This window comes from Solibacillus sp. FSL K6-4121 (genome assembly GCF_038002585.1).
In the GTDB taxonomy this organism is placed as follows: Bacteria; Bacillota; Bacilli; order Bacillales_A; family Planococcaceae; genus Solibacillus; species Solibacillus faecavium.
The window spans coordinates 1659730-1775072 of sequence record NZ_JBBOCS010000001.1 but is presented as its reverse complement, the minus strand read 5'-3'; the positions used below and the strand labels follow the sequence as shown (position 1 = coordinate 1775072).

Here is a 115343-nt window from a genome sequence, read left to right as displayed (position 1 = left end):
CATAATTATGTAATTGGGCAATAATTTTTTTTTCATATTCTAACGCTTTCTCTTTCCCTGAAGACGGATTTATAATGACCATACATTTTTTCATGTAAATTCCCCCAATAAAATATATTTTTTCATATATCCTATTACCTTTTATCCGGAATTTTTAATCTATAATTTCAAATAGGGTGTAAAGGTTTTTTTCTTGAAAGGTTATGTAAAATGTCTTGCACTCATTGCTTTGGTATGTTAAATTATTATGGTATGTGAAATAACGAACTGAAATAAAGATTTCAGATTCAGCTGTAAGGAGGAATTTTACAATGCCAAAACAATGCGTAATTACTGGCCGTAAAGCTCGTACAGGCAACAACCGTTCACACGCTATGAACGCTAACAAACGTACTTGGGGTGCTAACCTTCAAAAAGTTCGTATCTTAGTTGACGGTAAGCCAAAACGTGTATGGGTTTCTGCTCGTGCTTTAAAATCAGGTAAAATCGAACGCGTTTAATCGCGTATAGAGTATCGGCTCTCTTGCTGGTACTCTATTTTTATGCAAAAAACTACAGCCCCCATTCTTTATGAGCTGTAGTCAGGAACTTTATTTTTCTTTCTTTTCTTTACGAAACAACTTCACGCAGCCTCTCGCGACCCCACTTAACCATTTCGGCATTTGAAATGTATAGACTTTCAGTGTTGTTCCTCCTTAATCTTTACTCTTTATCATTAAACATATGCCACCCGTAAACGAAATAGACCCTTCGTCTATTATTTCATTGCTTGTAAAACGCGATGTCCCTTGCTCAATCACTTCATCAAGTGTTTCATATTTAACACCGCGCAATGTCACATTTTGAAGTGTCTTACCATATGAAAAAAAGGAAACATATGAATAATTGGATTGTTCTAACAGATGTGTACCCGGGAGTAAAAATTGAATGCTATTTTGAGAATTAATAATCTTAAATACTATATGAGGATATTGTTGCTGCATGAAAGATACAGATCGTAATGTTGCTTCATAATGATCTAAGCGACCACCTGTAACACCAGTCAATAATACTTCTGTCGGCTCATAGGTTAGTGCTTTTTGCAATGCCAAATCCGTATCTGTTTCATCCTTTTCTGCCTGAAATTGTTCAATGTGTTCAATAACTTCGGATATTCGCGCAAACTCTTCCGCTGTCACTGAATCAAAGTCTCCTACAATATGGTGTGGGCTAATGCCTTTATCAATTAAATATAAAGCACCCTTATCGACCCCTATCCATATGTCAGGCATTAAAGAAAAGGCGACCTCATGGATAGGGCCGCCTGAGCAGATTGCTACAATCACTGGATTGCCGCTAGTCCTGCTTGTTTAATTTCTTGTAAAGCCTGTGCGCGATCTTCTTTACTGTAAATGGCAGAGCCGGCTACAAAAACCGTTGCCCCTGCTTTAGCACACGGAACAATTGTTTCTGCATTAATACCACCGTCAATTTCTATTTCAATATTTAAACCGCGTTCTTTAATAATTTTTGATAACGCTTCTACTTTTGGTACAACTGATTCGATGAACTTTTGTCCACCAAAACCTGGGTTTACAGTCATAAATAATACCATATCTACATCTTCTAAAATGTGCTGAATCGCTTCAATCGGTGTATGTGGATTTAACACGACACCTGGCTTAACACCGTAAGAGCGAATCAATTGGATTGTACGGTGCAGATGACGGCATGCTTCCACATGAACAGTAATATAATCTGCGCCTGCTTTAGCAAATTGCTCTATATATTGGTCTGGATTTTCAATCATTAAATGTACGTCCATCGGTAAAGTAGATAGCGGGCGAATCGCTTCCAGTGCAATCGCACCGAATGATATATTCGGTACAAAATGACCGTCCATTACATCGATATGAATCAATTCTGCTCCTGCTGCTTCTACTTCTTTCACTTCTTGTCCCAGCTTTGCGAAATCTGCTGCTAAAATCGATGGTGCAATTTTAATCATGTCTAATACCTCGGCTTTCGATCGATAATTTCTTGTAAAATTTGTTCGTAATGCTCATAACGGTAAGGTCGAATTTCACCAGCTTCTACCGCTTGTTTTACCGCACATTTCGGTTCCTTTATATGTAGGCAACCACGGAACTTACAATTCTCGCTGATTCGCTCGAATTCCGGTAAACAAGATGTCAGTTCTTCCTTTTCAATCATATCAAAATCAAATGAACTAAAGCCCGGTGTATCCGCCAACAATCCACCACAAACTTCAATAAGCTCGACATGGCGTGTTGTATGTTTCCCACGCCCTAAGCTTTTTGAAATAATGCCTGTCTTCAAATCCAATTCAGGAAGTAATGTATTTAATAAGGTTGACTTCCCAACACCTGACTGTCCGGCAAGCACTGATGTCTTATCTTGTAAAAACGGTTTGATTTTCTCCAGTAATGTTGGATCATCGATATAAGTTTCAATAATTTGATAGCCGATTTCTTTATAGTCATCGATATATGTTTGTAAATGCGAACGTTCCGCATCATTCAATAAATCCATTTTTGTTAAAATAATAATCGGTTGTACTTGGAACGATTCTAGCACGACTAAAAATCGGTCAAGCAGAACCGTATTAAAATCGGGCTCTTTTGCGGAAAACACAAGTAATGCCTGATCAACGTTCGCAATCGGTGGTCGAACCAATTCATTTTGTCGTTCCAAAATTTTATCAATAGAACCATCCGATTCTCCATCATACGAATATTCTACAAAGTCACCGACAAGTGGAGATTCTCCGCGATTACGGAAAATCCCACGTCCACGGCATTGAATTAATTTGCCTTCTTTTTCAACATAATAATAGCCACTTAATGCTTTTCGAATTTGGGCTTTCGCCATCTAATTCCTCCTCTATTCCACTAATTCTTCATACGTAATTGTCTTATTTTCAATGACACTGTTATCACGATCAATTCGGTACGCCGCTTTATCACCTTCGACAATAAATAGCTCGATTTGATACATTGTGTTTTCGGTAATCGTAAACGTTTCTACAGGCTCTACCATCGAACGTGATTTATCCTGAATATAAATCGTTACCGTTTGTTCCATACCTTCTTCAGCTGGTTCGTACGGGATTTCAATTGTATCTTTATATGACTTTTCTTTTTTTGCCTGTGGTCCTTTAGAAACGACTACATTAATCGTTCCACCCTTTTCAAGCGTCGTGCCAGCCTTTGGTGTTTGCCTAATTACTTCTCCAACTGGTTTATCCGAATGCTCTTCACCTGTCACATTCACTTTAAAGCCTGAGCTAAGTTCGTATTCTTTGCGGTTGGCTTCGTTAAAAGTAAGTAAATTTCGAACCTCTACAACTTCTTTTCCTTTACTAACCGTCAATACAACGTCTGTTTCATTGATGAGCACTTCTTCTCCCGCTTCAGGTGATTGCTCAATAATTTCGCCTGCCACATGCTCGGCTGAATATTCTTCTTCAAATTTAACGCTTTTAAAGTCCTTTAAGAGAGCAGCAGCTTGATCGCGTTGGGTACCTACAAAATTCGTCATAGCTATAGGTGCTTTTCCAATGCTGACAATTAAATCTATTTCCGAACCTTTTTCTCTTTCGCGGCCGGCAATTGGATCTGTTTCAATAACTCTTCCCGCTTCAATCTCTTCAGAATTACGTTCCTCTTGTTCACCAATAACAAAGCCTTGTTCCTGTAAAATACGGATGGCATCCTCTAATGTTTCGTTTGTCACATCTTCTATTACGACTTTATTCGGTGTCATCATAAATGCTATGACAGTAAAAATTATCGCTAAAGCAGCCAGTATACCGACAATTAGCGGCCATTTTTTCTTTTTTTGTTTCTTCTGCTCCTGCTGTTGCACTGTCGAGTCTGTTTCCATGCGTACTGTTTGTTCCGTCAAACCTGTGGATGGTTGCTGAACAGATGCTGCTGCAGGTTTAGGGTCTTTAATAATTGGAATCAGCTTTGTTGCACCGTCATCTACAGGTGGTACAAATTTAGGCTCATTCACTCGTTGAATGGATAAACAAGTATCTAAATCTTCTTCCATTTCTTCTGCGCTCGTGTATCGGTGGTTCGCATCTTTTGAAGTTGCTTTTAATACGATATTCTCTACACTTTGCGGAATGCTCGCATCAAATTCCCGAACAGACGGTGTTTCTGTCTGTAAGTGCTTTAAAGCAATTGAAACAGCTGATTCACCCGAAAATGGCAATTCCCCTGTTAACAACTCATATAGCACGATACCGAGTGCATAAATATCGGATTTCATCGTTGCAATGCCGCCACGCGCCTGCTCTGGCGATAAGTAATGAACTGTTCCTATGACCGAATTTGTTTGAGTAAAGCTTGTAGCTCCAAGCGATGTCGCAATCCCAAAATCGGTAATTTTCACATTGCCTTCTTCATCCATTAATATATTTTGCGGCTTAATATCCCGATGAATAATACCATTCTCATGTGCATGTGCAATCGCAGAAGTAAGCTGTTTCATAATATGAACACTCCGCGCTGCCGATAAAGGTGAAAACTCCTGTATGTATTGTTTCAATGTTTTCCCTTTAATATATTCCATAACAATATAGTGCATATCCCCATCTTCGCCAACATCATAAATGCTAACGATATTTGGATTTGTTAAACTTGTAGCGGACAATGCCTCACGCTGAAAACGACGGTGCAATTCTTCTTCATTTGCTAAATCATAGCGTAAAATTTTGATCGCGACATCTCGACCTAAAATAATGTCATGTGCTAAATACACATTTGACATACCGCCTCCGCCAATTAATTGTAATATCTTATAACGGCCACTTATATGTTTTCCTACAAGCATTGCTACACCTCCTGCACCGTTGTCATTAAAATAAGGGAAATATTATCTTCGCCACCACGGTCATTTGCTAGTTGCACTAATTTTTTCCCCTTTTCTTCTATGGAGATTTGGGGCGTAATAATTGTTGCCATTTCTGTTGTCGTCAGCTTATTGCTTAGACCATCTGAACAAATGAGTAAATAGGCTTCATTCGATAAAGTCAATTCATAAAAATCCGGTTCAATTGAAATTTCTGTACCTAATGCTTTTAAAATGAAATTTTTCTGAGGATGATTTAGTGCCTCTTCTTCACTAATTTCTCCATTTTCCAATAAAATATTTACGTAAGAATGATCTCTTGTTACTAACTTTACTTTTTCATCTGCAAAATGGTAAACACGACTATCGCCTACATGACTAATAAGGCATTCATTTTCATCAAGCAGCGCCGCAATCATCGTCGTTCCCATACCTTGACAATTTTCATGTGTTAAGGAATATTGATAAATTTTTTGATTAATATGTGAAACCGCATTGCGTAACCATTCCAACTTTAGTTGTTTCGATGCAAAATCTTGAGCATCCACCAGTTTAAAAAGCCTGTGCATTTCCGTGATGGCCATCTCACTTGCAACATCACCTGCATTATGTCCACCCATACCATCTGCTAAAATTGCAAGCTTAAAATGATCGGGACGCTCAAAAAACGCGGCCCGATCTTCATTTATTTTTCGCTTTAACCCAATATCACTTTCCACTGTAAAGTTCACTATAGTCCACCTACTTTGTTTCGTGTGATCGTTCCTGTGCACGTAACTGGCCACAAGCAGCTGCAATATCCGCACCTTGCTCACGACGGATCGTTACGTTAATACCTTGCTCTTTAAGCGTTTTTTCAAAGGCAAAAATCTTACTGCGTGACGTACGAATATAATCGCGCTCCGGTACGTAGTTAATAGGGATTAAGTTGACATGGCATTTAATATTTTTAATAAGCTTGGCAAGCTCTAACGCTACTTCTTCTGTGTCATTTTCTCCAGACATTAGACCATATTCAAATGTAACACGGCGTCCAGATTTCTTCGTATAGTATTTTACCGCTTCCATCAACTCTTCTAATTTATATGCTTTCGCAATTGGCATTAGTTTTTGGCGTGCTTCCTGATTTGGCGCGTGAAGTGATACAGCAAAGTTAATTTGCATGCCTTCATCAGCAAATTCATAAATTTTCGGTACGATACCAGATGTTGAAACGGTAATATGACGTGCACCGATATTTAGACCTTTGTCATCATTCATGATTTTCAGGAAGTTCATCATCGCGTCATAGTTATCGAATGGCTCACCAATTCCCATAATTACGATTGAGGATACACGTTCATCGGTTTCATCTAATTGTTGCTGCACTTTTACAACTTGCTCAACAATTTCACCAGCCATTAAGTGACGTTTTAAACCGCCTAAAGTTGAGGCACAGAATGTACAGCCAATCCGGCAGCCTACTTGAGTCGTAACACAGATTGAATTTCCGTAATCATGACGCATTAATACTGTTTCGATAGAATAACCATCTTGCAATTGGAATAAAAACTTAATTGTACCGTCTTTTGATTCCTGTTTAATAATTGTTGAAAGCGTCGTTAAAGCAAACTCCGCCTCTAGCTTTTCACGTAATGCTTTCGGTAAGTTTGACATATCCTCAAATGTTTGGACACGCTTTTCATATAGCCATTCATAAATTTGCCCTGCACGGAAAGCTTTTTCCCCGTTTGTTGTTAACCATTCTTTCATTTCATCTAGACGCAATGAGTAGATTGAAGGTTTTAACTGAGGCTTTTCTTTTTTCACACGACGTACTGGCTTATCTGCTGTTTCTTCCACTAAATCCTGAATTCGTTCATCAAATTGTTTTAATTGTTCTTGCTCCATTAGTTAATTGGACGCTCCTTTTTTTACGAATGCAGCGACGAAAAATCCGTCACTACCAATATCTTGTGGGAATACTTGTAGCATCCCGTTTTGTTGTTTCGCTTTTAGTTGTTCTGGTAAGTTTTCTATTGGCTCCAAATTCATTTCAGGATGCTCATTTAGAAAGGCTTGTACCGTACCTTCATTTTCTCTGCGGTCAACTGTACACGTTGAGTACACTAATCGTCCGTTTTGCTTTAATAGCTGTACTGCATTATTTAAAATCGCAAGCTGGATTGTCTGCAGACTTTCCAAATCTTCTTCGCGCTTCGTATATTTAATATCTGGCTTACGTCGCATTACACCAAGTCCTGAGCAAGGGGCATCAACAAGAATTGCATCATAGCTTTCTTTTGTTAAAAAGCTGGCTGCCTTTCTTCCATCAAGCGGTGCCGTTTCAATAATATTTAATCCTAAACGTGCAACATTCTCATCGATTAAATCTAATTTCTTCACATGAAGATCAGTCGCTAAAATTGAACCTTCATTTTTCATAACTTCTGCTAAATGCGTCGTTTTCCCGCCAGGTGCTGCACACATATCCAACACTTTCATACCCGGCTGTGGATTCAGTACTTTTGCCGGAAGCATTGAGCTTTCATCCTGAATCGTAATGAGGCCATTTCGGAAAGCTCCTGTTCGTGCTGCCTGACCGCTTTCCAGATGAATACATTCAGGCATAAATTCACTGCGTCGCGCTTTTACACCTTCACGCTCAAGTGTTGTCAAAACTTGTTCAACAGTTGCTTTCGTCGTATTTACACGAACGGTTTGCAAAGGTGCAATATTGTTTTCAAGTAGCATTTCGCGTGTTTGTTCATAGCCATAGCTTTCAACCCAACGATTAACTAACCACTGCGGATGGCTCGTTTCCACGGCTAAACGTTCATTTGCATCTTCTATTAAATCAGTCGAACGAACACCTTCACGTAAAATGGAACGTAAAATTCCATTTACCATTGAGGCAATTCCTTTATGGCCACGACGTTTTGCAATTTCCACAGCTTCATTCACTGCAGCATGTGCCGGAATACGTGTTAGATAATGCATTTGGTACAGCGACATGCGGAGCAGCCAGCGAACCCAAATATCAACCTTGCCATGAATAAAAGGTTCTAAATAATAATCGAGTGTCAGCTTATACTGCAAAGTTCCATATGTCAGCTCTGTCAACAGGCCACGATCTTTTGCTTCTATTTTATATTTTTCAATCGTTTGGTGTAATAATAAATTACTGTAGGCCTGACTTTTATCGACCGTTAATAAAATCGTTAACGCTGCATCCCGCACATTGCCATCCCAAATTACTTGCTTTTTATTATTTTTACTCATTCAAAACGGTCCCCAATCTGTAATTTCGAGCCCGTTCCACGTAGAAATTCTTCTGCGGTCATACGTTTTTTCCCGGCTGGCTGGACATCATAAAGCGCCAATGTATTTCCATCACCTGTCGCAACTTCAAAGTGATCTTTTGCTATTTTCACTACTTCTCCCGGTGTCGCATTCGTTGTAGTATCCCCAACTTTTGCCCACCAAACTTTAAAATTAGCACCTTCAAAAGTTGTATATGCTACTGGCCATGGATGTAGTCCGCGCACTTGATTATACAATGCACGTGCATCATTATTCCAATCAATCAACTCCTGCTCACGGCTAATATTGCGTGCATATGTCACAAGCGTTTCATCCTGTACGATGCGTTCATTCGTACCATTTATAATCGAAGGCATTGTTTCTTTTAATAATTCACGACCGACCCTACTTAGCTTTTCAAACATGCTACCAGTATGGTCCGTATCTTCAATGGCAATCTCACTTTGTGAAATGATATCTCCTGCATCAAGCTTTTCCGCCATATACATAATCGTTACGCCTGTTTTTGACTGACCATCAATAATCGATTGGTGAATTGGTGCCCCACCTCGATATAAAGGTAAAAGAGAGGCATGTACATTAATGCAGCCTAGTCGTGGAGCTTCAAGAAGTTCTTTCGGTAAAATTTGACCGAATGCAGCTGTTACGACTAAATCCGGGTTTAATGCTAAAATTTCTTCAAGCTCCTTCGAACCACGCAACTTTTCAGGTTGAATTATTGGTAAGCCTAATGCAAGTGCTTCTTCTTTTACAGGTGGTGGCGTCAATACTTTTTTACGCCCTACAGGTCTGTCCGGTTGAGTAACAACAGCTAGAACCTCATAGCCTTCTTCATGAAGCATACGCAAAATTGGTGCTGAAAAGGCAGGCGTTCCCATAAATACGATTTTTGTCATCGATTATTCCTCCTCAACATCCGCGTACAGCTCTTCTATTTCTTCCTCTGTCAATACCCGCGTCATTTTGGAATCAAATAATACACCATCTAAATGATCAATTTCATGCAATATACAGCGTGCTTCAAAATCTTCCGCTTCAAGCTCATATACACGGCCTTCACGATCAGATGCTTCAATTTTTACGTAAGTAGGTCGCTTTACCATACCAAAAAGGTCAGGGAAGCTTAAGCAGCCTTCCACATCTTCCGCTTGGCCGCGCGTTTCAAGTACAATGGGGTTAATCATTTCAAGAATATCTTCTCCTAATTCCACAATCGCTACTCGTAAACCTACGTTGATCTGAGGTGCCGCGATTCCAACTCCATCGTTTTCGACCATTGTGTCATATAAATCATCCAGAAGCTGAATCGTACTTTCATCAATCACCTCAACTTCTTTTGTTACTTGCGATAATACATTCGCTGGGTTTTTTACTACTTCTTTAATAGCCATTTCTACTACCTCTTTCTATATGCATTAGATCATTGTTGGATCTAAATCAACTGTCAGCACAATGCCTTTTTTTATCCATTCCGAGCGATACATCTTAATAAGCTGTAAAAGGACTGGTATTAATTGAGGCTCTACTTTATATTTTATCAAACATTGATAGCGATATCTATTTTGGAGCCGGGCAATACTAGCAGTCGTTGGCCCAATCACCGAAACATTAAATGATAAATTCTCTCGCAAATATTCCGCTACACGTCCTGCATATTCTGCAGCAAGCATCACATCTTCGTGAGAAACTTGAACAAGCGCAATATAATAATACGGTGGATATCCCGCTATATGTCTGGCATGCATTTCCCGTTCGTAAAACGGTGGATAATCCTGATCTTTCGATAACTGGATCGCATAATGATCGGGCGTATACGTCTGTACAAATACTTCACCTAATTTTTCATGGCGCCCTGCTCGTCCACTTACTTGCGTCATCAGCTGGAACGTCTTTTCTGCCGCCCGGTAATCCGGTAAATGGAGCGAAGTATCGGCACTTAAAACCCCGACTAACGTAATATTCGGGAAATCAAGACCTTTCGCAATCATTTGTGTACCGAGCAGAATGTCTGCTTCACCACGTCCAAAAGCATCGAGCATTTTTTCATGTGCCCCTTTTTGCTTTGTCGTGTCTACGTCCATTCGAAGTACACGTGCTTCTGGAAATAATTTATAAATTTCCTCTTCTACCTTCTGTGTACCTGTTCCAAAATAACGAATGTTTTCACTTTGGCATTCAGGACAAGTTTCCGGAATGTATTCATCATGACCGCAATAATGGCATTTCAGCTTTTCCTGATAACGATGATACGTTAAGGAAATATCACAGTTTGGGCATTGTACCGTCGTTCCGCAATCACGACATAAAACAAAGGAAGAGTATCCTCTGCGGTTTAAAAAGAGCACTGTTTGCTCTTTTTTATTCAGTCGATCCTGCAATGCCTCCATTAATGGCTCGGAGAACATTGAACGATTTCCCGCCTGGAGTTGTTCACGCATGTCTACAATATGAACTGTAGGCAATGCTTGGTTTTTCGCACGATGGGCCAATGTAAGCAATGTATATACACCTTTTTTCGCCCGCGCGAAAGATTCCAAAGCAGGCGTCGCACTACCTAAAATTACCGGGCAGTTATAATATTTCCCGCGCCAAATTGCTACATCTCTGGCATGATAACGTGGTGAATCTTCCTGCTTATATGTGGACTCATGCTCTTCATCCAAAATAATTAACCCTAAATTTTTAAAAGGGGCGAAAATAGCTGAACGAGCTCCAACGACAACTTTCACTTTCCCTTGTTGTACTTTTCGCCATTCATCATATTTTTCACCAACAGATAACCCACTATGCATTACAGCAACTTCATCACCGAAACGTGACTTGAAACGCTCTGTCATTTGAGGTGTCAATGAAATCTCAGGTACTAAAACGATTGATTCTTTTCCGTCCGCAATAGTACGTTGAATCGCCTGTAAGTAAACTTCTGTTTTACCGCTACCTGTAATACCGTGCAGTAGAAATGTTTCCTGGCGCTGGTCATCTATTGCAGCAATAATTTTTGTCAGTGCATGATCCTGTTCATCTGTTAGCTGTAGAAATTCTGTTTTCTCAACATTTTTTGTGAACGGATCACGGTATACTTCCTCTTGAATATACGCTGCAGCACCTTTGTCAATGACACTATTCAGTACACTATTTGTAATATGCACTGCTTCGCAAATATCATCAGGCAATAAGATTTCCCCCGCATGCTGCATCATCCATTCGACTAACGCTACTTGCTTCGGTGCACGTTTCCCCATTTGCTGCAGTACATTTTCTAATTGCTCCTGAGAATGTATTTGGACTTTCCGTACTTGCTTAACCTGCCCTTTTTGTTTCACTTCATTGTCGATAATTATAAGACCATCTTTTACTGCACGCTTTATCGGTTTTAATAAGTTCGCTTTTTCAAACTGAGACAAATTCACTTTCGCTGTTTTCTCATAGTATGGCTGAAGTGTTGCAGGTAAATGTGAAACTTCCCCATTTAAAACCGCATACTTTTCATACTTTGCCCGCAAAGCACCTGGCAGCATTACTTGCAATGCATCAATTTCATAGCAGATTGTTTGGTGCTTTAGCCATTTTGCCAAACTAAGCATTTCTTCTGTTAAAATCGACTCGATATCAAGTATTTCGGTAATCGGCTTCACTTTTTCTACTGGTACTTCAGACTCGGACGTAATACCTACGACAAAACCAAGTACATTACGTGGCCCAAATGGTACTTTTACTCGACAACCTAAATCGATTAATTCTTCCCAATCTTCCGGTATTAAATAATCAAACGGACGGTCCACCGGATAAGCTGAAACATCTACGATTACTTGTGCAAATTTCATTGTCCATCGCTTCCTAATTGATGATGGAAATGATTCACTACAAGTTCTGTAATTTTCTCCGGCTCTTCCAATCGGCCTTTTCCAACATACCCACATGCTAAAAATCCTTCAGACGGCTCGATAAAACGAATACCATCTTCATGCAGCTGATTAATATTGCGTAGTACTGCCGGATGCTCGTACATATGTACATTCATAGCCGGTGCTACCCAGACCGGAGCAGTAGCCGCCAGAAGTGTTGTCGTCAGCATATCATCAGCCATTCCGTGTGCCATTTTAGCAATAACATTTGCAGTTGCTGGTGCCACGATGATTAAATCTGCCCAATCAGCTAAATCGATATGCGCAATGACATTTGAATCTTTTTCATCAAAAGTATCGTAAAACACATCATTTTTTGACATCACTTGAAAACTTAAAGGTGTCACAAACTTTTGTGCAGATGCTGTCATCAATACTTTTACATTAAACCCTGCTTGTGCCAGCTTACTTACTAATGCCACAGCTTTATAAACGGCTATTCCACCGGAAACACACAATAACACATTGTTTTTCTTCATCACTTTAACCGTCCTTTCAAAGGATAAGCTCCCAAAGAAAGATTCTTAGGGAGCTTCTACTCAAAAATTATTCGATTATGCGCAAAAACTAAATTTCGTCTTCATAAACAGTAGAAGCATCTTGCTGAACTTTACGTAGCTTACCAGCAGCTACCTCTTCCAATGCTTTTCCTACTGGTTTATAAGAAACGTATGAGCTTAAATGCTCGCCGCCCTCTTCTTGCATTTGGCGTGCACGTTTTGATGCTAAGCTCACTAAAGAATACTTAGAATCGATTTGTTTTTTTAACTTATCCACTGATGGGTATAACATGGTTTCATTCTCCTCTCAACATTGACAAATAGCGTTTTTCCACACGTTCACGACGGCAGTGTTCTGCTACAATGATTGCATTAATTTTATCACATGCATTATGAACTTGGTCGTTTTCTACAACATAATCGTATAAACTCATCATTTCGACTTCTTCACGAGCGGTTGCGATACGACGGGCGATGACATCTTCTGTTTCCGTACCACGTCCAACTAAACGTTGCTCAAGTTCTGTTATGCTTGGTGGTGCTAAAAAGATAAACAACGCATCTGGTGCTTTTTCACGAATTTGGGCTGCTCCCTGAACTTCAATTTCCAAAAAGACATCACGCCCGGCTTCAAGTGTTTCTTGTACGTATGCAAGCGGTGTACCGTAATAATTACCAACAAACTCTGCATGTTCAAGTAACCCGCCTTGTTCGATTAATACTTCAAATTCCTCACGTGTTCTAAAGAAATAGTCTACACCATCTACTTCGCCTTCGCGAGGATTACGTGTTGTCATCGAAATCGAATATTCGTAATTTGTATCAGGCTGCGAAAAAAGCTCTTTACGAACCGTACCTTTTCCAACACCTGATGGACCAGATAAAACAATTAATAATCCACGTTGTTTCTTCATAAATAACTCCTTTATTTCATTCAATATTTTGAACTTGTTCCCGCATTTTTTCTAGAATTGTTTTTGCTTGCACGACTGCCGCTGAACAGTCAGTAGATTGATTTTTTGAACCAATTGTATTAATTTCACGGTTCATTTCCTGCATGATGAAGTCAAGCTTTCGACCAATTGCTACTCGCTCGTTTAGCGTTTCTGTTAACTGATTAAAATGACTATCCAGACGATCCAACTCTTCTGTAATATCAATTCTCTCTGCAAAAATAGCCACTTCTGTAAGCAGGCGGTCATCTAAAGTTTGCCCATTTGCCACTTCTTCCAATCGAGTCATTAAACGAGTGCGATACTTTTCAACAGCAATAGGCGCACTTCGTCTTATATGTGCAATTTGAGCTTCAAGGTCTGCCTTATACTGTAACATTACTACCTCTAAGCCCTGTCCTTCGCGTTCACGCATGGCAATCAAGTTCGTAATAGCTTCTGACAAAGCACTTTTTACAGCTTCAACGATTTCCTCCTGCTGGAGCTCTACCTTTTCCACTTGAAGCACTTGTTCAAGACTTACAATTTCCTGCATTGTCCATTTCTCCTGCATCGGAACCGTATGGGACAATTCTTCTTTTGCTTGAAGAAAAGAATTAAGCAGAGACCAATTAATCTGGATTGTTTGTTGTGTATCATGAAGCTCTTTCAAAAAAATGATAACATCTATTTTCCCACGGGAAATAGAATCCGACAACATTTTTTTTGCTATAACTTCAGATTCCATCCATTCTTTTGGAAACTTCGTATTAATCTCTAAAAAACGATGATTCACAGCACGAATCTCAACAGTTAGTTGAAAGTTTTTCGTTGTTGTGACCCCCCTGCCGAATCCGGTCATACTGCGTACCAAGGTTCGTCACATCCTTCTTTACATATTGTTTCAATTATAGCATATGTTCTACATATATTGCTTTAACGTTTATTGTATAAAAACATATTTTATCATAGTTAAGTTGTAATAAAATAGTTTTTATCTTTTTAATAAATGTTTAATTTTCATTATAGTAGATGTGATCAACTACAGAATTGAGCTAAATAATGGTATGATAAAACAATCAAGTAGACTTATTTAATGAAAGAGGCATAAAGATGGCATTTGACGGACTATTTACTCGTTCGATGAGTAAGGAATTACAAACCTTAGCATCTGGACGAATTACAAAAATTTATCAGCCGAATGCACTTGAAGTCGTATTACAAATCCGTGCAGCCGGTCAAAACGTGAAGTTATTATTTTCTATTCATCCATCATACTCACGTATTCACTTAACAAATCAATCTATCGAAAATCCAGCAGACCCTCCTATGTTTTGCATGCTTTTAAGAAAACATCTTGAAGGAGGATTTATTCAGTCTGTTGTTCAAGATGGTTTTGAACGAGTAATTACATTGGAAATTGATAGCAAAAATGAAATAGGCGATGCTGTAAAGCGAAAACTCATTATCGAAATTATGGGACGCCACAGTAATTTATTATTAATCGATGCAAAAAACAATACAATTATAGATAGTTTAAAGCATTTACCTCCATCGATGAACAGTTACCGAACTGTGTTGCCTGGTCAGCAGTATATCGCACCACCAAAACAGCAAAAGATTGCGCTTACTAGTTTATCAGATGAGGAAATTAAGCAATTCTTTTCTAAAGAAGTAACGGTGAAAGAAATTATTGAGCATTTTGCAGGCTTTTCTCCTCTCCATGCTACAGAATTATTACATCGTTTATCCACAACGGATGCTGTTACGGCATGCAGACAGCTAATGAATGAAATCGCAACGAGCGCTCAGCCAACTTATGTAGAGCAAGAAGGTAAAATTTACTTTTCTCCTACTAGCTTGACGCATTTATCAGGCGTTTCAACAACTTATGAAACGCTTGGTGAATTATTGGACCGAGTTTTCTTTGCCCGTGCCAAACGTGACCGCGTGAAGCAGCAAGCCGGTGATTTGGAACGCTGGTTGCAAAATGAATTAAACAAATTAAAGCTCAAACAAAAAAAACTTCAAAAAGATTACGAACGCGCACAAAACTTGGAGCAGTTCCAACTATACGGAGAATTATTAATGGCAAACCTTTATAATTTTTCAAAAGGTGCCGAGTTTGTAGATGTAGAGAACTACTATAGTGAACAGGCTGAAAAGGTAAGAATTCCAGTCAGCCCGAGGAAAACACCGATTGAAAATGCCCAAAGTTACTATACGAAATACAACAAGGCAAAAACAGCTTTAATCATGATTGAGGAACAGAAGAAAAAAGCTACAGAAGATATCGATTATTTAGAAATGCTTACTCAACAAGTACAACAGGCGTCACCTGCTGATATAGAGGAAATTCGCGAAGAACTTGCTGAACAGGGATTGCTTCGTATTCGACAAGCGAAACGCAAAAAGAAACCGACGAAACCCGATCCGGAAAATTTTACTTCTTCAACTGGGGTTTCGATTTCTGTCGGTAAAAATAATAAGCAAAACGATTACTTAACATTCAAAATTGGAAAGCGCAATGAAATTTGGTTGCATACGAAAGATATTCCTGGCTCACACGTTGTCATTCATTCTGAAGATCCGGATGAAACGACACTGAAGGAAGCCGCAATGTTATGTGCATATTTTTCTAAAGCACGTGATTCTTCTTCGGTTCCTGTCGATTATACGGAAATCCGCCATGTAAAAAAACCGAATGGGGCAAAACCAGGATTTGTAATTTATTTTGAACAAAAAACGATTTATGTAACACCTGATGAAGCAATCGTTATGCAGTTGAAAAAATAGCTATAACTCGTGAAACTCTGGCTCGATTTGAAAAAATAAGCGGACGTTTTACCGTTATTTACGAAGTAATCTAGTATTAGGGATAAATAAAGGGAATTTTTCCGTTTATTCATTGAAAATTGATCTATTTTCATATTATTTAAATAGATAAGCGGAAATTCTCCGTTTATATTGGCTTATTTTTGAGTTTCTTTTAAAATAGACGGAATTTCTCTGTCTATTTTTTGCTTTTAATAACGCCTTCATTAAAAATACAAAGAGCCGCTCAGAAAAATTTCTAAGCGGCTCTCTTTGTGTTAAAGCTTATTTAACTGGATCTTCAGCTACTAACTCAATTTCGTGTAACTCTGTGCTATTTCCATAATTAACATTGTAGTGTTTCACACGTTTGTTAACTGGGATAATTTCTGTACGGAAGTACATTGGAACTGTTGATGCTTGCTCGAACATGTACTCTTCCCATTTACGGAATGCATCAGCACGGTAACCTGCATCAATCGCCTCTTTAGAGTCGATATCAGCTAATAATGTTTGTAATTCTGGTGTTACGAAACGGCTGTAGTTGAATGCTGAAGCTTCACCATATAAACCAAGTGGTGATGGGTTCGAACCTGTACCCCAAGCTGCCATGAACATATCAATTTCCGGATCATCCGCTTTTACTTTATCATAGAAGCTGTTGAACTCGATTAGGCGGCCAGTAGTTAACTGTACATCTAAACCTACTTCTTTCCAGTTTTGACGGTAATACTCTACGATTGCTTCGTCAGTATCTGAACCTGACATACCCGCTAAACGGATTGCAAATTTCTCGCCATTTTTATCTTCACGGATACCATCGCCATCAACGTCTTTATATCCTGCTTCTTCCAATAATGCTTTTGCTTTTTCAGGATCATAATTGTATCCTTCTAAAGTGTTGTCATGGAATGAAGCGAACGCTGGTGGAATTAATGATGTTGCACGAGTACGTAAGCCTTGGTAGAAGCGCTCTCCTACTTGCTCGATGTCCATTGCATAAGCAACAGCTTGACGTAACTTAGCATCGTTCATTTTCGCATTTTCATCCATAATGTTTAAACCTGCTTCACCTGCAGCTGCATCCCATTTACCAAGTTTGAAACCAATATAAGAGTATGCTAACTCTGGACGAGCTAATACTGTTAAGTTTTCTAAATCTTTTACGCCGTCATACTGATTAGTCGGATAAGAAGATGCCATATCATATTGACCAGTACGTAATGCTTCACCGATAGAAGCTGAAGGTACTACTTGTAATACAACTTTATCTAATTTCGGTTTACCTTTCCAGTAATGCTCGTTGGCTACGAACTGAACAGATTCACCGTCGATTAATTTATCTAATTTGAAAGCACCTAAAGTTACAGGAGCTTTACGAACTTGTGGTGAAGAAATTAAATCTTTGATTGGTGTTGTTTCTAAGTAATGCTTAGGCGCTGCAGTACTCCATAAACCGTCACCACCAGAGTAAATTGCTGGCGAAACTTTAGTCATTGAAATTTCTACAGTTTTGTCATCAATCTTTTTAATTCCTGAGATTGTATCAGCTTTACCTGATTTATATTCAGAAGCACCGATAATATTTTGGAAGTCAGCATCATAACGGATACCCGTATAATCTGGGTGACCAATAATTTCATATGAATAAATTATATCATCGGCAGTTAATGGCTCACCATCAGACCACTTAACATCATGTTGAATTGTAATTGTAACTTTATTGTTATCCGCATCCACATCTAATTTTGCGATACCTTCATCAGTAATTAAGAAGTCACCGTCAGTCTCAAAAATATTGTTAGTCATGAAGTCCATGATGTCAGCGTCATAACCATTTTCATATAATTCAGCTAATAAAACCCCTGAGAATGGAGTGTCTGTTACTAAAGCGAATTTTAATGTACCGCCTTGAATAGCTTCACCATCGTTAGTTACTTCTTCTGGTAATGTAGGTGATTCAGCAGTAGTAGCACCGTCATTTGTATTTTCCTCTGTTGTTGTATCTTCTTTCTTTTCAACTGGTTTTTCAGTTGCTGTTTCTGTATCGTCTCCTCCACAAGCAGCTAATACTAAAGCAGTAGCAAATACAGAAGAAAGCATAAGACCTTTCTTTTTCATCATTTGTTTTTCCTCCCTTTTTTTATCCTAAACGTTGTTTTGCGTCAGCTGCACGACGTAGCGCTTGGCCAACGTAATTTATACCAAGCATCAAAATTAAAATTAATATTGACGCGGGTAACCATATCCACCATTTACTCGATAAGATTATCGGGTTCATAGCATAACTTACTAAAGTACCTAGACTTGGTGTTGACGGTGGTAAACCGAAACCTAAGAACGAAAGACCTGTTTCGATCCCTACGTTGCCTGCAAAGCTTAATGTCACTTCGACAATTAACAGCGAACTTAAGTTTGGTAGTAAACCTTTAAACATAATCGCGAAATCGCTAGTACCCATTGTTTTAGAGGCACTAATGTAATCGCGACGTGCTTCAGATAGTGCTTTTGAACGCACAAGTCTGGCCGTCGACATCCATTGAAATGCTGCAAGAATTAAAATTAAATCCATTATTCCGTATGATGGAATGATTGTTATAACTACGATGACAATCATAAGAGTTGGTAGAGTGATGAAAAAGTCGATAATACGCATGAAGAAGTTATCGATAAATCCACCGTAGTACCCCATGATAATCCCTAAAGCAATACCAACAAAATTGGCTAGAACCGTAATAGCGATTGCAATTAAAATTGAGTTTTTTGCACCTATGATCAGCTGACCGAACATATCTCGACCAGCTTCATCGGCACCAAGGATATAACCTCTTACCCCCGGTTCAGTAAAACGCTCCAATAATTGAATATTCATAATTTTTGCTTGATCGATTACAATTGCTAATACCATAACTGTAACCATTAATAAAATAACCCCTATTAAAGAGAACATTGCTAATTTATCTTTTTTAAACTCCCGCAAAATAACTTGAATACCAGTTGGCGGAGAGCTTTGAGATTCTAACTTATCTACTGTCTGTGCATTATTATTTTCCATGATTAAAATCACCTCTCCTTAGTCATTATTAATTTGATTAGTCTATGCGAATACGCGGGTCAACAATACTTAAAATAATGTCGGACAATAGACTACCTAATAATGCTAAGAAGCCAAATAACATAACTAGTGCTGTAATGACACTGTAGTCACGACTTAAAATTGAATCGATAAATAATTTACCCATACCCTGATATCCGAATACAGTTTCAATAAAAATTGATCCGCTAAGTAATCCGGTAATTGTGAATCCTAAAAATGCTGCGATTGGTAATAGTGAGTTCCGGAAGATATGTCGAGAATATACTTTCTTCATCGGAATTCCTTTACTGCGCGCTGTTTTCACATAATCCATCGTCTTTGCATCAATAATCTCTGTACGTAAATATTGAATTATCCCTGTTGTCCCTAACAGCGCATATGTTATAGCTGGTAACAGCAGGTGGTAGAAACGGCTCCAATAATACTCCCATGTCCCTGCATCGATAGATATATCTACCGTACCACTTGTTGGAAACCACATGAGCCTGTATCCAAATACGTACACGAAAATCAGCGATAATACAAACGTCGGGATAGCATAAGAGATAAAGCTATATAGGACGATTGATTTATCCAAAAATGACTCTTGATAACGACCTGCAAGCACCCCTAGTGGAATAGCAATTAAATATACTAAAATTACACTTAATAAAGAAAGTAATAAAGTATTCATTCCACGAGCTCCGATAATATCGGCAACCGGTTTTTTATACGTATAACTTTGTCCAAAATCACCTTTAGCCGCATTTGTAATCCAGTTGTAGTACTGAACATACCATGGGTCATAGAATCCGGCTTTAATTCTCATTTCTTCAAGTACATTCGGGTCCGTTTCCGGTGTAATTAATCCTGTAAAAGGATCACCCGGCATTTGTTTCGCTAATATAAAAATTAGGAGACTTAAAATAAATAGCTGCGGAATCATTATTAAAACACGGCGAACTATCGTTTTCCACATACTATACACGCTCCTTTTCATCTTCAGACATGGCCACTTTATGTGTGTCTGAAATCGATTTTAAAGGATATACTTTTCCATCCTTATCATAATATTTATGCTGTTCTTCATGATACGCTGCTTCAACTTTTTGACGTTCAAGCTTTCGCTCAATTCTCGTTTCCGGCTCTATATCAGGAATAGCAGATAGAAGTCGGTTCGTATAGATATGCTTAGGATTTGTGTATATATCTTCACGCTTTCCTGTCTCAACAAATCTACCTTTATACATAATTGAGATGTTATCACACATATGACGAACTACCCCTAAATCATGCGAGATGAATAAATAACTTATTCCATATTGCTCCTGAATGTCCTTCATAAAGTTTAAAACTTGTGCCTGAACAGATAAATCAAGTGCTGATACTGGCTCATCCGCAATAATCATTTTAGGGTTACATGCTACTGCTCGGGCAATCCCTAATCGTTGCTTTTGACCGCCTGAGAATTCATGCGGATATTTCAGTAAAACATCTTCTGACATCCCAACGATTGCAAGAAGCTCATTAATGCGTTTACGTTCTTCTTGCGGTGACAATTTCAAGAAGTTGCGAATTGGCTCTGCTAAAATATCCAAAACACGCTTTCTTGGATTCATACTGGAGTGTGAATCTTGGAAAATCATTTGAATATCCCGGTTATATGCTGAATCACGTTTACGGCGTGTATTTGTTACATCTTCACCTTCATAAATGATGCGTCCTGATGTAATTTTCTCCAACCCTATTATCGCTTTACCAGTCGTTGACTTCCCTGACCCAGATTCTCCTACAAGACCGTAAGTTTTTCCGCGTTCAAATTCCATTGTTACACCATCTACTGCATAAACATGGTCAACTACTGTGTTAAAAAATCCACCTCGGATAGGATAGTGAACTTTTAAATCATCTACTTGCATAAAACTCATTGATTTACGCTCCCTTCCTCATCCTCAAAATGGAATTCCTTCCAGCAAGTACAGCGCACAAGATGGCCTGGAGCAACTTCGTGAAGCTCTGGGTTTTCTTCATGTGCTGACTGTGGAATCCACGGGATACGTGATGAGAAACGACAACCTTGACGCGGCAGCTTCATAAGAGAAGGTACCATCCCTTGAATTACTTCCAATTGTTCACTCTCACTGTTTGTTTGAGGAATTGATTTCAGTAATGATCTTGTATAAGGGTGCTTTGGATTTCTAAATAACTCAACAACCGGTGCTTCTTCAATAACTTCACCTGCATACATTACAGCTACACGATCCGCTACTTCAGCAACAACACCTAAGTCATGTGTAATTAGAATAATGCCTGACTGAATTTCATCCTGAAGCGATTTTAACAAGTCCAAAATCTGAGCTTGAATTGTTACATCCAGTGCTGTTGTCGGTTCGTCAGCAATTATAATTGCCGGCTTTCCTGATAATGCGATCGCGATCATTACACGTTGACGCATACCACCTGATAATTGGTGAGGAAATTGTTTCGCAACACGTTGAAAGTTTGGAATTCCCACTTGGTCCAATAGTTCCAATACACGATTTTCTCGCTGTTGCGGGTTTAATTTAGTGTGATAAATTAAACCTTCCTCAATTTGATCTCCAATACGCATTAACGGATTCAATGCCGATAGTGGATCTTGGAATATGAATCCAATATCATTACCTCGCAGCTTGTTAAATTGGTTATCCGTTAAATTTACTAGATTTTGATTGTTATAAAGAATTTCACCTTCAACTTTTGTATTATTTGAATTATGTAATCCAACGATTGAAGTTGCTAATGTACTCTTCCCACAACCTGATTCTCCTACAATTGCTAAAATCTCATTTTTACGAAGCGTTAATGAAACATTGTCTACAGCTGGGTAGTATGTATCTTTAATACGGAAACTCGTACGTAAATTTCGGATTTTTAATAATTCGTTCGTATTCGTAGACATAAAATAATCGCTCCTTTCTACATAAACATTCTTTCAACTCAGCTAAGCTCATCCTATAATCAAGTACGCTCTAGCGTAATTGCATCTTTACTTGAGAACTGCAGTACATATTTCCTGGATGTCAATTATCCGTACAATACTTTTGAACAATCTTTCATCGGTGCACTTAGTTCAATTTCCTGATTGTAGCTTCAGTTTTAAATTTTCCCAAACGTGTTATATACCCTTATTGAAAGAAATTAAAACTTTTAAAATAATCAGATTTCTTTAAGTGTTAATAATTTGTTGGTTTTTTGTCAAATTTGTTAAGACATAAAGTTTTATGTTAATTATTAAACTTTCTAACTATTCTAATTTAACATTTAAAATTTATCAATAGCAAACTATTCTTTAAAATTAAAATTTTCCATTAATTTTTTTTAAATAAATTGCGTAAATGACTATATTTATATCTTTTTTACATAAAACAAACAGAACAAATCAATCAAAAAAGTTTAATATGACAACTATCTATTAAACTTCACTTTTAAAAAAACTGAAAATTTTCATAACTGGATTATATAACTATAATAAAAACGTGTAAAGTAATTTTTTTTTACTTTCACACGTTTTTGAAATTTTATAATATTTTTTTATTTTAATTTTCCGTCTTTTAAGTCTTTATGCCAATTTTTCAAGAATGGAATCTCTGTTTCTTGAATATTTCCTGATTCTTTAGCCGCATCCACTAAAAAGTCAAAATTAGTTAAAGAAGTATATTTTACATTTGCCGCTTCAAATGCCTGCTCAGCTTTCGGTAAATTATATGTATATACACAAACAACACCTAAAACTTCACAACCTGCCGCTCTTAACGCCTCTACCGCGGTAATTGATGAACCACCCGTCGAAACGATATCCTCTACTACAACAACCTTTTGACCTTTAGCATATTTCCCTTCAATTTGTTTTCCACGGCCATGTTCCTTTGCCTTTGAACGTACGTAAACCATCGGCAATTCCAAGATATCTGAAACCCATGCAGCATGTGGAATACCTGCTGTTGCTGTACCTGCTACAACATCACAGTCTGCAAAATTTTCTTTAATTAGCGTTGCTAGGCCATTTGCAATTTGTTTACGAATAGTTGGATCGGAAATTGTTAAACGTGTATCACAATATATGGGTGATTTAATACCGGAAGCCCATGTAAATAAATCTGTCGGATTCAGTTCAACTGCTCCTACCTTTAACATTGCGTGAGCGATTTCGTTTTGTAATGACATATTATTTTTCCTCCCATAGTTCACAAACTTTTTTATAGGCAATAACAGGATTGTCTGCACCTGTTATTGCACGGCCAACTACGATAAGCGATGAGCCGTCTTTTTTTGCTCCATCTGGTGTAGCAATTCGTTTTTGATCATGCGCTTCGCCGCCAAGCATACGAATACCTGGGGTCACCCGTAAAAAGTCTTCGCCGCAAGCTTCACGGATTGCGTGTGCTTCATGAACTGAGCATACTACTCCGTTAAGGCCAGCTTGTTTCGATAACTGAGCATAGTGTAAAACCGACTCTTGAAGCGATAAACCGATTTTTTGTTCTTTTTGCATTTGTAGTTCTGTCGTTGATGTTAGTTGGGTCACTGCAATGAGTGCAGCGCGTTTTCCTCCTGCTGCTGTTCCCGCTTCTAAACCTTCCAAAGCACCTTCCATCATGGCACACCCGCCTGCAGCATGAACATTCACCAAGTCCACACCAAGACGTGCTAAGCCCTTCATAGCCGATTTGACAGTATTAGGTATGTCGTGAAGCTTTAAATCCAAAAAGATATCATGCCCTTCACTTTTCACTTGATGAACGATACGGGGACCTTCCTGCATATAAAGCTCCATTCCAATCTTAACGAAAAGCTTTTCTTCAAACTGCGCTAAAAAGCCCATTACATCCTTTTCACTCGGAAAATCCAATGCAATAATAGGTTTTGTGTTCATATTAACGGTGGCTCCTTCCGATAATTTCTGATATATGTTCAACTTGCAATACATCCAGCAAGCCTGGTAATTCTTCAATAATCGTAGGACATACGAAATGATCGACAAAGTTTGCAGTACCAACTGCAACGGCTGATGCACCTGCCGACATAAAATCAATGACATCTTGCGCACATGTTATGCCACCCATACCGATAATCGGAATATTTACCGCTTTATAAACGTCATATACCATACGAATAGCAACTGGTTTAATTGCCGGACCGGATAATCCACCTGTTCCATTTGCAATAACTGGTTTACCTGTTCGCTCATCTAAACGCATACCAACTAGTGTATTAATCATTGTAATGCCATCCGCCCCACCTGCCTCAACAGCTTTTGCGATTTCGACAATATTCGTTACATTTGGCGATAATTTTACATAAACCGGCACACTCGAAACCGCCTTAACAGCAGCAGTTAATTGTTGCGCAGTACTAGGATCTGTTCCGAACTGAATACCCCCACATTTAACATTCGGACATGATATGTTTAATTCCAACGCTTTTACATTGGATGCTTTCGAAATACGTTCTGCGACTTCTACATAGTCTGCAACTTCAGTACCTGCTACATTTGCAATGATTGGAACATCATAGTCTTCTAAAAACTTAAGTTCTTCTCCCATTACCTTGTCGATACCAGGGTTTTGCAGTCCAATCGCATTTAACATCCCGGCAGATGTTTCTGCTACACGTGGCGTTGGATTTCCTTTACGTGTTTCTACAGTTGTTGCTTTAATCATAATTGCACCAAGAAGTGAAAGATCATAAAGTTTTGCATATTCGCGACCAAAGCCGAAGCAACCTGAAGCAGGCATAATTGGATTTTTTAGTTCTAATCCTGGAAGTTGTAAATTCAGTCGATTCATAATGCCACAACTCCTTTCGGGAATACTGGTCCGTCTGAGCACACTTTAACATAATCTTTTACATAGTTTTCCGTTGTATCACATACACAGGCAAAGCACGCCCCGATACCGCAACCCATACGTTCTTCAAATGATAAATAGCCCTCTTTGTCCGGGTAATAACCTTCTAATGCACGTAGCATCGGTAATGGACCACACGAATAAAATACATCAAACTCAGGTTTCACCTCATCAAATACAGTTGTGACAAAGCCCTTCGTTCCTTTCGTGCCATCAACAGTTGCATAATAAGTGTCGCCAAGAGCTTTAAATTGCTCCTCATAGAAGCACACATCCTCGGATTGGAACCCTAAAACGTGAATTGTTTTCACTCCGCGAGCATTTAGTTGCTTAGATAATTCGTGAAGTGGCGGGACACCAATTCCTCCACCGACTAAAAGCGCAGTTTGACCAGGTTCGGCGGCTTCAACGGGGAAACCATTTCCAAGAGGACCTAACACATCCACGATTTGACCTTCACGGTTTGTTGCAAGGAATTTTGTTCCGCGGCCTTCTGCACGGTAAATCATCGTAAACTCATTTTTTTCTTTATCTACATTTGCTATACTAATGGGTCTACGCAGCAACGGTTCGAATGTATCTGACACTTTTACATGAACAAACTGGCCAGGAGTCATGTCCTGAACCAGTTGTCCTTGTAGTGTCAATTCGAAAATATTCGTGGCAATTTGCTTTTGCAAAATAACAGTCATTTTCTCTTGACGAATCATTTTAATGTACTACCTCCGCTTTCGGCATTTCTTCTGCAGTAAATGTCATCGATTCAATAACACGTAGCATTGCTTCTGCTGTATCAAGTGAAGTTAAACATGGTACACCATTTTCCACTGACTCACGGCGAATTCGGAAGCCATCACGTGCCGGCTGTTTTCCTTTAGTTAATGTGTTAACAACTAATTGTGCTTCGCCATTTTGAATTATATCGATTAACGTTTTCCCTTTACCGCCAATTTTTTCAACGACATCGGTTTTCACACCATTTTCTTCAAAGAGCTTCGCTGTACCTTCTGTCGCTACAATGCGGTAGCCAACTGTTGAAAAGCGTTTAGCTAAAGTAACCGCCTCTTCTTTATCTTTATCCGAAACTGTGAATAGGATTGTACCATGTGTCTTAATTTCCATACCAGCCGCTACAAAGCCTTTGTATAATGCCTTTTCGAAAGTTGCATCTTTCCCCATTACTTCACCTGTCGATTTCATTTCAGGTCCTAAAGTGATATCAACCCGACGTAATTTTGCAAACGAGAATACCGGTACTTTCACGAATACGCCTCGTTTTTCAGAAGCTAATCCTGTAGGGTAGCCTTGCTCGATAATTGTTTGACCTAGAATCGCTTTCGTAGCAATGTTTGCCATTGGGATATTTGTGATTTTACTTAAGAATGGTACTGTACGAGAAGAACGCGGATTTACTTCGATTACGTAAATCTCCCCTTCACTCATGACATACTGGATATTCATTAACCCAACAATTCCCAAACCTTTTGCAAGACGTGTTGTATAGTCTACTAATGTTTCTTTCTGTGCATCTGTTAATTTTTGCGGTGGATATACTGAAATGGAATCACCAGAGTGTACCCCTGCACGCTCAATGTGTTCCATAATGCCTGGGATCAATACATTTTCTCCATCACAGATTGCATCCACTTCAATTTCTTGACCTGTTAAGTAACGGTCAACTAACACCGGGTGATCTGGAGATGCCTCTACCGCATGCTCCATATAGTGCGCCAATTCTTCCAAATTGTAGACAATTTCCATTGCACGTCCACCAAGGACATATGAAGGGCGGACTAACACTGGGAAGCCTAATTTCTCACCGATTATTAACGCTTCTTCCTTCGATACCGCTGTCTCCCCCGCAGGTTGTGGAATACCAAGTTCCTGTAAGGCTGCTTCAAATTTATTACGGTTTTCGGCACGGTCAATATCTTCCAATGTCGTACCTAAAATTTTCACACCATTCGCTTCTAGCTTGTCTGCCAAATTGATTGCTGTTTGACCACCAAACTGTACAACAACGCCAATTGGTTGCTCTAAATCGATAATATGCATAACGTCTTCGATTGTCAGTGGCTCAAAGTACAATTTATCTGAAATCGAGAAGTCTGTTGATACTGTTTCAGGGTTTGAGTTGATAATAATCGCTTCGTAGCCTGCTTCTTGAATTGCCCATACCGAGTGAACTGTTGCATAGTCAAACTCTACTCCTTGACCGATACGAATTGGACCTGAACCAAGTACAACAACAGATGGTTTGTCTGTACGGATTGATTCATTTTCTTCTTCGTATGTACCGTAGAAATACGGTGTGTTCGACTCGAATTCGGCAGCACAAGTATCTACCATTTTATATACCGGGATGATGCCCTGTTCTTTTCTAAACGCATATACCTCTGACTCTTTCATCTCCCAAAGCTGGGCAACTTTCTTGTCTGCAAATCCTAAACGTTTCGCCGTTCTTAATACATCTTTATCCATTTTATTTTCGACAAGAGTCGTTTCCATATCGACAATTTTCTTCAATTTTGTTAAGAAGAATAAGTCAATGGCAGACCATTCATGGATTTTTTCCACAGAAACACCGCGGCGGATCGCTTCTCCAATGAAGAATAAGCGCTCGTCTCCTGCTTTTTTAATACGCTTTTCAATCCATGTATCCGATAAATCTTCAGCGTGTTTCATCTCAAGATGTACATGACCTGTTTCTAATGAACGGACTGCTTTTAATAATGCTTCTTCAAATGTACGACCAAGGGCCATAACCTCACCAGTTGCCTTCATTTGTGTACCTAAGTTACGTTTTGCAGACTCGAACTTATCAAATGGCCAACGTGGAATCTTAGCTACAATATAGTCAAGTGCCGGCTCGAAACAAGCGAATGTTGAACCAGTTACAGGGTTTTTGATTTCATCCAAAGTAAGACCTACTGCAATTTTTGCTGCAAGTTTCGCAATTGGATAACCTGTTGCTTTAGAAGCTAGTGCAGATGAACGGGATACACGTGGATTTACTTCGATAACATAGTATTGGAATGAATATGGATCTAACGCTAATTGCACGTTACAGCCACCTTCAATTTTTAGTGCACGAATAATTTTCAGTGAAATATTACGCAGCATTTGATTTTCGCGGTCCGATAATGTTTGTGTCGGTGCTACTACGATTGAATCTCCCGTATGAATACCTACTGGGTCGAAGTTTTCCATATTACAAACAACGATTGCATTATCTGCAGCATCACGCATTACTTCATACTCAATTTCTTTAAATCCGGCAATCGATTTTTCAAGTAAACATTGCGTTACTGGAGAATATTTCAAACCTGACGTTACAATCTCCTGTAAATCCTGGTCATTGTAACAAATACCCCCACCTGTACCACCTAACGTGAATGCCGGGCGAACAATTACTGGGTAACCAATTTTTGCAACGAAAGCTTTTGCTTCTTCCATGTTGTGGATGATGTCTGATTCTGGAACAGGTGCTCCTAACTCATACATTAAATTACGGAACAAATCACGGTCTTCTGCTTTATGGATGGCATCCAGTTTTGTTCCTAAAATTTCGATTCCCAACTCATCTAAAATACCTGACTCATCAAGCTCAATCGCCATGTTTAACCCTGTTTGTCCACCTAAAGTCGAAAGGATCGCATCAGGACGCTCTTTACGTAAAATACGAGATACAAATTCTAAAGAAATTGGCTCGATATATACTTTATCTGCAATTTCTGTATCCGTCATAATTGTCGCCGGGTTTGAGTTAATTAAAATTACTTTATATCCCTCTTCTTTTAATGAAAGACAAGCTTGTGTTCCTGCATAGTCAAATTCTGCTGCTTGTCCAATAACAATTGGACCTGATCCGATTACTAAAATTGTATTTATGTCTGTACGTTTAGGCATATTGATTCTCCTTCGTTGCTTCTTTTTCCATCATTTCAATAAATTCATCAAATAAGTGATTCGAGTCTTCCGGTCCTGGTGAAGCTTCCGGATGGTATTGTACAGTGAAGATTGGATATTTCTTATGACGTACTCCTTCACAAGTACCATCATTTAATGCGATATGTGTTAATTCTAAATCTGTATCTTTTAATGAATCGATATCAATGGCATAGCCGTGGTTTTGGCTCGTTAAATCAGTGCGACCTGTTCGTAAATCTTTTACTGGATGGTTGCCCCCACGGTGTCCAAATGTCAATTTAAAGCTTCGCGCACCACATGCTAATGAGAATAATTGGTGGCCTAAGCAAATGCCGAAGATTGGCACTTTTCCGATTAAACCTTTAATTGTTTCAATACCTTCTGATACGTCTTCCGGGTTACCTGGTCCATTTGATAGCATAATCCCGTCTGGATGCAATGCTAAAATTTGTTCAGCTGTTGTGTTATAAGGAACAACGAGTACATCACAATCACGTTTGTTTAATTCGCGTAATATTCCATGTTTCATACCAAAATCCAGTAAAACCACTCGTTTACCACGACCTGGTGATGGATATGCTGCTTTAGGCGAAACTTCACGGACATGGTGCGTAATAAATGGTGTTTCTTGAAGTTGTGCAACCGTTTCTTCTATATTTACTTCTGCATCCGCTTCAGTTAAGATGGCACGCACCGCACCTTTTTCACGAATAATTCGTGTTAATTTACGAGTATCTATTCCTTCAATACCAGGAATGTCCTGTGCTGTTAAATAAGCATCTACCGACATATCAGATCGCCAATTTGAAGGCTGATCTGCCAATTCACGTACGACAAATCCTCTGATAGCAGGTGTAATAGATTCAAAGTCATCACGGTTAATGCCGTAGTTTCCGATTAATGGATATGTTAAAGTTACGATTTGACCATAAAATGATGGATCAGATAATGTTTCTTGGTAACCTGTCATCCCTGTTGTAAATACAACTTCTCCCTGACTTGCTTTATCACTACCGAATGCCGTACCTGTAAATACAGTGCCGTCTTCTAAAATTAATAAACGTTTTTTCATTATTCTGCCTCCTGGTATACAATTTTGCCTTCGAAAATCGTTGCTACTGGCCAGCCTTTTGCTGCCCATCCGTTAAACGGTGTATTGCGACCTTTTGATACAAAACCTTCCGCATCAATCGTCTGCTCTTTTTCTAAATCGATTAGTACGATATCCGCTGAAGCTCCTACCTCCAATGTTCCGTATGGTAGATCAAAAATTTGAGCCGCCTTCACACTCATCCAATCTACTAATTGTTTTAATGTCCATTTTCCTGTTGCTACAAAGTTTGTATATAGTAATGGGAATGCTGTTTCAAAACCGACAATTCCGAATGGCGCACCTACCATGCCACAGCATTTTTCTTCTACTGTATGTGGGGCATGGTCTGTTGCGATACAATCAATCGTTCCATCAAGTAATGCTGCATGCAGTGAATCTTTATCGTCTGCAGCACGTAATGGCGGGTTCATCTTCCAGTTGGCATCATCTGAAGGGATGTCCATTTCTTCTAATAATAAATGATGCGGACAAACTTCTGCCGTCACTTTAATACCTGCTGCTTTAGCATCTCTTACTGCCCGTACAGATTCTTTCGTCGATACGTGGCAAACATGGTAGCGTGCACCTGCTGCTTCAGCTAACAGCACATCACGTGCAATTTGAACAGATTCACAAATTGATGGAATGCCAGGTAAGCCCAGTTCTTTATTTCGTTTTCCTTCGTGCATAACACCATCGTAAATGAGTGAGTTATCTTCACAGTGTGCTACAACTACCGCATCCAGTTTTGCTGCTTGTTGCATTTGCTCATACATTGTAGAAGCGAGCTGAATACCAACACCATCGTCAGAGAATGCAACTGCACCATGTGCTTTTAACTCTTCCATGTCAGTTCGAACTTCTCCTGAAATGTCCTTTGTTAGTGATCCATATGGCAATACACGAATGATTGCACTATCTTGAATTAAATTATTAATCAGTTGCATATTTTCAACAGAATCTGGTACAGGCTTTGTATTTGGCATGGCACAAATTGTTGTAAAGCCTCCCTTTGCTGCTGAAGCTGTACCTGTTGCTATCGTTTCTTTATGTTCAAATCCCGGTTCACGTAAATGTGTATGTACGTCTACAAAACCTGGTGATGCAAAAAGACCTTTTCCGTCTATAATTGTTGCATTAGATGGTATGTTTCCATTAATTGAAGCGATTTTGCCATTCTCTATTACAATAGTAGAAATTACTAATTCTCCTTTTTCATTTAGTAACTTCACGTCCTGAATAACTGTTGTCATTTTAATCTCTCCCTTTCAAAATCGTCTCTAATATTGCCATTCTTGTGTAAACACCGTTTCGTACTTGTTGAAAAATTCGGGAACGTTCACATTCTACAAGGGCATCAGCAATTTCTACATCACGGTTGACCGGGGCTGGATGCATAATAATCGCATTTTTTTTCATGAGCTTTTCTCTTTCAACCGTTAAACCGTACTCTTCATGATAGCTCTCTTTTGAAAAATTTTTACTTACTGAATGCCGTTCATGTTGAATCCGTAAGAGCATAATGACATCACTATCTTCGAGCACTTCATCCCAACTATGCGCAGCTTCAAAATCACCTGCCCAGGCAGGCGGACATAAAAATCGGATATTTGCCCCTAAACGCTGCAGCGCTGTTGCATTTGATTTTGCGACACGGCTATGTGATATATCTCCGACAATAGTTATATTCAAGCCTTCAAATTCACCGAACTCTTTACGAATGGTATAAAGATCGAGTAAACATTGAGAAGGATGTTGACCAGCACCATCTCCTGCATTAATAACCGCACACCCGATTCCTTCTAAAAGCTCATTGTAATATTCATCTTCTTTATCCCGGATTACGACTGCGTCTATTCCGATCATTTCTAATGTTCTGACAGTATCGTACAGCGTTTCTCCTTTTGTAGTGCTCGAAAATTCTGCATCAAAGGGGATTACCGTACATCCTAGACGGCGCTCCGCCATTTCAAAGCTTGTTTTTGTACGGGTGCTAGGTTCAAAAAATATATTTGCTACATTGTAAGCGCGATTTAGAATCGGTTCTTTTCCATTTTCGAAATGTTGTGCTCGATCTAAAATAGACATTATTTCTTCATTCGATAAATGTTCCATTGATAATAAATTTTTCATGCCCGCGCCCTCCGCTACTATCAATTACATGTCAACGTAACTGATAGCTTAATTTTATTTTATTACATTATGTATATTTAATCTACTTATTGTTTAAATATGCATGCGTTGTTTATAAATAAGCCCCGCTATAATTTTAGCGAGGCTTAAAGGGTGTAACAAACTAAGGTATCATTCTGGTAATGAACCTTGTATGTCATACCCTTCGTAGCCTCTCTGGACAAATCTTTAAAAGGTATTGCTTATTCTTCTATTTCATAAATATCTTTTTCAACTATTTCGCGACCTGGTAATACTAGATTTAAAACGACACCGATAATTGATGCTAACGCCATACCTTCAATAGCAAAGCTTTCTGTGAATCGCATTGCCGCTCCGCCGATTCCTACTACTAAAATGACAGAAGCAATTACCATATTTCGGTTGTTTCCAAAGTCTATGTTGTTCTCCACAAACATACGCAAACCGCTTGCTGCGATGATACCGAACAGTAAAATTGAAATTCCGCCAAGTACTGCTGTTGGAATGGTTTCAATTAAAGCCATTAGCTGCCCTGAGAAAGACACAATAATTGCGACTATCGCTGCACCTAAAATTACGTAAACCGAGTAAACACGTGTGATTGCAAGTACACCAATATTTTCGCCGTACGTTGTTTTTGGAGGTCCTCCAATTAAGGCCGATGCAAATGTTCCTAGCCCATCCCCTAAAAGTGAACGATGTAAGCCTGGATCCTTAACGTAGTTACGATTTACAACTTTCCCCAACACTAACTGGTGACCGATATGCTCTGAAATCGTTACAATAACAACTGGTACCATACCGATTAAAATTGCACTTGTAACTTTGAATTCATAATCAACGCCTGGAATCAGGAATTCCGGCATTGCCAGGAATTTCGCATTTTGCACTGCTGTAAAGTCAACGATACCGACAATTACTGAGTAAATATAGCCAACTACGATTCCAAGTAAAATTGGCATTGCACTTAATATATTTTTAAAGAATACGTTGAAAATAATAGCTGCTGCCAATGTTACTAATGCTGCCGAGAAGTGAAGTCCGTTGTATTTCCCATCCACGTTCATCGCCATATCGACTGCTACACCTGATAGTCCTAATCCAATAACGATAATAACCGGTGCTACAACAATTGGTGGTAAAATATTCATTAACCATTTATAACCTGTTTTCCAAATTAATAAAGAAACAATTCCGTATACTACCCCGACTGCCATCGCTCCGATCATGGCATTTCCTGGATTTACTTCTACACCCGCTTGTCCAAATCCTGTTACTAAAATAATTGGTGAGATAAAAGCAAAGGAAGAGCCTAAGTAAGCCGGTACTTTAAATTGTGTTACGAGCAGGAAAATAATTGTGGCGATTCCGCTTGTTAATAGTGCAATTGCAGGGCTTAACCCGACTAATTTCGGTACTAAAATTGTTGATCCGAACATGGCAAACATGTGCTGGAAACTAAATGTGATCAGCTGACCGGCACTTGGCTTCTCTTGAATATCTAATACTGCTTTTGACATTATTTTCTCTCCCTGTACGCTCTAATTAATCTACTTTATGAATAGTGATAATATCTTGCCCATCTGTTTCTTCTAAATTCACTAGAATACGCTCTGTACTCGATGTCGGAATATTTTTCCCTACATAATCTGCTCTAATTGGAAGCTCTCTATGACCACGGTCCACTAAAACTGCTAACTGAATTTGTGCAGGTCTTCCTAAATCCATGACAGCATCCAAAGCCGCGCGTACTGTTCTTCCTGTATAAAGGACATCATCAATAAGAACAATTTTTTGGTCGCTAACTTGATATTCAATATCTACTTGCTGTACTTGAGCTTGATCATCCACTTGCTTTGTTGATAAATCATCACGGTACAATGTAATATCCAGCTCTCCTGTACGGATTGCTTTTCCTTCAATTGTTTCTATTCTTTCTGCAAGACGTTTAGCTAAATAGGCACCGCGTGTTTTAATTCCTACTAGAATTACTTCATCAATACCTTTATTCCGTTCAATAATTTCGTGTGCAATCCTTGTAATTGCACGGTTCATCGATGGACCATCAAGTAATACCGAAATATGTTCCATGTTCTTTCTCCTTTCATTTTTTAGTAATGTTCACGGGGATGTTAAATGTCTTCATTTCAAACAAAAAACCCTCTAGAAGTTCTAGAGGGTTTGAAAAGGTCATGTTGAAAAAACTGCATACGGATATTTTTGCGCACAAAAATGCCGTAAATGCTTACATTATCCCTTCTCAGCCTCTCTGGACTGCCATTAAAGGTGAACAATATTCTGAATAGTAGCGTCTACCTGCTTGCTCTCGTCAAGGTCTGTAGCTCACTGTAGTCAGTATATGCCTCATCAATTTAGAAGTCAATAAGCATTTTGAAGGTCAGACAACTGAAAATAAATATTTAAATAATCTTAATTATCCGTTAATAATTTTCATTCAAAACTAAATTATCTAATATATAGCTAATCTGTACCTTCTATCAATTTTATATACCCTTCATTCTCCATTAGTTGTTCAGGCTCGGCAATTGATAAATATAAATACAAATTCCCCATAGGAGTTGTCTCAGCTTTTACTATATGAGAAGTTTCACTTGAATAAAGGTAATGGTCTCCATAAGCCGTAAATTTCATTCCATTGTATGCCTTATATATTTTTTCAAACTGTTCTTCATTTGTATTCAGAAGTAACATTGAAAATAACTTCTCATCATAAAAGTAAAATCTGGCCTCTCCCTTATAATCTAATATAAAGTCAGCACCATTGCCGTCCTCCTGAATCTCTGTTAACTCACTGTTGGCTATTAGTTCTGCTACTCGAATTTCTGTTAAATTCTTTTCTCCTAAGCGTTCTACTACATCTGATTTTGAATCGCCTAAAGTAAATCCATTCAAATAAAATAAACCATGTTCTTCATAAAATTGCGGTTGAGTAAAATCAAGTTGCGGGGTATTAGCTGAATGCTGATTATCGCTCATTATTTGGTTTAACATAAAGAAGAACATACTTAATGTGAAAATTGCGCTGATTATTATAAAACGCCATCTATATTTTGGTTTTGGTTGTTTATTCTCGATCTCTTGCACTACATTTTGCATAACGCGTTGTTTCATTATTTTTAAATCTTTTATCTCATTAGGTGTATAGTTATCCATTTAGCAGCACCTCCCATTCAATATCTTTCAATTCATCCTTTAATAATTCTTTTCCTCTTCTTAGTCGTGTTTTGATCGTACTTTCTGAAGTAGCTAGTAAAAGAGCGATCTCACTAATTTTCATATCATTAAAATAATAATAGATAAGTACTTCTCTATGTTTTAATGGCAATTCTAGGATTGCATCACCAACGATTGTTTGCTCATCTTTCCTAACCAAACCATCTGAATCTATTTTACTCGTTGAAGGAAAAATTTTTTGCAGTTGTACTTTTTTATATGTCCAGCTTTTTAAGTAATCTTTACTTTTATTTGCGGTCATTTTGTATAAAAAAGCTTTTAGTTCTCCACGTTCTTCATATTTATATTGAGCATGATAGATCTTTATAAATACTTCCTGTACAATATCCTCTGCTGCCTGGCGATCCTTTACGTAGTAATAAGCTAAACGAATTAACGGCTCTGTATAGAGATTCATTATTTCTTTTAAATCATGAATAGTTAACAAGAATACAACTCCTTTCTCTAATTATTAACGATTTCCAATATGCGAGAGTTTGGATTTATAAAAATATTTTTATGAATGTTTGGATTTCTCAGCAAGACCAATTAATAATGTGGTATATATTGTATTATTTTACATTATTTAAACGATAAAAAATAACTTTTTCCTTGTCCTCCTAAAATAAGATTAGAGTTTACCGTTATTTGAATGATGTAGCTCATTTTTAGGTTAATTTTAAAATAACGGAAATTCGTTCCTCTATTTATCTCGTTACGCAATTCAATCTGGGAGGCAAGCCGCCCGGAATCCCTGTCCCGGAACGGCAAAAAACCGAACCCTCTAAAGGATTCGGTTGCTCTTTTAAGAAATGTATTACCCGCGTAACTCTTCTATTAATTGTTTGAAGTCTTCCGGTAGTGGTGATTCAAACTCTAAATATTCTTTCGTTACTGGATGGATAAATCCTAATACACCTGCATGTAATACTTGTCCGCCGAAATCAATTGTTTTCTTTGGACCGTATTTTGGATCCCCTGCCAATGGGAAACCGATATAATTCATGTGCACACGGATTTGGTGTGTTCTTCCTGTCTCTAAGCGACATTCAACTAAAGTAAACTCACCGAAACGCTCTATCACTTGGAAGTGTGTCACAGCATGTTTGCCTTTATCTACAACCGCTTGCTTTTGGCGATCTTTTTGATCACGCCCGATTGGAGCATCAATTGTTCCTTTTTCGTGGGCAATATGACCATGTACGAGCGCTGTATATTTTCGTGTTACCGATTTATCGACTAATTGATTCACTAATCCTTCATGGGCAACATCATTTTTGGCAACCATTAATAAGCCCGAAGTATCTTTATCAATACGGTGCACAATTCCTGGACGTGCTACACCGTTAATACCTGATAAATCTTTACAATGATGCATTAAGCCGTTTACTAAAGTACCTGAAGTATGTCCAGGTGCTGGGTGTACCACCATACCACGTGGTTTGTTTACAACTAATACGTCTGCATCTTCATAAACAATTTCTAAATTTAAATCTTCAGGAACGATTTCTAAATCTTCTACTTCAGGAACGTCTACTTCAATGACATCCCCTTGTTTTACTTTGTATTTTGCTTTTACTTTTACGCCATTTACTAAAATGCGCTCTTCCTCAAGCCAATTGCCAATTTGTGAACGTGACCATGATTCTTCCATTTGTGAAAGTGCCTTATCAATACGTTCTCCAGCAAGTTCCTCTATCGTTAATGTGACTACTGCCATTATTTCACCTTTTTCTTATCCTTTTTTTCTTCTAGAATGATCGTAATAAAGAGCATGACTACAGCAATTGTCAATGCTGCATCAGCTATATTGAAGATTGGGAAGTGATAATTGACTACCGGTATATAAACATCGACAAAATCAACAACTTCTCCACGGAATAAACGGTCAATAAAGTTTCCAACCGCACCACCTAAAAGTAGCATTAAACTAATATGATAAAGTGGCTTACCCTTTGCTTCTGTATGATTAAAATAAATAATGGCGATAATGACAGCAACTGTTACGATTGTGAACAACCACATTTGTCCTTCCAACATGCCCCATGCTGCACCACGGTTACGATGCGATAGGATGCCAAACCAAGGATCCCAAACACTGATGCGTTCACTTAATTCCATATTTTTAACGACTAGCCATTTTGTCCATTGATCTAAAATGACTGCAACTATAGCTATTCCGTAATATTTATACACAGCAAATCCTCCGTTTACGATATATCTTTCCTATCTTAACATAATTGTAGGGTTGAACGATAATTTAAACATGATAAAAGTGTCTAAAGAAGGAAAATAAAGTTCGTCTTTTAGTGAAAAGGAATCTACTTTTAAAACTTTATTAGCTAATAAATGTAGTGGCTTCTACTTTTGATACGCGCTGGATCCATTTTCTGAGTGAAAAGGTCTACTTTTCATAATAAACGTTCTACTTTCAAAACCACATTTGCTAATGAAAGCAGTGGCTTAATATAAAAAAGCTTATTTAGCCACGATAACTAAATAAGCTGCTACTTAGCTTATGCCAAAGAACAATCGAAATCCTGCCATTGTCACGACTCCGGCAATCACTGTTTTCGATAAACTTTTTGTAAGTAAAGCAATGAATAATGTCGGAATAAATACTAGCACATTCATCCATTGAACCGTAACGATTGCGTCTTCTTTCTCAAAGAATCCCTCAATTACGAGTGCCGATAATATGCATACCGGTATGTAGGCAAGCCAGCGCAGGACAATTTTTGGCAATTTCATATTTTTCACTAATATAAACGGCAATACTCTAGGAATCCATGTTACTAGAGCACAGCCTAAAATTAATAATACCATTGCTATAGAAGTTGTCATTTTTCCAATGCCACCCCAATCGATGCTACTACAACAGTAGATAATAGGACGGCTAAATGTCCGGGCATAAAGTAGAGCATTCCGTACATGCTGATGACCATAATGAAAATCAGCTTTATGTAATGCATTAATTTTTCTTTTGGAATACTTGCGAGTGTTAGAACAAGCAATGCCACAAACATTGCCACTAACGCATAGTCCAGCCCCCATTTTTCTGGATTCGGCAGCCATTGACCAATGACTCCACCTATAGTACACGCCGCAATCCAAGTCATATACGCTGTAATATTTAATCCATTCATCCATTTCCCGCCAAGGCGCCCTTCTTTTCCTGCTGTAACGATAGATACACCGAACGTTTCATCGGTCAGTAATGTGCCAAAGCCTATGTTGCGCAATGTTGAATACTTAGTGAAATACGGGGCAATCGTTAAGGACATTAATAAATGGCGCAAATTTACGATGAAAATAGTGATGATAACCGCAGTAACTGGTGCACCCGCTAAATAGAGTCCACAAAAGATAAACTGTGCTGATCCTGCGTATACAAGCACCGACAGTAAAAATATCTCAAGTAAAGAAATTCCAGATGCAATTCCAACGACACCAAATGCAAGACCGATACTTATATAGCCGAGTAAAGTCGGAATACAATCTTTTACCCCCTGGATGAATGTATCAGGTGTAAATAGCCTTTGTTCTACTTGTGCCAAAGCTATATCACTCCTAAATTTTTTATTTTTCAGAAAACTAAAAATGCTATAAAGAACGCCATTACCTTATCGGCAACAGCGTTCTAATTTTTTTATACGTAATAGTCTTCTACAACATCCGCACAGCGTTTACATAAAGTTGCATGTGATTCGCTCGTACCTACTGTTTCTGAAATTGTCCAGCAACGCTCACATTTTTCACCGTCTGCTTTTTCTACTACTAAAGCTGTTTTCTCTAGTACTAAAGCTTCTTCCGGTGCATTTTCTTTACTGCCGGCGATAAAGAATTGAGAAACGATAGAAAGCTGTGCAAAGTCGATATTTGCATCATTTAACAGTTCGATTGTTTCACTATCTGCATAAACTGAAATTTTTGCTTCTAATGATTTACCGATTGTTTTAGCATTACGCGCCTCTTCTAACGCTTTTAATACTTCATTTCTTACTACAATTACTTTAGCCCACTTTGTACGTAATTCGGCAAAATTTTCTTGCTCCACAGCTTCAGGGAAGTCTGTTAATTGGACAGATTGTGGTTTGCCTTCGAATTCAATGTAGCTCCATAATTCTTCTGTAGTATGTGGAATAATTGGAGTTAATAATTTTACTAACGCCATTAATGTGTCATACATTACTGTTTGCATCGCACGACGGTATTTATTATCTTTTCCTTCGATATATACAACGTCTTTTGCAATATCTAAATAGAAAGAAGATAATTCGATCGCTACGAAGTTATTCACTGTTGTATAAACTGTCGAGAAATCATAACGGTCATATGCAGCACGAACTGTTTTAATAACATCTTGTAAGCGCATATACATATATTGATCCATTTCACGTAAATCTTCATATGCCACACGGTCAGTCAGTTCGTTGAAGTCTGTAACGTTACCGTGCAGGAAGCGTAGTGTATTACGAACTTTACGGTATGTTTCAGAAACTTGCTTCAGCATATCCATTGAAATACGAACATCACCTGTATAATCAACAGATGCTACCCACATACGAATAATATCGGCACCATATTGACCCATAACTTTGATTGGATCAATCGTGTTTCCTAGTGATTTTGACATTTTGCGTCCTTCACCGTCTAATACGAAGCCATGTGTTAATAGGCCTTTATATGGTGCATGACCATTAATGGCAACAGATGTGATTAGTGACGAGTTGAACCAGCCACGGTGTTGGTCGGAACCTTCCAAATAAAGGTCTGCCGGATATTTCATACCGCGTTCTGCAAGTACACCTTGGTGCGATGAACCTGAGTCGAACCAAACATCCATAATGTCATTTTCTTTTGTAAATTTACCGTTCGGGCTACCTTCATGCGTAAAGCCTTCCGGTAATAATTCTTTCGCTTCGCGCTGGAACCAAATATTTGAACCGTGCTCACGGAATAATTTTGAAACATGTGCAATTGTTTCAGGTGTGATAATTGGTTCGCCATTTTCTGCGTAGAAAATTGGAATTGGTACACCCCATGCACGTTGACGGGAAATTACCCAGTCACCACGGTCACGAATCATATTGTAAAGACGTGTCTCACCCCATGCAGGTGTAAACTCAGTTGCAGAAACAGCATCTAATAACTCATTACGGAACATTTCTACAGATGCGAACCATTGTGGTGTTGCACGGTAAATTACTGGTTTTTTTGTACGCCAGTCATGTGGGTATGAGTGTTGGAATTTAGAAACGCTCAATAACGCGCCTTCTTCTTTTAATTTTTCAATTACAATTGGATTAGCTTTTTCATAGAATAATCCTTCAAAGCCTGGCGCTTCATCCGTGTAGCAACCACCGTTATCGACTGGTGATAAAATATCCAAGCCGTATTGTTTACCTACTTGATAGTCATCTTCACCATGACCTGGTGCTGTGTGTACACATCCTGTACCAGCTTCAGCCGTTACGTGCTCACCAACCATTACTAATGAATCGCGTTTGTAAATTGGATGCTCCGCTACGATCATATCAAGGTCTGCGCCTTTTACTTCCTGAACGATTTGCACATCTTCCCAACCGAATGTAGAAGCTAATTTATCTAATAAATCTTTCGCTACGATATATTTGCCGCCGTTTGCTTCAACTACAGCATATGTGAATTCAGGATTTACTGAAATCCCTAAGTTTGCTGGAATTGTCCATGGTGTCGTTGTCCAAATAACAAATTTTGCATCTGCAGGAACTACACCTTTTGCATCTTTAATTCCAAATGCTACGTAGATTGAATAAGATTCAACGTCTTTATATTCAATTTCTGCTTCTGCTAATGCAGATTCAGAAGATGGTGACCAGTAAACAGGTTTTAACCCTTTGTAAATATAGCCTTTTTCCGCCATTTTACCGAAAACTTCAATTTGGCGTGCTTCAAACTCCGGTTTTAATGTGATATAAGGATTTTCCCAATCACCACGTACACCTAGACGTCGGAATTGACCTTTTTGGTTTTCAACTTGTTCATAAGCATATTTTTCACAAAGCTGACGGAATTCTGCTACCGACATCTCTTTACGCTTAACACCTTTATTCGTTAACGCCTGCTCGATTGGTAAACCGTGTGTATCCCACCCTGGAATATAAGGTACATGGAAACCTGTCATCGATTTTTGACGATTGATCATGTCTTTTAATACTTTGTTTAATGCATGCCCGATATGGATATCACCGTTAGCATATGGAGGACCATCATGTAATACATAGTGTGGACGGTCTTTTGTGCGCTCTAACACCAATTTATTGATGTCCATTTCATCCCATTGTGCCTGAACTTGCGGCTCCTTCGTTGGTAATCCTCCGCGCATCGGGAAGTCGGTTTTCGGCATTAATAACGTATCTTTATACTCTACCATTTAAAATTCCTCCTAATTATCTTATTGATTGCTGATTGTTGATTTCCATTCCGGGTCGGGGGCCAACACGATGTTGGTCACGAATGCGTTGTCACAGGACGTGACGATTTTAGCATTCGTTCCATCTCCCCTCCATTCCAATCAACGTTTAAGCAATTGATTTAGCGTTCTATACTAATCATAATTTTATTAACGCTCTAAAGGATTTGGATACTTTTCAAACAACAAAAAAGCCCCTCCATCCCTTATAGAAAAGGGACGAGGAGCATTAGTCTCGTGGTACCACCCTAAATTCGCTAAAAATATAGCCTCATTAGACACTGTAACGTCGTGTTCTACGAAATAGCTTACTTAACAATTACACTTTAGCTTTTGCCAGAGGAATTTCTTTATTTCGGAGGTGTCTTGGACGCCTGCTTCATAAAGTTGTAATTTCAGCTATTTAGCTCAGGAGTGATTTTCATTTTAACCTGCTTCGTTCGAGCTCTCACCGTCCTCGAATCGCTAAACCACAATGTTAAATTTACTGTCTCCGTCAACGCATGATGCATTATGCATCCTATTCATTATTTTTCAGTATATGAAAAGGCTAGATGAAATGTCAAGCCCCCACTATTAATAGACCGCATTTTCATCATTTTGACTATCTTCATTAGTCTCATGACGATTATTATCCTGTATTTCCGTTAAATCGACATCATATTCTAACAAACGATCCCAATCATCCGTATTTAACAAATCTAGTTGAGCTTCTACCAGCATTTTAAAACGATTACGGAAAACTTTAGATTGCTTTTTTAATTCGTCAATTTCAATTGCAATTTTTCGTGCTTTTGTTAAGGCATCATTTACAATACGATCTGCATTTTTCTCGGCTTCTTTGACGATTAATTTTGCCTCTTTTTCTGAGTTGCGACGTACTTCACCCGCAGCTTCCTGTGCAACGATAATCGACTTTTGTAATGTTTCTTCCAAAGAATTATAATGATTCATTTGAGTAGACATCATTTTCACTTTCTCTTCCAGATCCTTTTTCTCACGCAAAATAATTTCATAGTCTTTAATAATCTGATCTAAAAACTCATTTACTTCGTCTTCAGCGTATCCACGGAATCCACGCGTAAATTCTTTATTATGTATATCAAGAGGGGATAATGGCATATCGTTCTACTCTCCTTTTTTACGTATGTTCTTAAGAGTATTATAATCGTTTCTCTAATGAATAACATCATATTTCCCCAAAAACAGATGAAAATTTATACTTTTTGCTCTAAACGTCCTACTTGCAAACGTATTTTATCTTTTTTCGTTCGCCCTTCTGTCATAATGACTTTCATGCGTCCATAGCCGCGCGCAGAAATAATATCCCCTTCTTGTAATTCGAAGGCGACCGCTTCACGCACTGTCCAATTTACTTTCACTTTGCCGGCCTGAATTAAACTTTGCGACTTTTGACGTGAAATATTTGTAATTGTTGCAAGTACTACATCTAAACGCATTGAAGACACTGTATGTGAACTTTCACTCCATTGTTCCTCATTTAGAATATATGGCGTATCCGGGTTTAAAACTTCAGCATGCACCTTTACTTTGCCAATTCCCGATAAATTCGCTCTCACATAATCTGCTATTTCTGTCGCCAATGCAAATTGAACTGTATTTTCACTAAGTCGTATATCCCCAAACTTTCCACGATCCAAGCCAATGGACAAAAGTGCACCTAATACATCCGGATGGCGGAGCTGCACAAATTTTGATGGATAACTTAACGAATAAACTTCTATTTGAAAATCTGATTCTTCCGGTTGTAAATAGGAAGGCGCAATCAGCATTCGCTTGCGCTCTGCATCTTCAAAAACTCCTTCTGTAAACACTTGAAGATCTTCCGATTGCTGAATGATGGATTGAACTATAAATCGTTGGCGCGGATCTAAAAAATCAGTCAGCTTTGGGGCGTAACGATCCTCTACTTCACGTTGCCAACCGATTACTTGCTCAATAAATGGCTGCTCATCTTTCCGGAAATGTTGTATTAAATGCTCCATCACCATGCCTACTTTCTTATAGAATGTCTTTCTATTTTTTCCACTTTTCTTTTAAAATAAACTTCTCGTAAAACATTAATTCTATATTTCTTTATTAAAATAAAGAAAACTCCTACATTGGCAGGAGTTCTTGCAACTATATTATAAGAAAAATGCTAGTACGCTATAAACGCCACGCTCAATAAATACTAATGCAAATAAACCTACAATTGGTGAAATATCGATCATACCAATCGGCGGAATAAATTTACGGAAAAAACCTAAATAAGGTTCACATACTGTTTCAAGGAAACGACCAACTGCTGATTCTTGTAAAGCCGGAATCCAAGACATTAATATGTAACCAATCAGCATAAATCGATATACTAGAAATGCTGTTGATACTAATTGAAAAATCATATTTTTTACCTCACAAAATTTAATTACTCAAACGTTAAATTAGAAATTTCTCCTGATACTTCTACATTTTCTGGTGTACATAAGAAAATATCATTTCCAATACGTTGAATATCTCCACCTAAAGCATACACTGTTCCGCTTAAAAAATCGATAATTCGTTTCCCTTGGTCACGATCGATTCGTTGTAAATTAACTACGGTAGCGCGCTTGTTTTTTAAATGTTCCGCGATATCCTGCGCTTCAGCATATACTCTAGGCTCTATTAAAACAAGTTTTGAATTTTTTGATGACGATGCAGCCTGTAAGCTCACAACATTGTTATGATTTTGCGTAACAACTTCATTGCGTGGTGGTTGCTGTTGCATTTTACGCTCCTTTTTCATTCGATTTTGAATGAGTTGTGGTTGTTGCTTGTGCCCTGAATCCTGGTAATACTGCTGTGAATCACTGTGTACAGCTTTTGGTGCTTGTTTTTGCGATGTTTGCGTTTGAGCTTGATCATATTCTTCTTCCAATTCTTCTAAATAGAAGAATTTATCAAAAATGTTTTTAATGCTCACATTAAACCCTCCTTAACCAACAAGAGCTGTTCCAATCCTAACAAATGTCGCCCCTTCTTCAACTGCAATTTCGTAGTCATTTGACATGCCCATCGATAATTCAGTACAAGGTACATTTGGTATGTTCAATTGTGACATTTCCTGTTGCAATTGTTTTAACTGTTTAAACACTTGTCTTATAACGGTTTCATCTTCTGTAAAAGGAGCCATTGTCATTAAACCCACTACTATAATCTTTGAAAATTGCTCAAGTTGCTTCACAAAATCCAGCGCTTGCTGCTTCGTTAAGCCATGTTTCGATTCTTCTCCCGAAACATTCACTTGTATAAAACATTTCACAGCTTTTGTAGCTCTTTTTTCAATTTCCTCAGCTAAGCTTAAACGATCAAGTGAATGTAAATAGTCGATATCATTAATGACTTGTTTTACTTTTCTCGTCTGCAGGGAGCCAATATAATGCCAGGAGACATTTGAATTTATTGATTGTAATTTATTCATTAAGCCTTCAGGGCGATTTTCTCCCAAGTTTGTTAGCCCGGCTTCTATAGCCTCTTTAGTACGAGCGATATCTACTTCTTTTGTCACTGCGATAATGTTTACTGCTTGATCTGTATTTGCTCGTTGTTTAGCGTTTACTATTTGTTTTTGAATATTTAATAGATTTTCTTCGATTTTCGCCACTTTTTTCCCAACTTTACAACAATAGTTTCTTACATTGTATCAAGGCACACTGGAATTTTCAATGAATAGGGTGAACTAATCATCGTATGATTTCACTAATATAACATCTTTTCCAACTGTGAGTATATGACTAAAAGCAATCTTCTTTACTAACTCTTCCCCTTGAAATAAATGGTAAAACTTTTTTGGAGGAGATATTATAAAGGCCGTGATTACCCCTTCCTTTTCATCTACTTCTGCGTCCACAATATAACCTATAAACTTCCCACTTGTCGCTTCAATAATTTCCTTCTCCTGAACGGTTGAAAAACGCATTCCTCCATCCTCTCTTTGAAATTTAAATTTCATTTCGAATAAGTATGTGAATATAGAATAAAAGGACAGCCCTACAAGTTGGACAGTCCCTCATCATTTCTATCTATTTAACGAAAATCACGTTTCATCATTTCTACTGCACTTTTTTCCAATCTTGAAATCTGAGCCTGTGAAATACCTAATGATTGGGCAATTTCAGTTTGTGTTTCACCTAAGAAAAAGCGTTTTTCTATAATCATTTTTTGTCTACTATTTAATTTTTTCATGCTTTCTTGCAGTGAGATTGAACCGACCCAATGTTCCTCTGTCACTTTATCTTTGATCTGATCAATCATAAATATAGCATCACCACCATCAGAATAAATCGGCTCCTGCAATGACATCGGGTCCTGAATTGCATCCAGTGCAAATAGAACATCTTCTTTTTTCATCTCAATAGCCTGAGCTAATTGCTCAATAGTTGGCTCTGTTAAATTTTCTGCAATAAATTGCTCCTTCGCTTTCATCGCTTTGTATGCAATATCGCGCAGTGATCTGGAAACACGCAATGCATGGTGATCCCTTAAATGACGGCGAATCTCTCCCATAATCATCGGTACAGCATATGTCGAAAATCGGACATTATGCTTTAAATCAAAATTATCAATTGCTTTCATTAAGCCAATGCAACCTACCTGAAATAAATCATCCGCCTGTTCACCACGATATGCATAGCGACCGACAATGCTGAGCACTAACCGTAGATTGCAAAATACCAATTGCTCACGAACAACCAATTCCCCTTGCTGTAATCGGATAAATAAATCCTTCATTTCATCTGGCTTTAGTACTGGTAATGTTGATGTATCTACACCACATAGTTCCACTTTTGTACGCATACAACTTCACCTTCCGAACTTGATTGTCTTTTGTCTTTTCAATCATTTTGTCCGAATTGTCCATTGCTATGCGCGCCAAAATTAACCATCTTATGCAATTGGTTCGTTTAAATATTCCCGTAAATCTAAAATGATTTTTTTCTCTAATCTAGAGATATATGATTGCGATATGCCTAAATGATCTGCTACTTCCTTTTGCGTCATTTCGTCCTTCCCGTTTAATCCAAAACGGCATTCCATAATGTATTTTTCTCTTGGTGTTAGTTGATTAATGGCATTGAACATATGCTGACGTTCGATTTTACGTTCTACATCTAATGTAATAATATGTTCCTCTGTACCTAGTATGTCTGACAGCAGTAATTCATTGCCATCTGCATCGGCATTTAACGGCTCATCAAAGGAAACTTCCCCTTTCATACGGCTCGTCTTACGTAGATGCATTAAAATTTCATTTTCAATACAGCGTGATGCGTATGTGGCTAATTTTATATTTTTATCTAAATTAAATGTTTCAATTGCCTTAATAAGCCCAATTGAACCTATGCTAATTAAATCCTCTATCGGTGTGCTTGTATTATCAAAACGTCTTGCAATATAAACGACTAAACGTAAATTTCTTTCAATTAACATATCTCTGGCATGCAAGTCACCATTCATAAAGGCTTCGACTACGACAACTTCTTCTTCTCTAGTTAATGGAATAGGCAATGAATCATGTCCCCCTATATAGTATGTCCCTTTTTTTCTTCTAAAGTAGCTCAGTATGTTTAAAATTATCGATTGAATTTTTTTAAGCAATATCGATCCTCCCTTATTAATTCGTTAGGACAAACACATGTGCAATCATTTGGGCATTTTGCGGAAAGCGCGCATCATTTTTCGTAAAAACAACATAGTGGTTTGAATACGCTTTATCGCCAACACTAATCGAGGCACGAAAAGCTGGTACAAGTACTGTGCCTTTTTGTACCGTGGTAATCGGAACTATACGTATTCGTTTTTGTACTTCCTTTGAAAACATTGTCAATGAGTAAGGCTCCTGTTCGTTCCATGCAAGCAAACATTTGTTAAATTCCTCGGATAACATAGATTGAACGGTTTTAAATGAAATAAAATGTACGGGTGCTTGGCTAAAAGGTTCCGTGCATTCATTCCCAGTATCGATATACGTTAATAGCTCTAATTGCATATCCAGTAATTCAACTTTACTAGTTGTCACATAACGACTTTGTGCAACTTGCTGCAATTTTTGAAACCAGCCTTTTCTCATTACTGTCAAACTAATACATACTATGCCGAAACATATAAAAATATATGCGAAAAATGGAGATGCAAGCAAAAATGGCTGTAATGCTGTTAATAATCCACCAGCGAGCAAAGTAGCAATCAATATCCACTTGCCTTGCTCATAAAATATTTTCCATTTAAATGAAAAAGCAATACCTAATAGTAAGATGAAACTTACAAGTAACATAAAGATGTTTCCCATAAATAACACAGCAATCATCGCACTACAAAAGGCTGCTAAAATTAATCTCCAAATTGGAATGATGGCGTTAGTCATAGTTGCTGTAAATTTTAGTAATACGAGATTCATTAAAAAGTTCATTAAAAGAATCCATTCTGCATACATGTATTGTCCTCCTAAAACAAGATTATCAAAGCAAATGCGAGATTTTTGTCTAACCGTTGCAGTAAAACCCAATAATCGTATGACATAGTATTACTTCATTCAAAAGCATTCGACAAAAAAAGCCAGCTTAACGTTTCCATTTCGAAACGTTAAACTAGCTTTTATATTGTATATTGGATTGATAATTAGCGATTGCGACGATTACGTAAAAACGTCGGAATATCCAGCGCATCATCCTGTTGATAGTTTGATTGCTGTTGTTGTTGCTGCTGTTGACGCGGCGCTTCCTGTTGTACCGGTTCTTGCATACGTGAAGGTTGCTGTTGTGTCGCAGCTTGTTGGCGCGCTCCAATTGACGGACGCACAGGCTGTGGTTTTTGGACAATAAAGTCGTCAGAGAACCCTGTTGCGATTACAGTAACAATTATTTCATCATTTAAGTTGTCATTAATAACAGAACCGAAAATCATATTAACCTCTTCATCTGAAGCTAATTGTACGATATCTGCTGCTTCCTGAACTTCAAATAAACTTAAGTTCGTTCCACCTGTGATGTTCATAATAACACCTTTTGCCCCATCGATCGATGTTTCAAGCAATGGAGAAGAAATAGCCTTTTTCGCTGCTTCTACTGCACGGTTTTCACCTGCAGCAATACCAATACCCATCAATGCTGAACCTTTATCAGACATGATTGTTTTTACGTCAGCAAAGTCCAGGTTGATTAAACCAGGTGTAGCGATTAAATCCGAAATACCTTGTACACCTTGACGCAATACATTATCTGCCTCACGGAAAGCTTCCAGCATCGGTGTTGATTTATCAACAATTTGTAATAATTTATCATTTGGTATAACGATTAATGTATCAACGGCTTCCTTCATCGAAGTAATCCCGCCAATTGCCTGAGTTTGACGTTTACGGCCTTCAAATGTGAATGGACGTGTTACAACACCTACTGTTAATGCACCTAAATCACGTGCAATAGAAGCGATTACCGGCGCTGCACCTGTACCTGTACCTCCACCCATTCCAGCAGTTACGAATACCATATCTGCTCCGCGTAATACTTCTTCCAGCTGCTCACGGCTTTCTTCAGCGGCTTTTTTCCCTACTTCAGGATTGGCACCTGCGCCAAGTCCTCGCGTTAACTTTCCGCCAATCTGTAATTTATATTCAGCTTTTGATAGATTTAAAGCTTGTGCATCTGTATTAACAGCAATAAAATCTACACCTTGTACACCATGTTCTATCATGCGGTTGACAGCATTGTTACCGCCCCCACCAACGCCGATTACTTTAATAACGGCTAATTGGTCCATATCCGTTTCGAATTCTAACATACACTTCTCCTCCTAATTGTTCACGTCATTCATTTTCGTATTAATCGAAAAATTTGTTTAATAGGTTTTTTGCGCGATCAATCACACTTACTTTATTTGCGCTTTCTACTCTCTCCGGCCCATTTGCTTGTTTTTTAGAAGGAGTTGATTGAGTAGGATAAGGTGCTACATATGAAGAAGGGTCTACCGGCTCACTTCTTCCGTAAAAGTCGTCTTCTGCATTTGCGTATCGTATTAAACCAACCGAAGTTGTAAAGGCCGGTTCACGAACACCGATATAATCAGGTGTATAAATACGAACTCGCGTCAACATAATTTGACGTGCCAGTTGGGCAATGCCCTCCAGCTGTGCTACTCCACCAGAAATTACTATACCACCAGGTAAATCCTGTACACCCATTCGAGCTAATTCATCTAAAACTAATTCAAATAACTCTTCTAAACGTACACCGATAATTTCCGAGATATAGCGTTGGCTATATTGATCTGTTGTATCTGTTCCAACAACAGGTACATCAAATAGTTGCTCATCGGAAGCATCATCATAAAAAGCATGTCCATACTGCTTTTTAATTTTTTCAGCTTGTTCAGTAGGTGTTTTTAGTACAATCGATAAATCTTTTGTAATATGATCTCCACCGACCGGTATAACTGCCGTATTCTTCAGTAAACCATCCTGGAATACAGCAACCGTTGTGGAGCCACCACCTAAATCTATATAAGCCGTCCCTTGGTTTTTTTCGTCTTCCGTCAGCGCAAAGTTACCTGCTGCCAATGGTTGTAAATAAATTTCACGAATTTGCAAACCTGCACGTTCTACACATCTTAATACATTATGTACAAGCGTCTTTGAGGTTGTAATCATCGTTGCATCCATCTCTAAGCGAATACCAATCATTCCGCGTGGGTCCTTAATTTCATCCAAGTTATCTACTATAAATTGTTTAGGAATTAAGTTTACTAGCTCTCGCTCTGGTGGAATCGACATAACTTGTGCAGAGTCAATTACCCGTGCCAAATCATCATCCGTAATTTCACGGTCTTCACCATTTACCGCCACTACTCCCTTTACAGGCTGTAAGATAGTTTGATTTGCTGGTACACCGAGCACTACTTCCTCTATTTTTATACCAGTCATTCGTTCTGCTTGGTCCACAGCTTTTTTTATCGATTGTACAGTTGCATCTATATCAACAATTGCACCTTTTCTTATACCAGTTGATTTCACATGACCTACACCAATTACGTGCAATTGATCATCGTTCATTTCTCCGATTAGGACCTTTATAGAAGAGGATCCAATATCGAGCGAGACATATATTTCTTGATGATTCAACTTCTGCACCTCCTTCGATTACTCCTATAGTTTATTCTATTGTAAATTTACATGATTGTCTAAGTAAAACGATAAATTGTAATGATATTTTAACGTGATTGTTATGAGTTTTCCTACTTATTATGTTTTCTATTTTCAAATTTTGTCAAAATCAGCCTACGAATTACTGCAATATTCTGAAATAGTCGTACTCCAAAGGCAAAAATTGCAGCTAAATACAAATCTACACCTATATGAACTCCTAAAAAAGCCAATCCTGCTGCTAAAATTATATTAAAGAAAAACCCTGAAATAAATACTTTATCGTCATATACTTGTTGTAGTTGTGCGCGAATTCCGCCGACCATTGTATCGAGAGCAGCTAGTACAGCAATTGATAAATAGTTTTCATAGACAGATGGAATTTGAATATCTGTTAAAATACCCAATACCACACCAAATATAAGTCCTAAAAGTGGTAACCACATATTCGCATCCCCTTCTATTTCTCAGTTAAATAATTACTTTTTTGTACGGTTACGACTGAGTTTATTCGTACATTTTTTTCTGCTTCATGAATTGTCAATACAAGATTGTCGATATAGAATTCATCCTGAAATGAAGAAGCCAATAAATGATTCTTTAACTTTTCAGCTTGCTCATAAGTAGGTGTTATCACATTTATTTCTATATTAGTTTCCCCTATTGGCTCACTATTTATAGTTGTATGTCCGTTAATATCACGAATGGCGGTATTATATGTCAACCTTTTGTCATCAATTTCAATTGCATGTGCATTACTGCGGTATAAATCGTTAACAAGGCGAATTAATAATTCAGGGGATACAGGCTTGATTTCATAACCAAAGTCCATTAGCTCCTGTGAAGGTTCGATGCTCAATGTCAAACCTGGTCCGCTTATTGGTAAAATACCTGCACGTTCTTTTAAATTATTTACTGTTTGTTCTAACAGAATTTCAGGATTATTAAATTCCGCATCTTCATATTTACTTACTGTTTCAGACAGGTCGCTAATTGCTGTCAGAAGCTCTGAATGCCGCTCCTGTTCCACTGAAAGTTGTTGACGTATTTCCCATATATCTACTGTGTTACGTTCAGCCGGGCTTTGAACAGTGTTGTATTGCACCGCCAGCATAAAGCCAATGATGAACGAGATCATCGTAATATTACGGTACATTTTTTTCGTCATCATCTTCCCTCCGATATTATGCCTTACTCATCGCTGATAGTTTTCATTTCTATTAAGTCGCTTTTTTCTACAGTCACGACAATCTGTTCATTGATCAACTGGTCAAATACCCCACCTGACAATTCCAATGAGGAGACTAACACCTCTTGGTTACCTACTGCTTCTACTACAAATGGTGCTGGATACTGTTGCCCATCAACCGTAATAACTGGTCCGTTACAAATAATATACGAATTCGGTTTTAACCGCTGTCCGTTTATTGATATGGCCTCAGCCCCAGCAATTTTCAGTTCATTTAATAATTTAAATATGTGACTTTCGTGAACAATATACTCATTTGGATTCGTTGTATTGGAATTATAATCACCATCTCGTAGCGTAACTTTAATGCCTTGTCCTACTCCAGCCGATAATCCTAATAATAATCGTAATTGTTCTGCATCCTGTCGATTTTGTTCATATTGAGCCTCATTAGAGGAAAATTGCTTTTCATATGCACGAATTTTATCTTCCAATTGCGCGAGTTCCTCTGCCAACTCTTTGTTGCGTTCCTTTTTTGCAATTAAATCTTCCCTATATTGATTTTCTTGCTCAAATTGTGGAGAGGCAGAACTTAACGTACGCTTGTCCTTTGATAAATTATAAGAAAAACCGATTATAAAACCGGTTATTATACATACTATTAGTAAAGCAATATATTTACGAGACAACAATAATGACTTTTTCTTAGGTTGTTTTCTGTTGTTGTTTTCGTTATTCATCATTTTCTACTTCCAGTTGCCCCCCTTCTTCGGTCTCAGCACTGCCTTCATCATTTAGATCCAGGTTTTCTGAATCTTTGTCAACTAAAGAATATTCATCTGAAAAAGGTCTGTAGTAAGAACCAACTTCAATATCTACAACCCCTTTTTCAAATACTTCCTCATTTTCGATTTGGGCAACGATTGACGGATAGTAATTGAGCTTTTCGGCTAGAGTATTCGCATCTGCCCGAACTTCATAACCATCATTCATATAAAGCGTTATCGAATAGGGATCGGCTTCGGAAGGGTTTGCATTGATTTGAGATATAAGTGACAATACCTCAGGCTTCAATTTTGCAAGCTCCTTTAATAGCTTTTTCCGTAAAGACTCATCTTCAAATTTCAAAAAAATTGGCGCATCGATTGGAACAATTGCATTGGGTTCATTAAAAACAACCCCATTATCAAGCATGGGGTAAAATTCCCCATCCTTTGATATATAGGCTACTTTTTGCCATTCCTCGACAGTGATTTCAACTTCATTTAAAAACTTCCGTCGTACCTCTACAGACTTCACCCATTCATGCTGAGCAATCTTTTGCTGCACATCTGGAATTTTAAATCCCCATAAGGAATCATCGATATTTAAATTCGTCTGTTCAATATAAAATGTGTCTTCTTTAAGCTGTGCACCCTTTATATTGATTTTTTTAATATCACTATAAGGTAATTGAAAATAAAGAAGTATCATGATGACGAAAAGAAATACCGTAACTAATGCAAGAAATTTTAAATTTGTACGGCGTCTTCTACGTTTTTTCATTGTAGGTACACGCTCTGTAATATCGATTATCTTTTCCATCATCTGTTTACTCCTTTCTTTTATCATTTGAAAGATTCAAAATGAGCGCTACGGTGACCCATATTACGACTAACGAAGTTCCCCCATAGCTTATAAATGGCAATGTTACTCCCGTTACAGGTAATAAATTTATGACAACACCGATATTAAGACCTGCCTGCACAGCAATCATCGTTGTTAATCCGCATATTGCATAAAAGTGAAAAACATGATCACACTGTAAAGCCAATCGATAACCAAATACTAAAAAGCACGCAAAAATAAGCAGTAGTCCCATCCCACCAACAAGTCCGATTTCCTCTAAAATAATTGCGAAAATAAAATCATTCTGCGGTTCTGGTAAATATAAATACTTTTGTCTGCTTTTTAATAAGCCATGTCCAAATAATCCTGCGGGACCTATTGCAAATAAGGATTGTACTGCCTGGAATCCACTGCCCAAAGGATCGGCCCATGGATTGATAAATGCTTCAATACGTTTTAGCCGGTATGGGGCGGCAATGATTAACCCGACCAATCCAGCCATTCCTAGACTTATTAGAATGACATATAGGCGTATCGGATATTGAGCAATAAAAAATACAATTAAAACGACGACGACTAAAATGAATACAGCACCAAAATCTGGTTGTAGCATAATAAGAGCGGATGGAATCATTAAAATCATAAAATGTTTCCATTGAACAATTCGTTCATACGATTTCCGCTGTGATAACAATGCGCTAATATAAATAATTGTGGTCACTTTGGCGATTTCAGCAGGTTGAACAGTTAATGGACCTATGCCAATCCAGCTTTGTGAGCCATTTCTAACGATTCCGATACCAGGAATCATTACTGCAACAAGTAACACTAACGAGACAATATAGAGCATACCCCATATTTTTTGACTTCTTAATAATTCCCAATTCATCATTGCTATGCAAATAAATAGCGCAATAATAAAATAAATGGCCTGCTTTTGGTAAAATGGGGTTTGTCCAGTATAGTGAACATTACCCCAATATGTACCAGCAGAAAATATAAAAACAATCCCTATAATTGACAAAACGATTGAACTTATAAAAAAATATTGTTGTAACTTTTGTGACAGTGTAACTATCCTTTCTTATGAAAGTTTCATAACACGATCAATAAATAAGTCGCCACGAATTTCAAAGCTCGCATGTTGATCCCAACTTGCACATGCAGGTGACAATAAAATGATGTCACCTTCCTCAGATATTTTTGCCCCGTAACCGACTGCATCCTCTACATCAATTGCACGTACAATATTTGTAATGCCACATGACTTTGCAAATTCAATTAAGCGAAGTGCAGTTTCCCCAAATGCGACAACTGCTTTTACGCGTGTCATTTCCTTACGAAGCTCTTCAAATGAATGCCCACGATCCAATCCACCGGCCAACAAAACAATTGGACTGTTAAAGGCAGCTAAAGCGCTTTTTGTTGCCAGTACATTCGTTGCCTTTGAATCATTATAAATTTTTCGTCCTTGCCATTCTCGTACAAATTGTGTACGGTGGCGAACACCTGCAAAGGTTGCAAGCACTTCCTGAATCGCTTCAATAGGACAGTTTTGCAGCTTAGCGGCCGCAACGGCACATAATATATTTTCTAGATTATGATCACCGGGTAAAACGATTTGTTCACGACTTAATATCGCTTCTCCGTACCAGTAAATATTTTTTTCATCTGCACTAATGCCATGATCTGACTGGCCTTTTGTAGTGAAAGGTATTAGTTGAGCTTTTGACTTACTTGCATATTCAGCAACAATTTGCTGATCCGCATTATAAATAAAATAGTCGTCACTCGTTTGATTGCGTGTTATACCGAATTTAGCTTCTGCATATTCCTTAAATGTCCCATGATAATCTAAATGGGCTTCATAAAGATTTGTTAAAATGGCAATGCGTGGGCGGAAAGTTCGTGTACCCATTAATTGGAATGAGGATAATTCTGTGACAATAACTTCATCCTCACTTGCTTCTGCTGCAACGCCACAAGCCACAGTTCCGATATTGCCGGCAATTAATGGCTTTAACTGACCAGCTCTTAACATTTCATAAAGTAAAGTCGTTGTCGTCGTTTTACCATTCGAACCCGTAATACCGATGAAAGGTGCTTCACTTACTAAATAAGCAAGTTCCATTTCTGTAATGACTGGCAAGCCCTTTTCAATAGCATCTGCAATAATCGGGTTTGTATAGGGAATACCTGGATTTTTAACGACAAGTTCAAACCCTTCATCCAACAAATCCTCTGGATGTCGTCCGCAAATCACCGTAATTCCTTTTGATAATAGCTCTTGCGCCTCGGGATTTGCATCAAATGGTTTTGCATCATTTACTGTTACAAATGCTCCTAATTGATGAAGTAGCTCAGCTGCCGCAACTCCACTTTTTGCTAAACCTAACACTAGTACTTTTTTTGATTGCAATCCTTCATACTCCATCATAATAACGCCTCCGCTAAAACTGCTATAAGTGCTACGACACAACCAGTCGACCAAAATACAATAACTACTTTCCATTCAGACCATCCTGATAATTCAAAGTGATGATGAATAGGACTCATTTTAAAAATACGTTTTTTACGAAGTTTATAACTTCCTACCTGCAAAATAACCGACAATGTTTCGATGACAAATACAAGACCGATTAATAATAACAACAGCTCTTGCTTTACTAAAACCGAAATCATTGCCAATGCACCACCAAGCGCAAGAGATCCTGTATCTCCCATAAATACTTTTGCCGGGTTTGCATTGAAAATTAAAAATCCAAGCAGAGCACCTGTTACAGCAAATGCAAATAGCGCAATATCGGCTTGCTCGTTAAACAGTGCAATAACACCGAATGCTGCAAACGCGATTGAAGCCGTACCTGATACAAGTCCGTCTAAGCCATCTGTTAGATTGACTGCATTTGAAAACCCTACTAACCAAAAAATTAAGAAACCTACATACAAGATTCCTAGGTCTATGGATATATCTGTATATGGAATACCTACAGATGTGTCAAAAGATCCTAAACGTAATAGTAAAAATGCTGCGATTGCAATTGCGATTTGACCAATTAACTTTTGTAGTGAAGTTAATCCTAAATTACGTTTAAAAATAACTTTTAATCCATCATCCAAAAAGCCAATTACCCCAAATCCAACTAAAACAAGTAATAGTACAACCGTTTGTGTTGTAAATAAGTCAAAAATTATCGCGACAACTATTGTCGAAATTATAATGGCTAATAAGAAAATTAATCCACCCATTGTAGGTGTCCCAGCTTTTTTCATATGGGATTGAGGGCCTTCTTCACGTATGCTTTGCCCGAACTTCAATCTTCGTAAAAGCGGTATACCTATTGGTGCTAAAATGACCGTCAATAAAAATGATGAAAAAAGTATGGTCAATGTTGTTGATAATGTCATAATATATCTCCTTTAAAACTTCTGTCTGGATATGATGGATCGTTTGATTTTTCAACGGTTTGTATTTAATATGTTATTGTGAAAAAACAACCCTCACTATAATAGTTGTTTTAGCTGAATTTTAAAAGGCTGAAATCCAATTTAATTTCCTAAATATAAATGAACAATGTCGGTTTGAAGAATTTGGCTATCAGGCGGTGGAACTTGCTCGATTATTTCATTTCCTTCTCCATGCCATTGAATTCTATAAGGATACAAATTCGGTATAATCTTTTCCTTTGTCAACCCAACAAAATTTGGTATGCGCTCTGTCAATTCATCGCCCCAAACGTAGTTTCGTTCTATTTGATTCTCTTGCTTTTCTATATTGTACAGCGGTGCCGCGTCTTCGATAATACGCCCGACAATCGGTGCAGCAATTACACTACCAAACTGCAATGAACTTTTCGGGTTATCTACCGCTACATAAACAATAATTTCCGGATCATTCGCAGGTGCAAAACCGATGAAAGAAACGATATAATCTCCATCCTTATAACGTCCATTCTCAACCTTTTGGGCAGTTCCAGTTTTTCCTGCAATACGTAATCCATCCCGGAAAGCTTGACGACCGGATCCTTTTGCTACAACAAGCTCTAAAGCATTACGGACTTTCTCCGATGTTTCTTCACTAACTACCTGGGCTTTCACCTCAGGTTTCTGCTCCATAATCACTTCATTTGTATTTCCATCCAAAATTTTTGCTACCGTATACGGCTTATACAGTGTGCCACCATTGATAGCAGCTGCTACCGCTTGCATTTGTTGGATTGGCGTTACGGAAACACCTTGACCAAAGGACGTAGTAGCGTGTTCTACAGGACCAAATGCCTCTTTTGAAAACAATATTCCTGAAGATTCACCCGCAATATTGGATCCCGTTTTTTTACCGAAACCAAATCGATGGATATACTCGAGTAATTTATCCGAGCCAATTCGTTGTCCAAGCTCGACAAATCCAGGGTTACAGGAGTTTTGGACAACTTCATAAAATGTTTGGTGTTTATGCCCTTCACGTTTCCAGCAACGTAAACGTGCTCCTTCAACCATTGTATAGCCTGCATCATGAAAATGGTCATGTTCCATATCTACAACGCCCTCTTCAATAGCCGCACTCAAAGTAATGATTTTAAACGTTGAACCTGGCTCATACGACATAAATACTGGAAGATTACGATTGTATATACTTGGATCCACTTCTGAAAACTTGGTTGGATCATACGTCGGGAAAGAAGCAAGAGCCAGTATTTCCCCACTGTTCGGATTCATGGCAATAGCCAGCGCCTGATCAGCATCGTATTCCACCATTGCCTGCGACAATTCCCGTTCGACAATCTTTTGGAGTTTTAAATCAATAGTTAGCTGGATTGTTGCTCCATCCTTACCGTTTTTCCATTCGTCATCTACATGTTCTAACGTATTTCCTTTTGCATCAGTAAATAATCGAATTGCTGCATTCGAGCTTTTTAATAATTCATTATATTCGTATTCAATTCCTGCTAGCCCTTGATTATCAACACCTGTAAAACCTAAAAAACGCGCCAATAAGTTCCCATGCGGATAGGACCTCACATAATCAACTCCACTGTACAAGCCTGGAATTTGCATTTGTTGGATTGCCACTGCTTGATCATATGAAATATTTTTTGCTTCCGGTGCTATTTTCACTAAAGAAATACGTTGCTCTAATCTTTTTAAAATTTTGGCACGATCTTTGTTCAGCACTTTGGAAATGGCATCTGCTACATATTCTTTATCTTCATTTTGCGATGGCATGAAATACAACGTTGGCGCTAATTCATTCGAAACGATGACTTCTTCGTTTCGATCGGTAATTTTCCCTCGCTCCGCATGGAATGGAATTTCCCGGTCCCAATTCTCTTTCGCCATTGTCGAAAGCTTATCGTACTGAATCACTTGAACGGACACTAACTTAACAAAAATCGCCACGCCGTATACTACTAGTGCGATGGCGATCCATGTTAAGCGTTTTTTTGATTTCGTTGTTACCCACTTCATATTATGACACCTCACCTAAAATAGCGTATGTTATAAATGAAGTTTGTATTCAACTCTATCTAATCTTGTGGAAGTTCTTCTTCAATTTCTTCGTCTACCATTTCCATATCTTCTGCTGGTGGTGTCGAATGTTTCTCTTCAGGTGTTTTAAGCTTTACTACGATTGGTGCATCGTCAACAACTACCGTCCCTTGGGATATACTCTGACTTTCTACATACCCTTCACCAACAATTTCAATCGGCAGTTTTGACAATGATTTATAGACAAGCAGATTACGTAAAGACCAGCTTTCAAATGAAGGTACCGTTATGTCGCCATTTGTTTTTAAAAATACAATACTTCCTTTTGTTAACGAAGTATCGGAGGCTGGGAACTGTTCTGAGATTTCTCCCCCTTGACCGATTACTACCGGTTGTAGCCCTTCTGCCTGTAGTTTAGTCATTACCGAGTCAGTTTGTTGTCCTATATAATCCGCAATTTTGCTCGTTTGCACTTCAGCTACATCTGTTGGATTTATATTCATGTATTTCAAACTATTTAATATAACTGAGTTAAATACCTGGGATACAGGATCAGAACCGATTTCTGTATCTGCAAGTTTTGGTTTCGCTACGGATATAAACATAACTAACTGTGGGTCTTCCATAGGTGCCATTCCTAAAAATGAATAAAGGAATTCATTTTTCCCCCAGTCATAACCTACACCACTTGCTTTAGGCATTTGCGCTGTTCCCGTTTTTCCGGCTACTTTATAACCTTCGATTTGGAAACGTTTCGCATTCCCTGCTTCCCCATAAACTGTAGAAGCTAAAAGCTCCCTTGTTTTTTTTGCTGTATCTTCAGAAATAGGTTGTCCTTTTTTTGTAGGCTCCGAATCTTCTACAATCTCACCTGTATTTGGATTTACTATTTTATCAATGACATATGGTTGCATCATCTCACCATTATTCGCAATTGCAGTTATTCCTTGAATTAACTGAATTGGTGTAACTGTAGAGCCTTGTCCAAATGTTGTTGTATATTTTTCCAAAGGATAACGGGAGTTAATAATTCCACTTGCTTCATTTGGAAGGTCAATACCCGTTTTTTGACCGAAGCCAAATTCCTTAATATAGCTCTCGTACGTTTCCCACCCCATAATATCAAGCAAATTTGTCATTGCTGTATTTGATGAGCGTTGGAAACCTTCTAAATAGGAAATTGGCCCCCATCCATACCGATTATGGTCACGTATAGTATCTTTATAAACTTTATACTGGCCCGACTGGTATGTGGCATTTGGGTACCAATTTTGAGAATCGATTGCTGCTGCAACCGTAAATGTTTTAAAAGTAGAACCTGGCTCAATCGTGTTTTCTATCACATCGTTCAGCCAGTTGCCATCCAATCCTTCACGTGTATCCGGGTTAAATGTTGGCCGTTGTGACATTGCCAATATCTCTCCTGTTTTAGGATTTGCAACGACAGCAACCATTGACTGGGGTTTGTACTGATCATTTACACGGGACATCGCCTCATCCAAAAAGTTTTGAATGGTTTTATCGATTGTCAAATAAATGTCATTACCATCTTGTGCATCCTGTATAATTTTATCGCTATTTGGCAATAAATAATTACGAGCATCTCGTTGGTATGACAATTTACCATCTTTACCTGTTAACTGCTCATTATAAATAGATTCAAGCCCCATTTTGCCTACGACAGAGGAATTCCCTTTATCATCCGTTTCGCGCAATGCAAAACCGATTAGATGGGATGCGAAGGCACCATTTGGATAATAGCGCTTTTTGTCGCTATATAAAATAATCCCAGGTAATTTAAGTTCTTCGATTTTCTTTTTCACTTCATGACTGATCCCGCGCCCCGCAAGTCCAAATTCAACTTGATATGTGTTTGTTCCAGACTTTGGAGTTAGTCTGGCCAATATTTTTTCTTCATCCATCGGGATAAATTGCGCTAACAATTTGGCTGTTTCTGCCTTATCCACAACATGGCGAGGTTTATTTTTATTTTCTGTTGCAGATTCATTAATCACGGCAACAAGTCGATAGCTTAGCGTATCTTCAGCAATTACATTTTCATTGCGATCTAGGATTTTCCCACGGTCTGCCGATAGTACATAACCCGTCTCGTACCTTGCTAAAGCTTCAGCTTCCAACTCATGCCCTTTCACTACCCCTGTAGCCTGTATCGAAACGAAGCGCCAATATAATAGTAAAAAGAGCCCCCCAAAGATTAAAAACATTAGAAAGGCTCCATACTGGTAACGAAATCTTCTCTTTTTCATTCCCCCGGCACTACCTTCACATTTTTCTCATTAAGTGTTAATCCGAGTTCTTTCGCTTTTTCCCAAATACGTTGATGAGTGGAGCGTTCACTTACTTGTACTTTTAAATCAGTATTATTATTATTTACCTCTGCTATGTCTCGTTCAATTGATTGGATTTCCATACTAAGTGTTTGGATTTCTCCTTGAGTATGTAATATGGAAACAGCGAAAGATGCTACTATGACTGTAAAGATTACGAACAAAAACTTTTCCTGAACAGAAAAAAACTTTAATTTCGGCTTTTTTCTTACGACAGGTTGTCTTTGTTCTTGCTGCTGATGTTGAGGTAGTTCTGGCTGCTGTTGAACATAAACTTGCCTAGCTCTTAATGCCATTTATTACCCACGTCCTTTGTCGTTAATTTTTTCAGCGATGCGCAATTTTGCTGAACGTGAACGATTATTCGCAGCTAACTCCTCGTCTGTTGGTAGAATCGGCTTTCTCGTCACTAATTTAAGAATAGGTTTCATATGCTCCGGAATAACCGGCAATCCATGAGGTAAATCCGGTAGTGATGAAGCCTCTTTAAATAGAGTTTTTGTCAAACGATCTTCTAATGAATGGAATGTGATGACACTAATACGACCACCAATTTTCAATAAATCGATTGCATCTACTAATGAATCTTCTGCTGCACCTAACTCATCATTTACTGCAATTCGAATCGCCTGGAAGATTCGTTTTGCGGGATGTCCACCTTTTCGACGTGCTGGAGCTGGAATACCATCTTTAATAAGCTCTACCAATTGTCCTGTCGTTTCAATTGGTGCAATTTCACGAGCCTGTTCAATTTTACGCGCAACTTGTTTTGAAAACTTTTCTTCTCCATACCGGAAAAAAATGCGAACTAGATTTTCGTATGACCATTCATTCACTACATGATATGCACTGATTTCTGCCGTTTGGTCCATACGCATATCAAGTGGCGCGTCATGGTGGTAACTAAATCCTCGTTCTGGTGTATCAAGTTGTGGTGATGAGACACCTAAATCATATAAAATTCCATCTACTTGATGTATATTCAATTTGTGTAATTCCTCTTTTAAGTAACGGAAATTTGAGTGTACGAATATAACACGATCTAAATAATCGGCTAACCGTACTTTAGCGTTTTCAATGGCTATTGTATCCTGATCAAAACAGATCAAACGGCCGTTTTCTGACAATTGCTGTACAAGGTATTCACTATGTCCTGCACCACCTAATGTGCAATCTACATAAATACCGTCCGGATTGATGTTCAACCCATCAACAGTTTCTTTCAATAATACAGTTGTATGATCGAACATATTTTAAAGCACCTCTTACTTAGTAGTTAAAAATCAAAACCAATTAAATTCTCTGCTATGTCACCAAAAGATTCAGCAGATTGATCGAAGTATTGCTGCCAAGCATCTTTAGCCCAAATTTCAATCTTACTCGATACTCCTAAAACAACGCATTCTTTTTCAAGATTAGCGTAACCGATTAGTGTAGATGGAATGTTAATTCGGCCTTGCTTGTCCACTTCTACCTCTGTTGCACCCGAAAAGAAAAACCGTGCAAAGGCACGAGCATCCTTTTTCGTCATTGGTAAATCTTTTAATTTTTCTTCGAGTTTTCGCCATTCATCCATAGGATATCCAAAAATACATTGATCTAGCCCACGCGTTAGTACAAAGTGTTCGCCAAGCGATTCTCTAAACTTTGCAGGGACAATCATTCGACCTTTTGCATCAATAGAATGTTGATATTCTCCCATGAACATGCTACTCACCCCACTTTAATAAATAATGTACCACATCCCCCCACTTTCCACCACTTATTTCATTACTTCTAATACCAATAAAAATAAATTAAGTAAATGAGCATATTCTCACACATATGTTCGGTGAAAAAAGACGCAAAAAAAGAGTTATCTTCATATGAGATAACTCTTGTTTCTTATAGGACAATAAGATGATGCTGATCTGAAATACTCATAGGTAGTTCCAATAAATCATCAATCAACGTTTCACCATAGGTATTAAGGAATAAATATGGGTTATAAAACCGTTCTTGATACTGGTTATTTGGATATAATAAAGCTTGGATAGTTTTGTAGTGCCGGATTTCCGTTTCATGCTTATCAACATTTTGCTTCTCAAGCTTCGTTTTCAAATATTCGAATTGTCTCTCATGGTAATTTTTATTCTTTTCTAATAAGTCTTCACCATGATAGTTTTCACTTCGTAAATAATCAGTAAGCTCTTCATAATGACGGTGCAATTGCATCTTCATTTGTTCAATGGAATTATTTATTCGATCATCTTTTAAGCTTTCCACAAATTGGTTCATCTTTTGTTCAGATTTATTTGTAAATACATCCGTTATCGATAGCTCTTTTTGCTTTAACAATGTCTCAACTTGACGAGTAACCAATGTCATACTTAATCTCGGTGCGAAAATCGGCATCTGCAGTTGCAATGTCTCAAAAGCAGGCTTTAATGTTGCCCAGTAGGCTAATTCACCAGGACCACCAACGAAAGCCAATACCGGGAGTGCCATTTCCTGCATTAAAGGGCGTGTTACAACATTGTTGCTTAGACTTTGAGGCGATTCGTTCGCAATAGCTAACAGCTCCTCTTTCGAAAATTTTACAGAAGCTGTGCTGTTTTTGAAGAAGTCTTTTTGGCGTTCCAATAAAAAACGCTCTCCTTCTCTAATGTAAAACAAATTCGCGTTTTGCTCTGTCGCTTCAATCGGTTTCGGATATCCCGCTTGAGCTAGCTTTTGTTCTTGAGCAAAGACACCTTTCGCAATTTGTTCATTATGCTCCACCAATTGCGCAAAGTACATTTTTTCATATTGTCTAAATGGCTCAAATGTAGCATCCAACATTAATAAACCATGCTTTTCAAACAAATCATTCATCAATAATGTGAAAAAGTCAGTAAATGTTTTACTATCTTTTGCATGCTGCAACACCTTTTTCAGTAAATCCTCTGTATATTGAGTTTCTCCAAAATCTTTAAAAACATTAACTATAAACTGCTCTAGGGCTTCGCCATTCAATTCAGTCGTAGAAGCCATTTTTTTCAGCTTAGAACGTTCACTATAGCCACGCTTTTTCATTTCTCCATTCACCATTGTGTACGTATGATTTATCTCTTCGATGTCATGATCTTCACCAGCAATCCAAAACATAGGTACAACTGGTGTATTTAAAGCTTTTCGTTGTTGTTCGGCAAGTAAAATGACCGAAATCGCTTTATGAACCGAGTAAAGTGGTCCCGTTAATAGGCCTGCTTGCTGACCGCCTACTACAACTACAGCTCCTTGCTCCAGTTCATTTAAGTAATGATTTGCTTTTTGCGATACGCCGTATTGTTCCATATAACTGCGTATCACTTGCGCTAATTCCTTTGAGCGGTATGAATGGTTTTTTAAATATTCGATTCTTTTCTCAAAAGATTCCACATTATATTTGTATTCAAAAAATGAATGTATATTAGCGCGTTCAGACCAATAATCTTCCAATAGCTTATTCGTCACGGGGGAATGGATTTGTTCTAGCTGCATGAAAATTCTCCTCTACTTCTCTCTTACTCAATTTTAAAACAATCTTATAAATGCTTTACTCTTCTTTTTGCCATTCACCTACAAGCAAAAAGAAACAGCAGCACGATTTAATCTATCATCATAAATACCATAACCGAATGGGTAATTCCAACAATCCATATCAGGAAATAACTGAAGCTGAACAACAGGAAATAAATACGCCAAATTTTCCTTAAAAGTGGCTTTATTTCAATCTCCTTCTTCGTTCGCCAATCAATATATGTAAAAATAATCGCAATAACTAGCACTATAATGAGCATTGGCATCATTACTCCAATATCCCACAGTCCTCTCATCGCAATCGGAATTGAAAAAAATAAAAGGAATGTCGTTATATCCGCTGCTAAGCCAATTGTTCTATTTTTTTTTATTCTAAGCTTACGGCAAACGGCCATTACGGCGATAAAAGCAATGATCGGACATAAAATAATTGTCGCAAACGCGAATTGAAGAAATACGATCACGTTTTTTCACCACTCTCTTCAAACGCTTTCACGAGTAAATAAAGCGTCTGTAAAATAGGCATTTTTTTATTATTTTGCTCTGCTTTTTTTAAAACCGCACCAGTAATTGTATCAATTTCCGTTTTCCGATTAGCTAATCTGTCAGCCAGCATGGATGAATTATTTTCCGCCGTCCGTTTACATAGCGCAACAACTTGATCAAATTGGAATGTGTTTTCAAATTGCGGAAATGTAAATATTATTTCACTGTATAGACTTTTCAACAACAAAAAAGTACTGTTGTCAGAGATCAATTGGCCATTCTTCACTTTCAGAATTGCGGTCAATGGATTGATAAAACAATTTAATAACGCTTTTTCCATCAGCATTGCTTCTGCATCATGCTCAAATATGATAGGAAGCTGCGCAGATGAAAGGTTTTCTAAAAAAACAAATTTTCCATTATCACCTTTAGCTACTGCAACTTTCATCACACCATTACCTTTATGCGCAACATGCGTTTCCGAAAGTTTCTGCGCCCCAAATTGAATTGAGCAAAACGCAATATTTTGCATTTTCAGTGCCAGCGCTTCATCATAATGAGCCAATCCGTTTTGCACAAACAAAACAGGAATGGAGTTTTTTACACCTTCCATACTTGCATACACTTCATTAAGTTGTCCATATTTTACAGCTACGATTATTAAATCAGCTTTATTTGAAACTGCCGAACTATACTTACATTGAATAGTAGTGAAAGTTTGATCCAAATTTGTACGTATATATATAAAATCAGTATCCACCTTTTGTTTTGATGATTTCCCGACAATATATACATCCATTTTCTTTTCCGTAAAATAACTTGCTAGTAATAAACCAACTGCACCTGCACCTATGATTTCAATTCGCATTTTATTATACCTCAAATTTATTTCGAATTAAAAAGGTCTGCCTTCAAGACAGACCTTCAGCTAACATTATTATACTGGATACACCGGATGTTTTCGATACGGTAATGCAATTTGTTTTGAATTATAGTAATTAAAACGTTGAATTAATGTATCGCGCAGTTGATTCGGAGCAACAATATCGTCGATTACCATTTCTGAAGCCAATTTATATAAATCAATTTCTTCTTTGTATTCTTCGATTTTTTGTTTTACAAATTGCACACGCTCTTTTGGATCCTCAATCGCTTCAATTTTATTTGAATAAACAGCATTTACAGCAGCTTCCGGTCCCATTACCGCAATTTGCGCAGTCGGTAATGCAATGACAGCATCAGGTTCGAATGCAGGACCACACATTGCATAAAGACCTGCACCATAGGCTTTACGAACAATAACTGAGATTTTCGGTACAGTCGCAGAACTCATTGCAGAAATGAATTTCGCACCATGTCGAATAATACCTGCCTTTTCAACTTTCGTACCAATCATAAAGCCTGGTACGTCCGCCAAAAATAAAAGTGGAATCGAAAATGCATCACATAATGTAATAAACTTCGCTGCTTTGTCTGCAGAATCTATAAACAATACGCCACCTTTAACTTTCGGCTGATTTGCAATAATTCCCACTACCTGACCATCTATACGAGCGAGACCGGTAATCAGCTCCGGTGCAAATAATTTTTTTATTTCAAAGAAACTGTTTTCATCTATTAATTGATCGATACAGTCATACATATCGAATGGTGCATTTTGATTTTCAGGAATAATTTCTTCCAACGTCTTACCACTTTTTGGCGACTTTGTTTCATCTACCGGTGGAAACTCTGCGAAGTTCGCAGGGAAATAGCTCACGTAACGTCTTGCTTCGAGTATTGCCTGTTCTTCATTCTCTGCTAATACATCTCCACAGCCACTTACGGTACAATGCATACGCGCTCCACCCATTTCTTCGAGCGAAACCTTTTCACCGATTACCTTTTCGGCCATTCTTGGAGATCCTAAGTACATTGAAGCATTGCCATCCACCATAATAACTATGTCGCAAAAGGCCGGAATATATGCCCCTCCTGCAGCAGATGGACCAAATAAAATACATATTTGAGGAATCATTCCACTCATACGTACTTGATTATGGAAAATTCGTCCTGCACCACGGCGCCCTGGAAACATTTCAAGCTGATCTGTAATTCGAGCACCTGCAGAATCAACTAAATAAAGCATTGGAACCTGCATTTTTTCTGCAGTCTCTTGAATACGGATAATTTTTTCTACTGTGCGTGAACCCCATGACCCGGCTTTAATTGTCGAATCATTCGCCATAACACAAACAGTCTGTCCATCAATTTGGCCAATCGCTGTTACGACACCATCTGCCGGTAAATCTCCAGCCTCACAATTGGCAAAACGAGCATCTTCTTCATATTTTCCATCGTCAAATAGTTGCTTTAAGCGCTCACGGACAAAAAGTTTGTTAGTTTCTTTTAACTTTTCATGATATTTCTGTTGTCCGCCTGCATATATTTCTTCTACTTTTTTCTGTAAATGCTCATTATAAGTAGGCTGTGTCATTATCATTCCTCCGTTGCTTATGCTAGTTCTACTAATACATCATTCTCTTCGACAAAATCTCCTTCAGCAACTACAACTTTCGCCACTGTTCCATCTGATTCTGCATCATGAGCTATTTCCATTTTCATTGATTCTAGAATAATAAGTGTTTGCCCCTTTGTCACACTGTCCCCTTCTTTAACACTCACTTCAAATACCGTACCTGCCATTTGTGCTTTAACTTCCGCCATACTAAAAGGCCCCCTTGTTAGAAGATATTTGCGCATTATTACGCTATGTTTCTACTTCTATTGTAAGTAGCCTTAAAATTAATTACAATTATTTTCTCGTAAAATAATTTTATTTCTATCTATTGTATCTTTTCCTTCAACTCGTTTTCCCTTTCGTCAAAGTAACTCCTTGCTGAAGCCACTTCGAAATTTTGTCATAATCCGACTGTAGTTCTGAATATTTCATTTCCAGATCGTTATATGCCTCTGTCAGTTCTTCGAAGCTGGATAGGGCTAATTTAAGATGACTGCGCATTAATTGCTTAGGACGCTTTCTGACGCTATTTAACACCTGTCCATACTGCGCACGTAATGTTTTATTCCAACGAAAACCACATGCTTGTTTTGTCCGGTTTAATTGCTGTGCTGCCTCTTCAAACGCTTCTAATTGTGTACGTCCATTCTGTACCGTTTGAATAACAATTTCAGCTAACTTTTCATCATCTGCAATTGTCCATTGATCTTTCCTTCTTTTTTGTTCCACAGTTGCACCACCTCATATTTTTTACTACTATATGCCATGATGAACGAAATAGACTTAAAAACAAAAAAAGTTACGAGAAAAATAGTTTTCATCGTAACTAGGGGAATTGATTGTCATTTCGGGTTGCACGCTTCACTCAGGACTCGCTCCCACTCAATTCCAATCTCTTATAAAGTTTTATTTTTTCTTGTTCAAAAAATTCTGTACCGCCTGATGGTGTGCTTCAGACTCCCATAGCTTTGCACATAGTCTGATTTCTTCCATAACACGCTCATACATATTGCGCTCACGCCATTTTCTTAATTCAATTTCTTTATAGGCTTGGTGGACAGAAGGATGGATTTTCGCCATATGTTCGATAAAATCTGCAAGCGCCTGTTCTTTTGTCCCTTCAATATATACTCGCATTGCCCAACCAATATCAAATAACGTTTGTGCATCATACGGCTTTGCATCAACCAACATTTTCAATGCGCGGTCATGCCGTAATCCCCGCTCAAATAAATACGTTCCACCGCCCCATCCCGACGTAATCGCTAAAGAGCCTTGAATGAATCCAGCTTTTGCATGAGAGGCCATTAATCGAAAATCACATGCTGTCGCAATTTCACAGCCACCCCCCACAGCTGCACCATTTATTAATGCAATTGTCGGAACTGGCAATGTAGCTAAATCATATAAAATCTGCCCCATTTTATTGAGCATACCGAAAGCTTCTTCTTCGGTTTCTAAACTATGGAACTCGGATAAATCCCCCCCTGAACAAAATGATTTTTCACCGGCACCCGTGACAACTAGAAAACGTACATCATCGTGATTTTTTATGTATGTAATAACTTCTTTCAATCCATCCATAACAGCATAGTTAATTGCATTTCGTTTTTCTTCACGATTAATCGTAAACGTCATAATTCCGTCTTCATTATGAATTAAGTAATCCATCAGCCCATCCCCTTTTATTTATAATATAGCAGAAAATATATTTTGCTATTTTACAATCTAACATAATAGTAATGGAGCATGAATCGTTTGACAATCTATCCGTGCAAAACCATGAATATATAGAAAAAAGACTAGTTAAGAGCCATGGCCTCTTAACTAGTCTTTATATAGCGTAAATACTGAATTATTTCGCTACTACTTCTTTACCTTTGTATTGTCCGCAAGCTTTGCAAACGCGGTGAGATAATTTAGCTTCTCCACAGTTTGGGCAAGCTACCATACCAGGTACAGATAATTTGAAATGCGTACGACGCTTTCTTTTTGCAGTTTTAGAAGTTCTTCTAAATGGTACAGCCATTGATGGCACCTCCTTACAGATATTTATTCATCTGTTTGATCAAAATACTTAGCTAAAGCAGCCAGTCTTGGATCCAATTTTGGTTCGTCAACTTCCTTAGCTTTTTCTACATCTTCATCCGTTGAATAGGCCCAGCCTTTACCGCCTTGCACTTGTCCTTCGGTATCCTCTTTGAATACTTGCATCGGTACTTCCAGAAGAATTAATTCTTCTAGGACTGGTTTCATATCTACGACGTCTCCAACAACATAATGAATATCGCCTTCGATATCCCCGCGATTTTCTTCATCTACCCAACTGAAAATTTCAACTGTATCGATGTTCACAGGATATTCAACATCTTCCCACGTGCGAGCACATGGAAGCGTCAACGTAGTGCTTACCGTTAATTGACAAGTCATTTGCGATGCACCTAAAGTACAAAGCCCTTTTACATGAACGGGTGAAACGTTACGTATATCTGTGTTACGAGTTTTTACATCATCCAATTGTACATAAGTATCAATCGGCATTCCGTCTTTTCGAAACTTTGATAATTGATGAATTGACCATTTCATTCGTTAATCACCTCGAGACAACACTGTTGATTATATAGCTTACAAAAAAAGATGTCAAGATAATTTCTTGTCACTCTTTTAAAACATGCTTATAATCAAGTTAATTCTAACATAATGCATTATTACATTCATTTATAAATGCGTAATAATGTGAACAAAAATTTATTTTATCGTAAGGAGGAAGTTTATGCAAGCAGTCGGCATTATCGTTGAATATAATCCTTTTCATAACGGGCACTTACATCATGTAAAAGAAGCGAAACGTACGACAAATAGCGAAGTTGCCGTTGCAGTGATGAGTGGTCATTTTTTACAGCGGGGCGAACCCGCACTCGTCGATAAATGGCACCGCACAAAAATGGCACTCGCAAGCGGCGTTGATGTTGTCATTGAGCTCCCTTATATTTTCAGTACCGCACAAGCCACAGGATTTGCTTCAGGCGCAGTACAACTGTTAGAGGCAATGCAATGTACAACATTGGCATTTGGAAGCGAACAAGGTACCATTGAGCCCTTTCTCAACACTTATCACTTAATAGAAAACAATCGTGCACGCTATAACGAAATTATTAAAGAAAATATTCAACTCGGAAAAAGCTATCCACAAGCACTCTTTATTGCCTACGAACAGCTTAAACAACTTTCCCCAAATGCATACATTGATTTAGGTAAACCGAACAATATTTTAGGATTTCATTATGTTGAAGCAATAAAGCAACTCAATTGCTCGATGCAGCCTGCTACCGTTCAGCGCATCATAGCGGGCTATCATGACGCCATAGATACAAATCATGAAATTGCAAGTGCCACAGGTATTCGCCAAGCATTATTTAGTGGACAATCGCTCCAAGAAGTAACGAAATATTTACCTTCCGCCAGCATGGAGCAACTTCAAATTTGGCAGAAAGAACATCAGAATTTTGCCAGCTGGGAAAGCTTTTGGCCTTTAATGAAATATGCTATTTTAAGACATACTCCGCAGCAATTAAAACAGTATGCAGATGTATCAGAAGGGCTTGAAAATTCATTAATTAAATATGCAGCTTCAAGCTCAAATTATATGGATTTCATGAATGCGCTAAAATCAAAGCGCTATACATGGACACGTCTTCAAAGGATGCTTTTGCATATTTATACAGGTATAACGAAAGAGCAGCTACATGCCTTTTCAAGCCCTAGCTACATTCGTATATTAGGTATGACAACAAAGGGACAGCAATATATTTCAAGCATTAAGAAATCTGTAACGCTCCCACTTATAAGCAGAGTAGCAGCTATTACAGATCCGATATTGTCAATTGATATACGTGCCACACAAATGTACCAATTAGGCATACAGCAATTTTCAAATAAAAAAATAGACGAAGATTATAAAACTCCGCCTATACGCTTGTAGCTATTTTTTTGGTTGTAGGTTATTCAAATAGTTTAGAGCATCATCAATCGTTTTTACAGGAACAATTTTCATGTCTGATTCAATGGCTCCTGCTGTTTGAACTGCGACTTCATAATTTGAGGTAATGCTCGGGTTATACTCAAGCATTGCTTCTGTTATGGTATCGTCAGGTGCAAAGAAAATGTCGATTCCTTCTTTATCGGCAGAAACAACCTTTTTCTCAATACCACCAATTCTTCCAACTGTCCCATCCTCCAACATTTCACCAGTACCTGCAATTTGATAGCCCTTTGTAATATCTTCATCGATTAATTGATTTAACAGCTCTAACGTAAACATTAACCCTGCAGATGGACCACCAATATCTTCTGTTTTTACCGTCACTTTCGGGTCGGTTTTAATGGATTTACTTTCAGAGTAAGTTATCCCGATCCCAACCCGTCCTTCTGAGCCTGGTATTTCTTTTATCTCCAAATTTTGATCAATAAGCTCTCCATCACGTTTTACAACAAGGTGAATCTTATCGCCCTTAACTTTCGGTGTTACGATGGTACGAAACGTCTCTAAGCTATCAATCCGTATATTGTCCACTTCGACAATTTCATCCCCCGGCTTCAAATGCCCGTCTGCTGCACCTTGTGCAAGCACATTTAAAACGTATAACCCTTTATATGTAACTTGATAATCAAGACCTGCTCGGTTGAACGCTACATATGTCGCATTAAATTGCGAATCGGTCATATATTTTAATTGGCGCACAGTGTATTCTTCATCATCTTCTTCTTCCTGACGCACGTCGGTCATTTTAACAACATCATAATAATCTGTTACAGCTGCCATCGCATAGGATAGTGGTGTCGCCTGCCCCATCGCTACAGTCGTCATAAAAAATGATCCCTGATCATCCTGATCGCCATTCTGAATTGCCAGAAAATCACTTACATTATATGTACCACCCGGTTTTGTTATATAAAAATCTAACCTGTAAAAAGATAAGCCCATTAATATTATGAAAAAAATACCGAATGCATATTTCCCTTTACTTCCCATTTTTCAGAACGCCCCCAAATTGTTGAAAGACTAATTCAATCGTTGTCTGCATACAATTAGTGTAGCATTTGAACGAGCGAATGACAAAATATTGAAAAGGATGAAAATTATTTGGACAATCCTTTTATGTATTACATTAATTAGTTTATTATTATTTTTCCCGGAAATTACTCATGAAGGTGCAGATATTGGCGTCAGTCTATTTATGGAAGCTTTATTTCCGTACTTATTACCTTATTTAGTATTAACAAATTGGCTTCTAAAATTAACGCATTCCCATAAAAATATATCTTTTCTTGTATTTTTACAGACGTATGGAATCAGTGCAATAGGGGGATATCCTACAGGTGCAGCGACAATTACGCAACTCGTGAAGCGTAATTCGATTACAAAAAAGCAAGCAGCCTATTTACTCGGAATATGCCATTGTCCAAGCCCTCTTTTTTTATTTGGATTCGTCGGTAGTGACCTATTAAATTCTTCTACACTTAGCTGGCAATATTTAATTCTTTTACATAGCTTTTCATTCATTTTGCTAATCATCGTATATTTAAATGTCCCTACACTTTCCAATGAAGTTCAAAGAGTACCTAAGGACCCAACCCCTTTTACTACAAGTGTTCGGGAGAGTGCTCCGACTATTTTAATTGTAGCAACAACAATTATTTTTTTCACAACGATTTATCACGTGTTTTTACATAGTGTTGAAGTCGTATTTGATTCAATTCCTGCCTATTTGGAACTTGCAATTGCAAGCTTTCTTGAAATGACAAATGGTTTATTTTTGCTTCATCAACATTTGTACGGTGATATGCTGTTATTTTTTACAGTCGTATTATTAACTACTCAAAGTTTAAGTATTCACTTACAAGTAATCGTCATCGCACGCACTGCCAACATTGCCATACGTCCTTATATTATGATTCGGGTTCTATACAGCATTGTCATCCCACTCTTATTTGCTTTATTTTTTCTATAGAAGAAATTTGGCGGAAATTCCACAAAAAAAGCTTTTGCGGAGAATTTTTCTCGTCCGCAAAAGCTTTTATTAGTGATTAAATTTTTCTTTTAATGCTTTTTCGACGACAGATGGTACAAGCTCGCCCACTTTACCGCCATACTTCGCTACTTCCTTTACAATGCTGGAACTTAAAAAAGAATATTGGTTCTTTGACATAATAAAGAACGTTTCAATATTTTCATCAAGCACACGGTTCATCGATGTAATTTGCATTTCATACTCAAAATCCGAAACAGCCCGCAACCCACGGACGATTGCTTTTGCTTTTTTTTCGCGTGCATAATCAATAAGCAGTCCCGATGAAGTTTCAATTCGAATATTCGGCAAATCCTTTGTCACTTCTGATATTAATGCGGTACGTTCTTCAATCGAAAACAATGGATTCTTTGATGAATTATTCAATACAGCAACATATACAATATCAAATACATCTGCTGCACGGCGGATAATGTCAATATGGCCATTTGTTATTGGGTCAAAACTTCCAGGTACTACTGCAATTTTCTCTGTCAAACGATTTCTCCCTCTTCCTCTACATAACGATAAATCGAAATGATTGTGCTGCCATAAACTTCTTGCCTTGCAAGGCTGAAGACCCCATATTTTTCCGGCAATGTCACTTCTGTAGAATGTTCACACATAATGATAGCATCTTCGGCCAATTTCCCGCCTTCTACAAGCGTCTCCACTAAATCATAATATTCCTTTTTATGATAGGGTGGATCCACAAACAGATAGTCAATGACGATATCTCTTTTTAGTAATGCCTTTACCGCACGCATTGCATCTGTTCTGAAAAGTTCTGATATCTCTTCATAGCGGCATTTTTTTATATTTTCCTGTAGCACTTGAAAAGCCCGTGCATCCTTCTCGATAAATATAGCATGCGCAGCCCCGCGACTTAGCGTTTCAATCCCAAGACCTCCACTACCTGCAAATAAATCCACCGCTGTGCCACCATTAAAAAATGGTCCTATCATATTAAAAATGGATTCTTTTACTTTATCTGTAGTAGGACGTGTCGTATTTCCCGCAATCGCCTTTAAAGGCATACCTTTTCTATTTCCTGCAACAACGCGCATGATTTCCACCAAACTTTCTAATAACTAATTTCCAGGTTCTGTAATTGTAAGACGATTTTCCGATTTATTTATTTCGACTAAAAATAGACGCTGTAACCATGACTCTTCAATAAAGTACTGTCCCGCAACTTGTTTAACCGGCAGTGAAACCGTATTGTATCGTCTTTGGTTGAATACATAGAATCCCGGATCATTCGGGAATCGGAAAGCACGAGTCTCACTCGTAACATAATACCCATTTTCCCCAATACTCACATCATACCCTAAATGTTTTAATAATGAATCTGCAGAATATAGAACTTCGGCATCTTTCAAAACGACCTGAACATCGGATTGTTTTTTTAAGTTCACATAAATTTCTCTTGGATCATTATATAAAAATGGGTATCGCTTATCCATTTGGGCATTCATCGTTAAAAATTTTGTAGAAGCTCCTAAAACTTCAGACAATAGGGCATCCAATGATTCCACGTTTAGAGCTTCGTCTTCCATTTCACGTAAACGCTCTCTCCATTCTTCTAACTGATCATCCGTCATTTGAGCGGTAATTGTCGAAGAAATATATTTCGTTTTTTCACTTCCGAAAATCGTACCAGTTAAAAATGATGCGACCATCTCTTTAAGCCAGTGTGGACTCTCTCCAAAATCATAAGTTGTTTCAAGCTGAGAAATAATGACCTTTTGCTGTACTTTCGCTACGGTAATGTCTGGCAAAAAGAGCATTCGGAATCCTTCCATACCATCGATGTTTGTCCCGTTAATAACAGCTAAATGCCCTTCACTTAAAAACTTTACATTTTCCAATTTTTCATAAAATGCTGGCTTTAATGGAGTTTTAGAATAGATGGATAAAGCGCCTATCTTATTTTGCAATTCAAATCCGCCATCTTGCCAGAATAAATCTTTAACGGGACCTTCCCCACTGAACATAGAATAGTTGACTAAAGATAGTTTTTGCTCCCCAATTAAAGGTAATCCTGTTACCCACTGACCTTCAATTTCCTGTTCCGTCGTAATATGTATTGTTGAAAACTGAACATTGCCACCTTTTAATGAGGCAAATACATTTTTCATTAACTTTCTCGACTGCAGCCCGTTCTCCAATGGAATAACGTAGGAAATAGATTGTGCCCTCGTTTCCCCTTCTTTAAACTTCTTAGAGTCCTCACTTAAGCGTGCACAGCTATGTTCATTTTCTATAAAGCAATTCGGGTTAGTCGAGCTGATCGGCCATTCTATTGTTAGCTCTTCTTTCGGCAAGTTTTTGAAATGTTGTCGAATATCCAAGCTTTCCCCTCGATATACTATTTCAATTTCTTGAGAATAATTGTACCCTTTATCTACACTCCCTACTTCATCTGAATAAACTTGGAACTGCATAAAAAGCACAGTTCCAATTAATACGGCTAAAAATGAAAAAATACTTACGGCAATTTTCATGTGCCTATCCTCCTGCATCATGATACTATTGTAAAGAAAGGATGTGCTATAATTGATTCAGCAATTTATCGAACTAGGTCAAGGCTACGGAGATATTTACGAGCTTTGTGAACTAATTAAAACCAATGAGCCTCGATTCCATAACGCGTTCATTTTTACTGCGAACCATGAGGGTGCTACTGTTGCTTCACTTGCCGTTGCATTTAAACCATCAGGTGAAAGCAAATTCATGCCAATTTATATTTGCCGCGAAGGGATTCCCTACAATGAGGAAAAACTTTCGAAGCGAATCCAAATATTTAAACAAACGGTCCAGGAAGCTGGACAGCAGGAAAATATTTTCGAAATTAAACACTCATCTATTTTTTCGGAAAAAAATCAATTTTATCAATACCTAATTGGAATTTTACGATTAAATCATTATATACCACCAATGCAATAAGCTATTATAAGCCGATTTTATAATCGTATTCTTTTGCTTTATCCGGCTTTGCATTTTCAAATTCATTTTTTACAAATGGACGGTATGATTCTACAACGTCTTTCACAAATGGAAGACGTTGTAATTTGTTTTTCAGCGTTTCAATTTCATCTCGATTGCAATAAATTACAACATACTTTAATTTTCTTGAGATGAAATTTACATGTCCATACTTTCTTAGCGACTTCGCGTGCTTTAATTGATGAACGTATATAATTAACCCTTGTCTTTCATTCATGGAAAACTCCCCATTTCTTCTATAAAAAAATTTATATTTAGCCAATTCATACAACAAATTTCTGCAAATTCCCTCTGTTTTTCTACCTTCTTATCCAATAAAAGCATACCAAATGTACAATTTGTTAGCAACAGAGTTTAGACAGTTGCACTTATTTTCCGTTATAATGGAAAATAGTAGCGTGTTATGAACACGCTATATTAATCTAAGATTTCAACACCTTATATTTTGCACCTAACTTACAATGAACAATGTACGGTCAGAGGAGGACGAATTTAATGGGAAAGAAAACAAAAGTTGCTTTAGCAATTGCTGCGGCAAGCGCAGCGGCATGGGCAGGAACAAAAGCGATTTCGAAACCACAAAAACGTGAATCAAAAGAAGCATTGCAATTTGAACGTCCAATTATTATCGCACAACACGGTGGAGCTGGTTTAGCACCTGAACATTCTTTGCTTGCCTTTGATCAAGCTAAAAAAATTGGTGTCGATGGTTTTACAGTCAGTGTCCGTCTTTCAAAAGATGAGGAAATTATTGCTTTTCATGACGAAACGATAGATCGTACAACAAATGGCTCTGGTTTTGTGAAAGACTTTACATTCGAACAATTAAAAGAGTTTAATATTGGTTATAATTTTGAGGATTTAGAAGGTTCATTCCCTTATAGGGAACAACATGTTACTGCAGTTACGTTACGAGAGTTGTTTGAATCCTATCCGGACAAATTGTTTATCGTTAACATTCAGGATAGTCCAGATACGTATGAAGGAAGTTTAATGCCTTCTAAACTATGGCGTTTAATAGAAGAATTAGATATTCAATATCAAATTATCGTTTCTAGCCCTTATAGCGAACAAATTGACCGCTTCAATCTGTATGCACAAAACCGCATCGCACTAGGTGCAGGTGAGGGAGATATTAAAAAGGCAATGACTTCATTTACAAGTCAATTCGGCCATTTATATCATCCGAAAGTTGATTTATTTGTAGTCCCTCTTAAACAGGGCGTGTTCAATTTTGATTCACCGCGTTTTGTAAAGTTTTTATCGGAATTAAATGTACCGACAATTTATAGCGATATAGATGATTTAGTGACGATGAACCGCCTGCTTCGTCAAGGCGCAATGGGAATTGTAACAAATCGCCCGGATGTAGCTGAAGTATTAATTCAAAAAATTTCACAGTAATACGCATCTATTGCAAAATTGTATAAAACAAAAGCTCCCTAAAAATACGGGAGCTTTTGTGTTTCTATTATTAAGCCGAACAAGAACATCCTCCACCTGTGCCACAACCTGTGCCACAAGAAGAACTACTCGCGAAAAAGGGATTGCTTACCGGAACTTTAACTGCTTCAGAAACGGAGCGTCCGATAATCAAGCTAATTTCATCCAGTAAATCTTGAAAATCATTTTCTGCAACCTTCAATGTCGCAATCTGTTCGATCATATCAATCCGACGCTTTTCTGTGCGGATTTTTTTCATAATTGTATTGTAATCAGGATGATATTTGCCAAAGCGCTGTACATCCTCATATTGATCTTTTAAACGTTGAAAGGCCATAATTTGTGCGCTTAATTCTATATCCTCATATACTGCTTGCTTTGCAAGGCGTAAGTTTTCGGCTTGTTTAGAAGAAAGGATCATCGCACTTAATTCATCGACCTCATCTAAAATAAAAACCCAATCAGAAGTCATGAGCATTGTTTATTCCTCCCATCTCATTTTAATCATAACAGAAATGAAAGGAAAATCAATCTTGTTAAACTCGCTTTTCCAATTGTTTTACCATCTCCCGGACAAACGCCTTATCAGAAAAATACTTCTGTTTATCACCGATTTGCTGGGTTTTTTCATGACCTTTTCCTAATAGAACGATTGTATCTCCAGCTTCTGCATAGTTTAGTGCATGTTCAATTGCTTCTTTTCGATTCAATCGTTCAATATAGGATTGCGTTGAAGAAAAGCCTTGCCGAATTTGCTTATTAATAAGCTGTGGACTTTCATCACGCGCATTATCAGTCGTTAAAATAATATAATCCGCATATATTGAGGCGATCATTCCCATCTTCGGACGTTTAGCCCGGTCCCGGTTTCCTCCACAGCTAAATACAACAATTAATCTGCCTGTCGTATGCTTTTTTAATGTCTGTAAGATCATCTTCATTGCATCAGGTGTATGAGCATAATCCACGATGATTGATATACCTAATTGATTTTCTACCTTTTCAAATCTTCCTTCTGGCAATAGTAGTTTTTGAGCCGCGCTGCAAATATCCCCCAAAGGAAAATCTAATTGGTTTACACACGTAATAGCGGCAAGAACATTACTGCATTGATAGTCTCCTACTAAAGGAATATTCACAATATGCTTTTCTTTTTTATGTTGAATACAGCACGTAGTGGAAGATGGACCATCGACCAGCGTTTGCAGAAAATAATCGACATGGCTCCCTTTCCCAAAGAAAATACGCTTGCCTTTAGTTGCTAAACCAATTGAACGACAAACACTGTCATCACTATTAATAATATTTCTTTTAGCCAATGTTGCTAAAATTTGCTTCGACATTTTATATCTTTCAAAGCTTCCATGGTCTTCAATATGATCTTCTGTTACATTTAAAAAAATACCGATATCAATATCACAATAATCCAAACGATGTTTTTCCAATCCTATAGAAGACGCTTCTAAAATGACATACGGAATATCAAGACGGATTGCTTCACTGAATAAAAAATGGATATTTTTTGCCTGCAGCGTAGTTAATGATTCCATTTCCGGATAGCTTTTTTCTCCGTTTATAAAAACACCATTCGTTCCAATTACCATTGTTCTATTATTAAGGTGATTCAAAATTTGCCCTATAAAATGCGTGACCGTTGTTTTGCCATTTGTTCCTGTCACTGCAATTACCTTTAATGCTTCAGCAGGGAAATGATACATTTTTGCACTCGCATAGGCTATAAAGCTTAAACAATTTGGTACCCAAATAATCGGAACTGATAATTCAGACGTATTAAAATACGCTTCATCATCTACAACTACGGCAACGGCCCCTTTTTCCAAAGCACTATCAATAAAAGAAATACCGCTCGTTTTATTTCCCTTCCTTGCAATAAAAATATCTCCAGGTAAAATATGGTTGGCGTTATCTTCCACTCGATTTATTTCCACTCTAATGGAGCCCTTCATAGTGCAAGGCCAATCTTTAATTAATTCTCCAATTTGCACGGTTTCACTCCTTACCATACTTTATGAAGACAATAAAAAAACGCTACAAATGCAGCGTTTAATTTTCAATATTTTATTTTTGCTGAACATAAAGTTGCGTAAAGTAATTCATATAAGCCCCCGAACCAATATGCGTAAATTGGTTATCTGTCAATAGTGCACGGTGCTCTTTGGAGTTTAGCCAGCCATGTAATACCTCGATTGTATCTTTATAATTTGCCGCAACATTCACTCCATGCTTCTCATATTCCTGCTGTATTTCATTTAATTGCTGTTCAATTGAATATTCTCCATCAGCCGTATAAACCTCCATCATCTGTAAAAACATATCCTCGCTGTTTTCACTGGCCAATGAGGAGAGCGTGTCTAACGGCAATAATGCTGGCAGGTCATATTTTATACGAAAGGAATTCGCCAAGTCGGTCAATTGCCTTCTGTTAGCCAAGTTTATATCAATTTGCATATAGCTTGAAGGAGTACTTGCTTCATAGAGTTCTCCAAAAAACTGCATTTCATAAGGTTTATGTAATACGAGTGTTTCGCCATCTAAAAAGCGCACCCCATGCAATTGTTTTGTGACCCCATCTATATAGAGTTGAGCATATAAATCTTCATATTTAACTAAAATTCTATTATGCAAATCTTGTTCATTCATTGCAAAGATATACATATTTTCATCAATCTCCACAGTAATTTCCTGGCCAAAAACAGTCGTTCGGTAAATCTCATCCAATGTTTGCCCTATTTCAAAGGGATTTATATGAAAGCTCATATTATTCGTATAAATTTGGTTTACTCTCTCATTCTTTATACTAACCATTAACAGCTCATTCTTTACATTATAAATCCACCATTCATAGCCAAATTCTGATTGATCAATGCGATTAGGTCGATCATAAGTTTCCAGAATATCCTTTGGTGATTTCCCGATAAATGTAGAAATACCAGTTGTCGGACGCGGTAGATTTTCAATATCTCTCTGTTGTGTTTCTACATCAGCAATCGGTTTTGTTATGACAGGCGGTCCTTCCAATAATTCCGTTTGTGGTGAGTTCCCCTCGGTATAATAGACGATAATTACAAGACATGTCGCTACAATTAATATTTGAAACATCACCTTCATAGAAGTCCCCCCTCACACTTTTTTACTTAGTATAATTATACCAATTTTGGTGACGATGACACAATGTTGTCATTGCATCGATTACCATTTTGTTCTATTATTAAATTTGACCATATACTTATGTATGTTAGGCAAAAGGAGGATTACGAAATGTATTTTGAAGACACACAACTCGAAAATGTAAAGGTTGATCAAGAAGTTTTAACGACGGTAATGGGCAAATTCGGTTTAGAGTGCCATGGTGCATGGGATTATGACCGTATGGCATTTGACCGTTGTTATGATGTCCGTGAAGGCCGTTTTTATTTACGTGTTTTTTGTAACGCAGTATCAGGTGATGTAGGTGCTCTTAATGCCACTTTAAACATTAATAAGCCTGCAATCGGAAAATACTATTATCCACACGGCGTTGAATACACAGATGAAGTATTCCCTGGCCACCTTGTAAAAGAATGTGAAAAAGTATTATCAGATGTTCGTAGAGAACTTGCTGCATACGGTATATAATCCTTTTAAAAAGCTGGCAACTATCCAGCTTTTTTATTTTGAGTTTAAAAGGAAAAAAGTTGGGACAAAATAAAAATACAATTTTTCTCCGTGGAGAAAAATTGTATTTTTTTGTTGTGCGAAAAATTGGTTTCCGTTCCGGGTACGCTTTCCGCGGGCACGGCCTTACACGAACGTCTCAGGCGTCGGTGCTCCTGCGGTTACTCGTCGAAAAAATAATTGCTCCTGCGGTTACTCGTCGCAAAACAAATTTTGCTGTTTCCGCAAATTCTGCTCAATTAAAAATTACTTATGTCCTAGCCTCTTTTGATTAGAAGCCTAAAATGGCTTTAATTACAGACGTTGTTTCTCCGCCTTCATAAATAATATACAACAGAGAATATACAGCCACACCTGTAATAGCTACGAAGAACCAAATAATACTTGTAATCGCACCAATACGGCGATGAAGCTTCAGGTTATTCTTATATCCAGAAAGTAAGCTTGTAATTCCAAACACTGCACCAACTGTTGCTAAGGTGATATGGAATACTAAGAAGAATGTATAATATCCTTTTAGTTCATCTGGACCGCCGAATGCAGTGTTACCAATAAATACTGTACGTGATGCGTAAATTATAAAGAAAATCAAAGCTGATACACCAGCTGCCATCATCACTTTTTTATGTGCTTCTATATTCCTTTTTGCAATTAATACCCAACCAATCGCAACGAGCACCGCACTAATGACGATAAACGCTGTGCTTATTGTCGGTAAAATAGGTACATTCATTTTCAAATCCCCAATCTAAAATAATATATCCAATTTCAATTATTTGTTGCTTCTAAAGTGTACAAATAGCTTATCATATTACTGATAGCGTGTTCTATTTTGGAACTCTTTTAAAGCATTTTCAGTAATTTCCTCTGGATTTTTACGTTCCGTATTCCACCATCTACGGAAAATCTTGAATAAAATAACGCCGAAAATAATTTCCTGAATTATTTTCATCAATACACCGCCAACTTGCTGGTCACTTATTAAATCCATATTTGAGAATAACTCTGGACCTGATAACGTAAGCCCTGACAATGTTGTTGAAGGTACACATAATTCCATTGCCTTCAGCCACATATCACTATTGCTATATGTACCATACATTGGACTTGTAGCAAAAATAATAAGAGCACAGGCAGGTGTAATTAAAACCGCATTCGATGCAATGTAAGCTAATTTATTCATATTTTTCATTTCATGCTGACCTTCCACATTATTTAATAGTGGCCAATACATAAAAATAGCGGAAATAAATAAAATCGACGTATAAGCTAAATGATAAAATTCATTTAGTTTTATCGTGTCAAAAACAGAGGGCAGGTGATAAACCGAAAATAGACCAATAAATACTACTATCGAAACTAACGGTTTAGTGAAAATACGGAAAATTGTCCGGAAAACTGGCGCCTCCACGACTACCTTCCAAACCCACCATGGAATTCCTTTTATAAATAAGATCGGAACTAATAATAATAAAAATGCCATTTGTACCATATGCATCGTAAACATGATATGGCCAAGCAAATCAATTGGAGATCCTTTAATAATATAAAAAGAAATGATTCCAAGAACGAAATATATTGCCTCGTTTTTCTTTAATGGTTCACTTTCTTTAAATTTACCTTGCCACTTGACTGTTAGTAAAAAATAAAAAATTGTTATGACTAGTAAGCCCATAATTAAATAGGGACTCCATAATGCTTGAAAACCAAATATACTTATCGGCATATGACCGCTCCTTTAACCTCAGTAATTTCATTATAGATGGCAATTTCTCCAACTTCAATGAAAGAACTATGACAATTGTTTGAATCAAACATATATTTTTAATACTGTTTATAATATAAAATTGCTAAAAATGAGAAAAACGTCCTTAGCTTTCGCTAAGGACGCCTTAAATTAGTAGTTACCCCACCAAATAATTGTTGTAAACGCTACGAAGAACGTAAACGCGATGAAGGCTGCACTCCAAATAAAGAATTCAATTACGCCAACCATATGAGTTGAGCGATCTTCTAAGTGCATAAATGCGTATAGTTGCAAAACCACTTGTATTCCAGCTAATAATAAAATAATTGGAATAATAAAAGTTGGTGAAAAATCTGCTAGTACAGCAGCAAATGCGATAAATGTTAAGAAAATCATGATCGCAAAGTTTACTACTTGTTTACGCATATGAGCTTTTGAATGAGCTTTATCATATTCATATTGTGCTTGAGTACGTACTTCTACATGAGTTCCGTGTCCCATATTATCCCAACACTCCCATCAGATATACTACTGTAAAGATGAATACCCATACAACGTCAATGAAGTGCCAGTACAAAGAAGCGGCAAAGAACTTCGGTGCATTGTATAAGTTTAATCCGCGACTACTGTTACGGATGATTAATCCTGTAATCCAAACTAAACCAATGACTACGTGAAGCCCATGCATCCCTACAAGTGTAAAGAATGCAGAGGAGAATGCAGATTGTGTATAACCAAATCCAATATGGACATAGTGGTAAAACTCGTAAATTTCCAAGCATAAGAAACCTAAGCCTAAAAGAACTGTAATCCCCATCCAAGTACGAACACCTGAATAGTTGTAATTTTTCATATGGTACATTGCATATACCGATGTCAATGAAGATGTAAGAAGCAGCATCGTCATAATAAACGCTAATGGTAATTCATAGAGATCTTTTGCAAAGTATGTCATACCTGCTGGACCGCTGTCTTTAAGTGCGATATATGTAGCAAATACACTCGCAAATAATACTGTATCCGATGCTAGGAAAATCCAAAGTCCAACTAACTTGTTTTTCCCTTCCAATGTAGCTTGTTCAGGGTGTTTTGGCCAAGTTTGTGGAGTAAATTTTTGATTAATATCCATTACTTGTTACCCCCTTTTTTACCTGTTGCACGGTAATTAGCTAAATCCGCTTCAATACTTTCAATTTCAGCAACCGTTACATGGAATCCTAAATCATCTTTGAATGAACGAATAATCATACATGCAATCGTTAAACCTAATCCACCGATAATTAATGCTAATGAAACTATTGCAGGAGCCCCAGTAGCTGTACCTGCCTGAACTTGATCACCCCATGGGCTATATAACGCACCGAATGCAGCAATCATCGTACCAATTGACATAATAAACGGTAAAATTGAATTGTTTGGCATATGAATTTCACCTAGTGGCTCTGCATAGACCATACCTTCTTTGTTACCTTCTTCTTTTTCAATCCAATAAGGATCAAATCCACGAACAAGTGGAGTTTGTTTAAAGTTATAGAATGGTAGCGGAGTTTCGATTGCCCACTCAAGAGAACGACCATCGCCCCAGTAATCACGACGGTTAACAGGCTCAGATTTAATCGATAATAATACATCGATTACTAATATTATTACACCGATACCCATCATAATAGCACCGATTGATGAAATAAAGTTGAATAAATCCCAACCTTGACCACCCATGTACGTGAATACACGACGTGGCATACCCATTAATCCTAAGAAGTGCTGTACGAAGAACGTTAAATGGAAACCAATAAAGAATATCCAGAAAGTAAGTACGCCCAGTTTCGGATTCAATGCACGGTTAAACATAATCGGCCAGTAGAAGTGTGCTGAACCGAATAATGCTGTTACGATACCACCAACAATTACGTAATGGAAGTGGGCTACGATAAAGTAAGAATCGTGTAATTGGTAATCAAGTGGTGCAGTTGCCTGCATTACCCCTGTTACCCCACCCGCAACGAATGACGGGATAAAACCAAGTGCATATAGCATTGGTACTGTAACTTTAATTGAACCGCCCCAGATAGTAAGAATCCAGTTGAATACTTTCATCCCTGTCGGAACAGCGATCGCCATTGTTGCAACAGCGAAGATTGCGTTCGCAGTAGCACCTAAACCAACTGTGAACATGTGGTGGGCCCATACCATGAACCCTAAGAAACCGATTAAGATTGTTGCGAATACCATTGAAGAGTATCCAAATAAACGTTTACGAGCAAACACTGGAATAATTTCAGAGAATAAACCGAATGCTGGTAATACTAAAATATAAACTTCCGGGTGACCAAAAATCCAGAATAAATGCTCCCAAATAATTGTGTTACCACCCATTGTATGGTCGAAGAAATTTGCTCCGAACATACGGTCAACTAACATTAAGAATAATCCACCTGTAAGTGGAGGGAAAGCGAATAAGATTAATGAACTTGAAACTAAAGTAGTCCAAGTAAATAGTGGCATACGCATGAACGTCATACCAGGTGCACGCATCGTAATGATCGTTACGATAAAGTTAATACCCGAGATTAACGTACCCGCACCAGAAATTTGTAGACCTAAAATATAGAAATCAATACCATGGCCCGGTGAGTATAAAGATAATGATGCATACGAAGTCCAACCTGCATCAGGTGCTCCACCTAAAAAGAATGACAGGTGAAGGAATACCGCACCAATAAAGAATAACCAAAATCCTAATGAGTTTAAAAACGGGAATGCAACGTCACGCGCACCAATTTGAAGTGGTACGATCGCGTTCATAAATGCAAATATAATTGGTGTTGCTGCTAAAAATAGCATCGTTGTGCCGTGCATTGTTAATAATTCGTTAAATAGGCCTGCAGAAATGAATGTACTTTCTGGGAACATTAATTGAATACGCATAAGTAACGCTTCAAATCCTGCAATTGCGAAGAACAGTGTACCGGCTGCTAAATACATAATCGCGATCTTTTTATGATCGACCGTTGTTAAATAGTCCCATACATGTGCCCCGAAGCCCTTTTTCTGTGTAACAGAGCTCACAACATTAACCTCCTTCAAAGTTTCTCTCTAATTGTGTATAACTACTTTTCTACTGATAGTGTCATTAAATAATCAGCAATTGCTTCTGCTTCTTCAGGGCTAACATTATAAGTTCCAGTCATTGTGTTTCCTGGCTTATAAGGTTCGGGATCTTTAATCCAGTTTGCTGTATTTTCTGCAGTATGCTCTAAGAAACCAGCAACACGGTTACGATCACCGAATGTTGTTAAGTTAGGGCCAAGACCATTACCGGCAACTGCCGATACTGCGTGACATCCTAAACAAGAGTTAGCAAATGTTGCTTCACCAATATCAGATGATTCTCTATCTGCTGTTTGACCTTCTGTTGCTTGCATTGCTGTTACCCAAGCATTAAATGCTTCTGGCTCAAGCGCTTTAACTTTGAAGTCCATTAATGCATGTGAAGGACCACATAATTCAGCACATTTACCGTAGAATACGCCTTCTCCATCATTTAAGCCTGCAGATTCTTTATCAAACTGTAAATAGAATTTATTAATGCCATCTACGTTTGTATCCATCTTACCGCCTACTGCAGGAATCCAGAACGAGTGCTTTACGTCAGATGCGATTAGGTTGAAGTATACTTTTTCTCCAGTTGGAACTACTAATTCTTGAGCTGTAATAATTCCTTGGTTTGGATACTCAAATTCCCACCAATATAACTTTGCCGTTACATTTACTGTAAGTGCAGTTTTATTACCTTCTTCGTCTACCTCATCCATTGCAGCTACATCTGCAAATTTATAAGTATAGGTTAATGTCGGTACAGCTAAGATTATTAATAGAATAATTGGAATAACTGTCCAGATAACTTCCAATGTGTGGCTACCTTCCACTTGCTTTGGCATATGGTTTTCGCCAACTTTTGTACGGCGGAATTTGAAGAATGCTACTAAATAGATAGCCGATACTACAACTACTACTAATGTCATAATCCAAATAGCTAATATTAAAATATCTAATTGCTCTTTACCGACCGCACCTGCTGGGCGAAGAGTTGAAATATATTCTTCACCACATGCTGAAAGGAATACTGTCATTACTGTTAATAGCGAAAATAATCGCCATTTTTTAAGCCCTTTCATCATAGCTTATTAAACCCCTCTTTCTTCATTATATTTTCATGTGTAACTGGGACTGTTTATTATAAGAGTCCCCACATGTTGGCAGCGAATCATGCCATCTTTTACAAAATTTCGCCTACGTATGAGGAAGGTTTTTGTAATTTTGGTTGCACCTTTACCTGCTGTCTTCTTCAATAAGTGAATCTTTCTCACGTCCTATTGGCATGGCGAGAAGCGATCTAGACTATTTAACTTTTAATCTTCTTTTAAGTCTTCACTGGTTTTGATTACCAATTTCAATCTATAAGTGCAAGAAAACTTATTAGAAGCATTATCGTTAAAGCTATAGTGTTACATGCACTATGGTAAATGTGTCCAATATATTACTACTCCTTTCAAATTTGTAAGCATATTCCGCTACCATAACTATATCTAAATTTGTATCGGATTTCTACACGTTTCGAGAAATTTCAAATTTCATCATGTCAAACAGGTCGAAGCGTACAGAAATCTAAAACAACATCTTTATAGTAATGCATTTTCTGCCAATATTTGTGAAGGATAGGAGACGAATTTATGAACAATTTGTGAAAAACTGGATGCGTTTACATTACAATCCTTGATTGAAGTTGTATTTTTAACATTTTTTCGCTATCATCTTAAACTAGAGACGCTCTTTGTAGCGACCTGAAAATTAAAGTAGGTGGGCTCACTATATGCATCATAAATATTATAAGTTTTTAAAATGGTTTGCTGTATTGTCTACACTCGGTATGCTACTCATCCTCCAAGGTGGAGCACTTGTTACAAAGACTGACAGCGGTCTTGGCTGTGGAAGAAACTGGCCTGACTGTAATGGTTCGTTGATTCCTAAAGAAATCACAACAGAAGTATTAATTGAATTTTCACATCGCCTCGTCACGGGATCTGTATCAATTTTCATTTTAATTTTAGTTATTTGGACTTGGCGTGCTCTCGGTCATATTCGTGAAGTAAAATTATTAGGCTTTTTAGCAATGTTCTTCTTAATTCTCCAAGCGCTAATTGGCGCTGCCCAAGTTTTGTGGGGACAAGGCGACTTTATATTAGCATTGCATTTTGGTATTTCATTAATCTCTTTTGCTGCTGTTCTACTTCTTACTTTAATAGTATTTGAGGTCGACAAAAAATTTGATGCTGACCGCTTACACATGAGCAAGAAATTAAAAATACATACAATATGCGTTACTTTATATTCTTATATCGTTGTATATACTGGGGCTCTAGTGCGCCATACTGATGCAAGCCTTGTATGTCCGGATTGGCCATTCTGCCGCAATGATCAGCCACTTGCATTGCCTTACAATATGTACGAATGGATTCAAATGGGTCACCGTTTTGCAGTTTTACTATTTGTTATTTGGATAGCCTATATTGCCATCCATGTCATTAGAAACTATAAACAGCAACGCGTTATTTATTGGGGCTGGATTATTGCCCTTTCAATTGTTATTTTGCAAGTGATCGCCGGGATGCTAGTAGTACTTTTAAAACTGCAATTGTTTGTATCTTTAATGCATTCTTTATTGATTACCCTATTATTCGGATTATTATGTTATTTAATAATGATAGTTTCGAGGTCAAAGTAAAAAACAAAAATAGAATAGTAGAACAAATCAATTTCAAAACAAAAAGCGCAGCAAATTTGCTGCGCTTTTTATTATTATTACTCCAATTCTATTAATAAATCACCTGTTGAAATAGCATCGCCTGCTTTAGCATACACTTCTTTCACGATACCATCTTTTGGTGCTTGTACTGTCGTCTCCATTTTCATGGCTTCTGTAATTAATAAATGCTCACCACGTTTAACCGAGCTTCCTTTATTCACCACAACTTTTAATACTGTTCCCGGCATTGTTGCACCTATTTGATTAGGATTAGAAGGATCAGCCTTCAACGCAATGCTGCCATCTACTTCAACTGTTAAATCCTGTATAACTAGTTCACGAGATTGACCGTTCATTTCAAAATAAAGAACGCGTGTACCATCATGTTGCGGCTCTCCGATCGAAACAAGTTTTATAATCAGCGTTTTTCCTTTTTCGATTTCTACTTCAATTTCTTCACCTAACCTTAAACCATATAGGAAAGTTGCTGTGTCGAGGACAGAAACATCACCGAATGATTCTACCGCCTGCATATATTGCTCAAACACTTTCGGATACAATGCATATGCAAGTACATCCTGTTTAGATGGTGTACGTTCGAACTTTTCTGTTAACTCTTCTGACAATTTATCAAAATCAACCGGTGGCAATAGCTCTCCTGGTCTTACTGTTATTGGTGTACGATCCTTTAATACAACTTGCTGAATTTCCTTTGGGAATCCTCCATGTGGTTGACCTAAATATCCTTGGAAAAATTCAATTACTGATTCAGGGAAGTCGATCGTTTGCCCACGCTCAACAATATTGTCTTCTGTTAAATCGTTTTGCACCATGAATAAGGCCATATCGCCCACAACTTTTGAAGAAGGCGTTACTTTCACAATATCTCCAAACATTAAATTTACGCGTGAATACATCGATTTCACTTCATCCCAACGGTCACCCAATCCTACAGCTTTCGCTTGCTGCTGCAAATTGCTGTATTGGCCACCTGGCATTTCATGGACATAAATTTCAGAATGTGGTGCATTCATACCGCTTTCAAAGTCAACGTAGTATTTACGTACATCTTCCCAATAATATGATAGCTTTTCCAAGCTTTCAATGTCGGCTCTTACATTTCGATCTGAGCCTTTCATCGCATAGTATAAAGAATTGGCACTTGGCTGTGATGTTAAACCAGCCATTGAGCCTAATGCTGTATCTATAATATCTACGCCTGCTTCGATTGCTTTTGCATATAAATAAATTCCGTTCCCGCTCGTATCATGAGTATGCAAATGGATCGGCAGACTTGTAGCCTCTTTAAGCTCTGAAATTAAGCGATATGCTGCTTGCGGTTTAAGTAAGCCTGCCATATCTTTAATTGCTAAAATATGTGCACCTGTTGCTTCGAGCTCTTTTGCCATATCTTTATAATATTGAACTGTGTATTTTGCACGTGAATCATCTAAAATGTCTCCAGTATAACAAATCGCCGCTTCTGCAACTTTTCCGCTATTACGCACTTCATCAATTGCTACTTCCATTCCTTTAATCCAGTTAAGTGAATCGAAAATACGGAAAACATCCACTCCAGAAGTTGCTGACTCCTGAATAAATTCGCGGATTAAGTTATCCGGGTAATTCGTATACCCTACTGCATTGGCTCCACGCAATAACATTTGGAATAAAACGTTCGGTACTTTTTTACGTAACTTTTCCAAGCGGTCCCATGGGTTTTCGCTTAAGAAGCGATATGCTACATCAAATGTTGCGCCACCCCACATTTCAAGCGAGAAATAGTTATGCATTAAACGTGATGTTTCATCCGCAATTTCAAGCATATCCTGGGAACGTACACGTGTAGCAAGCAGTGACTGATGTGCATCACGGAAAGTTGTATCTGTTAATAGTACATCTTCCTGCTCTTTAATCCATTTTACAAGTCCATCCGCGCCATGCGAATCCAAAATTTGTTTTGTTCCTGAAGGTGAAGGAATTAAAATATCCACTTTCGGCTTTTCTGGCTGTACAAATATTGGCTTCGTACGTTTCTCAACGCCTGGGAAACCATTCAAAGTTACATTACCGATATAGTTTAATAGTTTTGTTCCACGGTCTTTGCGTTCCGGGAATTCAAATAATTCAGGCGTTGTATCTATAAAGCTCGTATCAAATTCTCCTGATAAAAATTTATTGTGCAATACTACATTGCCTAAAAAAGGAATATTTGTCTTAACCCCACGAATACGGAATTCGCGCAAGTTACGGTCCATTTTTGCTGCCGCTTCTTCAAACGTCATACCCCACGTTGAAATTTTGACCAACAATGAATCGTAGTAAGGTGTTACAACAGCACCTTGGAAACCATTCCCTGCATCTAAACGTACACCAAAACCACCGCTTGAACGATATACCATCAACTTACCTGTATCTGGCATAAAGTTGTTTGCCGGATCTTCTGTTGTTACACGAGATTGTATCGCATATCCGAAAAGTGGAATTTTATTTTGAGCAGGTACACCAACCTCCTTCGAGTGAAGGTCACGGCCCTCTGCTACTTTAATTTGAGCATGGACAATATCAATTCCGGTAATCATTTCTGTAATTGTATGTTCAACTTGAATTCGCGGATTTACTTCTATGAAATAAAATTTATCATCCGCCACTAAAAACTCAACAGTACCTGCATTAATATAATTTACATTTTCCATTAATTTAACGGCTGCTTCGCAAATCTCATTGCGCAAATGTTCAGAAATTGAATTAGACGGTGCGATTTCAACGACCTTTTGATGACGTCGTTGAATCGAGCAGTCCCGTTCATATAAATGTACAATATTACCGTGTGTATCACCGATAATTTGCACTTCAATATGTTTCGGCTTAATAATGGCCTTTTCTACGTATACTTCATCCGAGCCGAATGCTGCTTTTGCTTCTGATTTCGCTCGTTCATATGAAGATTGAAGCTCTTCTTTCGAGTTTACTAAACGCATACCTCGTCCGCCGCCGCCAAGAGCTGCTTTAATCATGATAGGGAAGCCATAATTTTCACTGAATTTCTCGACTTCCTGTAAACTATCTACGGGTCCATCTGTACCTGGGATAACAGGAATATCAGCCAAAATTGCTTGTTCACGTGCTTTCACTTTATCCCCAAACATATCAAGATGTGCAGAAGTAGGACCAATAAATTGAATACCTTCTTCTTCACAACGTCGAGCAAATACGACATTTTCCGATAAAAAGCCGTACCCCGGATGAATTGCATCGACATTTGCATCTTTGGCAATTTTCAGGATGCTTTCAATATCCAAATATGCATCAATCGGCTTTTTCCCCATACCGACAAGATAAGCTTCATCCGCTTTATAACGGTGATACGAACCACTATCTTCACGTGAATAAATCGCTACCGTCTTAATATGTAATTCATTACATGCTCGTAAAATACGAATGGCTATTTCGCCTCGGTTTGCAACTAGAATCTTTTTAATCGACTTCATTTCTCCTCGTCCCCCAATTACTTTCTTTTTTCCAATTTGTGATGTGTGGAGACATTTATAAGTATCCCCATTGCTATTGAAAGCAATAATATAGAAGTACCGCCATAGCTAATAAAAGGAAGCGTTACTCCGGTTAACGGGATAAGTCCCGATAATCCACCTAAATTAACAAAAGTTTGTAATCCTATCCATGTAGAAATGCCCGCCGCTAACATTCTTGCAAGCGGATCCTTTGTTGCCATCGCAATATAGTAACCGCGCAAAACAATAAAGCCTAATCCAATTATAACAATTGAAACACCAAAAATCCCTAATTCCTCGGCAATGATCGCCATTATAAAATCGGTTTGAGGTTCCGGTACATACCCTAGCTTTTGAATCGATTGCCCGAGCCCACGTCCTTCCAAGCCTCCTGCACCAATTGCATAATAGCCGTTCACAACATGATATCCTGAATTGAGCGGATCGCTGAAAGGATCTAAAAAGGAAGTAATACGACCTCTACGACTCGCATTGAAAACGGTGTCCCATTTAAAGATTAAAATTCCGATTATTCCGACAACACCCAATGCCGATAATAATCCAAAAATTTTCCCGAGCGTCTTCCCCTTAAGACCGCTTGTAATAACAACAACAAGTGCAATGGCGACAATGATGACCAGTGCGCCTAAATCGGTTTCAAAACCAACAACAAGTACGATAAATAGCCACATGCCCAATGGATACGACACATCATCAAATGTAAGTAGCTGCATCGAACCACGGTTCACACTTTTACGGTAAAAAGTTCCAGCAAAGAAAATAATAATAAAGAGTTTGGCAAATTCGGATGGTTGGAAATTCATAAGGCCGAACATGTTAATCCAACTTCTTGAACCGTTAACACTATTGCCGGCAATTATAAGCCATAACTCTAGTATAAACATAACTGCCAGCAAAAATCCTAATATAGATTTATCGGATAACCTTTTATAGGGCATAATGACAGCGACCGTAAATAAAATTAACGATAAAACTATATTAACGAGTTGGCGATTATAATAATGATTAGGGTTTGCTTCATAATGAATAATAGAAACCCAAATACTTGAACTATAAATCATAACAAGTCCAAATAACATTAACAAAATATAAACGAACAACAACCCATAATCAAAATTGCGAAAATAATTTTTAAAATAATGCTTCATGTTATAAACCTCTTCTTTGAAAAAAAAACTCAAACCGCAATGTAGCGTTTGAGTTTTCTTTTATTTGTCTGTATACGCATCATGTAATAAAGAAAGCTCTTTCTCTAAAGAATCGAGAATTCTCTTTCCCTGTTCACGCTCAATTAGCCCGAGCCTTGCAGCAAATTCTATTTCACGCGATAAACCAAACATTTGTGTATCTAATACTTCTTCATATAACGGACAAGACGGCATAGTTAAATTATCCATTTGTACGCGAATTAATCGAGCAATTTTATCTGCATCCGCAGTTAACAACTCTAATGCTTTTTCCTGAAAGGAAGCTTGTGCTTTCGTATCCATGAGGACGCCCCCATCTATGATATTTCTTCGATTCTATCTTAGTAAAGTGTATCTTTTTACATTCAAAAATGCAAGTGTCTTTGTATGTTTTGCATTCAATTCAATTATATTTCTTTCTACCTGGAATAGCGTTATAATGATGAAGGAAAATAGTTTAGGGGGGACTTACAAATGGTCGAAACAATCATTCCTATAAAAGGTGCGGTCAAATTTCAATTGACGTTAGATCCTACCGTATGGATTTTTGATGATCGTAAACTGAATCTGAAAACATATTTTGCTTCGGAAAAAGTTGAAGAAGATAATGAAAAATACTTACGTGATATGGGTGCACACTGGTCACGCGAAATTATGGAAGGTGCTGTATTTCCGCCGACTTTAAAAACAGAGCGTAAATTTGATCGAAAAGGTATGCTTACTGGAACGTTCGGGATGGAAATTAAGCCATTTTTAAATAATGCACAAATTACAGATGGTGCAAACGAAGTCGTTTTCGAGTGTACGACAGATGAAGAGTTTGTTTTCCCATTGCAACAGGCTGAAAACTTTATTTTTAAATTTAGCCAGGACGGGAAACCACTTAACGAGGACGGTCCTGTACATGTAATTTTTGCAGATGGTTCGAATGTTGAAAATCCAATAAAAAATGTGCGTGCGATTCGTATTCAATAGGAGGAATTCGTGATGCGTGTAAAATGTGTCATTTGTGATACACTACATGATTTGCCAAACGATCTACCTTTAGCTAAAAAATTGCGAAATCGCCCTATTCATACGTTTATGTGTCCACCATGCTCAGAACGCATAACGGATAATACACAGAAACGGATTGAAACAGGAAATTTCCGTTTCTTCAGAACATCTTCTAAATTTGATGAAGAATTTTAAAGAGTCGGGAACAAAACAAAAAATATCAATTTTCTCTTCATGAGAAAATTGATATTTTTTTATCTTTTATAATTAAAATTTAAATGACTGATTGTGGAACTTGAAATCGATAAAGCTTTGCGCATTGATTTTGCTTAACTGAAAGAAATTGGTTACTTCTGTTTTTACCCCTTCAAATACACGTTCTTCATCAACAACATATGCCTCTATCGAAACTGCAATTTCACCAAATTGAGCTTTTAATGCAGCTGCAATCTGCTTAGCTGTATCTTCTGAAATATCTTCATCCACCACTAAATGGACTGTTGCTTTTTCGACATTTACTTCTTCCAAAGTCGCTTCTTCTTTCAAGCCATCCTGGAATACATTGGACATAACTAAAATATCTTGTCCCACAATCGGTTGAATCAGTTCGTTAACCTGAATGTTAACATTTTCAGCAAAGTATTCGCCAAAATATTCGCCGTCTTTTGCTTCAAAATCATATACTGTTTTTGTCGTTTCCGATTGGACGGTAATTTCAAAATCATCGCCAATAGCAGGTGCTGTCGATTTTGTTACGACAAATTGATCATTATAAATATCGCTTAGTTCCGCTGCCGCATTATCCTCGTTTTTTGCTGTAAGTACAGCAGGTACGAATATAATACATGATATAATAACTAGCGCTATAGCGACTGTAATAATCACTTGTTTTTTAGTAAAATTCATTTTTCACTACTCCATTTAATTTATTATCCCCATTAGTGAATTATAGCGTTTTCATTGTAGCTGTTTCAAATAAACACACTTATAAATAAAGAGGTGTGTTAAATTAACACACCTCAATAAAATATTAGTTAGCCTGCTTTGCTTCTTCTCGTTTTTCGCGCCATAAGCGTGATTTATAAACAATTAAAATCAATGCAGCAACAATTAAACCTTCAATCATTGGTAGGAATAACGCTAGAAAAGTTAATATTATACATCCGATAAACAGGAACGCATAAATAACGATATTTCTTCCTAATGTTAGTTTTTTTGCAAAGCCTAGTTTATAAACTATTGCCGACATAAGGAACACGAGAATAAATGTTACATAACCAGCCATGTCGTAGTTTGGTAAATTTTGATATAAATAACTTGTAATCCCTGACATACGATTAAAGACATATTCATTTTCACTACTAGATACAGATGCTAGTAATACTAAATTTAAATAGCTACTTAACACAGCCAACATCATTCAACCTTCCTTATTGACGCCAATTAAGCTTCTAACTCAGCGTTCTTTTTCTTTTTAGCAACACGTTCACGTTCACCTTTATCAAGGATCTGTTTACGTAAACGGATTGATTCTGGAGTTACTTCTAAATACTCATCATCACCTAAGTATTCTAGTGCTTCTTCAAGTGATAAAATACGAGGCTTTTTAATAACATTCGTTTGGTCTTTGTTCGCCGAACGGATATTTGTTTTTTGTTTTTGTTTTGTAATGTTTACAGTAATATCAGCATCACGTGTATTTTCACCAACGATCATACCTTCGTATACTTCAGTACCTGGCTCAATGAATAATGTACCGCGATCTTCTACACCCATCATACCGTAAGTTGTTGCTTTACCGTTTTCCATAGATACTAATACACCTTGGTGACGGCCGCCAACTTTACCCGCTACTACTGGAGCATAGTGATCGAATGTATGGTTCATCATACCGAAACCTTTTGTGATAGACATGAACTCAGTTGTATAACCGATTAAACCACGTGCTGGTACGTTAAAGATTAAACGAACTTGTCCTGATCCGTTGTTTATCATATCTAACATTTCACCTTTACGAGTACCGATTGATTCAATAATAGAACCTACAGAATCTTCTGGTACGTCGATTTGAACGCGTTCGATCGGCTCAGATTTTACGCCATCGATGTTACGGATGATTACTTGTGGTTTAGATACTTGTAGCTCATAACCTTCACGACGCATGTTTTCAATTAAGATCGATAAGTGAAGCTCACCACGACCAGAAACTGTCCATGCATCTGGAGAATCTGTATCTTCTACACGTAAAGATACGTCTGTTTGTAATTGTGCAAGTAAACGCTCTTCAATTTTACGAGAAGTTACCCATTTCCCTTCGCGACCTGCGAATGGTGAGTTGTTTACTAAGAATGTCATTTGTAATGTTGGCTCATCAATACGTAATGGTGTTAACGCTTCTTGATGATCAATTGGACAAACTGTTTCACCAACGTTAATATCTTCCATTCCTGATACTGCGATTAAATCACCAGCAATTGCTGTTTCGATTTCTTCACGTTTAAGACCGAAGAAACCAAAGATTTTTGTAACACGGAAGTTTTTCACTGTGCCATCTAATTTCATAAGAGAAACTTGTTGACCTACAGAAATTTTACCGCGGAATACGCGACCGATACCGATACGACCAACGAAGTCATTATAGTCAAGTAATGCTACTTGGAATTGTAAAGGCTCGTCCGAGTTATCAATTGGTGCTGGAATTGATTCAATGATTTTCTCGAATAGGCAAGTCATGTTTTCTTCTTGATTTGCTGGGTCTGGATCTAAAGATGCTGTACCATTTACACCAGAAGCATAAACAACTGGGAAATCTAATTGATCTTCATCTGCACCTAGCTCGATTAATAACTCTAATACTTCATCTACTACTTCTAGTGGACGAGCTGAGTCTTTATCTACTTTGTTTACTACAACGATTGGTGTTAAGCGTTGTTCTAACGCTTTCTTTAATACAAAACGTGTTTGAGGCATACAACCCTCATACGCATCGACAACTAAACAAACGCCATCTACCATTTTTAAGATACGTTCTACTTCTCCACCGAAGTCTGCGTGTCCAGGCGTATCAAGGATGTTGATACGAGTACCGTTATAATCTACTGCTGTATTTTTAGCTAAAATTGTTATTCCACGTTCACGCTCTATATCACCAGAGTCCATTGCACGTTCTTCTACACGTTCATTTGAACGGAAAGTACCTGATTGCTTTAATAATTGGTCTACTAACGTTGTTTTACCATGGTCAACGTGAGCAATAATTGCGATATTACGAATATCTTGACGTAAATTTGTCATTATTCCACTCCATATTCTTTTTTCAATTGTTTAACTGTGATATTATAGCACATGAAAGATTAAATGTCTTTTCACAATAATTAATATCATTTTTTAGTCACATATTATAGATGTCCGGAGGCAGGAAATATGAATAAAGCAAAATTTGTCATGTTTATTTATGCATTGGCAGCAATCCTATCAATGATTAGTATCGGATTTGCCTTTTCACTAGTATTTATGACTGGCGATGAGTATGAAACAATTGGTTGGATCGGCGTTGTTGTAGGTATTGTCGTTATGTGCGCAATCTTTGGAATGGCATTTAAAACAAAACGTAAATTTAGAGACCAAGGCTTACTCTAAATGTATAAAACTTCGGTGCGTATACGCACCGAAGTTTTTATTTTTTTTCCTCGATATACTTGTCTAAAATTAATTGATGGATGGTAGGGTTTGCAATTATAAATGTATCCATTGATAAAAAATCGAAATCTTTCCCATTAAAGTTTGTTGCAATAGCTCCTACTTCTTTGGCAATAATGACCCCACCGCCAATATCCCACGGCGCCAAACGCATTGAGATATAGGCATCCAGCTTCCCGCTCACGACAAAAGCTATTTCCATCGCCGCAGAACCATAAGAACGGGTGCCACGTACTGTTCGGACTAATTCTGTTATTTTCTCATGGTTAATGCGATCATTCGGTGTTACCCAACTTGCATTGATACCGATAACAGCTTGTTCAATTTTCACCGGTTGAAGTTTACGGAGAGGAGAATCGTTATACCATGCACCTACCCCTGAAATAGCATTAAATAAATCTTCGCGCATTACATCAAATATGTAACCTAAAACTCCAACACCATCCACATAAATGCCAATCGTAATCATGAAATGGCGATGTTGCTTAACAAAATTCATCGTGCCGTCAATTGGATCAATAATCCATACGACCCCTTCCAGACTTTCTACTTTTTCGCCCATACCTTCTTCACCTAAAATACGATGGTCCGGATTAAAAGCCTTTATTTTTTCGATAAAAAACAACTCTGTTTCCCGGTCAATATTCGTCACTAAATCATTGGGACTAGATTTTGTTTCAATTTCAATATCGTATGAAAATGCTGCACGGATATTTCGCCCCGCTTCAAAAATAATTTTTTTCGCAAATTCATCTAGCTGTTTTACATCCATCGTTCATCCACCTTCCGACAACCATTGCTATTTTTAATATGTAATATATGGTACTTTTTTTAATAACTTCATTATAACAAAAAATCACTTGCTATCTAACTTTGGCAAGTGATTTTTTATTTTGGAAACATTTTTTTGTTACGCATATACATGTAGACCTTTTAATTCCTCTTGAATTTCTGTTAAACGTTTTTTGGATTTTTCGATTTCAGATTGATTTTTATCATTCATAGCTGCATAAAGTGTTGCTAGCTCATAATCCATTTCCAACATTAAAATCTCTTCATATTGCTTTTCAATATCGACTTTGCGTATAATTTTAATCATCTGTTTCATAAAAATCACTTCCTCATCATATTATTTAAACTTTTCCCTAACTTTTTATAAAAAGGATTTTGGATACCATGACTAATTGCTTATAATAATATCCTCACCATTTGTAAAATATAACGGTGTAAAGTTTCTATTAACAGATTTTTTCCCAAAAAGTTAATAAAATAAACATTAAATCGAAAGGATTTGAAAAATTTGAGTAATGTAAAATGGACTCCAGAAGACTTCCAAGTATTTGAAATTGACGGCTTAGATGATCGAATGGAAGCTTTAACAAATATAATCCGCCCAAAATTCCATGAGCTTTCGGAAATTTTCACCGGTTATTTCAGTACACAGACAGGAGAAGAATTCTTTGGTCATGTTGCAAAACATGCACGCCGTACTGTTAACCCGCCAAAAGATTCATGGGTAGCATTCGCTCCTTATAAGCGTGGCTATAAATCTTTACCGCATTTCCAGATTGGACTGTGGGGTACACATCTTTTCATCGTTGTTGCGGTTATTTATGAAGCACCGCAAAAGCACGAAATGGCACAGCGTTTATTAGCTAATATTAATGCAATTAAAAGCTTATCAAATGACTACGTGATTTCCGGTGATCATATGCAGCCGGATGCATTCCCTTTAAAAGAAGCACGTGATGAAAAGCTTGAGCAGCTCCTTGTACGTCTGCGGGATGTAAAAAAGGGTGAATTCCTAGTTGGTCGACATATTCCTGCCAATGAGGCTATTCAAATGTCTGCAGAGCATTTTTTACAACTAGCAGAAAAGACATTTGATGAACTTCTCCCAATTTATGAAATCATCCAAGGTAGCAATTAACCATTTATTATTAATATGTACAAAAGACTGCTAAACATTCCAATAATCTAAAATAAATTTCAAAAAAATTCACAACCTAAAAAAAGAGAAATGGCACGGTTAAAGTGCCATTTCTCTTTTTTCGTAAGTTGAAACAAACAAACTATGCTCCACCTTAACTTTCTTATTTCATTTTTACAATTTGTCCATCAGCCAGTTCCTTTGCCAGCTTTACAACACGGAATGGTACGTAAGTGCTCGCTTGTTCAAAATCACGGCAAATTGTCTTTTCTTCCGCTTGTGATGGAACAACTTCTTTAAAGCGTTTATAACGTGACATCACGTTTTCACGCTTTACGCCTTTTTCGTATGCCATTTCCACTACTTCAAAAAAGCGTACGACATCGACCATTTCTTCTGTAGTCCAATCTGTTGACAATGGGTATGAATATTCCATAAATTATTACCTGCCTTTAATTATTGCTGCCCCCATTTTAAACGGATTTCTTCTGCTTGTACAACCATACGCTGAATTAATTCCTCAACTGTTGGAATATCATTTATCAAACCTGTTACTTGACCTGCCCATCCATATCCATTTGCTGAATCACCATCGTATATAAACTTTTTATTCGCTTCTCCACTAATATAATTTTTTAAAGCTTCGTAAGTTGGAGAATGTTGTTCAATTCCCAAAATTTGATCTGTAAATTCATTGCGGATTACTCTGGCCGGTGCACCAATCGAACGTTTTATAATTGCCGTATCCGTTTCTTCACTTTCAATTAGTGCCTGCTTGTATGCCATTGAAGCATGAACACATTCTTTAGTAGCTATAAAACGGGTTCCCATTTCAATACCCTCTGCACCGAGTGCATGAGCTGCTATCCACCCTCGACCGTCTCCAATGCCTCCAGAAGCTATGACAGGAATTGATACACTATCCACTACCTGAGGTACCAATACCATCGTTCCTACGTCGTCTCGCCCTAAATGACCGCCACCTTCTTGTCCAACAACCATAACAGCATCCGCTCCGAGCTGCTCTGCTTTTTGCGCTTGACGCTTTGCTGCTACCAATACTAGTTTTTTACAAGATGCATCTTTTAATATATCAAAAATAGGCGCTGGATTGCCTCCTGTAATCGTTACTACAGGTACGTCCATTTCAGCAGCGACTTCTACCATTCTTTCATATCCTTTTCCATGCATGCCTATTGCAAAATTTACTCCAAATGGTTTATTTGTCATTTCTTTCACTTTTTTTATTTCTTCCTTTAAAGCATCCGGCGACGATAAACTCATTGCTGTAATTTGCCCTAATGCACCTGCATTAGAAACAGCTGCAGCAAGCTCTGAGTAAGCTAAATACGCAAGTCCACCTTGTATAATCGGATATTGAACCTGTAATAATTCTGTTACCTTTGTATGCCAATTCATAGCCATTCCTCCTAAAATAAGTGTTTTCATTTCAAGTATTCTAAATATTTATATAGTCAGCATCTTTAATAGGTGCTATAATTCACTTGTTTTAAAATTACAATATAGTGAGGTGGTACCTGCGTTGTCACAGTTAGAGACTCCTTTGTTTGATGCATTACTCAAGCATCGCAACAGACATCCTATTCAGTTCCATATTCCAGGTCATAAAAAAGGACAGGGAATGGATCCAGCTTACAGAGAATTTGTAGGCGACAACGTTTTATCAATTGATTTAATTAATATTGCTCCACTAGATGATTTACACGCTCCTAAAGGTGTGATTATGCAAGCACAAAACCTTGCTGCCCAAGCCTTTGGGGCTGACCATACATTCTTTTCCGTACAAGGTACTAGTGGCGCCATAATGACGATGATTTTAACCGTCGTAGGTCCAGGCGATAAAATAATAGTACCGCGGAATGTACATAAATCCATTATGTCAGCGATTGTTTTCGCGGGTGCTATCCCAATTTTTATCCATCCTGAAGTAGATAGTGAGCTTGGCATCTCCCATGGTATTTCACCTGAGTCAGTTGAGCGTGCACTATTGAAATATCCGGATGCTAAAGCAGTACTTGTTATTAACCCTACTTATTTTGGTTTTGTAGCAGATTTAAAACGTATTGTTGACATTGTTCACGCGAGAAACATTCCTGTAATTGTAGATGAAGCTCACGGCGTTCATATTAAGTTCCATGATGATTTACCCTTATCGGCAATGCAAGCAGGCGCAGATATGGCTGCAACGAGCACACATAAGTTAGGTGGTTCAATGACAGGTAGTTCAGTATTAAACGTTAGAGAGGGCCTTGTGTCCGCTAAACGTGTACAATCTGTATTTTCAATGTTAACAACTACATCTACTTCCTACCCTATGCTTGCTTCAATTGATACAGCTCGTCGTCAATTAGCTGTTAACGGGCAGAATTTGTTGGACGATGCGATTCGTTTGGCACAAGATGCGCGTAAACGCATCAATTCTATCCCGCATCTTCATTGTGTGGGGCGTGAGAAGCTCGGTACATCTGCAACTTACGATATGGATCCATTGAAACTATTAATAAGTGTAAAAGATTTAGGGATTACAGGTCATGTAGCTGAAGAATGGCTTCGAGTAAATGCCAATTTAGAAATCGAACTATCAGATCTATACAATATTCTATGTTTAGTTACGATTGGAGATTCTAAAAAAGAAATAAATTTACTTATAAATGCTCTAACACGTATGTCAAAAGCATTTGAATCAGAAGCTTCTATTACAGAGACAAATGTTCAAATTCCCGAAATCCCTGCTCTTGCCATGTCACCACGGGATGCTTTTTATGCACAAACAGAAAGCATACCGCTTGCACTTTCTGAAGGTTACATTTGTGCTGAGTTTATAATGGTATACCCACCAGGGATTCCTATTTTTATTCCCGGGGAAATCATTACGCAAAGTAATATTGATTTCATTAAGATGAATGTTGAAGCGGGTCTTCCTGTGCAAGGTCCTGAAGATAGTACGTTACAGAATATACGAGTTATAAAAGAGAGAAAAGCAATATATTAATATCATTACAGACGACTCATATGTCGTCTGTTTTTTAAATGAAGTAGATTGAAATGAGCGGTATTATAAATGCCCCTACAACAGCACTGAGCCCCATTGATAATGATCCTATAGACAAATCCTCTTCACTATATTCCTTTAGCTTTGTTAAGCCTACACCATGCGAAGCGCTTCCCATAGCAACTCCTCGGCTAATAGCTGTGTCAATATTAAATACTTTAAATAATATAGGTCCCAAAATAGCACCCGTAAAACCTGCTACCATAACCAACACTGCAGTTAGAGGTGGAATTCCTCCTATAAGTTCGCTTACTTGCATCGCAACTGGTGTCGTCAATGACTTAGGTAAAGAAGTATAGATAAAGGCTTTACTCGATCCAAACAGTAAAAGAAACGCTACAACACTTATAAGACCCGCTAACATTGCCACAATAATGCTAATTATAATTGAGTATTTATATTTGAAAATAATATCCCGTTGATTATAAAGCGGAAAGGCTAATGCTACCACTGCAGGACCGAGCATTTTTGATAGCCATTGACCGCCCTCCATATAAGTTTCGTACGGTATGTTAAAGATCAACAAAACCGCTACCGTAATGCAAGTAACAGTTAGAATAGGTAACAAAAAAGGATTGCCAATTTTCAAGTACAGTTTATTCAGTAAAACGAAAAGTAACACTGTACTACTTATGATAAATAGACTTAGTAGAACTTGCGGTAACATGTTCCCCCTCCTTTTTTTGCTTTTCTTTTTCTTCAATAATTCTACTAACTTTCCCTGTAATGACTAACGTTAATATTGTACTTATAATTACAGCCATTATGAGGAGCCCACCAGACACTGTAAGTAATTCTGGGTAGTTAATTACTGCAACAGTGGAAGGAATAAAAAATAATGTTAAAAATGCCAACATAAAACTAGCACCTTTTTGAATGAATTTCACATTCAATAATTTGAAATAAAGTGATAACCATAATAATACTAGTCCAACGATACTTCCCGGTATGATAATTCCAGTTATTGAAACTATGTATTCTCCTACTAAATAAAATAAAATGATGATACCTATTTGAGCAATTGTACGTATAATATCCACTTGAAAAACCCCCTTGCGCACACTTTCATTGTACGACTATTAGAAATTTCTGTCTATTTCATTCTCTTACTATAATATAAAATATTCTATTATTACTTTTGAATATATCCATCTATCTAGACAACAAAAAGGCTATGCAGTATTTTCAACTGCATAGCCTTTAATCATTATTATTTAGATACGATATGGATTGGGTTGCCTAATAATACTTCAGCAGCTTCCATCGTAATTTCACCTAAAGTTGGGTGAGCATGAATTGTTAATGCTACGTCTTCAGCTGTCATACCAGCTTCGATAGCAAGACCCATTTCAGCGATCATATCAGATGCTCCAGCACCGATGATTTGAGCACCTACAAGTAAGCCATCTTCTTTACGAGCAACTAATTTCACAAAGCCTTCTGTTTGGTTAAGTGCTAATGCACGACCGTTTGCAGCGAATGGGAATTTAGCAGCTTTCACTTCAAGACCTTCAGCTTTAGCTGTTTCTTCAGAGTATCCTACAGTTGCCATTTCTGGATCTGTGAAGCATACTGCTGGAATTGCTAAGTAGTCAACTACTGATGGTTCACCAGCAATTGCTTCTGCAGCAACTTTACCTTCATAAGAAGCTTTATGAGCAAGTTGTGGACCTGCAACGATATCACCGATTGCAAAGATGTTAGAAACTGAAGTACGACCTTGTTTGTCAACTTCCAATAAACCGCGCTCTGCGAATTTAACTCCCACTTCTTCTAAGCCCATTTCATCTGTATTCGGACGACGACCTACAGTTACTAAAACGTAATCTGCTTCAACTGTTTTCTCTTCGCCACCTGCTTCATAAGTAACTACAACGCCGTTTTCGTTTTCTTCAACGCCTTTAGCAGATGCGTTTACTACTACTTCAACGCCCTTTTTCTTAAGACCTTTTTTAACGATTTGCGTCATTTGTTTTTCGAAACCAGCTAATATATCTTTACCGCCTTCGATAATTGTTACTTGAGAACCTAAGTTAGCATAAGCTGAACCAAGCTCAGTTCCGATGTAACCGCCACCGATTACTACTAATTTACCTGGTACTTCAGGGAAAGATAATGCACCAGTTGAGCTTACTACGCGCTTTGTAAATTTGAATGTTGGGATTTCGATTGGACGAGATCCCGTTGCTAAAATTGCATTTTTGAATGTATATGTTTGGGCTTTATCGCCATCGATAACACGTACAGTGTTTGCATCTACGAAATATGCTTCACCTTTTACGATGTCTACTTTATTCCCTTTTAATAAACCTTCAACGCCGCCTACTAATTTTTTAACAACGCTGTCTTTAAATGCTTGTGCTTTAGACCAGTCAAGCTTTACTTCTGATGCAGTAACACCCATATCATCTGAATGTTGTGCATGCTCAAAGCGGTGACCTACTGAAATTAATGCTTTAGATGGGATACAGCCTACGTTTAAACAAACTCCACCTAATGCTCCACGTTCAACGATTGTAACTTTTTGACCTGTTTGTGCTGCACGAATTGCTGCAACATATCCACCAGGGCCAGAACCTACTACAAGAGTATCTAGTTCGATTGGAAAATCTCCTACTACCATTTTTTTACGCCTCCATTAATAATAGTTGCGGCTCACTTAATAAACGTTTTAAATGATTTAAAGCGTTTTGTGCAGTCGCACCATCGATCATACGATGATCAAAGCTCAATGATAATGCTAACACATGTGCTGCTACAATTTCACCATTTTTTATTACTGGTTTCTCTGAAATTCGACCAATTCCTAAAATCGCAACTTCAGGGTGATTGATTACTGGTGTAAACCATTGACCACCTGCAGAACCGATATTTGTAATGGATATTGAAGCACCTTTCATTTCATGAGATGCTAGCTTACCATCACGCGCTTTTACAGCCAGTTCATTAATTTCCTGTGACAGGCCAAAAACTGACTTACGATCAGCATGTTTAATAACCGGAACTAATAAACCTTTTTCTGTATCAGCAGCAATACCAATATTATAGTAATGTTTTTGAATAATTTCCTGTGTTGCGTCATCAAGTGATCGGTTGAATTCAGGATATTTACGCAAAGTCGAGATTAAAGCCTTCACAACGTACGGTAAATACGTTAATTTAACACCTTGCTCTGCTGCAATATCCTTGAATTGCTTACGGTGTGCAACAAGTTCTGTTACGTCTACTTCATCCATTAACGTTACGTGCGGAGCCGTATGTTTTGAATGAACCATCGCTTTTGCAATCGCTTTGCGCATACCACTCATTTTTTCACGTGTTTCAGGGAACTCACCTTCAAGTGCAACAGGAGCAGCTTGTTTTGTTTCTGCTTGTTTCTCTTCTCCTTGTGGCTGTTGAGTCTCTTTTACTTCTTCTGTTTCAGAAGCCGAATCTTGACCTCCGTTTAGGAAGCTCTCAATGTCTTCTTTTAATACACGGCCATTTTTGCCTGTACCTGAAACTTGTTGAATTTCGACACCTTTTTCACGAGCATACTTGCGAACAGAAGGCATAGCGATAATGCGTTTGCCTGAAGTTTCTGTTTCAGATGGCGATGCAGCTTTTTCTGTTTCAGCAGGAGCTTCCGGCTGAGCAGCATCTGCACTTTTATCTGTTTTAGTTTCTTCTTTTTTCACATCTTGACCAGCCTCAGCAGTAGATTGCACTTGTGCTTCTGTTTTATTCGATTCATTTGAATCGTGGTGGTCATCACCTTTTAATTTTAAGTCTTCATAGCCTGGAGCATCAAAGCGGATTAAGGCATCTCCGACAATGGCCACTGTACCTTCTTCAACTAAAATCTCTTCTACTGTACCTTCTACTGGTGATGGAATTTCCACGACCGCTTTATCATTTTGAACTTCAGCTAAAATATCATCTTCTTTGACTTGATCGCCGGCTTTAACGAACCATTTGACGATTTCACCTTCATGTATACCTTCTCCGATATCTGGTAATCGAAACGTAAATGCCATATTTCTCACCCTCAATTCTTAGAATGTTAAAACTTTCTTCGCTGTTTCCATTACATCTTTATATGTTGGTAACCATACACCCTCTGCTTGAGGGAATGAATAAATTGTATCCGGTGCAGCAACACGTAATACTGGAGCTTCTAATGAAAGGATTGCACGCTCTGTAATTTCTGCTACAACATTTGCTGCAATACCTGCTTGCTTTTGCGCCTCTTGAACGACGATTGCACGACCTGTTTTTTCAACAGAAGCGATAATTGTTTCAATATCTAAAGGCTGAATCGTACGTAAATCGATTACTTCTACCGAGTAGCCTTCCTTCTCAAGTTCTTCTGCTGCTTTTAAACTTTCGTGAACCATTAACCCATAAGCAATAATTGAAAGGTCTTTCCCTTCGCGTTTTACATCTGCTTTCCCAAGTTCAATTGTATATGACTCTTCCGGAACTTCTTCACGGAAAGAACGGTAAAGTTTTAAATGCTCTAAGAAAATAACTGGGTTATTATCACGAATTGATGCAATTAGTAAACCTTTTGCATCATACGGTGTTGATGGAATTACCACTTTTAAACCTGGTGATTGAGCCATTAAACCTTCTAAAGAATCCGAATGCATTTCCGGTGTATGTACACCACCGCCAAATGGAGAACGAATTGTTACAGGCGCATTATACGTACCACCGGAACGGTATTTCATACGAGCTAATTGACCACTAATTGAGTCCATTACTTCAAAAACGAAGCCGAAAAATTGAATTTCAGGCACTGGACGGTATCCAGTTAACGCTAAACCAATTGCTAAACCACCGATTCCTGATTCTGCAAGTGGCGTATCAAATACACGATCAACGCCAAATTCTTTTTGAAGACCTTCTGTAGCACGGAAAACCCCGCCGTTTACACCAACGTCTTCACCGAATACTAAAACGTTTTCGTCATTTTTTAATTCGCAACGTAATGCATCTGTAATTGCTTGAATCATTGTCATTTGTGCCATGGCTTATTTCGACTCCTTCTCTTTATAAATCGCGTACTGTTCTTTTAAGTTTGCTGGCATTTCACCATCATACATATTATCCATTAACTCTGTTACCTTTTGTTTTGGAGCTTTATCTGCTTCTTTAATTGCTTCTTTAATTTCTTCTTTTGCACGCTCTATTACTTCTTCTTCTTTCTTCTCATCCCATAAACCTTTAGCTTCAAGGTATTTACGGAAGCGTACTAATGGATCTTTTGCTGCCCATTCATTATCAGTATCAGTAGTACGATAACGCGTTGGGTCATCTCCTGCCATTGTATGTGGACCATATCGGTAACACATTGTTTCAATAAGTGTTGGACCTTCACCGCGAATTGCACGATCACGGGCGTCCTTAGTCGCTGCATAAACAGCTAACGGATCCATTCCGTCCACTAATATAGATGGAATGCCGGCTGCTATACCTTTTTGCGCGATTGTTTTTGCTGCAGTCTGTAATTCACGTGGTGTTGAAATTGCGAATTGGTTGTTTTGCACGATGAAGATAGCTGGTGATTTGAATGCACCTGCAAAGTTAATTCCTTCATAGAAATCACCTTGTGAAGAACCACCATCTCCTGTATATGTGATTGCAACCGTTTTTGAACCGCGCTTTTGTAAACCAAGTGCCACACCTGCCGTCTGAATATATTGTGCACCGATAATAATTTGCGGCGCCAATATATTTACCCCTTCCGGAACTTGGTTTCCGATAAAGTGACCGCGGCTGAATAGGAATGCTTTCCACAATGGTAAACCATGCATAACAATTTGAGGTACATCACGGTAACCAGGTAAAATCCAGTCTTCTTTTTCCAATGCATATTGGGAAGCAAGCTGTGATGCTTCTTGACCAGCAGTAGGTGCGTAGAAGCCTAAGCGTCCTTGTCGGTTTAATGAAATTGAACGTTGATCTAAAATACGGACATAAACCATACGACTCATTAACTCAACTAATTGCTCATCCTTTAAATCCGGCATAGCTGCTTCGTTTACAATTTCACCTTGCTCATTCAATACTTGGAACATTTCGAACTTGCTTTCAATTTCCTGTAACGTTCCAGCTGGGTCCAATTGATTCATCATTTTATCTGCCATTGTTTACATCCCCTTTAAACTGTATTAAAAAATTCATTATTTTCACTAGTACAATATAACTCTACCCCGAGTATAATGAATAAAAATCTATCGGTCAATCATTGTTTACCATCTTTATTAAAGATTTTTCATAATTAACTTCAAATTGATACAGTTACATCACCTGTATCACAAAATTCCAATCGCTGTACTATAATAGAAAATTTTAAAACATTCTATTATTATTCAGTTAATAGCACTTCAACAATATTTATTCCCTTAATTCGAATTCTTAAATCGGAAATCCCGAAGTTTTTTGTACTTCCCTTATCAAGAGTCGTGTATACTTATTCCAATAAGTTTTTACTGAAAGGAAGTTTCACATGATTTTAATGGAACACATTATTCGTGAGGGCCATCCCACATTACGAACACGCGCAGAGGAGGTTTCCTTTCCGTTGTCTGCGGAAGACCGCAAACTTGCAGAGGATCTGTTGCAGTATTTAATTAATAGCCAAGATCCTGAGATTGCCGAAAAGTATAATCTACGAGGGGGCATTGGCTTGGCTGCTAACCAAGTAAACAGCTTAAAGCGGATGTTTGCCCTGCATTTGGAAAACGAAGATGGTGAGTTATTAAGCTTTGTTGCCGTCAACCCTAGAATTGTGAGTCATTCTGTCGAGCAGACTTATATAACGAGTGGTGAAGGATGCCTATCTGTAGATCGCGCTGTTCCAGGCTATGTTCCTCGTTATGCGCGGATCACAGTTAAATTTATGACTGTGGACGGAGAAGAAAAGAAAATGCGTTTATCAGGACTTCCTGCTATCGCCTTTCAACATGAGCTTGACCATTTAAACGGTATCATGTTTTACGATCGAATAAACGAAAAAGACCCATTTGAGGTAATTGAAAATAGCATTCCATTTGGTAGAGAATAATACTAAAAAACGCGTGTGAAATAAATATTCACACGCGTTAGACTGTAGACAAACTTGAAGAAATTCGAGTTTGTCTACAGTTTTTTATTCTAAAATAAAGTTTACCGGTGAATACCGTGGGATTTCTTCAAATGAATGAACGAAATCAATTTCTTTTCCTTATATTAGTTTAAGTTTTTCCATCGCCAGAGCCAGACCATCTTCATCTACGTGCGCTGTTATCATTGACGCTGCTTCCTTCGCCTTTTTATGGCCATTTCCCATTGCCACACTGTGAGGGAATTCCGATAGCATTTCGATATCATTAAGCCCATCCCCAAAGGTAACGATCTGTTCATCTGAATAACCCGTATACTCCAGCAATTTTTTTATACCGTTCGCTTTCGATCCCCCTTTTGGCAACATATCGCATGATTGCGGATGCCAACGGACGAATTGCACTTCAGGAAACTGCTGTTCATAAATTGGCTGTTCCTGTTCATTTATAAAAATTAATGTTTGATACACCGGCGTATGCAAATAATAGTTCGCATCGACTTGCGGGTATGGAAAATAAAGTGTAGCCAGGCTTCGTTCAATACTCTCATAATCCCCTGCCGAGGCAATCATTTCTTTTTCATTAAGGAAAACGAATGGATGATTCCTTTGTGATCCGAATTTTAAAATAGCCGATAACGTTTCATTTGGAATTTGGTCGGTATAAATAACTTCCCCTTTATAAACGACATATTGACCATTGAACGTCACATATGTATCAATCTCAAGTTCCTCCAAAACTTCTTTTATCATAAATGGGGCACGACCTGTTGCAATCGCAATTTCATGCCCCTTTTCACGCGCTTTAAAAATCGCTTCTTTTGCGGAATTCGGCAATTTTTTATCTGAATCGTACAATGTTCCATCTACATCAAAAAATAATAATCTTTTCAACTTAAATTCTCCTTTATTTTCAAAGACTCTTTACAGAAATCTGAATATTTAGTATAATGAGAGCGAGGAGTGATGACCTATGTTAAAACGTCTCAAACAGAAATGGCGGAAACGATTAAAAGGCATCCTCGGTAAAAAATTAATTGCCTAAACACTTCATTGATTGGTGCGCCCTATTTAAGGACGTACCATTTTTTAGTTTTTATTCAATCGTTATGTTCATGTATTTGATGGGCTTTTCTTTATTTTAAAGGACTCCCATGATAATATAAAGGAAATGCATTTTTCTACTTATTAGAAATGCAGTAATAATGTTCGTAATTAAAGGAGAGTAACTATGATTTACAAAGTTTATTATCAAGAAAACATCACTGAGATTCCAGTTCGCGAAAACACAAAAACTCTTTATTTAGAGGCGTCATCTGAACGTGAAGTACGTCACTATTTAAAAGACCGTAACTACAATATTGAACTTGTTCAACTTCTAGAAGGCAACTATTTAGAATACGAACAAAATAGCCCTAATTTCCGTCTGGAGAACGCTTAATTGTTATGAAATTCGTTAAGAATGATCAAGCGGCTGTATTCGCACTCGGCGGACTGGGCGAAATCGGCAAAAACACATATGCAGTACAATTCCAAGATGAAATCATTTTAATTGACGCAGGTATTAAATTCCCTGAGGACGACTTACTTGGAATTGACTACGTAATTCCAGACTATACGTACTTAGTTCGAAACGTAGACAAAATTAAAGGCTTATTTATCACACATGGCCACGAAGATCATATTGGCGGTATTCCTTATTTACTTCGTCAAGTTAATATCCCTGTTTATGGCGGAAAGCTTGCATTAGGACTGCTTCGCAACAAATTAGAAGAACACGGCTTATTACGTTCTACGAAATTAATCGAATTTAAAGAAGACGATGTTATTAAATTCCGTAAAACAGCCGTAAGTTTCTTCCGTACGACACATAGTATACCCGATGCATATGGTGTAGTGGTTAAAACACCACCAGGTAATATCGTGCATACAGGTGACTTTAAGTTTGACTTTACTCCAGTTGGCGAGCCTGCCAACTTAACAAAAATGGCCGAAATTGGCCGCGATGGTGTACTTTGTTTACTATCGGATAGTACAAATGCAGAAAAAACTGATTTTACAATGTCTGAACGTACAGTCGGGAAAAGTATTGATGAAATTTTCCGTAAAGTTGATGGTCGTATTATTTTTGCGACATTCGCTTCGAATATTCATCGCCTGCAGCAAGCGACAGATGCAGCTGTAAAGTATGGCCGTAAAATTGCCGTTTTCGGACGTTCAATGGATAACGCTATAACTATCGGTCGTGAATTAGGCTATATTACTGCACCTAAAGAGACTTTTATTGATGTGCAAAGCTTAAATCGTTTACCTGCAAATGAAGTAATGATTTTATGTACAGGTTCTCAAGGTGAGCCAATGGCAGCTTTATCGCGTATTGCCAACGGAACACATCGTCAAATTCAAATTCAGCCTGGTGATACAGTTGTATTCTCTTCTTCACCAGTACCAGGAAATACGATGAGCGTAAACAAAATTATTAACTTATTATTCCGTGCCGGTGCAGAAGTTATCCACGGTGCATTAAATAATATTCATACTTCCGGTCATGGCTCACAGCAAGAACAAAAACTAATGCTACGTTTAATGAAACCGAAATTCTTTATGCCAATCCACGGTGAATACCGTATGTTAAAAATCCATACTGAATTGGCGGAAGCCTGTGAAGTACCACTGGAAAACTCATTCCTTATGGAAAATGGCGATGTATTGGCATTAAGTGCAAATGAAGCACATGTTGCCGGCCGTATTCCTTCAGGTGATGTGTATATTGACGGTAATGGTATTGGAGATATCGGAAATATTGTACTGCGAGATCGTCGTATCCTTTCTGAGGAAGGTTTAGTTATCGTTGTTGTAAGTGTTGATATGGCGAAAAACAAAATCGTTTCAGGTCCGGATATTATTTCTCGAGGATTTGTTTATATGCGTGAATCAGGCATGATGATTAACGAAGCACAGAAAATGTTGAATTATCATTTAAACAGCACAATTCAGGAAAAAGATACACAATGGAACGATTTGAAAAACGAAATAACGGACGTATTAGGTCCTTATTTATACGAAAAAACGAAACGCCGTCCTATGATTTTACCAATTATAATGGAAGTATAATTAAAATTGGTAAAGCCATTTAGGTAATTTCCCATAAAAATACCCGCCTACAATAAGTAAGCGGGTATTTTTTATTTTATTTTTATATTAGACATCGGCTACTTTTGAACAACTTTTTTCACAAAACGATTAATGTCTACGTCAGCGCCAATCATCAGCAAAACATCCCCTAATTGAATACGCTCTGTCGCTGCTGGAGAAATCATAATTTCATCTCCACGTGTAATGCCAACAATGTTGACACCGTATTTTGCACGAACGTCCAGTTCAATTAATGAATGGCCTGCAATCTTTTCATTCGCTTTGATTTCCATAATTGAGTGCTCACTGGAGATTTCCAAATAATCAAGTACACTATTTGACATCATATTATTTGCAATACGAATGCCCATATCCCGTTCTGGATGCACAACAAAATCTGCTCCAATTTTAAGCAAAACTTTTTCATGGTAATCATTTTGTGCTTTTACTGTAATTTGCGGAACACCTAGTTCTTTTAA

The 115343-nt window shown here is 37.8% G+C and carries 116 protein-coding genes, 1 pseudogene and 1 other annotated feature (2 of these 118 only partly in view); of the genes and pseudogenes, 16 read left to right on the top strand and 101 right to left on the bottom strand.

Annotated elements, in window-relative coordinates; all coding sequences use genetic code 11:
- Positions 1-94, bottom strand: partial view of a diacylglycerol/lipid kinase family protein gene (locus MHH95_RS08800; protein WP_340727196.1) — the start only. The gene continues 782 nt to the left of window position 1, outside the view; the window shows 94 of its 876 coding nt (coding positions 1-94); its start codon is at positions 92-94; its stop codon lies off the left edge, out of view.
- Positions 95-311: 217 nt separating this feature from the next.
- Between MHH95_RS08800 and rpmB the strand changes: the two genes are divergently transcribed.
- Entirely contained in the window at positions 312-500 is a 189-nt protein-coding gene (gene rpmB / locus MHH95_RS08795) for a 50S ribosomal protein L28 (protein ID WP_004227417.1), read from the top strand.
- 195 nt (positions 501-695) lie between these two features.
- Here rpmB and MHH95_RS08790 read toward each other — a convergent pair whose 3' ends face one another.
- From MHH95_RS08790 to MHH95_RS08725, 14 genes and pseudogenes are all read right to left on the bottom strand, one after another.
- Positions 696-1325, bottom strand: a complete 630-nt coding sequence (locus tag MHH95_RS08790) for a thiamine diphosphokinase (RefSeq protein ID WP_340727193.1) — start codon at positions 1323-1325, stop codon at positions 696-698.
- Complete coding sequence (rpe, locus tag MHH95_RS08785; protein ID WP_340727192.1) at positions 1322-1987, bottom strand: ribulose-phosphate 3-epimerase; 666 nt, start codon at positions 1985-1987, stop codon at positions 1322-1324. Before rpe ends, MHH95_RS08790 begins: the two co-directional genes overlap by 4 nt.
- A gap of 2 nt (positions 1988-1989) precedes the next feature.
- Complete coding sequence (gene rsgA, locus MHH95_RS08780) at positions 1990-2871, bottom strand: ribosome small subunit-dependent GTPase A (protein WP_340727191.1); 882 nt, start codon at positions 2869-2871, stop codon at positions 1990-1992.
- Between the two features lie 12 nt (positions 2872-2883).
- Complete coding sequence (gene pknB / locus MHH95_RS08775) at positions 2884-4842, bottom strand: Stk1 family PASTA domain-containing Ser/Thr kinase (RefSeq protein ID WP_340727190.1); 1959 nt, start codon at positions 4840-4842, stop codon at positions 2884-2886.
- Positions 4843-4844: 2 nt separating this feature from the next.
- Positions 4845-5591 carry a Stp1/IreP family PP2C-type Ser/Thr phosphatase gene (locus MHH95_RS08770; RefSeq protein ID WP_340727189.1) on the bottom strand — a complete coding sequence of 249 codons (747 nt, stop codon included), beginning with the start codon at positions 5589-5591 and terminating at the stop codon, positions 4845-4847.
- A gap of 10 nt (positions 5592-5601) precedes the next feature.
- Positions 5602-6750: a 23S rRNA (adenine(2503)-C(2))-methyltransferase RlmN gene (gene rlmN, locus MHH95_RS08765; protein ID WP_340727188.1), complete on the bottom strand. Its 1149-nt coding sequence runs from the start codon at positions 6748-6750 to the stop codon at positions 5602-5604.
- Positions 6751-6753: 3 nt separating this feature from the next.
- A complete protein-coding gene (gene rsmB / locus MHH95_RS08760; RefSeq protein WP_340727187.1) occupies positions 6754-8121 on the bottom strand; it encodes a 16S rRNA (cytosine(967)-C(5))-methyltransferase RsmB in 1368 nt (455 codons plus the stop codon).
- Positions 8118-9059, bottom strand: coding sequence for a methionyl-tRNA formyltransferase (gene fmt, locus MHH95_RS08755; protein ID WP_340727186.1), 942 nt, complete (start codon positions 9057-9059; stop codon positions 8118-8120). The genes rsmB and fmt overlap by 4 nt, the downstream gene beginning before the upstream one ends.
- Positions 9060-9062: 3 nt before the next feature.
- A complete protein-coding gene (gene def / locus MHH95_RS08750; protein WP_340727185.1) occupies positions 9063-9554 on the bottom strand; it encodes a peptide deformylase in 492 nt (163 codons plus the stop codon).
- Positions 9555-9578: 24 nt separating this feature from the next.
- Complete coding sequence (gene priA, locus MHH95_RS08745) at positions 9579-11987, bottom strand: primosomal protein N' (RefSeq protein ID WP_340727184.1); 2409 nt, start codon at positions 11985-11987, stop codon at positions 9579-9581.
- A 26-nt stretch (positions 11988-12013) separates the two neighbouring features.
- Positions 12014-12547 (bottom strand): annotated as a pseudogene (gene coaBC / locus MHH95_RS08740) (bifunctional phosphopantothenoylcysteine decarboxylase/phosphopantothenate--cysteine ligase CoaBC); the annotation flags it as partial.
- 88 nt (positions 12548-12635) lie between these two features.
- The gene (gene rpoZ, locus MHH95_RS08735) at positions 12636-12860 is read right to left on the bottom strand and encodes a DNA-directed RNA polymerase subunit omega (protein ID WP_008403352.1); all 225 of its coding nucleotides are present in this window, start codon (positions 12858-12860) and stop codon (positions 12636-12638) included.
- Between the two features lie 4 nt (positions 12861-12864).
- The gene (gene gmk / locus MHH95_RS08730) at positions 12865-13482 is read right to left on the bottom strand and encodes a guanylate kinase (RefSeq protein ID WP_191702335.1); all 618 of its coding nucleotides are present in this window, start codon (positions 13480-13482) and stop codon (positions 12865-12867) included.
- A 16-nt stretch (positions 13483-13498) separates the two neighbouring features.
- Complete coding sequence (locus MHH95_RS08725) at positions 13499-14374, bottom strand: YicC/YloC family endoribonuclease (protein ID WP_340727183.1); 876 nt, start codon at positions 14372-14374, stop codon at positions 13499-13501.
- A 239-nt stretch (positions 14375-14613) separates the two neighbouring features.
- On the opposite strand from MHH95_RS08725, the gene MHH95_RS08720 reads away from it, so the two are divergent.
- Positions 14614-16296 carry an Rqc2 family fibronectin-binding protein gene (locus tag MHH95_RS08720; protein WP_340727182.1) on the top strand — a complete coding sequence of 561 codons (1683 nt, stop codon included), beginning with the start codon at positions 14614-14616 and terminating at the stop codon, positions 16294-16296.
- 303 nt (positions 16297-16599) lie between these two features.
- Here the strand turns inward: MHH95_RS08720 and MHH95_RS08715 are convergent, their stop codons facing one another.
- From MHH95_RS08715 to MHH95_RS08450, 54 genes are all read right to left on the bottom strand, one after another.
- A complete protein-coding gene (locus MHH95_RS08715) occupies positions 16600-18438 on the bottom strand; it encodes an oligopeptide ABC transporter substrate-binding protein (protein WP_340727181.1) in 1839 nt (612 codons plus the stop codon).
- A 19-nt stretch (positions 18439-18457) separates the two neighbouring features.
- On the bottom strand, positions 18458-19369 hold the full coding sequence (locus tag MHH95_RS08710) for an ABC transporter permease (RefSeq protein WP_340727180.1): 912 nt from the start codon (positions 19367-19369) through the stop codon (positions 18458-18460).
- A gap of 37 nt (positions 19370-19406) precedes the next feature.
- Positions 19407-20369 (bottom strand): oligopeptide ABC transporter permease, encoded by a 963-nt coding sequence (opp4B, locus tag MHH95_RS08705; RefSeq protein WP_340727179.1) that lies wholly within the window; start codon positions 20367-20369, stop codon positions 19407-19409.
- Position 20370: 1 nt separating this feature from the next.
- Entirely contained in the window at positions 20371-21318 is a 948-nt protein-coding gene (locus MHH95_RS08700; RefSeq protein ID WP_340727178.1) for an ATP-binding cassette domain-containing protein, read from the bottom strand.
- Positions 21315-22331 (bottom strand): ABC transporter ATP-binding protein, encoded by a 1017-nt coding sequence (locus MHH95_RS08695; protein WP_340727177.1) that lies wholly within the window; start codon positions 22329-22331, stop codon positions 21315-21317. Before MHH95_RS08695 ends, MHH95_RS08700 begins: the two co-directional genes overlap by 4 nt.
- 632 nt (positions 22332-22963) lie before the next feature.
- Positions 22964-23596 (bottom strand): orotate phosphoribosyltransferase, encoded by a 633-nt coding sequence (gene pyrE / locus MHH95_RS08690; protein WP_191698466.1) that lies wholly within the window; start codon positions 23594-23596, stop codon positions 22964-22966.
- A gap of 1 nt (position 23597) precedes the next feature.
- Entirely contained in the window at positions 23598-24305 is a 708-nt protein-coding gene (gene pyrF / locus MHH95_RS08685; RefSeq protein WP_340727176.1) for an orotidine-5'-phosphate decarboxylase, read from the bottom strand.
- A gap of 1 nt (position 24306) precedes the next feature.
- Positions 24307-25218 carry a dihydroorotate dehydrogenase gene (locus MHH95_RS08680; protein WP_340727175.1) on the bottom strand — a complete coding sequence of 304 codons (912 nt, stop codon included), beginning with the start codon at positions 25216-25218 and terminating at the stop codon, positions 24307-24309.
- Positions 25215-25988: a dihydroorotate dehydrogenase electron transfer subunit gene (locus MHH95_RS08675; RefSeq protein WP_191698469.1), complete on the bottom strand. Its 774-nt coding sequence runs from the start codon at positions 25986-25988 to the stop codon at positions 25215-25217. Before MHH95_RS08675 ends, MHH95_RS08680 begins: the two co-directional genes overlap by 4 nt.
- A gap of 1 nt (position 25989) precedes the next feature.
- Positions 25990-29187, bottom strand: coding sequence for a carbamoyl-phosphate synthase large subunit (carB, locus tag MHH95_RS08670; RefSeq protein WP_340727174.1), 3198 nt, complete (start codon positions 29185-29187; stop codon positions 25990-25992).
- Positions 29180-30280, bottom strand: coding sequence for a carbamoyl phosphate synthase small subunit (locus MHH95_RS08665; RefSeq protein WP_340727173.1), 1101 nt, complete (start codon positions 30278-30280; stop codon positions 29180-29182). Before MHH95_RS08665 ends, carB begins: the two co-directional genes overlap by 8 nt.
- Positions 30280-31554 carry a dihydroorotase gene (locus tag MHH95_RS08660; RefSeq protein WP_191698472.1) on the bottom strand — a complete coding sequence of 425 codons (1275 nt, stop codon included), beginning with the start codon at positions 31552-31554 and terminating at the stop codon, positions 30280-30282. The genes MHH95_RS08665 and MHH95_RS08660 overlap by 1 nt, the downstream gene beginning before the upstream one ends.
- 1 nt (position 31555) lies before the next feature.
- Complete coding sequence (locus tag MHH95_RS08655) at positions 31556-32434, bottom strand: aspartate carbamoyltransferase catalytic subunit (RefSeq protein WP_340727172.1); 879 nt, start codon at positions 32432-32434, stop codon at positions 31556-31558.
- A gap of 242 nt (positions 32435-32676) precedes the next feature.
- Positions 32677-33975: a solute carrier family 23 protein gene (locus tag MHH95_RS08650; protein ID WP_225231065.1), complete on the bottom strand. Its 1299-nt coding sequence runs from the start codon at positions 33973-33975 to the stop codon at positions 32677-32679.
- Positions 33976-34000: 25 nt separating this feature from the next.
- The gene (gene pyrR / locus MHH95_RS08645; protein WP_191698474.1) at positions 34001-34546 is read right to left on the bottom strand and encodes a bifunctional pyr operon transcriptional regulator/uracil phosphoribosyltransferase PyrR; all 546 of its coding nucleotides are present in this window, start codon (positions 34544-34546) and stop codon (positions 34001-34003) included.
- A gap of 390 nt (positions 34547-34936) precedes the next feature.
- Positions 34937-35629: a hypothetical protein gene (locus MHH95_RS08640; protein WP_340727171.1), complete on the bottom strand. Its 693-nt coding sequence runs from the start codon at positions 35627-35629 to the stop codon at positions 34937-34939.
- The gene (locus MHH95_RS08635; protein ID WP_340727170.1) at positions 35622-36137 is read right to left on the bottom strand and encodes a sigma-70 family RNA polymerase sigma factor; all 516 of its coding nucleotides are present in this window, start codon (positions 36135-36137) and stop codon (positions 35622-35624) included. The genes MHH95_RS08640 and MHH95_RS08635 overlap by 8 nt, the downstream gene beginning before the upstream one ends.
- Before the next feature lie 369 nt (positions 36138-36506).
- A complete protein-coding gene (locus MHH95_RS08630) occupies positions 36507-37409 on the bottom strand; it encodes an RluA family pseudouridine synthase (RefSeq protein WP_340727169.1) in 903 nt (300 codons plus the stop codon).
- Entirely contained in the window at positions 37409-37885 is a 477-nt protein-coding gene (lspA, locus tag MHH95_RS08625) for a signal peptidase II (RefSeq protein WP_191702315.1), read from the bottom strand. The genes MHH95_RS08630 and lspA overlap by 1 nt, the downstream gene beginning before the upstream one ends.
- A 315-nt stretch (positions 37886-38200) precedes the next feature.
- The gene (locus tag MHH95_RS08620; protein ID WP_340727168.1) at positions 38201-38533 is read right to left on the bottom strand and encodes an AzlD domain-containing protein; all 333 of its coding nucleotides are present in this window, start codon (positions 38531-38533) and stop codon (positions 38201-38203) included.
- On the bottom strand, positions 38530-39246 hold the full coding sequence (locus MHH95_RS08615; RefSeq protein WP_340727167.1) for an AzlC family ABC transporter permease: 717 nt from the start codon (positions 39244-39246) through the stop codon (positions 38530-38532). Before MHH95_RS08615 ends, MHH95_RS08620 begins: the two co-directional genes overlap by 4 nt.
- A gap of 92 nt (positions 39247-39338) precedes the next feature.
- Positions 39339-42104: an isoleucine--tRNA ligase gene (gene ileS, locus MHH95_RS08610; RefSeq protein WP_340727166.1), complete on the bottom strand. Its 2766-nt coding sequence runs from the start codon at positions 42102-42104 to the stop codon at positions 39339-39341.
- Between the two features lie 251 nt (positions 42105-42355).
- Positions 42356-42652: a binding site (T-box leader), on the bottom strand.
- 67 nt (positions 42653-42719) lie between these two features.
- Complete coding sequence (locus tag MHH95_RS08605) at positions 42720-43265, bottom strand: DivIVA domain-containing protein (protein ID WP_340727165.1); 546 nt, start codon at positions 43263-43265, stop codon at positions 42720-42722.
- Between the two features lie 95 nt (positions 43266-43360).
- On the bottom strand, positions 43361-44149 hold the full coding sequence (locus tag MHH95_RS08600) for a YlmH family RNA-binding protein (RefSeq protein WP_340727164.1): 789 nt from the start codon (positions 44147-44149) through the stop codon (positions 43361-43363).
- Positions 44150-44290: 141 nt separating this feature from the next.
- Positions 44291-44548, bottom strand: a complete 258-nt coding sequence (locus MHH95_RS08595; protein ID WP_340727163.1) for a YggT family protein — start codon at positions 44546-44548, stop codon at positions 44291-44293.
- A 23-nt stretch (positions 44549-44571) separates the two neighbouring features.
- Positions 44572-45108 (bottom strand): cell division protein SepF, encoded by a 537-nt coding sequence (locus MHH95_RS08590; protein WP_340727162.1) that lies wholly within the window; start codon positions 45106-45108, stop codon positions 44572-44574.
- Between the two features lie 12 nt (positions 45109-45120).
- A complete protein-coding gene (locus MHH95_RS08585; RefSeq protein ID WP_340727161.1) occupies positions 45121-45789 on the bottom strand; it encodes a YggS family pyridoxal phosphate-dependent enzyme in 669 nt (222 codons plus the stop codon).
- Positions 45790-45864: 75 nt separating this feature from the next.
- The gene (locus tag MHH95_RS08580) at positions 45865-46104 is read right to left on the bottom strand and encodes a PRC-barrel domain-containing protein (protein WP_191698489.1); all 240 of its coding nucleotides are present in this window, start codon (positions 46102-46104) and stop codon (positions 45865-45867) included.
- A gap of 107 nt (positions 46105-46211) precedes the next feature.
- Positions 46212-46982, bottom strand: a complete 771-nt coding sequence (gene sigG, locus MHH95_RS08575) for an RNA polymerase sporulation sigma factor SigG (RefSeq protein ID WP_340727160.1) — start codon at positions 46980-46982, stop codon at positions 46212-46214.
- A 90-nt stretch (positions 46983-47072) separates the two neighbouring features.
- Positions 47073-47783 (bottom strand): RNA polymerase sporulation sigma factor SigE, encoded by a 711-nt coding sequence (sigE, locus tag MHH95_RS08570; RefSeq protein ID WP_191698491.1) that lies wholly within the window; start codon positions 47781-47783, stop codon positions 47073-47075.
- A gap of 16 nt (positions 47784-47799) precedes the next feature.
- Entirely contained in the window at positions 47800-48618 is an 819-nt protein-coding gene (locus MHH95_RS08565; protein WP_191698492.1) for a sigma-E processing peptidase SpoIIGA, read from the bottom strand.
- Positions 48619-48803: 185 nt separating this feature from the next.
- A complete protein-coding gene (ftsZ, locus tag MHH95_RS08560) occupies positions 48804-49961 on the bottom strand; it encodes a cell division protein FtsZ (protein ID WP_340727159.1) in 1158 nt (385 codons plus the stop codon).
- Positions 49962-50001: 40 nt separating this feature from the next.
- Positions 50002-51297, bottom strand: coding sequence for a cell division protein FtsA (gene ftsA, locus MHH95_RS08555; protein ID WP_191698494.1), 1296 nt, complete (start codon positions 51295-51297; stop codon positions 50002-50004).
- Between the two features lie 113 nt (positions 51298-51410).
- Positions 51411-51764, bottom strand: a complete 354-nt coding sequence (locus tag MHH95_RS08550; RefSeq protein ID WP_191698495.1) for a small basic family protein — start codon at positions 51762-51764, stop codon at positions 51411-51413.
- Positions 51765-51778: 14 nt separating this feature from the next.
- The gene (locus MHH95_RS08545; RefSeq protein ID WP_340727158.1) at positions 51779-52486 is read right to left on the bottom strand and encodes a DUF881 domain-containing protein; all 708 of its coding nucleotides are present in this window, start codon (positions 52484-52486) and stop codon (positions 51779-51781) included.
- 23 nt (positions 52487-52509) lie between these two features.
- Entirely contained in the window at positions 52510-53247 is a 738-nt protein-coding gene (locus tag MHH95_RS08540; protein ID WP_445682996.1) for a DUF881 domain-containing protein, read from the bottom strand.
- The gene (locus MHH95_RS08535) at positions 53240-54091 is read right to left on the bottom strand and encodes a cell division protein FtsQ/DivIB (RefSeq protein WP_340727320.1); all 852 of its coding nucleotides are present in this window, start codon (positions 54089-54091) and stop codon (positions 53240-53242) included. Before MHH95_RS08535 ends, MHH95_RS08540 begins: the two co-directional genes overlap by 8 nt.
- A 7-nt stretch (positions 54092-54098) precedes the next feature.
- Positions 54099-55154: a putative lipid II flippase FtsW gene (ftsW, locus tag MHH95_RS08530; protein WP_445683004.1), complete on the bottom strand. Its 1056-nt coding sequence runs from the start codon at positions 55152-55154 to the stop codon at positions 54099-54101.
- 45 nt (positions 55155-55199) lie between these two features.
- The gene (murD, locus tag MHH95_RS08525) at positions 55200-56552 is read right to left on the bottom strand and encodes a UDP-N-acetylmuramoyl-L-alanine--D-glutamate ligase (protein WP_340727156.1); all 1353 of its coding nucleotides are present in this window, start codon (positions 56550-56552) and stop codon (positions 55200-55202) included.
- A complete protein-coding gene (gene mraY / locus MHH95_RS08520) occupies positions 56549-57523 on the bottom strand; it encodes a phospho-N-acetylmuramoyl-pentapeptide-transferase (protein ID WP_340727155.1) in 975 nt (324 codons plus the stop codon). Before mraY ends, murD begins: the two co-directional genes overlap by 4 nt.
- A gap of 141 nt (positions 57524-57664) precedes the next feature.
- Positions 57665-59581, bottom strand: a complete 1917-nt coding sequence (locus MHH95_RS08515) for a peptidoglycan D,D-transpeptidase FtsI family protein (protein ID WP_340727154.1) — start codon at positions 59579-59581, stop codon at positions 57665-57667.
- A 59-nt stretch (positions 59582-59640) separates the two neighbouring features.
- Positions 59641-61827, bottom strand: coding sequence for a penicillin-binding protein (locus MHH95_RS08510; RefSeq protein ID WP_340727153.1), 2187 nt, complete (start codon positions 61825-61827; stop codon positions 59641-59643).
- Positions 61828-61865: 38 nt separating this feature from the next.
- On the bottom strand, positions 61866-62246 hold the full coding sequence (gene ftsL / locus MHH95_RS08505) for a cell division protein FtsL (RefSeq protein ID WP_191698502.1): 381 nt from the start codon (positions 62244-62246) through the stop codon (positions 61866-61868).
- Positions 62247-62249: 3 nt separating this feature from the next.
- Complete coding sequence (rsmH, locus tag MHH95_RS08500) at positions 62250-63200, bottom strand: 16S rRNA (cytosine(1402)-N(4))-methyltransferase RsmH (protein WP_340727152.1); 951 nt, start codon at positions 63198-63200, stop codon at positions 62250-62252.
- 26 nt (positions 63201-63226) lie between these two features.
- Positions 63227-63658: a division/cell wall cluster transcriptional repressor MraZ gene (mraZ, locus tag MHH95_RS08495; protein ID WP_191698504.1), complete on the bottom strand. Its 432-nt coding sequence runs from the start codon at positions 63656-63658 to the stop codon at positions 63227-63229.
- A 176-nt stretch (positions 63659-63834) separates the two neighbouring features.
- On the bottom strand, positions 63835-65451 hold the full coding sequence (gene bshC, locus MHH95_RS08490; RefSeq protein WP_340727151.1) for a bacillithiol biosynthesis cysteine-adding enzyme BshC: 1617 nt from the start codon (positions 65449-65451) through the stop codon (positions 63835-63837).
- A 107-nt stretch (positions 65452-65558) separates the two neighbouring features.
- Positions 65559-65954 (bottom strand): DUF3397 domain-containing protein, encoded by a 396-nt coding sequence (locus MHH95_RS08485; protein WP_191698506.1) that lies wholly within the window; start codon positions 65952-65954, stop codon positions 65559-65561.
- Positions 65951-66844 carry a ketopantoate reductase family protein gene (locus MHH95_RS08480; protein ID WP_340727150.1) on the bottom strand — a complete coding sequence of 298 codons (894 nt, stop codon included), beginning with the start codon at positions 66842-66844 and terminating at the stop codon, positions 65951-65953. The genes MHH95_RS08485 and MHH95_RS08480 overlap by 4 nt, the downstream gene beginning before the upstream one ends.
- Before the next feature lie 69 nt (positions 66845-66913).
- Positions 66914-68452, bottom strand: coding sequence for an acyl-CoA carboxylase subunit beta (locus tag MHH95_RS08475; RefSeq protein WP_340727149.1), 1539 nt, complete (start codon positions 68450-68452; stop codon positions 66914-66916).
- Positions 68453-68469: 17 nt separating this feature from the next.
- Entirely contained in the window at positions 68470-68682 is a 213-nt protein-coding gene (locus MHH95_RS08470) for a biotin/lipoyl-binding carrier protein (RefSeq protein WP_191698509.1), read from the bottom strand.
- A gap of 136 nt (positions 68683-68818) precedes the next feature.
- Positions 68819-69205 carry a transcriptional regulator gene (locus MHH95_RS08465; RefSeq protein ID WP_340727148.1) on the bottom strand — a complete coding sequence of 129 codons (387 nt, stop codon included), beginning with the start codon at positions 69203-69205 and terminating at the stop codon, positions 68819-68821.
- Positions 69206-69382: 177 nt separating this feature from the next.
- Positions 69383-70147 carry an enoyl-CoA hydratase/isomerase family protein gene (locus tag MHH95_RS08460; protein WP_191698511.1) on the bottom strand — a complete coding sequence of 255 codons (765 nt, stop codon included), beginning with the start codon at positions 70145-70147 and terminating at the stop codon, positions 69383-69385.
- 184 nt (positions 70148-70331) lie between these two features.
- Positions 70332-70505 (bottom strand): 50S ribosomal protein L32, encoded by a 174-nt coding sequence (gene rpmF, locus MHH95_RS08455; RefSeq protein WP_008403415.1) that lies wholly within the window; start codon positions 70503-70505, stop codon positions 70332-70334.
- A gap of 23 nt (positions 70506-70528) precedes the next feature.
- Positions 70529-71062, bottom strand: coding sequence for a YceD family protein (locus MHH95_RS08450; RefSeq protein ID WP_191698512.1), 534 nt, complete (start codon positions 71060-71062; stop codon positions 70529-70531).
- Between the two features lie 187 nt (positions 71063-71249).
- On the opposite strand from MHH95_RS08450, the gene MHH95_RS08445 reads away from it, so the two are divergent.
- A complete protein-coding gene (locus MHH95_RS08445; RefSeq protein WP_340727147.1) occupies positions 71250-72458 on the top strand; it encodes a nucleotidyltransferase in 1209 nt (402 codons plus the stop codon).
- On the opposite strand, the gene MHH95_RS08440 is transcribed toward MHH95_RS08445, so the two are convergent.
- Positions 72459-73508, bottom strand: a complete 1050-nt coding sequence (locus MHH95_RS08440; RefSeq protein WP_340727146.1) for a SepM family pheromone-processing serine protease — start codon at positions 73506-73508, stop codon at positions 72459-72461.
- A gap of 100 nt (positions 73509-73608) precedes the next feature.
- Here MHH95_RS08440 and MHH95_RS08435 point away from each other — a divergent pair, with 100 nt between their 5' ends.
- The gene (locus MHH95_RS08435; RefSeq protein ID WP_340727145.1) at positions 73609-74487 is read left to right on the top strand and encodes a hypothetical protein; all 879 of its coding nucleotides are present in this window, start codon (positions 73609-73611) and stop codon (positions 74485-74487) included.
- Between the two features lie 69 nt (positions 74488-74556).
- Here the strand turns inward: MHH95_RS08435 and coaD are convergent, their stop codons facing one another.
- From coaD to MHH95_RS08420, 3 genes are read right to left on the bottom strand one after another with little or no spacing between them, the layout of a single operon-like run.
- Positions 74557-75042 carry a pantetheine-phosphate adenylyltransferase gene (gene coaD / locus MHH95_RS08430; RefSeq protein WP_340727144.1) on the bottom strand — a complete coding sequence of 162 codons (486 nt, stop codon included), beginning with the start codon at positions 75040-75042 and terminating at the stop codon, positions 74557-74559.
- Complete coding sequence (gene rsmD / locus MHH95_RS08425; protein WP_340727143.1) at positions 75039-75611, bottom strand: 16S rRNA (guanine(966)-N(2))-methyltransferase RsmD; 573 nt, start codon at positions 75609-75611, stop codon at positions 75039-75041. The genes coaD and rsmD overlap by 4 nt, the downstream gene beginning before the upstream one ends.
- 24 nt (positions 75612-75635) lie before the next feature.
- Positions 75636-77051, bottom strand: coding sequence for an RNA polymerase II (locus MHH95_RS08420; protein WP_340727142.1), 1416 nt, complete (start codon positions 77049-77051; stop codon positions 75636-75638).
- A 52-nt stretch (positions 77052-77103) separates the two neighbouring features.
- Between MHH95_RS08420 and MHH95_RS08415 the strand changes: the two genes are divergently transcribed.
- Positions 77104-77493 (top strand): DUF7147 family protein, encoded by a 390-nt coding sequence (locus MHH95_RS08415; RefSeq protein WP_191698519.1) that lies wholly within the window; start codon positions 77104-77106, stop codon positions 77491-77493.
- Between the two features lie 4 nt (positions 77494-77497).
- Here MHH95_RS08415 and MHH95_RS08410 read toward each other — a convergent pair whose 3' ends face one another.
- Complete coding sequence (locus MHH95_RS08410) at positions 77498-77770, bottom strand: YlbG family protein (protein WP_191698520.1); 273 nt, start codon at positions 77768-77770, stop codon at positions 77498-77500.
- 278 nt (positions 77771-78048) lie between these two features.
- Between MHH95_RS08410 and MHH95_RS08405 the strand changes: the two genes are divergently transcribed.
- Complete coding sequence (locus MHH95_RS08405) at positions 78049-78957, top strand: glycerophosphodiester phosphodiesterase family protein (protein WP_340727141.1); 909 nt, start codon at positions 78049-78051, stop codon at positions 78955-78957.
- 70 nt (positions 78958-79027) lie between these two features.
- Here the strand turns inward: MHH95_RS08405 and MHH95_RS08400 are convergent, their stop codons facing one another.
- From MHH95_RS08400 to MHH95_RS08390, 3 genes are read right to left on the bottom strand one after another with little or no spacing between them, the layout of a single operon-like run.
- Positions 79028-79474: a YlbF family regulator gene (locus MHH95_RS08400; RefSeq protein WP_336045828.1), complete on the bottom strand. Its 447-nt coding sequence runs from the start codon at positions 79472-79474 to the stop codon at positions 79028-79030.
- A 58-nt stretch (positions 79475-79532) separates the two neighbouring features.
- On the bottom strand, positions 79533-81020 hold the full coding sequence (locus tag MHH95_RS08395; RefSeq protein ID WP_340727140.1) for a UDP-N-acetylmuramoyl-L-alanyl-D-glutamate--2,6-diaminopimelate ligase: 1488 nt from the start codon (positions 81018-81020) through the stop codon (positions 79533-79535).
- Positions 81021-81075: 55 nt separating this feature from the next.
- Entirely contained in the window at positions 81076-82125 is a 1050-nt protein-coding gene (locus MHH95_RS08390) for a CAP domain-containing protein (protein ID WP_340727139.1), read from the bottom strand.
- Positions 82126-82275: 150 nt separating this feature from the next.
- Between MHH95_RS08390 and MHH95_RS08385 the strand changes: the two genes are divergently transcribed.
- Positions 82276-82632, top strand: a complete 357-nt coding sequence (locus tag MHH95_RS08385) for a YugN family protein (RefSeq protein ID WP_191698525.1) — start codon at positions 82276-82278, stop codon at positions 82630-82632.
- A 310-nt stretch (positions 82633-82942) separates the two neighbouring features.
- Here the strand turns inward: MHH95_RS08385 and MHH95_RS08380 are convergent, their stop codons facing one another.
- The 6 genes from MHH95_RS08380 to coxB form a co-directional block, all read right to left on the bottom strand.
- The gene (locus MHH95_RS08380) at positions 82943-83404 is read right to left on the bottom strand and encodes a DUF420 domain-containing protein (RefSeq protein ID WP_340727138.1); all 462 of its coding nucleotides are present in this window, start codon (positions 83402-83404) and stop codon (positions 82943-82945) included.
- A 78-nt stretch (positions 83405-83482) separates the two neighbouring features.
- Positions 83483-84397 carry a cytochrome c oxidase assembly factor CtaG gene (gene ctaG, locus MHH95_RS08375; protein ID WP_340727137.1) on the bottom strand — a complete coding sequence of 305 codons (915 nt, stop codon included), beginning with the start codon at positions 84395-84397 and terminating at the stop codon, positions 83483-83485.
- 171 nt (positions 84398-84568) lie between these two features.
- Complete coding sequence (locus tag MHH95_RS08370) at positions 84569-84919, bottom strand: cytochrome C oxidase subunit IV family protein (RefSeq protein ID WP_340727136.1); 351 nt, start codon at positions 84917-84919, stop codon at positions 84569-84571.
- A gap of 1 nt (position 84920) precedes the next feature.
- Complete coding sequence (locus MHH95_RS08365) at positions 84921-85547, bottom strand: cytochrome (ubi)quinol oxidase subunit III (RefSeq protein WP_340727135.1); 627 nt, start codon at positions 85545-85547, stop codon at positions 84921-84923.
- On the bottom strand, positions 85547-87487 hold the full coding sequence (locus MHH95_RS08360) for a cytochrome c oxidase subunit I (RefSeq protein WP_339215420.1): 1941 nt from the start codon (positions 87485-87487) through the stop codon (positions 85547-85549). The genes MHH95_RS08365 and MHH95_RS08360 overlap by 1 nt, the downstream gene beginning before the upstream one ends.
- A 41-nt stretch (positions 87488-87528) precedes the next feature.
- Positions 87529-88599 carry a cytochrome c oxidase subunit II gene (gene coxB / locus MHH95_RS08355; RefSeq protein WP_191698531.1) on the bottom strand — a complete coding sequence of 357 codons (1071 nt, stop codon included), beginning with the start codon at positions 88597-88599 and terminating at the stop codon, positions 87529-87531.
- A 692-nt stretch (positions 88600-89291) separates the two neighbouring features.
- Between coxB and MHH95_RS08350 the strand changes: the two genes are divergently transcribed.
- A complete protein-coding gene (locus MHH95_RS08350) occupies positions 89292-90203 on the top strand; it encodes a COX15/CtaA family protein (RefSeq protein ID WP_340727134.1) in 912 nt (303 codons plus the stop codon).
- Between the two features lie 77 nt (positions 90204-90280).
- Here MHH95_RS08350 and pyc read toward each other — a convergent pair whose 3' ends face one another.
- The 3 genes from pyc to MHH95_RS08335 are packed head-to-tail and all read right to left on the bottom strand — an operon-like array spanning position 90281 to position 95247.
- Positions 90281-93715, bottom strand: a complete 3435-nt coding sequence (gene pyc, locus MHH95_RS08345) for a pyruvate carboxylase (protein WP_340727133.1) — start codon at positions 93713-93715, stop codon at positions 90281-90283.
- Between the two features lie 17 nt (positions 93716-93732).
- Positions 93733-94905, bottom strand: coding sequence for an FtsW/RodA/SpoVE family cell cycle protein (locus tag MHH95_RS08340; RefSeq protein WP_340727132.1), 1173 nt, complete (start codon positions 94903-94905; stop codon positions 93733-93735).
- A gap of 60 nt (positions 94906-94965) precedes the next feature.
- A complete protein-coding gene (locus tag MHH95_RS08335) occupies positions 94966-95247 on the bottom strand; it encodes a YlaN family protein (RefSeq protein ID WP_191698535.1) in 282 nt (93 codons plus the stop codon).
- 171 nt (positions 95248-95418) lie between these two features.
- Here MHH95_RS08335 and MHH95_RS08330 point away from each other — a divergent pair, with 171 nt between their 5' ends.
- Both MHH95_RS08330 and MHH95_RS08325 read left to right on the top strand, forming a co-directional pair.
- Positions 95419-95919, top strand: a complete 501-nt coding sequence (locus MHH95_RS08330) for a peptidyl-prolyl cis-trans isomerase (RefSeq protein WP_191698536.1) — start codon at positions 95419-95421, stop codon at positions 95917-95919.
- A gap of 12 nt (positions 95920-95931) precedes the next feature.
- Positions 95932-96135, top strand: coding sequence for a YlaI family protein (locus MHH95_RS08325; protein WP_191698537.1), 204 nt, complete (start codon positions 95932-95934; stop codon positions 96133-96135).
- Between the two features lie 72 nt (positions 96136-96207).
- Here MHH95_RS08325 and MHH95_RS08320 read toward each other — a convergent pair whose 3' ends face one another.
- The 3 genes from MHH95_RS08320 to typA form a co-directional block, all read right to left on the bottom strand.
- Complete coding sequence (locus tag MHH95_RS08320) at positions 96208-96846, bottom strand: fucose permease (RefSeq protein WP_340727131.1); 639 nt, start codon at positions 96844-96846, stop codon at positions 96208-96210.
- 124 nt (positions 96847-96970) lie between these two features.
- Positions 96971-97357 (bottom strand): YlaH-like family protein, encoded by a 387-nt coding sequence (locus tag MHH95_RS08315; protein WP_445682995.1) that lies wholly within the window; start codon positions 97355-97357, stop codon positions 96971-96973.
- A 26-nt stretch (positions 97358-97383) separates the two neighbouring features.
- Positions 97384-99234 (bottom strand): translational GTPase TypA, encoded by a 1851-nt coding sequence (gene typA / locus MHH95_RS08310; protein ID WP_008403451.1) that lies wholly within the window; start codon positions 99232-99234, stop codon positions 97384-97386.
- Between the two features lie 129 nt (positions 99235-99363).
- Between typA and MHH95_RS08305 the strand changes: the two genes are divergently transcribed.
- Complete coding sequence (locus MHH95_RS08305; RefSeq protein WP_191698540.1) at positions 99364-99579, top strand: DUF5325 family protein; 216 nt, start codon at positions 99364-99366, stop codon at positions 99577-99579.
- Between the two features lie 37 nt (positions 99580-99616).
- Here the strand turns inward: MHH95_RS08305 and MHH95_RS08300 are convergent, their stop codons facing one another.
- Both MHH95_RS08300 and MHH95_RS08295 read right to left on the bottom strand, forming a co-directional pair.
- Entirely contained in the window at positions 99617-100411 is a 795-nt protein-coding gene (locus MHH95_RS08300; RefSeq protein ID WP_340727129.1) for an inositol monophosphatase family protein, read from the bottom strand.
- A gap of 138 nt (positions 100412-100549) precedes the next feature.
- Entirely contained in the window at positions 100550-100747 is a 198-nt protein-coding gene (locus MHH95_RS08295; RefSeq protein ID WP_191698542.1) for a hypothetical protein, read from the bottom strand.
- A gap of 192 nt (positions 100748-100939) precedes the next feature.
- Here MHH95_RS08295 and MHH95_RS08290 point away from each other — a divergent pair, with 192 nt between their 5' ends.
- A complete protein-coding gene (locus tag MHH95_RS08290; RefSeq protein WP_340727128.1) occupies positions 100940-101569 on the top strand; it encodes a YktB family protein in 630 nt (209 codons plus the stop codon).
- 163 nt (positions 101570-101732) lie between these two features.
- Here MHH95_RS08290 and MHH95_RS08285 read toward each other — a convergent pair whose 3' ends face one another.
- Together MHH95_RS08285 and MHH95_RS08280 are read right to left on the bottom strand one after the other, a co-directional pair.
- A complete protein-coding gene (locus MHH95_RS08285; protein WP_340727127.1) occupies positions 101733-102005 on the bottom strand; it encodes a UPF0223 family protein in 273 nt (90 codons plus the stop codon).
- A 20-nt stretch (positions 102006-102025) separates the two neighbouring features.
- Complete coding sequence (locus tag MHH95_RS08280; RefSeq protein WP_191698545.1) at positions 102026-102988, bottom strand: NAD(P)H-dependent flavin oxidoreductase; 963 nt, start codon at positions 102986-102988, stop codon at positions 102026-102028.
- Between the two features lie 124 nt (positions 102989-103112).
- Here MHH95_RS08280 and MHH95_RS08275 point away from each other — a divergent pair, with 124 nt between their 5' ends.
- On the top strand, positions 103113-104582 hold the full coding sequence (locus MHH95_RS08275; protein WP_191698546.1) for an aminotransferase class I/II-fold pyridoxal phosphate-dependent enzyme: 1470 nt from the start codon (positions 103113-103115) through the stop codon (positions 104580-104582).
- Positions 104583-104616: 34 nt separating this feature from the next.
- On the opposite strand, the gene MHH95_RS08270 is transcribed toward MHH95_RS08275, so the two are convergent.
- From MHH95_RS08270 to pdhA, 6 genes are all read right to left on the bottom strand, one after another.
- Positions 104617-105309 carry an LrgB family protein gene (locus MHH95_RS08270; protein WP_340727126.1) on the bottom strand — a complete coding sequence of 231 codons (693 nt, stop codon included), beginning with the start codon at positions 105307-105309 and terminating at the stop codon, positions 104617-104619.
- Positions 105269-105682 (bottom strand): CidA/LrgA family protein, encoded by a 414-nt coding sequence (locus MHH95_RS08265; protein WP_340727125.1) that lies wholly within the window; start codon positions 105680-105682, stop codon positions 105269-105271. Before MHH95_RS08265 ends, MHH95_RS08270 begins: the two co-directional genes overlap by 41 nt.
- Before the next feature lie 170 nt (positions 105683-105852).
- A complete protein-coding gene (gene lpdA / locus MHH95_RS08260; protein WP_191698549.1) occupies positions 105853-107265 on the bottom strand; it encodes a dihydrolipoyl dehydrogenase in 1413 nt (470 codons plus the stop codon).
- Between the two features lie 4 nt (positions 107266-107269).
- Entirely contained in the window at positions 107270-108658 is a 1389-nt protein-coding gene (locus tag MHH95_RS08255; protein WP_340727124.1) for a dihydrolipoamide acetyltransferase family protein, read from the bottom strand.
- A gap of 18 nt (positions 108659-108676) precedes the next feature.
- On the bottom strand, positions 108677-109654 hold the full coding sequence (locus MHH95_RS08250) for an alpha-ketoacid dehydrogenase subunit beta (RefSeq protein WP_336045822.1): 978 nt from the start codon (positions 109652-109654) through the stop codon (positions 108677-108679).
- 3 nt (positions 109655-109657) lie between these two features.
- On the bottom strand, positions 109658-110773 hold the full coding sequence (gene pdhA / locus MHH95_RS08245) for a pyruvate dehydrogenase (acetyl-transferring) E1 component subunit alpha (protein ID WP_340727123.1): 1116 nt from the start codon (positions 110771-110773) through the stop codon (positions 109658-109660).
- A 362-nt stretch (positions 110774-111135) separates the two neighbouring features.
- On the opposite strand from pdhA, the gene def (MHH95_RS08240) reads away from it, so the two are divergent.
- Entirely contained in the window at positions 111136-111693 is a 558-nt protein-coding gene (gene def, locus MHH95_RS08240; protein WP_340727122.1) for a peptide deformylase, read from the top strand.
- Between the two features lie 159 nt (positions 111694-111852).
- Here def (MHH95_RS08240) and MHH95_RS08235 read toward each other — a convergent pair whose 3' ends face one another.
- Complete coding sequence (locus MHH95_RS08235; protein WP_340727121.1) at positions 111853-112623, bottom strand: Cof-type HAD-IIB family hydrolase; 771 nt, start codon at positions 112621-112623, stop codon at positions 111853-111855.
- A gap of 337 nt (positions 112624-112960) precedes the next feature.
- Between MHH95_RS08235 and MHH95_RS08230 the strand changes: the two genes are divergently transcribed.
- Entirely contained in the window at positions 112961-113170 is a 210-nt protein-coding gene (locus tag MHH95_RS08230) for a DNA-dependent RNA polymerase subunit epsilon (RefSeq protein WP_191698555.1), read from the top strand.
- Between the two features lie 5 nt (positions 113171-113175).
- Positions 113176-114843 (top strand): ribonuclease J1, encoded by a 1668-nt coding sequence (gene rnjA / locus MHH95_RS08225; RefSeq protein WP_191698556.1) that lies wholly within the window; start codon positions 113176-113178, stop codon positions 114841-114843.
- Between the two features lie 98 nt (positions 114844-114941).
- On the opposite strand, the gene MHH95_RS08220 is transcribed toward rnjA, so the two are convergent.
- Positions 114942-115343, bottom strand: partial view of a potassium channel family protein gene (locus MHH95_RS08220; protein WP_191698557.1) — the 3' portion only. Its footprint extends 261 nt past the window's final position; the window shows 402 of its 663 coding nt (coding positions 262-663); its start codon lies off the right edge, out of view — the gene reads right to left on this strand; its stop codon occupies positions 114942-114944.

Excerpts from the sequence above, each read along its gene's own strand:
- rpmB (WP_004227417.1), top strand. The coding sequence starts at position 312 with ATGCCAAAACAATGCGTAATTACTGGCCGTAAAGCTCGTACAGGCAAC.
- rpe (WP_340727192.1), bottom strand. The coding sequence starts at position 1,987 with ATGATTAAAATTGCACCATCGATTTTAGCAGCAGATTTCGCAAAGCTG.
- rsgA (WP_340727191.1), bottom strand. The coding sequence starts at position 2,871 with ATGGCGAAAGCCCAAATTCGAAAAGCATTAAGTGGCTATTATTATGTT.
- pknB (WP_340727190.1), bottom strand. The coding sequence starts at position 4,842 with ATGCTTGTAGGAAAACATATAAGTGGCCGTTATAAGATATTACAATTA.
- rlmN (WP_340727188.1), bottom strand. The coding sequence starts at position 6,750 with ATGGAGCAAGAACAATTAAAACAATTTGATGAACGAATTCAGGATTTA.
- rsmB (WP_340727187.1), bottom strand. The coding sequence starts at position 8,121 with ATGAGTAAAAATAATAAAAAGCAAGTAATTTGGGATGGCAATGTGCGG.
- fmt (WP_340727186.1), bottom strand. The coding sequence starts at position 9,059 with ATGACAAAAATCGTATTTATGGGAACGCCTGCCTTTTCAGCACCAATT.
- def (WP_340727185.1), bottom strand. The coding sequence starts at position 9,554 with ATGGCTATTAAAGAAGTAGTAAAAAACCCAGCGAATGTATTATCGCAA.
- priA (WP_340727184.1), bottom strand. The coding sequence starts at position 11,987 with ATGAAATTTGCACAAGTAATCGTAGATGTTTCAGCTTATCCGGTGGAC.
- rpoZ (WP_008403352.1), bottom strand. The coding sequence starts at position 12,860 with ATGTTATACCCATCAGTGGATAAGTTAAAAAAACAAATCGATTCTAAG.
- gmk (WP_191702335.1), bottom strand. The coding sequence starts at position 13,482 with ATGAAGAAACAACGTGGATTATTAATTGTTTTATCTGGTCCATCAGGT.
- MHH95_RS08720 (WP_340727182.1), top strand. The coding sequence starts at position 14,614 with ATGGCATTTGACGGACTATTTACTCGTTCGATGAGTAAGGAATTACAA.
- MHH95_RS08715 (WP_340727181.1), bottom strand. The coding sequence starts at position 18,438 with ATGATGAAAAAGAAAGGTCTTATGCTTTCTTCTGTATTTGCTACTGCT.
- MHH95_RS08710 (WP_340727180.1), bottom strand. The coding sequence starts at position 19,369 with ATGGAAAATAATAATGCACAGACAGTAGATAAGTTAGAATCTCAAAGC.
- opp4B (WP_340727179.1), bottom strand. The coding sequence starts at position 20,369 with ATGTGGAAAACGATAGTTCGCCGTGTTTTAATAATGATTCCGCAGCTA.
- MHH95_RS08700 (WP_340727178.1), bottom strand. The coding sequence starts at position 21,318 with ATGAGTTTTATGCAAGTAGATGATTTAAAAGTTCACTATCCTATCCGA.
- MHH95_RS08695 (WP_340727177.1), bottom strand. The coding sequence starts at position 22,331 with ATGTCTACGAATACGAACGAATTATTAAAAATCCGAAATTTACGTACG.
- pyrE (WP_191698466.1), bottom strand. The coding sequence starts at position 23,596 with ATGTCATTACAAAACGAAATCGCTCACGCAATGTTAAAGGTAGGAGCA.
- pyrF (WP_340727176.1), bottom strand. The coding sequence starts at position 24,305 with ATGAACACAAAACCTATTATTGCATTGGATTTTCCGAGTGAAAAGGAT.
- MHH95_RS08680 (WP_340727175.1), bottom strand. The coding sequence starts at position 25,218 with ATGAATCGACTGAATTTACAACTTCCAGGATTAGAACTAAAAAATCCA.
- MHH95_RS08675 (WP_191698469.1), bottom strand. The coding sequence starts at position 25,988 with ATGATTCGTCAAGAGAAAATGACTGTTATTTTGCAAAAGCAAATTGCC.
- carB (WP_340727174.1), bottom strand. The coding sequence starts at position 29,187 with ATGCCTAAACGTACAGACATAAATACAATTTTAGTAATCGGATCAGGT.
- MHH95_RS08665 (WP_340727173.1), bottom strand. The coding sequence starts at position 30,280 with ATGAAAAAACGTTTATTAATTTTAGAAGACGGCACTGTATTTACAGGT.
- MHH95_RS08660 (WP_191698472.1), bottom strand. The coding sequence starts at position 31,554 with ATGACAACAGTTATTCAGGACGTGAAGTTACTAAATGAAAAAGGAGAA.
- MHH95_RS08655 (WP_340727172.1), bottom strand. The coding sequence starts at position 32,434 with ATGAAAAATTTATTATCAATGGAACATTTATCGAATGAAGAAATAATG.
- MHH95_RS08650 (WP_225231065.1), bottom strand. The coding sequence starts at position 33,975 with ATGTCAAAAGCAGTATTAGATATTCAAGAGAAGCCAAGTGCCGGTCAG.
- pyrR (WP_191698474.1), bottom strand. The coding sequence starts at position 34,546 with ATGGAACATATTTCGGTATTACTTGATGGTCCATCGATGAACCGTGCA.
- MHH95_RS08640 (WP_340727171.1), bottom strand. The coding sequence starts at position 35,629 with ATGGATAACTATACACCTAATGAGATAAAAGATTTAAAAATAATGAAA.
- MHH95_RS08630 (WP_340727169.1), bottom strand. The coding sequence starts at position 37,409 with ATGGCAGTAGTCACATTAACGATAGAGGAACTTGCTGGAGAACGTATT.
- MHH95_RS08620 (WP_340727168.1), bottom strand. The coding sequence starts at position 38,533 with ATGACAACTTCTATAGCAATGGTATTATTAATTTTAGGCTGTGCTCTA.
- ileS (WP_340727166.1), bottom strand. The coding sequence starts at position 42,104 with ATGGTAGAGTATAAAGATACGTTATTAATGCCGAAAACCGACTTCCCG.
- MHH95_RS08605 (WP_340727165.1), bottom strand. The coding sequence starts at position 43,265 with ATGCCATTATCCCCTCTTGATATACATAATAAAGAATTTACGCGTGGA.
- MHH95_RS08600 (WP_340727164.1), bottom strand. The coding sequence starts at position 44,149 with ATGGAGCATTTAATACAACATTTCCGGAAAGATGAGCAGCCATTTATT.
- MHH95_RS08595 (WP_340727163.1), bottom strand. The coding sequence starts at position 44,548 with ATGATTTTTCAATTAGTATCAACAGCATTTCTAGTATATCGATTTATG.
- MHH95_RS08580 (WP_191698489.1), bottom strand. The coding sequence starts at position 46,104 with ATGCGTTTTTCAACCGTTCAGGAGAAGGAAATTATTGAAGCGACAAGT.
- sigG (WP_340727160.1), bottom strand. The coding sequence starts at position 46,982 with ATGCGTACAAAAGTGGAACTATGTGGTGTAGATACATCAACATTACCA.
- MHH95_RS08565 (WP_191698492.1), bottom strand. The coding sequence starts at position 48,618 with ATGTATGCAGAATGGATTCTTTTAATGAACTTTTTAATGAATCTCGTA.
- ftsZ (WP_340727159.1), bottom strand. The coding sequence starts at position 49,961 with ATGTTAGAATTCGAAACGGATATGGACCAATTAGCCGTTATTAAAGTA.
- MHH95_RS08550 (WP_191698495.1), bottom strand. The coding sequence starts at position 51,764 with ATGTGGTTACCACTTTTAGGACTTATATTTGGTGTGGTATTGGGTATT.
- MHH95_RS08545 (WP_340727158.1), bottom strand. The coding sequence starts at position 52,486 with ATGACGAAAAAAATGTACCGTAATATTACGATGATCTCGTTCATCATT.
- MHH95_RS08540 (WP_445682996.1), bottom strand. The coding sequence starts at position 53,247 with ATGAATAACGAAAACAACAACAGAAAACAACCTAAGAAAAAGTCATTA.
- MHH95_RS08535 (WP_340727320.1), bottom strand. The coding sequence starts at position 54,091 with ATGGAAAAGATAATCGATATTACAGAGCGTGTACCTACAATGAAAAAA.
- murD (WP_340727156.1), bottom strand. The coding sequence starts at position 56,552 with ATGATGGAGTATGAAGGATTGCAATCAAAAAAAGTACTAGTGTTAGGT.
- mraY (WP_340727155.1), bottom strand. The coding sequence starts at position 57,523 with ATGACATTATCAACAACATTGACCATACTTTTTTCATCATTTTTATTG.
- MHH95_RS08515 (WP_340727154.1), bottom strand. The coding sequence starts at position 59,581 with ATGAAGTGGGTAACAACGAAATCAAAAAAACGCTTAACATGGATCGCC.
- MHH95_RS08510 (WP_340727153.1), bottom strand. The coding sequence starts at position 61,827 with ATGTTTTTAATCTTTGGGGGGCTCTTTTTACTATTATATTGGCGCTTC.
- ftsL (WP_191698502.1), bottom strand. The coding sequence starts at position 62,246 with ATGGCATTAAGAGCTAGGCAAGTTTATGTTCAACAGCAGCCAGAACTA.
- rsmH (WP_340727152.1), bottom strand. The coding sequence starts at position 63,200 with ATGTTCGATCATACAACTGTATTATTGAAAGAAACTGTTGATGGGTTG.
- mraZ (WP_191698504.1), bottom strand. The coding sequence starts at position 63,658 with ATGTTCATGGGAGAATATCAACATTCTATTGATGCAAAAGGTCGAATG.
- bshC (WP_340727151.1), bottom strand. The coding sequence starts at position 65,451 with ATGCAGCTAGAACAAATCCATTCCCCCGTGACGAATAAGCTATTGGAA.
- MHH95_RS08480 (WP_340727150.1), bottom strand. The coding sequence starts at position 66,844 with ATGCGAATTGAAATCATAGGTGCAGGTGCAGTTGGTTTATTACTAGCA.
- MHH95_RS08475 (WP_340727149.1), bottom strand. The coding sequence starts at position 68,452 with ATGACACAGCCTACTTATAATGAGCATTTACAGAAAAAAGTAGAAGAA.
- MHH95_RS08470 (WP_191698509.1), bottom strand. The coding sequence starts at position 68,682 with ATGGCGGAAGTTAAAGCACAAATGGCAGGTACGGTATTTGAAGTGAGT.
- MHH95_RS08460 (WP_191698511.1), bottom strand. The coding sequence starts at position 70,147 with ATGGATTACTTAATTCATAATGAAGACGGAATTATGACGTTTACGATT.
- rpmF (WP_008403415.1), bottom strand. The coding sequence starts at position 70,505 with ATGGCTGTACCATTTAGAAGAACTTCTAAAACTGCAAAAAGAAAGCGT.
- MHH95_RS08450 (WP_191698512.1), bottom strand. The coding sequence starts at position 71,062 with ATGAAATGGTCAATTCATCAATTATCAAAGTTTCGAAAAGACGGAATG.
- MHH95_RS08445 (WP_340727147.1), top strand. The coding sequence starts at position 71,250 with ATGCAAGCAGTCGGCATTATCGTTGAATATAATCCTTTTCATAACGGG.
- MHH95_RS08440 (WP_340727146.1), bottom strand. The coding sequence starts at position 73,508 with ATGGGAAGTAAAGGGAAATATGCATTCGGTATTTTTTTCATAATATTA.
- MHH95_RS08435 (WP_340727145.1), top strand. The coding sequence starts at position 73,609 with ATGAAAATTATTTGGACAATCCTTTTATGTATTACATTAATTAGTTTA.
- rsmD (WP_340727143.1), bottom strand. The coding sequence starts at position 75,611 with ATGCGCGTTGTTGCAGGAAATAGAAAAGGTATGCCTTTAAAGGCGATT.
- MHH95_RS08420 (WP_340727142.1), bottom strand. The coding sequence starts at position 77,051 with ATGAAAATTGCCGTAAGTATTTTTTCATTTTTAGCCGTATTAATTGGA.
- MHH95_RS08410 (WP_191698520.1), bottom strand. The coding sequence starts at position 77,770 with ATGAATGAAAGACAAGGGTTAATTATATACGTTCATCAATTAAAGCAC.
- MHH95_RS08405 (WP_340727141.1), top strand. The coding sequence starts at position 78,049 with ATGGGAAAGAAAACAAAAGTTGCTTTAGCAATTGCTGCGGCAAGCGCA.
- MHH95_RS08400 (WP_336045828.1), bottom strand. The coding sequence starts at position 79,474 with ATGCTCATGACTTCTGATTGGGTTTTTATTTTAGATGAGGTCGATGAA.
- MHH95_RS08395 (WP_340727140.1), bottom strand. The coding sequence starts at position 81,020 with ATGGTAAGGAGTGAAACCGTGCAAATTGGAGAATTAATTAAAGATTGG.
- MHH95_RS08390 (WP_340727139.1), bottom strand. The coding sequence starts at position 82,125 with ATGAAGGTGATGTTTCAAATATTAATTGTAGCGACATGTCTTGTAATT.
- MHH95_RS08385 (WP_191698525.1), top strand. The coding sequence starts at position 82,276 with ATGTATTTTGAAGACACACAACTCGAAAATGTAAAGGTTGATCAAGAA.
- MHH95_RS08380 (WP_340727138.1), bottom strand. The coding sequence starts at position 83,404 with ATGAATGTACCTATTTTACCGACAATAAGCACAGCGTTTATCGTCATT.
- ctaG (WP_340727137.1), bottom strand. The coding sequence starts at position 84,397 with ATGCCGATAAGTATATTTGGTTTTCAAGCATTATGGAGTCCCTATTTA.
- MHH95_RS08370 (WP_340727136.1), bottom strand. The coding sequence starts at position 84,919 with ATGGGACACGGAACTCATGTAGAAGTACGTACTCAAGCACAATATGAA.
- MHH95_RS08365 (WP_340727135.1), bottom strand. The coding sequence starts at position 85,547 with ATGGATATTAATCAAAAATTTACTCCACAAACTTGGCCAAAACACCCT.
- coxB (WP_191698531.1), bottom strand. The coding sequence starts at position 88,599 with ATGATGAAAGGGCTTAAAAAATGGCGATTATTTTCGCTATTAACAGTA.
- MHH95_RS08350 (WP_340727134.1), top strand. The coding sequence starts at position 89,292 with ATGCATCATAAATATTATAAGTTTTTAAAATGGTTTGCTGTATTGTCT.
- pyc (WP_340727133.1), bottom strand. The coding sequence starts at position 93,715 with ATGAAGTCGATTAAAAAGATTCTAGTTGCAAACCGAGGCGAAATAGCC.
- MHH95_RS08340 (WP_340727132.1), bottom strand. The coding sequence starts at position 94,905 with ATGAAGCATTATTTTAAAAATTATTTTCGCAATTTTGATTATGGGTTG.
- MHH95_RS08335 (WP_191698535.1), bottom strand. The coding sequence starts at position 95,247 with ATGGATACGAAAGCACAAGCTTCCTTTCAGGAAAAAGCATTAGAGTTG.
- MHH95_RS08330 (WP_191698536.1), top strand. The coding sequence starts at position 95,419 with ATGGTCGAAACAATCATTCCTATAAAAGGTGCGGTCAAATTTCAATTG.
- MHH95_RS08325 (WP_191698537.1), top strand. The coding sequence starts at position 95,932 with ATGCGTGTAAAATGTGTCATTTGTGATACACTACATGATTTGCCAAAC.
- MHH95_RS08320 (WP_340727131.1), bottom strand. The coding sequence starts at position 96,846 with ATGAATTTTACTAAAAAACAAGTGATTATTACAGTCGCTATAGCGCTA.
- MHH95_RS08315 (WP_445682995.1), bottom strand. The coding sequence starts at position 97,357 with ATGTTGGCTGTGTTAAGTAGCTATTTAAATTTAGTATTACTAGCATCT.
- typA (WP_008403451.1), bottom strand. The coding sequence starts at position 99,234 with ATGACAAATTTACGTCAAGATATTCGTAATATCGCAATTATTGCTCAC.
- MHH95_RS08305 (WP_191698540.1), top strand. The coding sequence starts at position 99,364 with ATGAATAAAGCAAAATTTGTCATGTTTATTTATGCATTGGCAGCAATC.
- MHH95_RS08300 (WP_340727129.1), bottom strand. The coding sequence starts at position 100,411 with ATGGATGTAAAACAGCTAGATGAATTTGCGAAAAAAATTATTTTTGAA.
- MHH95_RS08295 (WP_191698542.1), bottom strand. The coding sequence starts at position 100,747 with ATGAAACAGATGATTAAAATTATACGCAAAGTCGATATTGAAAAGCAA.
- MHH95_RS08285 (WP_340727127.1), bottom strand. The coding sequence starts at position 102,005 with ATGGAATATTCATACCCATTGTCAACAGATTGGACTACAGAAGAAATG.
- MHH95_RS08280 (WP_191698545.1), bottom strand. The coding sequence starts at position 102,988 with ATGAATTGGCATACAAAGGTAACAGAATTATTACAGGTTCAATATCCG.
- MHH95_RS08270 (WP_340727126.1), bottom strand. The coding sequence starts at position 105,309 with ATGTTACCGCAAGTTCTACTAAGTCTATTTATCATAAGTAGTACAGTG.
- lpdA (WP_191698549.1), bottom strand. The coding sequence starts at position 107,265 with ATGGTAGTAGGAGATTTTCCAATCGAACTAGATACTCTTGTAGTAGGT.
- MHH95_RS08255 (WP_340727124.1), bottom strand. The coding sequence starts at position 108,658 with ATGGCATTTACGTTTCGATTACCAGATATCGGAGAAGGTATACATGAA.
- MHH95_RS08250 (WP_336045822.1), bottom strand. The coding sequence starts at position 109,654 with ATGGCACAAATGACAATGATTCAAGCAATTACAGATGCATTACGTTGC.
- pdhA (WP_340727123.1), bottom strand. The coding sequence starts at position 110,773 with ATGGCAGATAAAATGATGAATCAATTGGACCCAGCTGGAACGTTACAG.
- def (WP_340727122.1), top strand. The coding sequence starts at position 111,136 with ATGATTTTAATGGAACACATTATTCGTGAGGGCCATCCCACATTACGA.
- MHH95_RS08230 (WP_191698555.1), top strand. The coding sequence starts at position 112,961 with ATGATTTACAAAGTTTATTATCAAGAAAACATCACTGAGATTCCAGTT.
- rnjA (WP_191698556.1), top strand. The coding sequence starts at position 113,176 with ATGAAATTCGTTAAGAATGATCAAGCGGCTGTATTCGCACTCGGCGGA.